This is a genomic window from Bacillus sp. AF23, from assembly GCF_020861455.1.
GTDB lineage: Bacteria > Bacillota > Bacilli > Bacillales > Bacillaceae > Bacillus > Bacillus halotolerans.
On the sequence record NZ_JAJHVY010000037.1, the window covers coordinates 1 to 115343 of the forward strand.

General features: G+C 45.8%; 114 protein-coding genes, 2 pseudogenes and 1 other annotated feature (1 of these 117 running past the window's edge). Of the genes and pseudogenes, 34 read left to right on the forward strand and 82 right to left on the reverse strand.

The window, feature by feature from the left end:
• Positions 1 to 246: 246 nt before the first annotated feature.
• The 6 genes and pseudogenes from LNN34_RS19330 to LNN34_RS19355 all read right to left on the reverse strand — a co-directional run.
• A pseudogene (locus LNN34_RS19330) lies at positions 247 to 340 on the reverse strand (hypothetical protein); the annotation flags it as partial.
• A gap of 77 nt (positions 341 to 417) precedes the next feature.
• Positions 418 to 1815: an MFS transporter gene (locus LNN34_RS19335; protein WP_229044220.1), complete on the reverse strand. Its 1398-nt coding sequence runs from the start codon at positions 1813 to 1815 to the stop codon at positions 418 to 420.
• Positions 1812 to 2285 (reverse strand): Rrf2 family transcriptional regulator, encoded by a 474-nt coding sequence (locus LNN34_RS19340; protein ID WP_229044222.1) that lies wholly within the window; start codon positions 2283 to 2285, stop codon positions 1812 to 1814. The genes LNN34_RS19335 and LNN34_RS19340 overlap by 4 nt, the downstream gene beginning before the upstream one ends.
• 110 nt (positions 2286 to 2395) lie before the next feature.
• Positions 2396 to 2896, reverse strand: coding sequence for a YwgA family protein (locus LNN34_RS19345; protein ID WP_024123233.1), 501 nt, complete (start codon positions 2894 to 2896; stop codon positions 2396 to 2398).
• 36 nt (positions 2897 to 2932) lie between these two features.
• On the reverse strand, positions 2933 to 4234 hold the full coding sequence (locus LNN34_RS19350; RefSeq protein ID WP_059335166.1) for an HD domain-containing protein: 1302 nt from the start codon (positions 4232 to 4234) through the stop codon (positions 2933 to 2935).
• A gap of 161 nt (positions 4235 to 4395) precedes the next feature.
• Positions 4396 to 4620, reverse strand: a complete 225-nt coding sequence (locus tag LNN34_RS19355) for a DUF1450 domain-containing protein (RefSeq protein WP_024123235.1) — start codon at positions 4618 to 4620, stop codon at positions 4396 to 4398.
• Positions 4621 to 4834: 214 nt separating this feature from the next.
• On the opposite strand from LNN34_RS19355, the gene zapB reads away from it, so the two are divergent.
• Positions 4835 to 5611, forward strand: coding sequence for a cell division protein ZapB (gene zapB, locus LNN34_RS19360; RefSeq protein WP_024123236.1), 777 nt, complete (start codon positions 4835 to 4837; stop codon positions 5609 to 5611).
• 140 nt (positions 5612 to 5751) lie between these two features.
• Here the strand turns inward: zapB and LNN34_RS19365 are convergent, their stop codons facing one another.
• The 4 genes from LNN34_RS19365 to pta form a co-directional block, all read right to left on the reverse strand.
• Positions 5752 to 6642: a carboxylate/amino acid/amine transporter gene (locus tag LNN34_RS19365; RefSeq protein WP_229044223.1), complete on the reverse strand. Its 891-nt coding sequence runs from the start codon at positions 6640 to 6642 to the stop codon at positions 5752 to 5754.
• A 150-nt stretch (positions 6643 to 6792) separates the two neighbouring features.
• Complete coding sequence (locus LNN34_RS19370) at positions 6793 to 7638, reverse strand: lipoate--protein ligase family protein (RefSeq protein WP_044159847.1); 846 nt, start codon at positions 7636 to 7638, stop codon at positions 6793 to 6795.
• A 47-nt stretch (positions 7639 to 7685) separates the two neighbouring features.
• A complete protein-coding gene (gene cysL, locus LNN34_RS19375; RefSeq protein ID WP_044159849.1) occupies positions 7686 to 8585 on the reverse strand; it encodes a cysJI operon transcriptional regulator CysL in 900 nt (299 codons plus the stop codon).
• Between the two features lie 129 nt (positions 8586 to 8714).
• Positions 8715 to 9686 carry a phosphate acetyltransferase gene (gene pta / locus LNN34_RS19380; RefSeq protein WP_229044225.1) on the reverse strand — a complete coding sequence of 324 codons (972 nt, stop codon included), beginning with the start codon at positions 9684 to 9686 and terminating at the stop codon, positions 8715 to 8717.
• A gap of 269 nt (positions 9687 to 9955) precedes the next feature.
• Here pta and hemQ point away from each other — a divergent pair, with 269 nt between their 5' ends.
• Both hemQ and bacG read left to right on the forward strand, forming a co-directional pair.
• On the forward strand, positions 9956 to 10720 hold the full coding sequence (hemQ, locus tag LNN34_RS19385) for a hydrogen peroxide-dependent heme synthase (protein ID WP_003235942.1): 765 nt from the start codon (positions 9956 to 9958) through the stop codon (positions 10718 to 10720).
• 132 nt (positions 10721 to 10852) lie between these two features.
• A complete protein-coding gene (bacG, locus tag LNN34_RS19390) occupies positions 10853 to 11632 on the forward strand; it encodes an NADPH-dependent reductase BacG (protein WP_229044227.1) in 780 nt (259 codons plus the stop codon).
• A gap of 14 nt (positions 11633 to 11646) precedes the next feature.
• Here bacG and LNN34_RS19395 read toward each other — a convergent pair whose 3' ends face one another.
• The 7 genes from LNN34_RS19395 to LNN34_RS19425 form a co-directional block, all read right to left on the reverse strand.
• Positions 11647 to 12846 carry a pyridoxal phosphate-dependent aminotransferase gene (locus tag LNN34_RS19395; protein WP_024123243.1) on the reverse strand — a complete coding sequence of 400 codons (1200 nt, stop codon included), beginning with the start codon at positions 12844 to 12846 and terminating at the stop codon, positions 11647 to 11649.
• Between the two features lie 12 nt (positions 12847 to 12858).
• Positions 12859 to 14040 (reverse strand): bacilysin exporter BacE, encoded by a 1182-nt coding sequence (gene bacE / locus LNN34_RS19400; protein ID WP_229044229.1) that lies wholly within the window; start codon positions 14038 to 14040, stop codon positions 12859 to 12861.
• Positions 14037 to 15455 carry an ATP-grasp domain-containing protein gene (locus LNN34_RS19405; protein WP_229044230.1) on the reverse strand — a complete coding sequence of 473 codons (1419 nt, stop codon included), beginning with the start codon at positions 15453 to 15455 and terminating at the stop codon, positions 14037 to 14039. The genes bacE and LNN34_RS19405 overlap by 4 nt, the downstream gene beginning before the upstream one ends.
• A 22-nt stretch (positions 15456 to 15477) precedes the next feature.
• Positions 15478 to 16239, reverse strand: coding sequence for a dihydroanticapsin 7-dehydrogenase (gene bacC, locus LNN34_RS19410; RefSeq protein WP_044159860.1), 762 nt, complete (start codon positions 16237 to 16239; stop codon positions 15478 to 15480).
• A 2-nt stretch (positions 16240 to 16241) separates the two neighbouring features.
• The gene (gene bacB / locus LNN34_RS19415; RefSeq protein WP_044159862.1) at positions 16242 to 16949 is read right to left on the reverse strand and encodes a 3-((4R)-4-hydroxycyclohexa-1,5-dien-1-yl)-2-oxopropanoate isomerase; all 708 of its coding nucleotides are present in this window, start codon (positions 16947 to 16949) and stop codon (positions 16242 to 16244) included.
• Positions 16939 to 17553, reverse strand: coding sequence for a bacilysin biosynthesis protein BacA (locus LNN34_RS19420; RefSeq protein WP_044159864.1), 615 nt, complete (start codon positions 17551 to 17553; stop codon positions 16939 to 16941). Before LNN34_RS19420 ends, bacB begins: the two co-directional genes overlap by 11 nt.
• A 150-nt stretch (positions 17554 to 17703) precedes the next feature.
• Entirely contained in the window at positions 17704 to 18942 is a 1239-nt protein-coding gene (locus tag LNN34_RS19425) for an MFS transporter (protein WP_229044233.1), read from the reverse strand.
• A gap of 188 nt (positions 18943 to 19130) precedes the next feature.
• Here LNN34_RS19425 and LNN34_RS19430 point away from each other — a divergent pair.
• Positions 19131 to 19491: pseudogene (locus tag LNN34_RS19430) on the forward strand (MFS transporter); the annotation flags it as partial.
• 126 nt (positions 19492 to 19617) lie between these two features.
• Here LNN34_RS19430 and LNN34_RS19435 read toward each other — a convergent pair.
• The 16 genes from LNN34_RS19435 to spsA form a co-directional block, all read right to left on the reverse strand.
• A complete protein-coding gene (locus LNN34_RS19435) occupies positions 19618 to 21030 on the reverse strand; it encodes an amino acid permease (protein ID WP_202646861.1) in 1413 nt (470 codons plus the stop codon).
• Positions 21030 to 22730 carry a M20 family metallopeptidase gene (locus LNN34_RS19440; RefSeq protein ID WP_229044235.1) on the reverse strand — a complete coding sequence of 567 codons (1701 nt, stop codon included), beginning with the start codon at positions 22728 to 22730 and terminating at the stop codon, positions 21030 to 21032. The genes LNN34_RS19435 and LNN34_RS19440 overlap by 1 nt, the downstream gene beginning before the upstream one ends.
• A 71-nt stretch (positions 22731 to 22801) precedes the next feature.
• On the reverse strand, positions 22802 to 24349 hold the full coding sequence (pruA, locus tag LNN34_RS19445) for an L-glutamate gamma-semialdehyde dehydrogenase (protein WP_059335175.1): 1548 nt from the start codon (positions 24347 to 24349) through the stop codon (positions 22802 to 22804).
• Positions 24350 to 24578: 229 nt separating this feature from the next.
• Positions 24579 to 25853 carry a Glu/Leu/Phe/Val family dehydrogenase gene (gene rocG / locus LNN34_RS19450; RefSeq protein ID WP_229044238.1) on the reverse strand — a complete coding sequence of 425 codons (1275 nt, stop codon included), beginning with the start codon at positions 25851 to 25853 and terminating at the stop codon, positions 24579 to 24581.
• 182 nt (positions 25854 to 26035) lie between these two features.
• Positions 26036 to 26500 (reverse strand): biofilm surface layer hydrophobin BslB, encoded by a 465-nt coding sequence (bslB, locus tag LNN34_RS19455; protein ID WP_059335176.1) that lies wholly within the window; start codon positions 26498 to 26500, stop codon positions 26036 to 26038.
• Positions 26501 to 26827: 327 nt separating this feature from the next.
• Complete coding sequence (locus LNN34_RS19460) at positions 26828 to 27283, reverse strand: dTDP-4-dehydrorhamnose 3,5-epimerase family protein (RefSeq protein ID WP_229044240.1); 456 nt, start codon at positions 27281 to 27283, stop codon at positions 26828 to 26830.
• Positions 27276 to 28127 (reverse strand): dTDP-4-dehydrorhamnose reductase, encoded by an 852-nt coding sequence (rfbD, locus tag LNN34_RS19465; protein WP_229044483.1) that lies wholly within the window; start codon positions 28125 to 28127, stop codon positions 27276 to 27278. The genes LNN34_RS19460 and rfbD overlap by 8 nt, the downstream gene beginning before the upstream one ends.
• Before the next feature lie 13 nt (positions 28128 to 28140).
• A complete protein-coding gene (rfbB, locus tag LNN34_RS19470; RefSeq protein ID WP_229044242.1) occupies positions 28141 to 29088 on the reverse strand; it encodes a dTDP-glucose 4,6-dehydratase in 948 nt (315 codons plus the stop codon).
• Positions 29089 to 29090: 2 nt separating this feature from the next.
• Complete coding sequence (locus tag LNN34_RS19475; RefSeq protein ID WP_044159879.1) at positions 29091 to 29828, reverse strand: sugar phosphate nucleotidyltransferase; 738 nt, start codon at positions 29826 to 29828, stop codon at positions 29091 to 29093.
• A 24-nt stretch (positions 29829 to 29852) separates the two neighbouring features.
• Complete coding sequence (locus LNN34_RS19480; RefSeq protein WP_229044244.1) at positions 29853 to 30872, reverse strand: PseG/SpsG family protein; 1020 nt, start codon at positions 30870 to 30872, stop codon at positions 29853 to 29855.
• 1 nt (position 30873) lies between these two features.
• A complete protein-coding gene (locus LNN34_RS19485) occupies positions 30874 to 31614 on the reverse strand; it encodes a cytidylyltransferase domain-containing protein (protein WP_229044245.1) in 741 nt (246 codons plus the stop codon).
• The gene (locus LNN34_RS19490) at positions 31607 to 32728 is read right to left on the reverse strand and encodes an N-acetylneuraminate synthase family protein (protein WP_229044246.1); all 1122 of its coding nucleotides are present in this window, start codon (positions 32726 to 32728) and stop codon (positions 31607 to 31609) included. The genes LNN34_RS19485 and LNN34_RS19490 overlap by 8 nt, the downstream gene beginning before the upstream one ends.
• Positions 32728 to 33597 (reverse strand): GNAT family N-acetyltransferase, encoded by an 870-nt coding sequence (locus LNN34_RS19495; RefSeq protein WP_044159887.1) that lies wholly within the window; start codon positions 33595 to 33597, stop codon positions 32728 to 32730. Before LNN34_RS19495 ends, LNN34_RS19490 begins: the two co-directional genes overlap by 1 nt.
• A complete protein-coding gene (locus LNN34_RS19500) occupies positions 33598 to 34767 on the reverse strand; it encodes a DegT/DnrJ/EryC1/StrS family aminotransferase (RefSeq protein ID WP_229044248.1) in 1170 nt (389 codons plus the stop codon).
• Between the two features lie 20 nt (positions 34768 to 34787).
• Complete coding sequence (locus tag LNN34_RS19505) at positions 34788 to 36212, reverse strand: CDP-glycerol glycerophosphotransferase family protein (protein ID WP_229044250.1); 1425 nt, start codon at positions 36210 to 36212, stop codon at positions 34788 to 34790.
• A gap of 4 nt (positions 36213 to 36216) precedes the next feature.
• On the reverse strand, positions 36217 to 36987 hold the full coding sequence (gene spsA / locus LNN34_RS19510) for a spore coat dTDP-glycosyltransferase SpsA (RefSeq protein ID WP_229044253.1): 771 nt from the start codon (positions 36985 to 36987) through the stop codon (positions 36217 to 36219).
• A 319-nt stretch (positions 36988 to 37306) separates the two neighbouring features.
• Here spsA and gerQ point away from each other — a divergent pair, with 319 nt between their 5' ends.
• Positions 37307 to 37852, forward strand: a complete 546-nt coding sequence (gene gerQ, locus LNN34_RS19515; protein WP_024123267.1) for a spore coat protein GerQ — start codon at positions 37307 to 37309, stop codon at positions 37850 to 37852.
• A gap of 60 nt (positions 37853 to 37912) precedes the next feature.
• Here gerQ and LNN34_RS19520 read toward each other — a convergent pair.
• From LNN34_RS19520 to LNN34_RS19535, 4 genes are all read right to left on the reverse strand, one after another.
• A protein-coding gene (locus LNN34_RS19520; protein ID WP_229044255.1) for an IS3 family transposase occupies positions 37913 to 39063 on the reverse strand; the annotation gives its coding sequence in 2 pieces (ribosomal slippage) (positions 37913 to 38790 and positions 38790 to 39063; 1152 coding nt in all).
• 124 nt (positions 39064 to 39187) lie between these two features.
• Positions 39188 to 39559: a DUF423 domain-containing protein gene (locus LNN34_RS19525; RefSeq protein WP_044159897.1), complete on the reverse strand. Its 372-nt coding sequence runs from the start codon at positions 39557 to 39559 to the stop codon at positions 39188 to 39190.
• A gap of 62 nt (positions 39560 to 39621) precedes the next feature.
• Positions 39622 to 40944 carry a purine/pyrimidine permease gene (locus tag LNN34_RS19530; protein ID WP_044159898.1) on the reverse strand — a complete coding sequence of 441 codons (1323 nt, stop codon included), beginning with the start codon at positions 40942 to 40944 and terminating at the stop codon, positions 39622 to 39624.
• A 19-nt stretch (positions 40945 to 40963) separates the two neighbouring features.
• On the reverse strand, positions 40964 to 41281 hold the full coding sequence (locus tag LNN34_RS19535; RefSeq protein WP_229044258.1) for a YwdI family protein: 318 nt from the start codon (positions 41279 to 41281) through the stop codon (positions 40964 to 40966).
• Between the two features lie 166 nt (positions 41282 to 41447).
• Between LNN34_RS19535 and LNN34_RS19540 the strand changes: the two genes are divergently transcribed.
• Positions 41448 to 42818, forward strand: coding sequence for an aldehyde dehydrogenase (locus LNN34_RS19540; RefSeq protein WP_229044261.1), 1371 nt, complete (start codon positions 41448 to 41450; stop codon positions 42816 to 42818).
• A 24-nt stretch (positions 42819 to 42842) separates the two neighbouring features.
• On the opposite strand, the gene LNN34_RS19545 is transcribed toward LNN34_RS19540, so the two are convergent.
• From LNN34_RS19545 to LNN34_RS19565, 5 genes are all read right to left on the reverse strand, one after another.
• Positions 42843 to 43520, reverse strand: a complete 678-nt coding sequence (locus LNN34_RS19545; protein WP_044159904.1) for a uracil-DNA glycosylase — start codon at positions 43518 to 43520, stop codon at positions 42843 to 42845.
• A 13-nt stretch (positions 43521 to 43533) separates the two neighbouring features.
• A complete protein-coding gene (locus LNN34_RS19550; protein ID WP_059353333.1) occupies positions 43534 to 44340 on the reverse strand; it encodes a glycosyltransferase family 2 protein in 807 nt (268 codons plus the stop codon).
• Between the two features lie 95 nt (positions 44341 to 44435).
• Positions 44436 to 44963, reverse strand: a complete 528-nt coding sequence (locus tag LNN34_RS19555; RefSeq protein ID WP_229044264.1) for a hypothetical protein — start codon at positions 44961 to 44963, stop codon at positions 44436 to 44438.
• A gap of 47 nt (positions 44964 to 45010) precedes the next feature.
• Entirely contained in the window at positions 45011 to 45646 is a 636-nt protein-coding gene (locus LNN34_RS19560; RefSeq protein ID WP_229044265.1) for a permease prefix domain 1-containing protein, read from the reverse strand.
• On the reverse strand, positions 45639 to 45977 hold the full coding sequence (locus LNN34_RS19565; protein ID WP_044159912.1) for a PadR family transcriptional regulator: 339 nt from the start codon (positions 45975 to 45977) through the stop codon (positions 45639 to 45641). Before LNN34_RS19565 ends, LNN34_RS19560 begins: the two co-directional genes overlap by 8 nt.
• A gap of 144 nt (positions 45978 to 46121) precedes the next feature.
• Here LNN34_RS19565 and LNN34_RS19570 point away from each other — a divergent pair, with 144 nt between their 5' ends.
• Positions 46122 to 46937 (forward strand): bifunctional hydroxymethylpyrimidine kinase/phosphomethylpyrimidine kinase, encoded by an 816-nt coding sequence (locus tag LNN34_RS19570; protein WP_229044268.1) that lies wholly within the window; start codon positions 46122 to 46124, stop codon positions 46935 to 46937.
• Between the two features lie 214 nt (positions 46938 to 47151).
• On the opposite strand, the gene LNN34_RS19575 is transcribed toward LNN34_RS19570, so the two are convergent.
• From LNN34_RS19575 to scrA, 3 genes are all read right to left on the reverse strand, one after another.
• Complete coding sequence (locus tag LNN34_RS19575; protein WP_044159914.1) at positions 47152 to 47400, reverse strand: hypothetical protein; 249 nt, start codon at positions 47398 to 47400, stop codon at positions 47152 to 47154.
• A 93-nt stretch (positions 47401 to 47493) separates the two neighbouring features.
• Positions 47494 to 48933, reverse strand: coding sequence for a sucrose-6-phosphate hydrolase (gene sacA, locus LNN34_RS19580; protein WP_229044270.1), 1440 nt, complete (start codon positions 48931 to 48933; stop codon positions 47494 to 47496).
• Entirely contained in the window at positions 48930 to 50315 is a 1386-nt protein-coding gene (gene scrA / locus LNN34_RS19585; RefSeq protein WP_229044274.1) for a PTS system sucrose transporter subunit IIBC, read from the reverse strand. The genes sacA and scrA overlap by 4 nt, the downstream gene beginning before the upstream one ends.
• A gap of 299 nt (positions 50316 to 50614) precedes the next feature.
• On the opposite strand from scrA, the gene LNN34_RS19590 reads away from it, so the two are divergent.
• A complete protein-coding gene (locus LNN34_RS19590) occupies positions 50615 to 51382 on the forward strand; it encodes a formate/nitrite transporter family protein (protein WP_229044277.1) in 768 nt (255 codons plus the stop codon).
• 38 nt (positions 51383 to 51420) lie between these two features.
• Here the strand turns inward: LNN34_RS19590 and sacT are convergent, their stop codons facing one another.
• Positions 51421 to 52251: a sac operon transcriptional antiterminator SacT gene (sacT, locus tag LNN34_RS19595; protein WP_099043821.1), complete on the reverse strand. Its 831-nt coding sequence runs from the start codon at positions 52249 to 52251 to the stop codon at positions 51421 to 51423.
• A gap of 41 nt (positions 52252 to 52292) precedes the next feature.
• Positions 52293 to 52595, reverse strand: coding sequence for a hypothetical protein (locus LNN34_RS19600; RefSeq protein ID WP_059292278.1), 303 nt, complete (start codon positions 52593 to 52595; stop codon positions 52293 to 52295).
• Positions 52596 to 53123: 528 nt separating this feature from the next.
• On the opposite strand from LNN34_RS19600, the gene LNN34_RS19605 reads away from it, so the two are divergent.
• Positions 53124 to 55544: a S8 family peptidase gene (locus LNN34_RS19605; protein WP_229044280.1), complete on the forward strand. Its 2421-nt coding sequence runs from the start codon at positions 53124 to 53126 to the stop codon at positions 55542 to 55544.
• 42 nt (positions 55545 to 55586) lie between these two features.
• Here LNN34_RS19605 and LNN34_RS19610 read toward each other — a convergent pair whose 3' ends face one another.
• From LNN34_RS19610 to LNN34_RS19625, 4 genes are all read right to left on the reverse strand, one after another.
• On the reverse strand, positions 55587 to 56588 hold the full coding sequence (locus LNN34_RS19610) for an LLM class flavin-dependent oxidoreductase (RefSeq protein WP_044159919.1): 1002 nt from the start codon (positions 56586 to 56588) through the stop codon (positions 55587 to 55589).
• Between the two features lie 178 nt (positions 56589 to 56766).
• On the reverse strand, positions 56767 to 57516 hold the full coding sequence (nfsA, locus tag LNN34_RS19615; protein ID WP_044159920.1) for an oxygen-insensitive NADPH nitroreductase: 750 nt from the start codon (positions 57514 to 57516) through the stop codon (positions 56767 to 56769).
• A 102-nt stretch (positions 57517 to 57618) separates the two neighbouring features.
• Positions 57619 to 58797, reverse strand: a complete 1179-nt coding sequence (rodA, locus tag LNN34_RS19620) for a cell shape-determining peptidoglycan glycosyltransferase RodA (protein ID WP_044159921.1) — start codon at positions 58795 to 58797, stop codon at positions 57619 to 57621.
• Between the two features lie 212 nt (positions 58798 to 59009).
• Positions 59010 to 60155: a GNAT family N-acetyltransferase gene (locus LNN34_RS19625; RefSeq protein WP_059335197.1), complete on the reverse strand. Its 1146-nt coding sequence runs from the start codon at positions 60153 to 60155 to the stop codon at positions 59010 to 59012.
• A gap of 229 nt (positions 60156 to 60384) precedes the next feature.
• Here LNN34_RS19625 and ywcE point away from each other — a divergent pair, with 229 nt between their 5' ends.
• A complete protein-coding gene (gene ywcE, locus LNN34_RS19630; RefSeq protein ID WP_081638379.1) occupies positions 60385 to 60651 on the forward strand; it encodes a spore morphogenesis/germination protein YwcE in 267 nt (88 codons plus the stop codon).
• A 39-nt stretch (positions 60652 to 60690) separates the two neighbouring features.
• On the opposite strand, the gene qoxD is transcribed toward ywcE, so the two are convergent.
• From qoxD to qoxA, 4 genes are read right to left on the reverse strand one after another with little or no spacing between them, the layout of a single operon-like run.
• On the reverse strand, positions 60691 to 61065 hold the full coding sequence (qoxD, locus tag LNN34_RS19635) for a cytochrome aa3 quinol oxidase subunit IV (RefSeq protein WP_024123290.1): 375 nt from the start codon (positions 61063 to 61065) through the stop codon (positions 60691 to 60693).
• Between the two features lies 1 nt (position 61066).
• Positions 61067 to 61681 (reverse strand): cytochrome aa3 quinol oxidase subunit III, encoded by a 615-nt coding sequence (gene qoxC / locus LNN34_RS19640; RefSeq protein ID WP_003236031.1) that lies wholly within the window; start codon positions 61679 to 61681, stop codon positions 61067 to 61069.
• 13 nt (positions 61682 to 61694) lie between these two features.
• Positions 61695 to 63644, reverse strand: a complete 1950-nt coding sequence (gene qoxB, locus LNN34_RS19645; protein WP_010332354.1) for a cytochrome aa3 quinol oxidase subunit I — start codon at positions 63642 to 63644, stop codon at positions 61695 to 61697.
• Between the two features lie 27 nt (positions 63645 to 63671).
• Entirely contained in the window at positions 63672 to 64637 is a 966-nt protein-coding gene (gene qoxA, locus LNN34_RS19650) for a cytochrome aa3 quinol oxidase subunit II (protein WP_099043912.1), read from the reverse strand.
• 517 nt (positions 64638 to 65154) lie between these two features.
• On the opposite strand from qoxA, the gene LNN34_RS19655 reads away from it, so the two are divergent.
• Positions 65155 to 65400 carry a GlsB/YeaQ/YmgE family stress response membrane protein gene (locus LNN34_RS19655; RefSeq protein ID WP_010332356.1) on the forward strand — a complete coding sequence of 82 codons (246 nt, stop codon included), beginning with the start codon at positions 65155 to 65157 and terminating at the stop codon, positions 65398 to 65400.
• Between the two features lie 62 nt (positions 65401 to 65462).
• Here the strand turns inward: LNN34_RS19655 and galT are convergent, their stop codons facing one another.
• The 4 genes from galT to LNN34_RS19675 form a co-directional block, all read right to left on the reverse strand.
• Positions 65463 to 67004 carry a UDP-glucose--hexose-1-phosphate uridylyltransferase gene (galT, locus tag LNN34_RS19660; RefSeq protein ID WP_059353322.1) on the reverse strand — a complete coding sequence of 514 codons (1542 nt, stop codon included), beginning with the start codon at positions 67002 to 67004 and terminating at the stop codon, positions 65463 to 65465.
• Positions 67005 to 67007: 3 nt separating this feature from the next.
• On the reverse strand, positions 67008 to 68180 hold the full coding sequence (locus LNN34_RS19665) for a galactokinase (RefSeq protein WP_229044282.1): 1173 nt from the start codon (positions 68178 to 68180) through the stop codon (positions 67008 to 67010).
• 82 nt (positions 68181 to 68262) lie between these two features.
• Positions 68263 to 68646: a GtrA family protein gene (locus LNN34_RS19670; RefSeq protein WP_229044484.1), complete on the reverse strand. Its 384-nt coding sequence runs from the start codon at positions 68644 to 68646 to the stop codon at positions 68263 to 68265.
• Positions 68647 to 68663: 17 nt separating this feature from the next.
• On the reverse strand, positions 68664 to 69335 hold the full coding sequence (locus tag LNN34_RS19675; RefSeq protein WP_229044284.1) for a TetR/AcrR family transcriptional regulator: 672 nt from the start codon (positions 69333 to 69335) through the stop codon (positions 68664 to 68666).
• 353 nt (positions 69336 to 69688) lie between these two features.
• Here LNN34_RS19675 and slrA point away from each other — a divergent pair, with 353 nt between their 5' ends.
• The 3 genes from slrA to LNN34_RS19690 all read left to right on the forward strand — a co-directional run bounded on the left by slrA (position 69689) and on the right by LNN34_RS19690 (position 72135).
• Complete coding sequence (gene slrA, locus LNN34_RS19680; RefSeq protein ID WP_044159932.1) at positions 69689 to 69847, forward strand: transcriptional regulator SlrA; 159 nt, start codon at positions 69689 to 69691, stop codon at positions 69845 to 69847.
• A 435-nt stretch (positions 69848 to 70282) separates the two neighbouring features.
• Complete coding sequence (locus LNN34_RS19685; protein WP_229044287.1) at positions 70283 to 70597, forward strand: DUF485 domain-containing protein; 315 nt, start codon at positions 70283 to 70285, stop codon at positions 70595 to 70597.
• Positions 70594 to 72135 carry a cation acetate symporter gene (locus tag LNN34_RS19690; RefSeq protein ID WP_229044290.1) on the forward strand — a complete coding sequence of 514 codons (1542 nt, stop codon included), beginning with the start codon at positions 70594 to 70596 and terminating at the stop codon, positions 72133 to 72135. The genes LNN34_RS19685 and LNN34_RS19690 overlap by 4 nt, the downstream gene beginning before the upstream one ends.
• A gap of 44 nt (positions 72136 to 72179) precedes the next feature.
• Here LNN34_RS19690 and LNN34_RS19695 read toward each other — a convergent pair whose 3' ends face one another.
• The 7 genes from LNN34_RS19695 to cidR form a co-directional block, all read right to left on the reverse strand.
• Positions 72180 to 72782, reverse strand: coding sequence for a DsbA family oxidoreductase (locus LNN34_RS19695; RefSeq protein ID WP_229044291.1), 603 nt, complete (start codon positions 72780 to 72782; stop codon positions 72180 to 72182).
• Positions 72783 to 72870: 88 nt separating this feature from the next.
• Positions 72871 to 74121 carry an iron uptake transporter deferrochelatase/peroxidase subunit gene (gene efeB / locus LNN34_RS19700; protein WP_229044292.1) on the reverse strand — a complete coding sequence of 417 codons (1251 nt, stop codon included), beginning with the start codon at positions 74119 to 74121 and terminating at the stop codon, positions 72871 to 72873.
• A gap of 18 nt (positions 74122 to 74139) precedes the next feature.
• Positions 74140 to 75297: an iron uptake system protein EfeO gene (efeO, locus tag LNN34_RS19705; RefSeq protein WP_229044294.1), complete on the reverse strand. Its 1158-nt coding sequence runs from the start codon at positions 75295 to 75297 to the stop codon at positions 74140 to 74142.
• A complete protein-coding gene (locus tag LNN34_RS19710; protein WP_229044295.1) occupies positions 75294 to 76739 on the reverse strand; it encodes an FTR1 family protein in 1446 nt (481 codons plus the stop codon). Before LNN34_RS19710 ends, efeO begins: the two co-directional genes overlap by 4 nt.
• A gap of 154 nt (positions 76740 to 76893) precedes the next feature.
• Positions 76894 to 77562, reverse strand: coding sequence for a thiamine phosphate synthase (gene thiE, locus LNN34_RS19715; RefSeq protein WP_059292265.1), 669 nt, complete (start codon positions 77560 to 77562; stop codon positions 76894 to 76896).
• Positions 77559 to 78377: a hydroxyethylthiazole kinase gene (gene thiM / locus LNN34_RS19720; protein ID WP_193659894.1), complete on the reverse strand. Its 819-nt coding sequence runs from the start codon at positions 78375 to 78377 to the stop codon at positions 77559 to 77561. The genes thiE and thiM overlap by 4 nt, the downstream gene beginning before the upstream one ends.
• 7 nt (positions 78378 to 78384) lie before the next feature.
• Complete coding sequence (cidR, locus tag LNN34_RS19725; RefSeq protein ID WP_059335204.1) at positions 78385 to 79293, reverse strand: cidABC operon transcriptional activator CidR; 909 nt, start codon at positions 79291 to 79293, stop codon at positions 78385 to 78387.
• A gap of 105 nt (positions 79294 to 79398) precedes the next feature.
• On the opposite strand from cidR, the gene LNN34_RS19730 reads away from it, so the two are divergent.
• From LNN34_RS19730 to LNN34_RS19745, 4 genes are all read left to right on the forward strand, one after another.
• Positions 79399 to 79785, forward strand: coding sequence for a CidA/LrgA family holin-like protein (locus LNN34_RS19730; RefSeq protein ID WP_003222205.1), 387 nt, complete (start codon positions 79399 to 79401; stop codon positions 79783 to 79785).
• Positions 79767 to 80444: a CidB/LrgB family autolysis modulator gene (locus tag LNN34_RS19735; RefSeq protein WP_044159947.1), complete on the forward strand. Its 678-nt coding sequence runs from the start codon at positions 79767 to 79769 to the stop codon at positions 80442 to 80444. The genes LNN34_RS19730 and LNN34_RS19735 overlap by 19 nt, the downstream gene beginning before the upstream one ends.
• Before the next feature lie 107 nt (positions 80445 to 80551).
• Positions 80552 to 81754: an MFS transporter gene (locus LNN34_RS19740; RefSeq protein ID WP_059335205.1), complete on the forward strand. Its 1203-nt coding sequence runs from the start codon at positions 80552 to 80554 to the stop codon at positions 81752 to 81754.
• Between the two features lie 34 nt (positions 81755 to 81788).
• Complete coding sequence (locus LNN34_RS19745) at positions 81789 to 81986, forward strand: YwbE family protein (RefSeq protein WP_010332373.1); 198 nt, start codon at positions 81789 to 81791, stop codon at positions 81984 to 81986.
• Positions 81987 to 82020: 34 nt separating this feature from the next.
• Here the strand turns inward: LNN34_RS19745 and LNN34_RS19750 are convergent, their stop codons facing one another.
• The gene (locus LNN34_RS19750; RefSeq protein WP_229044297.1) at positions 82021 to 83208 is read right to left on the reverse strand and encodes a class I SAM-dependent rRNA methyltransferase; all 1188 of its coding nucleotides are present in this window, start codon (positions 83206 to 83208) and stop codon (positions 82021 to 82023) included.
• A 121-nt stretch (positions 83209 to 83329) separates the two neighbouring features.
• Here LNN34_RS19750 and glxA point away from each other — a divergent pair, with 121 nt between their 5' ends.
• Positions 83330 to 83710 (forward strand): glyoxalase GlxA, encoded by a 381-nt coding sequence (gene glxA / locus LNN34_RS19755; protein WP_044159953.1) that lies wholly within the window; start codon positions 83330 to 83332, stop codon positions 83708 to 83710.
• A 40-nt stretch (positions 83711 to 83750) separates the two neighbouring features.
• On the opposite strand, the gene LNN34_RS19760 is transcribed toward glxA, so the two are convergent.
• Complete coding sequence (locus LNN34_RS19760) at positions 83751 to 84428, reverse strand: DUF2711 family protein (RefSeq protein ID WP_044159955.1); 678 nt, start codon at positions 84426 to 84428, stop codon at positions 83751 to 83753.
• Between the two features lie 88 nt (positions 84429 to 84516).
• On the reverse strand, positions 84517 to 85851 hold the full coding sequence (celB, locus tag LNN34_RS19765; protein ID WP_059292260.1) for a PTS cellobiose transporter subunit IIC: 1335 nt from the start codon (positions 85849 to 85851) through the stop codon (positions 84517 to 84519).
• Positions 85852 to 86077: 226 nt separating this feature from the next.
• On the opposite strand from celB, the gene LNN34_RS19770 reads away from it, so the two are divergent.
• From LNN34_RS19770 to sacY, 3 genes are all read left to right on the forward strand, one after another.
• Positions 86078 to 88015: a S8 family peptidase gene (locus LNN34_RS19770; RefSeq protein ID WP_229044300.1), complete on the forward strand. Its 1938-nt coding sequence runs from the start codon at positions 86078 to 86080 to the stop codon at positions 88013 to 88015.
• 444 nt (positions 88016 to 88459) lie between these two features.
• Positions 88460 to 89839: a sucrose-specific PTS transporter subunit IIBC gene (locus LNN34_RS19775; RefSeq protein WP_059335207.1), complete on the forward strand. Its 1380-nt coding sequence runs from the start codon at positions 88460 to 88462 to the stop codon at positions 89837 to 89839.
• A gap of 52 nt (positions 89840 to 89891) precedes the next feature.
• Complete coding sequence (gene sacY / locus LNN34_RS19780; protein ID WP_044160381.1) at positions 89892 to 90734, forward strand: transcription antiterminator SacY; 843 nt, start codon at positions 89892 to 89894, stop codon at positions 90732 to 90734.
• Between the two features lie 52 nt (positions 90735 to 90786).
• Here sacY and LNN34_RS19785 read toward each other — a convergent pair whose 3' ends face one another.
• Together LNN34_RS19785 and LNN34_RS19790 are read right to left on the reverse strand one after the other, a co-directional pair.
• Entirely contained in the window at positions 90787 to 91647 is an 861-nt protein-coding gene (locus LNN34_RS19785) for a glycosyltransferase family 8 protein (protein ID WP_044159962.1), read from the reverse strand.
• Between the two features lie 110 nt (positions 91648 to 91757).
• Positions 91758 to 92471 carry a TIGR02206 family membrane protein gene (locus tag LNN34_RS19790; RefSeq protein WP_229044303.1) on the reverse strand — a complete coding sequence of 238 codons (714 nt, stop codon included), beginning with the start codon at positions 92469 to 92471 and terminating at the stop codon, positions 91758 to 91760.
• Positions 92472 to 92623: 152 nt separating this feature from the next.
• On the opposite strand from LNN34_RS19790, the gene LNN34_RS19795 reads away from it, so the two are divergent.
• From LNN34_RS19795 to LNN34_RS19805, 3 genes are all read left to right on the forward strand, one after another.
• A complete protein-coding gene (locus LNN34_RS19795) occupies positions 92624 to 93139 on the forward strand; it encodes a MarR family transcriptional regulator (protein ID WP_229044306.1) in 516 nt (171 codons plus the stop codon).
• Positions 93134 to 93346 (forward strand) — a binding site (T-box leader). (Overlaps the previous gene by 6 nt.)
• Positions 93347 to 93390: 44 nt before the next feature.
• The gene (gene tyrS / locus LNN34_RS19800; RefSeq protein ID WP_069486741.1) at positions 93391 to 94629 is read left to right on the forward strand and encodes a tyrosine--tRNA ligase; all 1239 of its coding nucleotides are present in this window, start codon (positions 93391 to 93393) and stop codon (positions 94627 to 94629) included.
• A 152-nt stretch (positions 94630 to 94781) separates the two neighbouring features.
• Entirely contained in the window at positions 94782 to 96149 is a 1368-nt protein-coding gene (locus tag LNN34_RS19805; RefSeq protein ID WP_044159970.1) for a M28 family metallopeptidase, read from the forward strand.
• 29 nt (positions 96150 to 96178) lie between these two features.
• Here LNN34_RS19805 and ywaC read toward each other — a convergent pair whose 3' ends face one another.
• Both ywaC and LNN34_RS19815 read right to left on the reverse strand, forming a co-directional pair.
• Positions 96179 to 96811 (reverse strand): GTP pyrophosphokinase YwaC, encoded by a 633-nt coding sequence (gene ywaC, locus LNN34_RS19810; RefSeq protein ID WP_059292252.1) that lies wholly within the window; start codon positions 96809 to 96811, stop codon positions 96179 to 96181.
• 139 nt (positions 96812 to 96950) lie between these two features.
• Positions 96951 to 97886: a 1,4-dihydroxy-2-naphthoate polyprenyltransferase gene (locus tag LNN34_RS19815; protein WP_044159973.1), complete on the reverse strand. Its 936-nt coding sequence runs from the start codon at positions 97884 to 97886 to the stop codon at positions 96951 to 96953.
• Positions 97887 to 98331: 445 nt separating this feature from the next.
• On the opposite strand from LNN34_RS19815, the gene LNN34_RS19820 reads away from it, so the two are divergent.
• From LNN34_RS19820 to LNN34_RS19850, 7 genes are all read left to right on the forward strand, one after another.
• Complete coding sequence (locus tag LNN34_RS19820) at positions 98332 to 98481, forward strand: teichoic acid D-Ala incorporation-associated protein DltX (protein WP_010332387.1); 150 nt, start codon at positions 98332 to 98334, stop codon at positions 98479 to 98481.
• A 17-nt stretch (positions 98482 to 98498) separates the two neighbouring features.
• Positions 98499 to 100007, forward strand: coding sequence for a D-alanine--poly(phosphoribitol) ligase subunit DltA (gene dltA, locus LNN34_RS19825; protein ID WP_069486740.1), 1509 nt, complete (start codon positions 98499 to 98501; stop codon positions 100005 to 100007).
• The gene (dltB, locus tag LNN34_RS19830) at positions 100004 to 101191 is read left to right on the forward strand and encodes a D-alanyl-lipoteichoic acid biosynthesis protein DltB (RefSeq protein WP_024123328.1); all 1188 of its coding nucleotides are present in this window, start codon (positions 100004 to 100006) and stop codon (positions 101189 to 101191) included. Before dltA ends, dltB begins: the two co-directional genes overlap by 4 nt.
• Positions 101192 to 101207: 16 nt before the next feature.
• Positions 101208 to 101444 carry a D-alanine--poly(phosphoribitol) ligase subunit DltC gene (gene dltC, locus LNN34_RS19835; protein WP_044159978.1) on the forward strand — a complete coding sequence of 79 codons (237 nt, stop codon included), beginning with the start codon at positions 101208 to 101210 and terminating at the stop codon, positions 101442 to 101444.
• Positions 101444 to 102622, forward strand: coding sequence for a D-alanyl-lipoteichoic acid biosynthesis protein DltD (gene dltD / locus LNN34_RS19840; protein ID WP_069486739.1), 1179 nt, complete (start codon positions 101444 to 101446; stop codon positions 102620 to 102622). The genes dltC and dltD overlap by 1 nt, the downstream gene beginning before the upstream one ends.
• 88 nt (positions 102623 to 102710) lie before the next feature.
• The gene (locus LNN34_RS19845; protein WP_044159981.1) at positions 102711 to 103469 is read left to right on the forward strand and encodes an SDR family oxidoreductase; all 759 of its coding nucleotides are present in this window, start codon (positions 102711 to 102713) and stop codon (positions 103467 to 103469) included.
• A gap of 140 nt (positions 103470 to 103609) precedes the next feature.
• On the forward strand, positions 103610 to 104701 hold the full coding sequence (locus LNN34_RS19850; protein ID WP_059335213.1) for a branched-chain amino acid aminotransferase: 1092 nt from the start codon (positions 103610 to 103612) through the stop codon (positions 104699 to 104701).
• A gap of 32 nt (positions 104702 to 104733) precedes the next feature.
• Here the strand turns inward: LNN34_RS19850 and licH are convergent, their stop codons facing one another.
• The 7 genes from licH to LNN34_RS19885 form a co-directional block, all read right to left on the reverse strand.
• Positions 104734 to 106062, reverse strand: coding sequence for a 6-phospho-beta-glucosidase LicH (licH, locus tag LNN34_RS19855; RefSeq protein ID WP_217827401.1), 1329 nt, complete (start codon positions 106060 to 106062; stop codon positions 104734 to 104736).
• Entirely contained in the window at positions 106059 to 106391 is a 333-nt protein-coding gene (gene licA / locus LNN34_RS19860; RefSeq protein WP_044159987.1) for a PTS lichenan transporter subunit IIA, read from the reverse strand. The genes licH and licA overlap by 4 nt, the downstream gene beginning before the upstream one ends.
• A 17-nt stretch (positions 106392 to 106408) precedes the next feature.
• Positions 106409 to 107767, reverse strand: a complete 1359-nt coding sequence (licC, locus tag LNN34_RS19865; RefSeq protein WP_059353307.1) for a PTS lichenan transporter subunit IIC — start codon at positions 107765 to 107767, stop codon at positions 106409 to 106411.
• Positions 107768 to 107782: 15 nt separating this feature from the next.
• A complete protein-coding gene (gene licB / locus LNN34_RS19870) occupies positions 107783 to 108091 on the reverse strand; it encodes a PTS lichenan transporter subunit IIB (protein WP_010332396.1) in 309 nt (102 codons plus the stop codon).
• 133 nt (positions 108092 to 108224) lie between these two features.
• Positions 108225 to 110144 carry a transcriptional regulator LicR gene (gene licR / locus LNN34_RS19875; protein WP_069486736.1) on the reverse strand — a complete coding sequence of 640 codons (1920 nt, stop codon included), beginning with the start codon at positions 110142 to 110144 and terminating at the stop codon, positions 108225 to 108227.
• A gap of 165 nt (positions 110145 to 110309) precedes the next feature.
• The gene (locus tag LNN34_RS19880) at positions 110310 to 110468 is read right to left on the reverse strand and encodes a hypothetical protein (RefSeq protein WP_063623095.1); all 159 of its coding nucleotides are present in this window, start codon (positions 110466 to 110468) and stop codon (positions 110310 to 110312) included.
• Between the two features lie 28 nt (positions 110469 to 110496).
• Complete coding sequence (locus LNN34_RS19885) at positions 110497 to 111087, reverse strand: DNA-3-methyladenine glycosylase (protein ID WP_229044308.1); 591 nt, start codon at positions 111085 to 111087, stop codon at positions 110497 to 110499.
• Positions 111088 to 111214: 127 nt separating this feature from the next.
• Between LNN34_RS19885 and katX the strand changes: the two genes are divergently transcribed.
• Together katX and LNN34_RS19895 are read left to right on the forward strand one after the other, a co-directional pair.
• Entirely contained in the window at positions 111215 to 112858 is a 1644-nt protein-coding gene (katX, locus tag LNN34_RS19890) for a catalase KatX (RefSeq protein ID WP_059292243.1), read from the forward strand.
• Positions 112859 to 112955: 97 nt separating this feature from the next.
• The gene (locus tag LNN34_RS19895; protein ID WP_229044309.1) at positions 112956 to 114158 is read left to right on the forward strand and encodes an MFS transporter; all 1203 of its coding nucleotides are present in this window, start codon (positions 112956 to 112958) and stop codon (positions 114156 to 114158) included.
• Here LNN34_RS19895 and LNN34_RS19900 read toward each other — a convergent pair.
• Positions 114155 to 114931 carry an ABC transporter permease gene (locus LNN34_RS19900; protein ID WP_059292241.1) on the reverse strand — a complete coding sequence of 259 codons (777 nt, stop codon included), beginning with the start codon at positions 114929 to 114931 and terminating at the stop codon, positions 114155 to 114157. The genes LNN34_RS19895 and LNN34_RS19900 overlap by 4 nt on opposite strands.
• Positions 114928 to 115343: the end of an ABC transporter ATP-binding protein gene (locus LNN34_RS19905; RefSeq protein WP_229044312.1), read on the reverse strand. 472 nt of this gene lie beyond the right edge of the window; only the last 416 of its 888 coding nucleotides appear in the window; its start codon lies beyond the right edge, outside the window; the stop codon is at positions 114928 to 114930. The genes LNN34_RS19900 and LNN34_RS19905 overlap by 4 nt, the downstream gene beginning before the upstream one ends.

The window sequence follows — 115343 nt, forward strand, 5'->3', positions numbered from 1 at the left end:
CAACGCTGCTCCAAGGCGGTAAATGATATTCCTAAGCTGGGAAGCTCGCACCTTTTCTTCCCTCTCTGAAAACCGTAAACATCATTCATGTCCTTTTCATCGCATATATTGACCCATATAAAAAAACACATCCATCCCTCGCAAGGGACGAATGTGTTAAAATTCGTGGTTCCACCCAAATTCCCAACAAACATACATGTTCATCGGCTCGGTGCTGTAACGCAGCATGACGGCATCGGATACTTAATTTCCCCGATACGGCTCAAAGGCGGTAAGCTGCTTTCTCTGCGTTAGGAAGGTTTCAGCTGGTCCTTCCCTCTCTGGAAACCGTAAAAAGCATCTCGTGTCCTTATCAGTGCCTGTTTGAATAATTTCATATATCTTACTATATATTTCTTGAAAAGACAATGGTCGATTTTAAGATGATGCAGAAGCGGACGTTTCTTTATGAAAAGCCAGAAACCGCCACACAAGGAATGCGGCAAGACTGTATGCCGCGCCCATCATCAAAAACGTAAACCCGGCTCCGGCGTACCAAGTGGCGGACAGATGAATGACCACTCCGGAAACCGCTACGCCAACCAATGCCCCGATTTGCCGGTTGGCATTTAAAGCTGCTCCTGCGATATTTGCATGCTCCTGTCCCGCTGTCTTCATCATCACAGCCGTCATAGCAGGAACCGTAATGCCGACACCAAGATTCATGACAGATGTCAGAACCGCAAGCTGCCAGTAAGGCAAATCCGGAGAAACCATGACAAATAACAGCAATGCCATGATGCAGCTGACAGCCATTGAAACAAACATAAGAAGCCCCGCTTCAAAACGGTTCGCCAGCCGGGCAAACAGCAGATTTCCGACCACAAAGACAGCCATCATCGGCAATAGTTCGACTCCCGCTAAAAAGGAACTTGCGCCTCTTGCTTCCTGCAAAAATAGACTCAGCATAAACATACCGCCGAAAAGAGCAAAATTCAGCAAAAACCCAACGAACTGCGCTGCCGAGAAACGTCCATTCTTATATAATGACGCAGGAAGAATAGATGTTGCCGAAAAAATTTCTCTCAGAAGAAAAAGCACAAACGCCAAAACCGCCGCCGCGAAAGCACCGAGAATGGAGAGCGAACTCCAGCCTATTGAAGCGCCCTGTATCAGCGCAAATGAAAGAAATCCGAGAGCCGCCATTCCAAGCAGATGCCCTGTGATATTCACCCGGCTGCCTTTTCCCGGGAAACTGCTGAGCGTTCGATAGGCGCAAATAAGCGCCGCAACCCCTAATGGCACATTGATCAGAAAAATACTCTGCCACCCTGCCGCATTCACCAGAACACCGCCGATAAAAGGCCCCAGTCCGGAGGCGGCGGAGACGAGAGCGGCCCACAAGCCAAACATTTTGGCCCGAACCCGTTCATCGGGGTAAGAGGCAGCCAAAAGGCTGAGTGAACTCGGCATAAACAAAGCCGCGCCAAGTCCCTGCAACAGCCGGCCTGCGATCAGCATTTGGCCATTTGCTGCTACAGCGCATAGACATGAGGCAAGAACAAAAACGCCCAAACCCAGCATATAAATGGTCTTTGAGCCGTAACGGTCAGCCAGCGCACCGCCGGCCAGCAGAAGCGAAGCAAATGTAAGCATGTACCCGTCTACAACCCACGTCACACCTGAAAGGGAAAGGGAAAGAACGTTTTTCATATCAGCAATTGCAACATTCACCACGGTCACATCAAGCGTAGCCATGAGAAAACCGAGAGCGAGCACGATTAACACTGAGATGCCTGTTGATCCTGATTGATGCAAAGGCCCGCTGTTTTTCATTGCCATTGCCCTTTCAGCTGATGATGTACCCAATCATCAATTTTTTCGAGGTCATAAAGCTCCCCGATTCTGTTCATGACACCCTGCAAGGTTTCTTCCTTCATGAGCGAAGCCCATTTATCCTCAATATCCCCCATTACCGTCTCCAGCACACAGGGATTTCCGCTCTCAAATACAGATGGCAAAAGGCCTTTTCCTTGATACATGGAACCTCTTCCTTCAACAGCTTGATAGACATCATAGAGGGTAATATCCGTCAAAGGCTTCGTAATCGTAAAGCCTCCCTTCGTACCTGGTATGGACTCTGCCAAACCAGCCTGCACCAAAGTTCTCATCAGCTTTTTCAGATAAGACGGAGACATGTGCAAGCGCTGGCTGATCGCCTCTGATGTTAAAGAAGCCTGCACGGGCAGCCGTGACAGTAACAGCAGCACAGAAATTCCCTGCTCCATTCCCGATTTCATTTTCATTATGTTCCCTCCCGGTTCATTATGGATAACTATTATCCACAATAGATCCATTAGCAGGTTTTGTCAATAAAAAAAGCAAAAGAAACGATTCATTTCTTTTGCTTTTATGGTTAACAAATCTGCTTCAGCTCTTCTATGTATTGAAGCGCTTCGTCATATTCTTCATTGGTATACTTTTGCTTGCTTTTGATTGTAAATACTTTCTCTTTCTTTTCCTCAGCCTCAAGCCCGTCAAAGTAAAGAATCGTGGAGACCAGCTCTAAAAACCGTGATGAACGGTTGTTTACACTGTCAATATAGTGCTTGATATCAGGCATATCAAGATCGGCGTGGTCTAAAAACGCGGAGCCCGTCTCTGTCAGCGAATAACGGTATTGAAAGTAGCCGCCCTTTTTTTCCTTTACCTCATGCAGGAATCCAAGGTTGCACAGCTCTTCAATTTGGAGCGTCAGTTCCTCCGAATACGGCCCGTAAAAGTGAAAATCATATTTCTCATAGAAAGGAAACTGCATTTTCTTCGCTATATAAATCATTTTTTGCAGCTTCTTTCGCCCGATGATTTCTCCAGAATCCGAGAACACCTTCATCAGTTTTGCATGTTCTTTCAACAAATTCCCGACATCTCCTTTTTCCTTCTTTACCAATTTCTATGTCAGTCCCAGCAGCTGCCGGATTTTCATTTTCGCTTCCGGGTGTTCAGAGCCGTCACAAATCAGGTCCTTCGGATAGTACAGCTTGTGGTCCGTCCGCCGCTTACCGGAGATGGATTCCACAATGGCCGACTGTCTGGACAGCTCTTTAATTTGACCGTTTTGCGTCAAGAGATGGATCGGCAAACGCTCCTCTTCCTCCCCTGGACGGTAAAAATCGTATGGCAGATCTGAAGAAGAATCCACGACCAAATAATAGCTCGGATCAATTCCAGCCTCTTTGAATAATGAGGTCAGCTCAAAATAGGCCGACATCTCTTCATTCGGATTAAATTCAACGTATTGGAACAGCTGGCGGTTAATGAATCTGCGGCACAAATCGGATAAAATCGGGTCTTCTTCATCCTCCCAGGCCTGGAAATAATACAAAATAATAGATTCATCCAGCCTTAAATAATCCTCCAGCGTCAGTTTCCCTTCAAAAATAGAATAGAAATGAACCGGAGCATGAGTGAACACATAACCTTCATCATGGAGCTGCTTCGCTCTGTGGAGAATCTTCGTTAAAATAACCTCCGCACTTCTCGTCACAGGGTGGAAATAGACCTGCCAGTACATTTGGTAGCGGCTCATAATATAGTCTTCTACAGCGTGCATTCCGCTTTGTTTAATGACGATTTGATCCTCACGCGGGCGCATCACCCGGAGAATCCGTTCCATGTCAAAATGGCCGTAGCTGACGCCCGTATAGTAAGCGTCGCGCTGCAGATAATCCATGCGGTCCGCGTCAATCTGACTCGAAATCAGGCTGACCACTTGTTTGTTTTTATATGTTTTGGCAATGACTTCAGCAACATCCTGAGGGAAACGCGGGCTCACCTTTCTGAGCACCTGATTAACCTCTGTGTCTCCCAAAATGATATCTCTTGTAAAATCTTCGTGGTCAAGATGAAAGACTTTTTCAAATGAATGCGAGAACGGCCCGTGCCCGAGATCATGAAGCAGCGCCGCGGACAAACAGAGTTCGCGCTCACTGTCATCCCATTCAGGACGGCCTTTAAAGACATCATCAACCATTCTCCTGACAATTTCGTAGACACCGAGAGAATGGTTGAACCGGCTGTGCTCAGCGCCATGGAACGTCAAATACGTCGTACCGAGCTGCTTGATTCTGCGGAGACGCTGAAATTCGCGGGTTCCGATCAGATCCCATATCAGCTTGTCCCGTACATGAACATAGCGGTGCACCGGATCTTTAAACACTTTTTCTTCTGATAATTTTCCATTTGGATACGCCATCGTCATTCCCTCTTTTTTTTAGCCGTGTTTCTATTATATCGACTCTATTCTTTGAAAACATCCTTGAATTTGTCCGGCGATTTGTTCCATCTTTCCGAAAATCACATGATGTGAAGCAAAAAAGCCTGACCAGAGGGCCGAGGCTATGAAAAAATATGTTTTTACTTTTTTAATTTCTTTTTCACTTTGTCAATCAGCTCATCCTCTGTCGGAGCTGACAGCGGGCGATTGTTTACAAAAGCAAACGATTTTTTCCGTCCGGGCCCGCAATAAGATTGGCACCCTACCTCAACCTTTGCGTCCGGGTCTACTTCTTTTAAACGCGGCAGCAATGTTTTGATATTAGTGGCTTGGCAATCATCACACACTCGAAATTCATTAGCCATGACGTACGCTTCCCTTCATTTCTATGTTCATCTATGTTTTAAACCTAAAATCGCTCTGTCGAAAAAATCACATCACTCCTCATTGTACAAGGATTCGACTGTTCCTGCAAGCCGCTTCAGCCTCCGTATCTCCTATTCTTCCAGCCAATTTGTATAAATATTTTCCAATCTGGACATTCTAATATCATGAAAAGAAAAATGGGAGTTGAGATAAATGACAAAACAGCGCCAGGACGCTTGGTCAGAAGAAAATGATTTGCTTTTAGCCGAAACCGTGCTTCGGCATGTAAGAGAAGGCAGCACTCAGCTGAATGCCTTTGAAGAGGTCGGCGATAAATTAAATCGGACGTCCGCAGCCTGCGGATTCAGATGGAACGCGGTGGTGCGCCATCAATATGAAAAAGCGCTTCAGCTTGCAAAAAAACAGCGAAAACAGCGCATGAGAGCCCTCGGAAACGGGCAGCCAGCGAAGAAAAGACTGCTATATCAGCCTCCTGCGGTTGATCCCGAAACAATTCAAGAAACTGCAGTGCAGGAGGAGCAGGTGAAACCTGAAACCCCGACTGCCGAAAATGAGAAGCAGGCTTTGATGTCAGGCGAGCACATGCCTTTTGTGGATGACAGCTTTAAGGAAGAGTTAGCTAGTCTATCACACTTATTGTCTCCTCAAACGTCTGCGCCTGAGATGACGATGAATGATGTCATCAGATTCCTGCAGAATTACGAAGGCAATCATGAGCAATCCTCAGCTTTAAAAATGGAAAATGAGCGTTTAAAGAAAGAAAATCAAGAATTACAAAGCAAAACAGAACAGCTGGAAGCAGAAGTTCAAAAACTTGAAAAAGATCAAAAAACGATCCAGGAAGATTATGAAACCTTGGTAAAAATCATGAATAGAGCCAGAAAACTAGTTTTATTTGAAGATGATGAACATGCCTCTCCGTCCTTCAAAATGGACCGGAACGGAAATTTAGAAAAAATGGCGGAATAGCTTTTAAAAACCCCAAAACGATGTCCTGTTTTGGGGTTTTGCCATTAAAAAATCCCCTTTTCCTTTTAGAAAAGAGGATTTTCTGTTTTTGCGGCGGCTCCGTTATTCTTGTAAAATGAGCCCAAGCTTATGCTAATCTATTAAGACACATGAGCCGCTTCAGCTGGCTTTTGCTTGCGAGGCGCCCCTGAAATGACCAGAAGCCCTAACATCATCAGCACGATGCCGAGCCATGAGGAAAGAGAAAGCATTTCACCTATGAAAAACACCCCCAGCAATGAGGCGGTCAGCGGCTCAGCTAGGGACAGTGTGACCGCTGCCGAAGCCGGAACGCCGGTGAGCCCTTTTGCAAACAAAAAGTAGGCCGCGCATGTCGCAATTACCCCGATATAAAGGCTCGTTCCCCATCCTTTTGGGGTCAGCATCCAAGAGAGATCCGACTGCCACAATAGCGGCATCAGCAATATGGCGCTGAGCATAAAGACAACAGCTGAGGTAGTTCTCGGCGGCTGTGTTCTCATCATTGATTTACTGATCAAGGTATAACCCGCAAAAGATGCACCTGCTCCAATCGCCATGAGAACCCCTGACACATCAATCCGAACATTGGAGCCGTCTGAAAACAGGAGCCAGCATCCCGCCAAAGCCAATACAGTTGCAATCCACCAGGAATTTCGCGGACGTTTTTTCAAAACGGCCCACTCTAAGCTCCCGGCAATAATAGGCGCACTGCCGATGGCAATCACTGTCCCAACCGCAATCCCTGTTTCTTTTACGGCGGTGAAAAAAAGCGGCTGATAACAGGCCATACAAATCGCTGCTAAAAACACGGGCGGCCAAGACCAATTTTTCACGTGAAGCTCTCGGCTGATCCAGACCACAAGAAGCATGGCGCTGCCGCCTACCAATAATCTGACCGCTCCGAATGCCAGCGGAGTGGCGCTTTCTGGAGCCAGCGCCTGAACAGTGCCGGTTGTTCCCCAGAAAAAAGCCGCGATCAGCACAAACAGGCTGTAAACATTCCCTTTCATTTGCCTCTCCCCTTTGTATGCAGATGCTGCTGTTATTTTATCGCTTTTTTTGCTGTAATTGTTTTCTGTTTATAAGACAGATTTATCTGAAAACAAGATGATAGGCGAAAAAAAGCATGCCAGCCGTATCGGCTGACATGCAAATGGCGTTCATCCAAACACCTTTTCATTCCGTTCTGTCATCCGGACAAGATTTTTCTCAAATTCCAATTCCTCGTCAATGGACAGTCCGGCTGAGTAGAGGCGGGTGCTTAACGCTTTTAATTCCGTAAGCAAAGCAAGCATTAAATCCTGTACGGAGATATCGGTATGCAGAAGCTCACTTAACGATGCCATGGTTTCCGGACGTATATCCGGGTAGACGCCTTTTTTGTCGTTTTGTTTATCCTTCAGGGCGGCTTGATAGAATCGTCTGATCAGATCTGCCCTCTCGCTGCCGCTTTTATCTGCACAGAGATAAATTTGAACGGCTGCACCGCCGCGAAGACGTCTTTGAGAAATGCCGGCGAACTTTTTGCCGTCAATGCTGAGATCATAGCTGCCTGGACAATAGGAGCCCTCAATTTCATAGGCTTCAATCTTTGCCCCGTACGGCTTAAGCATCCGTTTCATGAGTTCCACCATTGCTTCGTATCCTCTGTCTATATCGATGCCCTTCTTTTGGTCCTCGAATATGAGAGAAATATTTAAAACGCCTTCATCCAAAACAACAGCAAGACCGCCGGAATTGCGGACGATGACTCGATATCCCTCATTTTCCAGCAGGGCAATGCCATCCTGCAAAAACGGGAGCCGCGTATCCTGAATACCGAGGACAATCGTGTCGTGGTGCACCCAAGAGCGTGCTGTCGCCGGCGACACGCCTTTTCCTACAGAGGCGCACAGCGTATCGTCCATAGCGAAGGATTGTTTCGCGTCAAATAAAGGGCCGAGACTGGATTGGTCAATGACTCTCCATGTCGGCTGCATCAGTAAATCAATCGGTTGGTTTGCCATCTATGTAAAACCCTTTCATGTTAGGCTTATGAACGAAAACTATTATATCATTTCAGCTGTGATGATTGAAAATTGCTTTTCAGCATCGTAATGAAAATTTCTTTATTTTTTGTATTCTCCATGAGAGGAGAATGAATATAAGACAGCTTGCGCTTTAATGAGAAATCTTTAATGTGGAGAATTGAAATGTCACGGTGGATCAAATCCTTATGCAGCACGCTTCTTGATAAGACCGATAAACCCATGCCGCTGATCACCGCTTCTTTTACACCTTGATTGCTGCTGATGGTGAACATCGACTTCGGCCGCAGTCCGTTCGAGCTGAGCACATGATCGAGATATTCCCTTGTGCCGGAGCCTTTTTCCCTTGTCACCCACGCTTCATTTTGCAAATCGCTGATTGAAATGTCTCTTTTTCCGGCAAGCGGATGCTGGTTCGGCGCTGCGATGCACATTTCATCCTCCATGAACGGTTCAATTTCCAATTCATTCTCGTCCGTATGTCCTTCAATCAGCCCGATATCAGCCTGAAGCATTCGGACACGTTCGCTTACCTCCTTTGTATTGCCAATCATGACGTCCAGATTCAGCTCAGGATACAGCTTTTGCAGCTGGGCAAGAAGCGGCGGAAGAATATACTCTCCGATTGTAAAACTGGCGGCTATTTTCAATTCACCTTTTACATAATGATGGTGCGCGTAGATTTCAGCCTTGGCCTGCTCGTAGAGAAATACCATTTGCTTTGCCCTTTGATACAAAATGTCCCCTGTCGGTGTTGTCGTAAAATGCTTCGGTGACCGATTCAGCAGAGCCGTTTGAAATTCTTTTTCAAGATTTTTAATATGCAGACTGACGCTGGGCTGGGAAATCATCAGCTTTTCTGCTGCTTTTGTGAAATTTTTTTCTTCCACCACTGCGATAAAGGTTTTCAGCACGTCGTAATACAAAGGCCCCACCCCTGTCATGAATAAGATTTATAATGATGATCAGTTTTCTTTATTTTACTCATATCATCTGTTCTGGTAAAGAAGGCGCAAAAAAAGCAGCCCTCTGCGAGAGAGCTGCCATCGCTTTTCTTACAGTGCTTGTGCCGCTGTAATTAATGCGAGATTGTAAACATCTTCAGCGTTACAACCTCTTGAAAGATCGTTAACAGGCATATTTAAGCCTTGCAGGATTGGTCCTACAGCTTCAAAGTTGCCTAAACGCTGAGCAATTTTGTAGCCGATGTTTCCTGCTTCCAAGCTTGGGAATACGAATACGTTCGCGTCTCCTTTGATCTCGGAATCCGGCGCTTTTTTCTCAGCTACAGATGGAACGAATGCAGCGTCAAATTGGAATTCGCCGTCAAGCGTTAATTCAGGCGCTTTTTCTTTCGCGATTTTCACAGCATCCGCTACTTTTTCTGTTTCATCAGATTTTGCTGAGCCTTTTGTAGAGAAGCTGAGCATTGCTACGCGAGGATCAATGTCGAACATTTTTGCCGTATTGGCGCTTTCGATCGCGATTTCCGCAAGGTCTTGGCTGTCTGGTGCAATGTTGATCGCGCAATCTGCGAATACGTACTGCTCATCGCCGCGTGCCATGATGAAGACGCCTGAAGTCTTTTTCACGCCTTCTTTTGTTTTGATGATTTGAAGAGCCGGACGGACAGTGTCGGCAGTTGAATGAGCCGCTCCGCTCACAAGACCCGCTGCAAGACCTTTGTATACAAGCATTGTGCCGAAGTAGTTCTCGTCTAAGAGCGCTTTTCGAGCCTGTTCTTCTGTTGCTTTGCCTTTGCGGCGTTCCACGAATGCCTGTACAAGATCTTCCATGCCTTCATATGTATGAGGATCATAAATATCAACGCCGTCAAGCGTCACATTCAGTTCTTTTGCTTTTGCTTGGATCTCATTTTCATTGCCGATCACAATTGGATTCAGCACTTTATTGTCTGCAAGCTTGCTGACCGCAATTAAAATACGTTCGTCCAAGCCTTCAGGAAATACAATTTTAACGCCTTTTCCAGCTACTTTTTCTTGCACTGTTGAAAATAAATCTGCCACAATAAACCCTCCTCAAAAAGTTACAAAAACGCTTTCTTTTACTAGCATACTCTTCTTCCAGTCAAATTCAAACAGCCAACTTTTATTATAGCGCTTTCATCAAAAAATCTTATTTTTCTAACTAATTTAAGCAACTGATTCTTTCCTTATATGTTCTCTTATTTTTGAGGAGATATACGAATCGGATGTTCAAGGTTTCTCCACAGTAGAATCGGATAAACTATGATATAGTGAAGGCATTAACGAAAAGATAATAGGAGTGAAGATAAATGAGTGAACAGCAAATGACAAATGAAGCGGCAAAAACGCTGGACGGCTGGTATGCGCTTCATGATTTCCGCACAATGGACTGGACTTCCTGGAAGCTGCTGTCCAGTGATGAGCGCCAGTCTATCATTCATGAATTTACAGGATTGCTTGAAAAATGGGGAGTCGCCCAAAAAGAAGGGAAAGGCTCACAAACCCTTTACAGCATTGTTGGCCAAAAAGCTGATTTTATGCTGATGATTCTTCGCCCTACAATGGAAGAATTAAATGAAATTGAGCTCGAATTCAACAAATCAAGACTTGCTGAGTTCACCATTCCGGCTTACTCCTACGTGTCAGTTGTTGAACTGAGCAACTATTTGGCGAGCGGCGACGGCGACCCGTATGAAAATCCGCATGTACGTGCGCGCCTTTACCCTGAACTGCCGGAATCAAAATATGTATGCTTCTATCCAATGGATAAAAGAAGATCCGGCAATGACAACTGGTACATGCTTTCTATGGAAGAACGAAGAAACTTGATGAGAAGCCACGGCTTAATCGGACGCAGCTATGCTGGCAAAGTGAAACAGATCATCACAGGTTCAGTCGGCTTTGACGATTACGAATGGGGCGTTACGCTGTTCAGTGATGATGTGCTTCAATTCAAAAAGCTTGTATATGAAATGCGTTTTGACGAAGTCAGCGCGCGCTACGGCGAATTTGGCTCGTTCTTTGTGGGCAACCGCCTTTCGCTTGATACACTTCCTCAATTCCTATATGTATAATTTCTCCTCCCGCCGCAGCTGGCGGGAGTTTTTCGATTCCTCTTTATCAGAATTTAAATAAAATTTGCTATTTTATCCGTTTTTTTTTACGATGTAGATAATAATCCAATTTTTTCAAAGGGGTGCAGTTATTTGTCAAAACGAACCGCATTTATTATGGGAGCCAGTCAAGGGATCGGAAAAGCAATTGCTCTGAAATTAGCAGACCAGCATTTTACCGTCGTCATCAATTCGCGAGTCTTGGACAATATTGAATCTGTCAAAGAAGACATTTTGGCCAAGCATCCTGAAGCGAGTGTCATTGTCCTTGCGGGTGATATGTCTGACCAGCAAACGAGAGAGGAGATTTTTAAAGAAATTGAATCTCAATGCGGACGGCTTGATGTTCTGATTAACAATATCCCGGGCGGCGCGCCTGACACATTTGATAGCTGTAATATAGAGGATATGACGGCCACGTTCACACAGAAAACCGTTGCCTATATTGACGCTATCAAGCGTGCCGCCTCTCTGATGAAACAAAACGAGTTTGGCAGAATCATCAACATTGTCGGAAATCTGTGGAAAGAACCCGGCGCCAATATGTTTACAAACAGCATGATGAATGCCGCTTTAATTAACGCCAGTAAAAATATTTCCATTCAGCTTGCTCCTCACAATATTACTGTCAACTGCCTGAATCCTGGTTTTATCGCTACAGACCGTTACCATCAATTTGTGAAGAATGTGATGGAAAAGAACAGCATATCCAAACAAGAAGCCGTAGAACAGATTGCTTCTGGCATCCCGATGAAACGGGTCGGATCAGCCGAAGAAACCGCAGCGCTCGCCGCGTTTCTCGCTTCCGAGGAAGCCTCCTATATCACCGGGCAGCAAATTTCCGCTGACGGCGGCAGCATGAAAAGCATATAAAAAAATCCCGCTTTTTAGCGGGATACTTCTTCTAATGAGGCAAACGGCAGGTTCAGCTTTTGAATCCGCATGACAAATTCCCGCAGATCCTCCTGCTTCGATACCATTGATATTCTGACATGACGTTTTCCGTTGCTGCCGAAAATCTCGCCCGGTGTTACGACAACATGGGCCTGCTCCAGCAGGTAGTCAGAGAATTGATGAGAAGACTCAAACATTTTTGGAATTTCAGCCCATACATAAAATGTTCCTTTTGGTTTTTCTATCTTCCAGCCCAGTTCTTTTTCACATAGCTCCGTAAAAAAGTCAATCCGTTCCGCATAGATGCGTTTCAAGCGATCTGTTTGTTCCGGATCTCCAGACAGCGCCGCACTGGCCGCCTGCTGCAGTCCGCCGAACATGCCGACAAAGACGTGATCCTGAAATTCATTGACCGCTTGAATGATCTTTTCATTTCCGACGGCAAACGCCATTCTCCAGCCGGCCATGTTAAATGTTTTTGAAAACGAATAAAGCTCCGCGCCCACAGTTTTTGAGTCCTCCGCCTGCAGGAAGCTGGCCGGTTTTTTATCAAACTCAAATGCGCCGTACGCAAAGTCATGGATCAAATGAATCTGGTGCTCTTTTGCAAATGCGGCCGCTTTTGCATAAAAAGCCGCATCCGCCACAGCTCCCGTCGGGTTATTCGGATAGTTCAAAAACATCAGCTTCGCTTTTTGTAACACAGCGGGATCTATTTTCTCAAAGTCAGGCAGATAGCCGTTTTCTGCGTGCAGCGGCATTTCGTGCAGCTCTGCTCTTGCCATTGTAATACCCGAAAGGTATTCAGGATAGCCCGGGTTCGGGACCAAAGCGATATCTCCCGGATTGAGCAGGCATTGTGTCAAAACATACAAGCCTGCTTTTCCCCCGCCAAAGAGCGCCACTTCTGTTTCAGGATTGATTGTCACTCCGTATTCTCTTTTATAGAAAGCGGCAATCGCTTCCTTCAGAAAGGGATAGCCTCTGAATGGCCCATACCCGTGGAAAGAAGGGTTCACAGCCGCCTCCTGCAATGCCTGCACGATATGCGGCGGAGTAGGAAGGTCAGGGTTCCCCTGTCCAAGATTAATGACTTGCGCCCCCGTTTTTTCCATTTCTTTTACCTTTTGAAAAACGAGAGAAAATTCTTGCCTTGGAAGTGTCTTGATGACGTCGGACGGTGTTATTTCCATCTGAAAGACTCCTTATAAGTGAATTTGCTCAGTTTTTTTATCCCGTTCCAAAAAAGACTTGTTCACCAGCTTCGTATGCAAAAACAAACCGCTTACCATGATAACAATCAGCCCCATGATGACAGGAGCCTCTAACACGTTGATAAGCATGGAACCAATCGAAATGCACAAGCCAATGGACGCTTCAGCCACCGAAAAAATACGCCCTTGAATCTGGTTCGCCGCGTTTTCCTGAACTTTAACCTTTGCAAGCACTTCCCCATATTCCATGGCGATGAAAAAGAGAATGGCAGCAATGACAGATACAGTGAAAATGGGCGTGAATAAAAACAGCGCCAGCGAGACGATTGATAAAATGGTAAAGTACATCAAGCCTTTATTGTTGTTAAAGCCCCACTTGCTGACAAGCGCCGCTCCGATGAAACCGCCGAAGCCGATGCAGAAGGTAAGGATAAAGTTGCCGATCTCCCCGTCACCCAAAAAGCGGCTGACAATCGGAAAATAGCTGTACACGATCCCCCAAAGCATTGCCATCGTAACCATTGTAAACATGGCGTTTAACACGAATGAATTGGTTTTGATTTCCTTCAGCCCTTCTTTAAAAGACTGAAAGGCTTCTTTTATATTTTCAGACTGAATCGGGACAAATTGCAGCTTAATTCGCCTGATAAAAAACGCTGAAACCAGGTAAGTCACACCGTTAAAGGCAACAGCCATCTCTACAGACCCGGCTAACAGGAATAACCCTCCGGCGGCCGCCCCGACAATAATAGAAATGGTCGTGGCTTTAGCGAATAAGGTATTGATATTTTTAATATCTGATTCCAGAGAAGACATGACTGCGAGACGCGCCGGATTAAAAAATACGCCGCTCCCGTAAGAGACAAACAGCAGGGCCAGAAAAACCAGCGGATACTCGCCTTTTGGGAGAAAGGTGAGCCCCAAAAAGATGATGCCCCTGATGACATCCGTCCACAGCATAATTTTAATTCTGTCCAAGCGGTCAACGAGCACTCCTAAAAACGGCTGAAACACCATCGGAATGCTTCTGACCGCGATGACTCCCGACGTCACCCAATAATCGTGATAATATGTAGACAAAATGAGCAGGGCCGGGAGAACACAATAGTCTCCCATAAACGAAAGCGCCTGCCCGTAAAGCAAGTATTTAGAATTTGGCTTTAACTGTTTCATACCGGCAGCACATACTTCGCAGTCAGCTTCGCATGCTGCTGGATGTGTTTAATTGAATCGGCTACATCCTGGGAATTGCTGCCTTTCAGTTCAAATGCGGCAATGGAATTAAAGGCTTCAAACAGGCGCAAATCAACAGTCGTACCTGGTGCCGCAGCCGAGAAAGAAACAAGTTCCGTATCTCCCTTCAGCAGCCCATCCGGAATGTTGATGGATTCAATGATCATATCCTCCGCCGCTTCAGGAAGCTGCCCGTTTTGTTTGAAATGCTCCGGGTACAAATGACAGTCGGCGATATAGCAAGGTTCTTGCTCCAGCAATCCATCCGGAAGATCGGCGTCTTTTCCGAAACAGAGAACATCCAGCAATAATTGCGCCATGTCGACGCCGAAGACCTTTTTAATATTCGGGATCATATTCCATCCGGCGAACCTGGCCGCAGACTCTATTAAACCGGCTTCTCTATTTTTCATTAACTTGATTTCTGTATGTGTCGCGCAGTTTTCCAGCCCAAGCCCTTCATTTGCTTTTTTGGCCGCTTCAATAATGATCTTTTTCGCTTCATCATCCAAGATGGACGGCGTGATATGCGATGTTTCCGTAAATCCAATTTGCGGTGTTTTGTCATGAATCGCGACTGGAAAATATTCTCCATCCGCCATGATCCCTTCTATGCTGATATAGTCGGAGTATCCCTCAGTTTGATACCAGTCCGGGTATTCTCCCTGTAAAAATTCCTCCGCAATAAACGGAGCTTCAAACGTTACCGCCTTCGGCACATTAATGGATTTCAGGAAATCATTGACTCTGTTAAACTCGGCTTCTGCTGTTTTGGTGTCTGTAATCAGCGTCACGCCGATTGAACTCGCCAAATATGTCGGTTTTAAGATGAGCGGCGTGCCGATGTCTTTCAGCGCGGAGCGGAAATCTTCAAGGGTTGTGACCCGTTTGTTTTTGATTGTTTTGACCCCGGCTTTATTAAACGCTGCCCTCATTTTATTTTTATCTCTGGCATTTTCGGCAGCTTGTACACCCGCTCCTCTTAAGCCGAGACGCTTACAGGCTTTCGCCATCGGAGCGATGAATAATTCATTGTTTGTTGTGATGGCTTCCGCTCCAAACATTTCGGCAACCTTGACGATTTGCTCGACTACCTCTTCTTCGGGTTTGTCATGATCCTCATGCGCCCAGTAAATGGAATCGGGATGTTCGAAATCTGTGATACTCTGAAAATAATCTTTATCCTTTATGACCGCGACCGAGTATTTTTCAATAAGTGCCGCATGGGAAGCTGTAATGGCAAATGGTCTCGGAATAAAGCTGACCAGGTTATATTTTTCAGCTGCGCTTTGATAAAACATATGCGGCGGGCAGCCTCCAAGATCAGCGATAACCAAAACTGTTTTTCTCTCCATATGTAAAACACTCCTTCTCTCTCTATTGTGCGGTATATCCTCCGTCTGCGGTGATGGCGCTTCCGGTCATGTAGCTTGATAAATCAGAGGCTAAAAACAGCATAACGTTTGCTATTTCTTCAGGTTTTCCAAGTTTTAGCATCGGATTCACCTTCGCCTTTTCTTTCTTGATTTCTTCAAGTGTGCCTTCATTATTTTCCATAAAGGATTTCTCATTTAATGGCGTATCAATAATCCCCGGACATACACAATTAACGCGGATTTGATGTTTGGCGTAATCAACAGCCATTGACCTTGTCAGCTGCAACACGCCGCCTTTGCTGGCGTTATATGCCGGGATATCAGGCCATGCCACGACTCCGCCGACAGAGCACGTATTAATGATATTGCCTTTGCCGGCAGCCAGCATATGCCTGAGTGCGTGCTTGCTCATTAAAAACATGCCCGTCAGATTGACTTGGAGCACCTTATTCCAATCGCTCAGCTCCATCTCATGAATAGGCGCCACGATTTCGATCCCCGCATTATTAATTAAAATATCTAATCCTCCGAATGTATCAATTGCCGATTGAACAGCGTGCTGGCAGGCAGCTTCGTCTGTTATATCTGTTTGCACAAAGTGCAGCCGGTCACTATTTTCTTGCCGGACCATGACTTCTCCCTGTGCTGCATCAATATCCGCCACAACCACATTTGCCTGCTGGTTCAAAAAAGCTTGAACCGCGGCATAGCCGATGCCTGATGCGCCTCCTGTTATGAGGACGGTTTTATCGGTGAGGTTCATGATCACTCATCCGCCTTTATTTTTTTTGCTTTTGCTCTGTTGTAGCGCGGCGGGAAGAAGATATTAATCGATTTTGATTCTTTTTCGGAACGGTTGATGGCGCCGTGATCTTCCCGCGGCTCACAGAAATAGGCTGTGCCGAATGTCATATCGACTGTGCAGCCTTCGACGGTCATGTCGTATCCGCCGCCAATGCAGATGCCGATTTGTTCATTCTTATGTTTATGGAAAGGCATTTCTCCGCCATTTCCAGGGATTTTGGCCAGCATGATCTCCACCCAGTCCTCAACAAAGAACGTGACTTCCATGCCCGGCAATAGGTCTCTTGTTTTGAAAATATTCAAAAAATAGTCCTCAGGACTTGTATATGTTTCATCAGCTTTCAGCCGCTTGATATCAATAGCAATGACTTCTTGGTCCGTGTCGTTTCTTGCCCCGTGAGGCACATGCGGCGGCGCGATATACGCAGATTCCAAAGCAGTCATCTTTCTCGTCACATCTCCGACAGTCATCATCAGCTCGCCAGAAACGACCATGCCGATTTGGACTTCCTTGTGCTGATGCGGTTCAACGTTCGTATGCGGCGGAACGTAAGACATTAGCACTTCAGTATCGCCGCGGACGGTGGAATACTGTCTCACTCCGTTCTCCCACTCTATTAATTTTGGTGTCGGGAAATAAATCTCCTTCACATCTTGTTCAGTTTTCATAATCAACGTCTCCTTTTCCGAATAATGACCAGCTCATAGGAATGCTTTTAAATGTCTTAACAAATTTGAGCCCGTATTTTTGTCTTGCCAGTTCATTGGTTAAAGCAATGTCAGAAAGACCTTCTTTTACTTTTTTTGCTGCGGCGCTGGTTGAGTTGACCAGCTCGAACCTGACGTCTTTGCGGGTAAAATATTTAATTAAATTGATAGGTGATGGGTGTGAAACAATAACAGATGTGTCAAGCATGTCGTCGCTGAATGTGAAATCAGGACGGACAGCCAGGCCGTACATCGGTGTATCGCACCTGAAGATTTGCAAAAGCTGCAAATCCGGCCTCATGTAGAAATGTTTAATGCCGTCATAAGCATGTGGAACGATGGTGTATTCCAGCGGGCTTTGAAGAGTCCTTTCGATGCATGATTCAAATGTATCATGCAAAGATAATTTACTGTTTAGCCCTTGGAGAAGAGTAAAATTAGAGATGAAATGTTTTGCTGCGTACTCACTGCTTGTCCCTTCTGGGCCGAGCGTGTTGACTGTAATCAGTTTTGATATTGAATAAGCTTTGTTTTTTGTCTGAATGCTATTATCCAATATAATCATGAGCACCAACCAATCTTTTAAATTTTAAGTAAATTTTATCCAGCAGAGATCGAACTGTCAACATTTTTTGAAAATACTGATAATTATTCCCATACAAACAGAAAAACCCTTAAGAAAGGGTTTTTTGTTATAGGATTTTAGAAACTTTGTTTATTGGGATAAGGAATGATCTGCTTTCTGCTCATGCTTTCCGTACTTTTTATAGGCGAATACACTGAGCACAAAACCGAGCACTGTCATGATGGCGCAAATCAATCCGACAGCTGCATACCCGTATTCCACATATACAGGTCCCATCAAAGCAGAACCTAATGTCACAGCCAAATTTGAGGCAAGGCTGTAAAACGCCATAATTTTCCCGCGATGACGCTCTGAGCAATCACTCAAAATGGTGCTGAGCAGCGTCACCGTCAAGCTTTGCATTAACCCCCAGATGAATAGACTGATGATTAACAGAGGCATTGATGCGGGCGCATACGCGATACAAGCCAGCAGAACGCTGATGACCGCCAGCGCAATGATCAGAGAGCGCATTTTTCCAATGCGGTCGGCAATCTTACCTGTAAAGACACTCATGGAAAACCCGATGCCATAAATCATAATAAATAAGCCGGCAGCCGTATTGCCTCCGGTAAAAACGTCCTGTAGGTAAGAGCCTAAAAACGAATACATACCGTAAAAACCAATCATATTGCACAAAGTGATTATGATATAAACGGGAACACGCGGCACTTTAAGCGCGTCTCGAAATGTCCCCGCCGGCTCGTCTTTTTCCTCCTGGACGGTGCTTTTATTATCGTTATGGCGGCGCATTTCAAATAGGACAAGCAAAACAACAAGTGCACCCATCAAGGCGAAAATCCAGAATGTCCATCTCCAATGTAAGACGCCGCCTATAAACGATCCGATCGGCACACCGAAAATCAGTGCAAGCGACCAGCTTGAGACGATCAGACCCATCACTTTGCCCCGATAGGTATACGGAACACGATCCCCGACAACTGCGTAAGCGGTCGGGACAAACGCACCTGCCGCCAACCCTGAAAGCGCACGTCCTAAAAAGAAGAAAAAGATATTTTGCGCCAAAGCGCATATCACGGTTCCTATAATAAAGATCACGAGTCCCAGCATTAAACTCAGTTCTCTCGAGTATTTATCCCCTAAAGGCACCAGCAGCGGGGCACCGATAAAGATCATGATCCCATATATACTGATAGATAGCGCAAGCACGCTGACATCTGAGTTGAAGGCATCTGCTAAATCAGGAAGCAGCGGTGAAATGACAAGCTCTTCAGATCCAGCCGCAAATACGCCCATTGTTAAAGCCAGCGCAAGAAATAGCGGAAAATGATGTTTTGATTTGATGTGATTGTTTTGTTTACTGTTCATTCTCCCTTAACACCTCTTCCGGAATCTTAAAATAAAGTTGAATTATAGTTTAGCATCCTTTATTTACAATTTACAATTCGAACGAAAATAATTTTCTGTTTATTATTTTCATTCAAATACGAATAAGGAATTTCTTGTTTCAAATTTAAAATAAAACAAAAATATATCCTGGGATATGCTATAGTAATGCATTTTTTATGTCGGGTCAGGTGATGAATCAAGGTTATTCAACAGTTACTCCGATTTCGGAAGGATTCATCCTTCAATTTGCTGACTGGTCAACTGTGTTATCGTGCTGGCCGGGGTCGGGTGTTTTTATTTTGTCACGGTTCTGACCGCATTGCCTGAATCACTGCCTGAAAGCTGATCACATTTCGGCACTTGCTTGGCGGCCGGGCGTTTATGGGTTTTGCTTTCAGCCAGGCCTTTATCGGGATCGGCATGTTTGGGTATATTTCCGGTTCGCCGTTTATCCTGCAAAACATATACGGTGTGTCGGCTCAGATGCTCAGCATGCCGTTTGCCATCAACGGCGCTCGCCGGTGTTGCCGGGGTAGAAAACGTATGGCCGATGGCGTTGAGTATATTCGGCTTTGATGTGCTCGATATTATCCTATGTGTTTCTTGTCAGACGTAACGCGTAAAAAAGCTCTCCGGTCTCCCGGAGAGCTTCTTCTATTGCGCTTCTGTTTGCTCTTTTTTCAGCGGTTCATTTTGTAAGCGCTTCTTGATGCTCAGATGATAGTACGCATAGCAGAAAATAATGAGTGGTACACCGCAGTACAAGCCGATTCTTTGATCTGGGATGAATATAAGGCTTATCAATACGCATCCGTATAATACAAATCCAAGAATCGGCACCAACGGATAAAGAGGGGTTCTGAATTCCAGGTCGTTCACGTTTCCGCCTTCAGCGAGGAACCGCCTGCGAAAGAAAAATTGCGAGGCGCAAATGGACATCCACGCGACAACTGTCACCATGCCAGAGATTGATATACACCACAAATAAACGGTTTCTGCAGCCATGACGCTAGTCAGCAGCGAACAGCCGGAAATCCCAATCGTAATCAGCAGGGCATTGATCGGCACCCCTTTTTTGGTCAGTCTCGTTAAAAGGGCCGGGCCCATTTTGTTTGTTGAAAGCGACCACATCATACGCGAGGCTGCATATAACCCAGAATTGGCAACAGATAAAATCGCCGTTAATATGACAAAGTTCATCATATCAGCCGCAAATGGGATGCCGATCTGATCAAGCACCGCTACAAACGGACTCTCAATCACCCCAGCCGTTTCATACGGCAGAATGGCAACCAAGACGAACATAGCCAGCACAAAGAAAAACAGCGTTCGCCAGATGACATTTCGAATGGACTTTGGCAGTGTCTTTTCCGGACTTTCACTCTCCCCTGCCGCAATTCCGACCAGCTCTGTCCCCTGAAATGAGAAATTGACCATAACCAGCGTAAACATAACAGCCAGCACGCCATTTGGAAACAGTCCTTTATCAGTCATGAAATGAGATAGAAAAGGCGATTCCTGACCGCCTTTAAAATCAATCAAGCCAAACACGGCGCACCCGCCGATCACGATAAATAATATGATCGCTGTCACTTTGATGCTCGAAAACCAAAATTCCATTTCCGCAAAGCTTCGGACAGACAGCACATTAATCAAAAAGATGATAACACCGAAAACGAGACACCATATCCAGATCGGCACGGAGGGCAGCCATCTTTGCATCAAAATGCCCGCTGACGTTAGCTCCAAGCCGACTGTATTCGCCCAGCTGAACCAATACAGCCAGCCGATCATAAAACCTGTCGACGGCCCCAAAAACTTTGTGGCGTAGGCTTGAAACGACCCGGCCACCGGCATGGCGACAGCCAGCTCCCCTAAACAAAGCATGACCAGATACATTAAAAATCCGCCAATCATATAGGCGGCAATGGCTCCGAGAGGACCCGCCTGGCTGATCGTAAAGCCGGAACCTAAAAACAGACCGGTGCCGATGACGCCGCCCAAGGCAATCATAAACAAATGCCGGCTTTTCATACTGCGCTGCAATTCGTTTTTATGATCCTGCATCATCCTTCTCCCTTCGGCTCTTTTGTGCTGATATTCATCCGATAGCTTTGCAAAAGGTGAACAGTGGTCTGCTGTATCAGATCAGGCAATACATGAAATGTGTACGGCTTGTATACTCTTTCAGTCCATTTATGTCCATCTTTCCCGTATACACCCATGTTAATGGAAGGAATGTTCAGTTTCCGTATGTCTTTGAACGGAATGGTTCCAATCATCTCCCACCCCGGGAAGTTTCTGATAAAGGAATTAATTTCGTCATCGGTTTCATGCAGCGATAAAAAGCTGCCGTCTGCCAAGTAAGGGAAAAACTTTTTGAAAACAAAGGTTTCGCCTGTCGTTTCGGCAATTTTGTCCACCGCTTCTTTGATCACATGCTGCAATAGCTGGTCTCTTGTGCTTTCTTCTTTTAAATAGTTATGCGGTAAATAAGGAGGAGCATAAAACAGAATGACTTTTGCGCCCTGATCGGGATCAAGCTTTTGGAGTTCTTCAATTGCATGAAAACATCTCATGCGCAGTTCAAGGTGCTCATTGGCTTTGAATGCTTGCTCTATACACTGCTCAGGATCGACGCCGCGGCTTCTTAGCTTTTCCATGTATTGATCCACACTGAAGACTTGAATATCCCAAGACAAATGTCTCTTCGGAAGATTTGTTCGCTTCAGGTATTCTTCATAATAATCTGATAATTTTCGCTCTGTGTCCCGGCACGCCTCCTCAGCGACTTGGGTAAGCTGGTCCATGACTTCCTTTGCTGTTTTTTCATAGATAAAATAATTGAAATACAAATAGCTGCTGACGGCGGTTTGGACGTTATAGGATTCCTTGTTATCACGCTGGTACAAGCAGGATGGGGGCAGAACCAATTCGCCTTCAATCTTTTCTGCTAATTGAATATTGTTGTGGATGCGTCTTGTGATTTCAGAAGAAATGAGATTTGGATCGATGCCCGCAAGCGTGTCTCCGACATGCACTTCCCGGCCGGATATATAAAAGCAAGGCAGCAGCTTTCCAGCGGCTCCGGTATAGATATATCTTGTTGCATCACCATCGCACAGCGGCGTAATAAAATCGGTATTAATGGCAGCCAGATACTGAATCTGTTTCTCCTTTTTTAATCGGTTCAGCTCAGAAATACTGGCGAGAATACCGGCATGCTGACTTTCTTCATCCGGGTTTGCCATAAATAATAGATTTCCCGGCAATGCTTTGGGGTTCTCTGAAAAGTGCAGGAGATTGGACAAATGCACCGCGATGCCGCTTTGCATGTCGACAGAGCCTCTGCCGAACATCCACTCACCCGACTTGGCGTCCCGCTGAACGTCTTCATCAAAGTCGTAGTTGGAGAAATACTCAGCCAATTTTCCAGAATCAAAAGCGATATCCTTAAGCGGGCCGAAATCTTCAATTCCCACCGTATCCAAGTGGGCGTGATAAATGACAGTATTCCGGCTTTCCCCGCTGCCTTCCACAAACGCAAAAATATTTTTCCGGTTATACGGGTCATTAGGAATAGCCTGTTCCCATACATGGCAAGGATGTTCCTGAAAGTAAGGATAGCTCATGATGACTTCTTTGATAAAATCTGCTTTCGTCCCTTCGCCGATGGTGCCGTTTACACTGCTGAGGCTGACCAAAGACTTTGTCAGTGTCTCAACCCGTTCTGCCGGCGGCATGTGACTGATTTTTGTATAGAGCATACATCATCCCCCTCATCCAAACATGTAAATAGTGCGATCTAAAAACAATCGCACTATTTCGGTTTTCTCAATTAATACGCTTCGGACGTTGTTTTCGCCTGCATATGAAGAATTAAATAATCCGGACCTCCTGCTTTTGAGTCTGTTCCGGACATATTAAACCCGCCGAATGGCTGATAGCCGACAATAGCTCCGGTACAGCCTCTGTTAAAGTATAAGTTTCCGACATGAAAATCCTCGCGAGCCCGTTCAATGTGCGCACGGTTTTTCGTCAGCAGAGCGCCTGTCAGTCCGTATTCTGTGTTATTTGCAATCTCAAGCATATGGTCGAAATCACGCGCTTTGCAGATGGCAGCAACCGGCCCGAAGATTTCTTCCTGCATGAGACGCGCATGTTCATCAACATCTGCAAAGATCGTCGGCTGAATAAAGTAGCCTTTTGAATCATCGCCTTCTCCGCCGGCCAAAAGCTTGCCTTCAGACTTGCCGATTTCAATGTAGCTCATGACTTTATTGTAGGAAGCTTCATGAATCACAGGCCCCATATACGTATCAGGATCTTCCGGACTTCCGACTGTCAGCGTTTTGGTCAGCGCAACTGCTTTTTCTACGACTTCATCATAGACATCCTGATGAATCACTGCACGGGAACCCGCTGAACATTTTTGCCCTGAGTACCCGAATGCGGAGTAAACGATAGAAGAGGCAGCAAGATCCAAATCGGCATCTTTGTCGACAAGCACTGTGTCTTTCCCGCCCATTTCAGCAATCACGCGTTTCAGCCATTTTTGGCCCGGCTGCACTTTTGCGGCACGCTCGTAAATCCGGCAGCCGACCGCACGGGAGCCTGTAAATGATACAAATCTTGTTTTAGGGTGTTCTACTAAGAAATCACCAATTTCCGCTCCGTCTCCCGGAATGTAATTGAGAACGCCGTTTGGCAAACCCGCTTCCTCCATCACCTCGACAAATTTAGCAGCCACTACTGGCGCAGCATCTGCCGGCTTCAGCAAGATCGTATTCCCCGTAACAATCGCAGCCGCAGCAGTCCCTGCCATAATGGCGAGCGGGAAATTAAATGGCGAAATGACAATGCCGACGCCAAGCGCTTCATAATGATATTGATTGTACTCGCCTGCCCGGCTCTTTACCGGAGCTCCGTTCTTCAGCTTTAAGATTTGGCGCGCGTAGTATTCTAAAAAGTCTATTGCTTCCGCTGTGTCAGCATCTGCTTCCTTCCACGGTTTTCCCGCTTCCTTTACAAGATAGCTTGAAAATTCATGCTTTCTTCTGCGCAAAATAGCCGCAGCTTTAAAAAGGATATTCGCGCGGTGCTCCGGTCTTTGTTTTTTCCACGATTCAAATGCCTGTAACGCCGATTGCATCGCTTTTTCAGCAAGCTCTTGATTAGCCGTTGAGGCGCAGCCGATCACTTCTTCCTTATTGGCCGGATTAATCGAAACAATTTTACGATCCGTTTCGATCTTTTCTCCATTAATGACAAGCGGATAATGCTTGCCGAGCTGAGTATTTACAAAGGCCAGTGATTCTTGAAAGGCTGTTTTATTCTTTGCTTCCTTAAAATTAGTGAATGGTTCGTGCGCATATGAAACGGTCATATGTAATCCCCCTCGTTATGTAATATGTCTTCATACGAATATAAAAGCAAGATTCGTACCAATATTTCGTCTTTTCACAAAAAAACTTGTAGAATCACAGAGAACTTTGTCAGAAATCTAAACATTTTTCCTTTTATAAATATAACGCGCAAAATCATTTTGCGATTTTCATGCCATATGCAAACAAAAATGCAAAATGATTTTGCAGGAGAAAGGGGGATTATCCCCCCTAAACCCATCCGCGGAATTGAGACGCCTCTGCAGATTTTCTGATGCCCGTCATGTAAGCCGCCAAGCGCATATCGACTTTGTGTGCGGCCGCGGTCTGATAAATCGTTTCAAATGAATTGACCATCACGTTTCGCAGCTTTTCAGCAACCTCTTCTTCTGCCCAATAATATCCTTGGTTGTTTTGAACCCATTCAAAGTAAGAAACCGTTACGCCGCCTGCACTCGCCAGTATATCCGGCACCAGGAGTACGCCTTTTTCATTCAAAATCTTTGTCGCGTCGATTGTCGTCGGCCCGTTAGCCGCTTCGACCACAATTGAGGCCTTAATGTTATGGGCGTTTTTGGCTGTGATTTGATTTGAAATAGCCGCCGGCACTAAAATATCGCATTCTTGTTCGAGCAGCTCTTCATTTGTGATGACATCTGTAAATAAATTGGTGACCATTCCGAAACTGTCCCGCTTATCGAGCAAATAAGGAATATCGAGGCCATCCGGGTTGTACAGCCCGCCGTGGGCATCCGAAATCCCGATAACCTTGGCGCCGGCATCATGCATAAATTTAGCCAGAAAACTGCCGGCGTTCCCAAAGCCCTGTATGATGATGCGCGCGTTTTGCAGCTTGATTCCTTTTTTCTTAACCGCTTCTTCTATACAAATGGTTACGCCTTGAGCGGTTGCTGTTTCCCGGCCCTGTGAGCCGCCTAAAACGAGCGGTTTTCCTGTGATAAAACCCGGGGAATCGAATTCCCGAAGCCGGCTGTATTCGTCCATCATCCACGCCATAATTTGCGAATTGGTGTATACATCGGGCGCGGGAATATCCTTTGTCGGGCCGACTAACTGGCTGATGGCGCGGACATACCCCCGGCTCAGCCGTTCCAACTCTCCAAACGACATCGTCCGCGGATCACAAATAATGCCGCCCTTTCCGCCGCCGTACGGCAAATTCGTGATCCCGCATTTGAGCGTCATCCAAATCGATAACGCCTTTACTTCCTCTTCATTCACCTCGGGATGAAAACGCACGCCCCCTTTTGTCGGGCCGACCGCGTCATTGTGCTGTGAACGATAGCCTGTAAACACTTTCACACTGCCGTTATCCATTTTCACCGGAATTCGTACAGTGAGCATTCTCATCGGCTCTTTCATTAATTCATACATTTCGCTCGGATAGCCCAATTTCCGCAGGGCTTCCTTTATGATCGCTTGCGTAGACAGAAATAAATTGAGAGCTTCTTTTTCTCCATCCTTTGTGATTTGTTTTTCTGACATGTTTTTTCACCTCATCATATTTTTATCTTCAGAAAAATGTAAGCGCTTTTAAAAAACTGTAATCGATCAATTCCTTTCTTGATTGGGTTCACCCTTATCTACATGCAAGATTCGTACCAGTTTTTTAACCATACAAAAAAAGAGGCTGATATCACACCAGCCCCTGATCATTTCTATTGATATTAACGAGGGTCGATAACCAGCTGCGTTTCAGCATAAAAACTGCCGATTCCCAGACCGTTTACCACATCGCCTTTAATCGTGTATGTGCCTGCACGCGGAAGCGTTTTGCGCACCATGACAAGATCGAATTCAGACACCCCTAACAAATCAAGAGTAAGCGGGAGCCTGACCGTTTTTCCATCGTTTAAAATCTGTGTTTCTTTCAGTGTTCTTCCATTCACAGAATCTCTTGTTGTCGCGTGGAATCCGTCAGGAAATTGAAACTCGACTGCTCCCAGAGAAAGCACTGCGTTTGGTTTATAAGTCACTTCAATATCTGAAGTCGTCCATTCTTTTGTACTGTTTACGGTTTTTGCCTCAATTGATGCAGACTGTGCATGCGCTTGGCCTGAAGGAAGCAAGATTGATAGCAGGACAGCTGAACTGATGAAAAATGAAGATACGAATGAAGTTCTTTTTAACATGACATTTCCTCCTCAAATCACGGTTGGAATTTGGCCAGAGCGTCCTCTGCAGAAAAAGCGTTTTACCGTAACTCGCGAATTACCATTTCTTTTTCTTAAAAGTTAATCTATCACCATTTTCCATGGAAGTAAATGTTTTTTTGCGAATATTAACACTTGGCATGATGTAATAAATTCATCCTATATACACAAGATGCTAATAGACTGTTTCTGATCCGTATCTAGTAAAATATGCGGCTGTTATCCCTGTCTTTTGTCCTGATATCAAAACAGGACAAAAAAAGTCGAAGATGCCTCATGATCTTCGATGGATAACTGCTCTATGATTTATTTAAATTCGGTATTCCAGTTAAAACCGATTGTCTCATCATTCCATGGGATTCTTTTTTCATCGGGCTGAGCAGGGTTATACGAGGTTGTCGTAAAATAGATAATTGTCAGCGGCGTTTCGCCCAGCACTCTGTATCCGTGAGCGACGCCTTTTGGAATCAATAACAGCATCGGGTTGTCTTCTCCCATATAATAGACATCGGTTTCTCCTTTTGTTTCTGAATCCTCCCGCAGGTCGTAAAGGACAACCTGAGCGTGGCCGGTCGGGAAGAACCAGAGATCGTCCTGCTTCTCGTGATAATGAAACGCTTTAATCACACCCGGATAGCTTTTGGACCAAGACGCCTGCCCAAAATGCTCTAGAAGGTTCTCATCATCGCGAACCAGTTCGGCAAAAAAACCTCTGTCATCACAATGCTTTGTCAGCTTCTTAACCTTGACTCCTTCAATCACGCGCACTGCTCCTTTCCTGCAAAAATTCCCGTAAAGCTTCCCGCCAGTGGCGCGGGCGTATGCCGGCTTCTTCAATGGCCCGGTGGCTCAGCACAGAGTAAGCCGGCCGGGGTGTCGAATTCCCGTATTCCTCTGTCGTCACGGGCGTAATCGTTGTGTTCAGCCCGCTTTCTTCCATAATGGCCTTTGCGAACTCATACCAGCTGCATATGCCTGAATTGCTGATATGGTAGATACCCGGCGGATGACTGAATAGCTTGATGATCGCTTCCGCCAAATCCTTGGTATAGGTCGGCGAGCCGATTTGATCGTTCACAACCCGCAGCTCTTGTTTTGTTTCCGCGAGCTTCAGCATCGTATGAACAAAATTGCTGCCGCTTTGTCCATACACCCACGATGTTCTGATGATCGTGCTGTCGGTTCTTGCTAACTGGATCAGCTCTTCTCCGAGTTTTTTACTTTTACCGTAGATGGTGTTCGGGTCAAGGTGGCCGTCTTCCCTGTATGGCTGGGTCCCCTTCCCGTCAAATACATAATCCGTGCTGATATGAACATATTGCGCTCCGATGCGGGATGACTCCAGCGCTGTGTAATAAGCGCCAACTCCGTTGATCAAGTATGCTTTATCCAGCTCCGTCTCGCATTTGTCGACGGAGGTAAACGCGGCGGTATTGACCACGATATCCGGCTGATAATGCCCGAACGAATGCCGTACAGAACGCTGATCGGCGATGTTCATCATCTGCTTTGTTAACGCAATGACCTCATATCCGGCTTGCTTCAGCTGGCGGCACAGCTCCAAGCCAAGCTGTCCGCCCGCACCGGTTACCAATACCTTTGTCAATCGGATCACCTTCTCATCGGTCATTGTCTGTATACCAGCGAATCGTGCGCGCAATGCCTTCTTCAAACGGCACTTCCTGCCGCCAGCCAAGCTCATTTTTCAGCTTTGACGCATTGATCGCGTAGCGCCTGTCATGCCCTTTTCGGTCTTCGACGTGAGCAAACAATTCCTCACAGCCCAAATGTTTCATGATGAAACTCGCCAGCTCTTTATTGGTGCGTTCATTTCCGCCGCCGATATTATACACCTCACCGTCGGTTCCTTTTTCTAAAATAAGCTTGATGGCGCGGCAATGGTCCTCTGCAAAAAGCCAGTCTCTGATCTGAAGTCCGTCGCCGTAGAGCGGAACCGGCAAGCCTTGTTTTGCATGGCGGATAATCGTTGGGATCATTTTTTCACTATGCTGATATGGTCCGTAATTGTTGCTGCAGCGTGTAATAATAGCCGGCAGTTTGTGTGTTTTCACATACGATAGAACAAGAAGGTCAGAGCTCGCTTTGCTCGCGGAATAAGGGTTGTTAGGAGAAAGCGGCGTTGTTTCCGTAAATGCGGGATCATTCGCTTCTAAATCCCCGTACACCTCGTCTGTTGAAATATGAATCAGCTTTTTGGCTTTTCCTTGTAAGACTGCCTCAGCCAGACGATATGTGCCCATGACATTCGTTGTGATAAACGGCTCCGCTTGGGAGATGCTTCTGTCTACATGCGATTCCGCGGCGAAATGAATCACGGCGTCATAGGTCTCGTCAAACGCCCGGTCGATATCCTCCTGAATGCTGATATCCCCTTTTACAAACCGAAACCGGCTGTTTCCCTTTAGTTTTTCGATTTCCTGCGGGTGGCTGGCATACGTTAATTTATCTAGAACGGTAATGCGCGCATCCGTTTCCTTCAGCATGAGCTTTGTAAATGTGAGCCCTATGAATCCGGCCCCGCCTGTAATGAAATATGATTTTGCCATAGCTATTCGTCCTGTCCTTTCTGTAAAGCCTGATGTACCAGCCGGGAGGCGAGATAAAGAGATTCGTGTGTTCCTGCATCGACCCACCAGCCCGATAACACATCATACGTAAGCTTGCTGTTTTCAATGTATAAATTATTTACATCGGTGATTTCCAGCTCGCCGCGCTTGGATGGTGATATTTGTTCAATATACGAAAACACCTCTGCATCATACATGTAAATGCCGGTTACACAAAGGTTGGTCGGCGGATGTGCAGGTTTTTCAATAATGGATCGAATGTGTTTGTTTTTCTCATCAATCTCAGCAATCCCAAAACGTTCTGGATCATCCACTTCTTTCAGAAGCACTTTCGCCCCTTTTCCCTGCTGTTGAAATCGCTCCGTATAAGGCTTTAATGAATCTTCGAATATATTATCACCTAATAATAAAATGAAAGGCTCCTTTCCGGTAAAGCGTTTTGCATATGATAACCCATCTGAAATTCCCGATGCGTCGGGCTGCACTTGATAAGTGACGGAGACGCCAAGCTCCTCCCCGCTTCCCAGCAGCTTATAAAACTGCGGCATGTGCTCTTTTTGGCTGATGAGTAAAATCTCTTTAATTCCGGCTTCCTCAAGCTTCATTATCGACCAGTAAATCATCGGATAAGGGCCTACAGGAAGCAAATGCTTGTTGACGGCTTTGGTTAAGGGCATAAGGCGTGAGCCGTTTCCTCCGGCTAAAATGACACCTTTCACATTAACACTTCCTTACGTGCATTTTTATATCTTATCATCAAGCAAATCATAAAGAATGGCTGATACCCGTTTCATTCCTTTTCCATCTACGAGCGGCCTTCCTCCCTCGTGCAGAGAAAGACGGAGAGGATAGCTGCTGAATATTTGTGACATATGATAAGCAAGCTTTTCGACGGATACATTCTCTCCCAGGCCGAGATCAAGAGCGGCGCCATGTTCCGCAAATTTTGCAGCGGTTGCGGTTTGATGGGCAACCTGAGAAAGCACGAGGCACGGCACGCCGATACAGATCGCTTCATAAAGCGAGATGCCGCCGGCGACAATGGCTGCATCTGCTTGCTTCATAAACATAGCCATGTCATTTGTCTGCTCGATTAGTGCGTATTGGGGTTTGTTTTGAATCAATTTACGGACCGCCTCTTGATGCGGTGAAGCGCTGCCCATGATAAAAATCATTTTCTTTTCTTTCCTGTCCGGGAGCTGATCGGCCGCTGCTATCACTTTAAAAACAAGCTGCTTTGGATCGCTTCCTCCTAATGCAACAAGGATATTGCGGCAGTCTTCCTTAAGTGCGTAATCAGCTCTTGCGGCTTGAAAGGCAGGGTGGAGAATAAGATAATCCGGGCCTTCATAGACACGGGTGTTTCCCTGATCGTAAACCTTGCTTCTGACATCGCCGTAAATTCCGTTAATGACCGCATCACTTTGACCTATCGCTTTCTCATTTTTTTCTTCGAACAGAACGATTTTGGCATCTGTGTCTGCTTTTATTTTTGTTAATACATCGACAGGTGCACCAAGAATATCGAATAAAAGCAGATCGAGCTTTTTATCGTTTATTTCCCGGAGAATACATTCATTTTGCTGAAGCTCCGGTTTTACGATGACCTGCCAGTACTCTTCTTGAAGAAATTGTTCAGCCTCGTCATTTGTGTAAAACGTAATGGAACAGCGGTGTTTGAGTTCTTCCGCAAGCCTTTTCATTCGAACGGCGTGCCCCATTCCTTTCTCGAACCCGCCGTCTGCGAATATCCCGATATGCATGCTACTCAACCTCTTTTTGCTTTGTCATACCGTTCATCGCCGCCAGATCAGGGTGCTGGTTCAGCAGGCTGATTAACTCTGCAGCCGAGACATCAGGGCGCTCGCCTGCTTTTTGATAGAGGGCTGAGACCAATTGATAGTCTTCCTCCGTATCGACGGTCAGCCGATATTGAGGAGCGCAGAGCTGTTCCGGAGCCTCTAAAAACTGCAAACGGTAAAGATGGGGATGTTTCCGGACATACAAGGTGACATGCTCTTGGTATTTATCCTCCAGCATTTTGATGCCGCTGATATCGAGCAAAAGCTTGGCGCTCACCGCTTCACTGCAAATGCCTAACGGCGTGTTCAGGATATACGTATAATCCGCGCCTTGATCAAGATGAGCTGAAATCATCATATCGAGCAACTCTGGATCGACAAACGGATTATCCCCCGTTAAGCGGATGACGACTTCCGGTTTCGCTGCCTTTATGACTTGCGCAAATCTGTCGAGAACCCGTTCCTCACTGCCGCGGAAAACGCGAATGCCGTTCTTGATGCAGTGTGCCTCTAATACATCGTCGGCTTTTTTGTCAGATGTAGCGATGACAAGATTATCGCGCTCCTTTTGATAGAACGCGCTTTGCCGTACGCGCTGAACGAGAATATCGAGTAAATGCTCCGAGCCAAGCGGACGCAGTACTTTTCCAGGAAGGCGTTCCGATCCCATTCTCGCCTGCACGATAAAAAGTATGTCAACCATGGGACGGGCTGTCCTTCGTTAAAATATCTTCCCATGTAATGCCTGTGTCTGCCGGGATGTCCCTTACCGCACGCACACCGCCGGTCAATATCTCAAAAAATCTCGGGTGCAGCCCCTGAGGCTTTTGTCCGGGGCGGAGCACGGCAATATTGTCTTCGCTGAAGGCATCCCCTTTTTGAATCGGAGCCGTTGTGAAAATTCCCCTGTATGCAAATGTTCTGATTTCACCCTCAATGGCAGTTGTTGTTTTGTATGAACTGCCCAGCAGCTTTTCAGAAACTGGCTTCCTGATGCCTTGTTTCAGTTCGGCTTCCGTTTCCCTGATGGCCTTGACCATTTCCTTTAATTCATCCGGATTTAATGCAAATGAATGATCAGCCCCCGGCAGGTTTTTATCGATAGTAAAATGCTTTTCTATCAGTCTGGCGCCGAGCCGGACCGCGGCACATGGCGCTTCTGTCGGGTGCTCGCTATGATCCGAAAAACCGATGAGCGCATCCGGAAAAGCGGCGGCAAGCATCGGGATCACACTGAGGTTGCTGTATTCAGGCGGTGCTGGGTATTTCGCCACACAATGCATAATGGCAATTTCGTGGTTGCCCTCTGCTCTGATGGTGCGCCAAGCCTCATGAATATCAGCAATTTCCGCTCCGGCTGTCGAAAAAATCATCGGCCTGTTCATGCGGGCGACGTACTTGAGCAGCGGGAGATGGTTAATTTCATAGGATGCGATTTTAAAAGCACTTGGAGAAGTGGAAAGCAGCAGATCAGCTGATCCTTCATCACACACCGTGCTTAAAAAGATCACCTGTTTCTTGCGACAGTAGTCCAAAAGCGGATTAATCCACTCCGCGGGCAATTCCATGGACTGAACGAGAGAAAAAATTGATACATCATTGCCCGCAGCCGTTTTGTATAATCCAGGATCCTTTTGATACATCTTATCAGCCTGGAACATTTGAAATTTCACGGCATCTGCACCCGCTTCCGCCGCGGCATCAATCAGTGCAAAGGCCTGATCCAATTTTCCGTCATGATTAATTCCTGCCTCGGCAATGATAAAAACGGGAGCATCTTTGCCGACAGTTTTGTTTGCAATCTGAAAACCCGCCATTATTTCGCCTCCTTGCCCGGCCAAATGTGATAATAGTAATATGATTGAACAGCGGTGAAGCCCATTCTTTCATATAGGCGGATCGCTCTGACATTATGAAGCTGCGTCCCCGCTGTTACCGTTTTATGCTTCAGCGTCTCCGGTTGTTCTATGAGATTCGCCAATAAATGAAACGCGATACGCTTGCCTTCATACCCCGGCTTCACAGCCATCAAATCAAGCGCATACTCATCACCTTTTGATAAACCTTGCAGGTAGCCGATTATTTCCCCATTATATTTAGCGGCAATATTGATATCCGCTCTCCCCATCAGATTGTTTCGTGTCCACTCTTGAAAGATTTTGTTCGCCGCCTCACGGCTGAGATAAGGATCGTGAAAATATCTGCTTTTCATAAATGCGTTGCTGGCTAACTGGCAAATCTCTTCGGTGTCTCCAGGCTCAGGCTGAACCAGTTCAAAAAATGGCGGCGTTTTTTCATATATAGACGGGGCCTTCGCCAGTTTAAGCAAACTGCCGACAAAATAAGAGGACGGCTGCTGCTGAATGACATGTACTGCTCCGATATCCTCTGCCGGTACACGCACAAACACAAAATCCGTTTCATCCGTTTGCCGAACAGAATAAAAGGCCTGAAATAGCTGTTTTAGCTGTCCTGTGCTGTTAGCCGCGAGAAGCTTTACGTTCATGACTTTTTTCTGAAGCATTTTGCTTTCCCAAAGAGCGTCTTCATACAGCATCACACCTTGAAGCTGGCTGTTTTCAAATAGTCCGATCGAAAATTGATACGACCCGTCAAGTGTCATCTGTTTGCTTTGGAGAAATTCCATGATCGCCTCTTTGGAAACATTCTCTTTTATCGTATACACCTAACCAGCCCCTTTTGCGATGTCCCGCACGGCCTCTATCACATCGTTGACATCTTCGTCAGACATTGATGGATACAGCGGGAGTGACAGGGTGCGTTTGTAATACTTCATGGCGAGCGGGTAGTCTGTTTCCTTAAACCCGAATTCCTTTTGATAATACGGATGAATATGCACTGGGATAAAATGAACACTGGTCCCGATATTGTATTCATCCTTTAGAGCCGTAATTATTTCATCCCGAGTGACGCCAGCCTTTTTTTCATCAACTTGCAGGACATATAAATGCCAGGCGTGCCGTCCTTCGTTATGAACAAACGGCGTGATCAGCCCCGGGATTTGCTGAAAAGCAGCTTGATACTGACCCGCGATCTCTTCTCTCCGTTTTTGCATGTCATCCAGCCGTTTCAGCTGATGAAGCCCGAGCGCCGCCTGCAGATCAAACATGTTCATTTTGTAGCCGGGCGACTCGACCTCATAGTACCAGCTGCCATTTGAAGAATAACGGTTCCACGCGCCTTTGCTCATGCCGTGAAGGCTCAGAACCCTGATTTTGTCAGCAAGCTCCTCATCATCCGTCGTCAGCATGCCGCCTTCCCCTGTCGCCAGGTTTTTGGTCGCGTAGAAGCTGAATGCTGTCGCATCCCCGATGGAGCCGATCATTCTCTGCTTATAAGTGGTGTATACTGCATGCGCCGCATCCTCGAGCACAAATAGACCGTGTGTTTGAGCAATGGCTAAAATCGCGTCCATGTCACAGGACTGCCCGCCAAAGTGGACGGGTACAACGGCTTTCGTCCGCGGTGTGATCGCCGCCTCAAGCTTTTCCGGATCAATGTTAAGCGTCTTTTCATCTATATCCGCAAACACCGGCGTTGCTCCGGTATGAATAATCGTATTGGCGGTTGAGCTGAACGTCAGTGGAGAGGTGATGACTTCATCACCCGGTCCGACCCCTTTTGCTTTTAAAGCCAAAAATAAAGCAGCGGTACATGAATTCAGCGCCACGGCGTGCTTAGCTCCGACAAACGCGGCAAACTCCTTTTCAAACTGCTGAACCTTCGGGCCTTTGGAAAGCCATCCGGATTCAAGCGTTTCTGTGACCTCCTGAATTTCTTCCTTTCCGATCAGCGGCAAGGAATAAGGAAGAAAATGATTTCTCTTTTGCACCATTTCTTTGCGCTCCTATCGTTTTATTCAGAATGATCCCGCCTGTAATCAACCCCTGTTTTTGCTTTCAGTTCCGAAAACAAGGCGAGTGTTGACTCAGTAACCGGGTAATTAGAAGCCGTAAATGACAGACGCGCCGCTTCTGCCTTCTGATACATGGCGGGATTTTGAAGAACCTCAATCAGGGTGCGCGCTAATTCCTCCGGTTTTTCAAATAAAAAATCGCCAAGAGACTCGTAATACGGATACGTGCGGTTTCCGGTGGATTTCCCGATCAGTGCGGGCTTTTGAAACAGCATGGCTTCAAGGCCCACCGTTGAGGTTTGTGTCACAGCGGCGTCAGCATACATCAGAATATCGTACAGATCCAGCTCTTTTTTGATGACTCTGCATGCTTTATGTTTTTTTGCCGCCGCATGATACAGATCCAGCTTGTTTTTTCCAATTTCCCATGGGTGAGGTTTAATGATGATTTGCAGCTGTTTTTGCGTGGAAAGCTCATCTAACACACTTGAATAAAATTCCTCGGAGAAAGGCTGTGTCGCGATCAAAACGATTTTTTTAGACGGGTGAAAGGCCAGCTTTCGATAAAATACTGACATGTCCATAGGTGTCCTGTTAAAAATGTCGTCAAAGCGGGGATGACCCGTTATGAGAATCTGTTCTGGTTTGCAGCCTTTTTGCTGATACCAACCAGCTTCATATGCGCCAAAAACAGCCTGATAGGTTGTAAAAACGGGCAAGAAAGCTTCATCACCCATCAGCGCTCCATGCTGAAGGCAGATGCTCACGGCCCCTCTCCTTTCGCACATAAGAGCGAGCACCCTGCTGTAAATGTCTTCTGTCGTTCCTACAACAACGGCAGAAATGTTCTCTTTCGTGAATAAAGCATCTACTGTATCAATGGCTTCCATGAACAAAGGAATATCCTTGAAAAGCCGTTCACGAAATGCTTGATCACCGAATGCCGGGTGGTCGTCATAAGCCGAAAGAATCGAAAAAGCCTTTTCAAGATATGGCTTCGGGTCGCCTTTTTCACATGAAGCAGCCACTTCAGGCTTGCTGATCACAGGCAAATCGCAATAATTTGGCATACTCCATCTTGCCAAAACAGCTGTTTTCTCAGGATCAAATTGGTAGTAATTTTCGTTTACAAAACGAAGGTGATCAAAATGCAAGATCACTTTTCCCTTAACAGGCGCGTCATTTGTTTTGGCAATGCTCTGTTTTTTCTCTTCAAAAAACGTCTGAATCTGACCTTCATCGATATGCTGATCCGCAGGTCCGAATAATTCCGGTTCTTCTTCCATCATCACTCTCAGCTCAGGGCTGATGTATTGGTAAAAATTACTGATAAGCCCGAGCGGAATCTCCTTGTAGCGAAGCCTGTCAAAAAGCTCCGCATACTTCCGGTACAGCACCCAATAATTGCTTAAATAGGCCGACACACTCTCACCCCATTCCAAGCTTTTTTAATGATTCACGCAGTTCGCGGCAGTTGCGCTGCGGAGGAAGATTCCGAACGAACTCGTTTTTTTCTGACTCAAACAGCTGAAAATGAATGGATTGGTCTGTAATATAGTTCAGATCAAGCTCCTCGGCCAGCGGGTAAAACGGATAAAAATGATTGACTCTCCAAAAGAACCGGGCATCACCGATCCGGTAAAACGCCGGGCTTTCATCCCAATAAGAGCCAAACGCCTCCTTTACCTTCTCGAGCACCGAATACCTGTGCATCACCGAGCAATGGTCAATTGCGCACGGAGCGTTCCACGTTACTTGACTGGCGGGCCTGACAGTTTCTTTTATAATGTCTCGATTCTGGTTTAAATGATAGGTTTTCGAGCTTGAGTAGATCACAGCCTTTTCCGGGTGACCATCGAGTTCACGCACCATCTTTAACAGCCGATCCGGCATATAGATGTTGTCATCCGTCGCATAGGTGATATATTCACCCTCTGCCATCTCAATCGCTTGGTTGATCAGGGCCGCGTATCTCGTTTTTTCCGTTCTTTCCTTCACTCCAGATACATCGCTTTGATAGAAATGCACACGGTTATCATTCAAAAAGGGACGGATTTCATTCAGCGTCTTTTCATTTGAGTTGTCATCCATAATAAAAAATTCAAAATCAGAAAAAGTTTGTGAGAGTATGCTTGAAATGGACTTTGCCACATAATCGCTTTTGTTATAACTCGTCATAATCACTGAAACTTTCGGCAAATCCTACACCTCCTTCTTGAATTTCCACACATGAAACTAACGTTATCTTATGTTGCTTAAGCGCAAGTTGCGCTAGGAATACAGACCAATATGCGAAAAGATTGTGTAGGTCCATTGAAAAAACAGTGATCGGCCAGAGAAATCGGCACGCTCACTGTTCTTTTTTCAGCATATTCCAAGCTTTGGCCTCATAAGGTGAAAGAGATAAAAATCGCACTAGCGACTAAGATCGTTTGTCATCGGAGGTGAGTCATCTCGGATCGTTTATTTATACATCCGGAACATGTTCTGAATGGTTTTCATAAAAAGGAGGAACGATATGAAACCGAAAAAAAATCAATATCAGCAAATGCAGGGATATGATATGCAGGGGTATTCGCCTCAATTCGGCCCAAATCCGTACCCGCAGCCGCAAGGGCAAGGCCCGCAAATGCAAGGCCCACAAATGCAGACGATGGGACAAATGCAGCAAATGCCCATGCAGCAGGGGCAGCAAGGCTTCGGATTCCCCACTCAGCAGCAGGGCCAGGGCGGCGGGTTTCAAATTCCATCGGGGCCCACGCCATCGGGCGGCCAAAACATTCCCGGCATGCTGCCTGTCGAGGAATCATATATCGAGAATATACTGCGCCTGAACAGGGGAAAAACGGCTACCATCTATATGACATTTGAAAACAGCAAAGAGTGGGGATCAAAGATTTTTCGCGGCGTCATCGAGGCTGCGGGCCGGGATCACATTATTATCAGCGATCCAAAGACAGGAACCCGCTATCTTCTGCTGACGATCTATCTTGATTACGTCACCTTTGATGAAGAAATTGCATATACCTACCCATACTCGATGTCATCCTATTCGCCAAGATAAAGAAAAAAGCCAATCACTCGGGACTGACCCCCGTTTTTGAGACAGGGATCAAAACACCTTTTATACAGCCAATTGCCGATAGCTTATCGGTGATTGGCTGTTTAGTTTCGTTTGAATACGAATATTGTTATAATAATGAATGTATTCTGTGACAGTGCGTTCTACGATGGCGGTCGTAGTTCGATCAATGCTGTTTAGATAGAACGTTTCAGACTTTAGTGAGGAATGAAACGATTCGATGGAGGCATTATCAGCGGGCGTCCCTTTGCGGGACATGCTCATGGTAATGCCTTTTGTGTTAACAGCTTTTTGATACTCGTAAGATGTATACACAGATCCTTGGTCACTATGTAACACGCAGTTCTGAGGCATTGTTGGCAGTTGATCAAGTGTGTTTAAGACAAAGTCTGTGTCCTGCTTGTCTCCAATCGTGAAAGCAATCACTTCTCCATTGTATACATCCAATATACTGGACAGATACAATTGTTTCTGTCCGTAAGGCAAATACGTAATATCTGTTACTAGTTTTTCGAGAGGGCGATCGGACTGAAAGTTCCGATCCAATACATTATCGGCCACGGCACATGGTTGTCCATTCCTCTTACGCTTCTTAACCTTAACACGGCACTGCCACTGATTTTTCTGCATGATACGTTGAACCGTTTTATGGTTAATACGCATTCCCTTTTTTAATATAGCTGTAATTTTTCGATATCCATATCGATACTTGTGCTCTCGGCACAACGTGCCAATTTGTTTTTCCAAATCGCATTTGGGATGATCTTTCGTCAGGTTCTTCTTCCAACGATAATAAGACGCTCGTGAGATACCTAAATGAACACAGATATCCTGCACGGTTATTGTGCTGCGCAATCCTTCTACAAGTTCGACTGACGTTTGGCTATCAACTTCCTTTCCAATTCTTTGTACTTTTTTAAAACTTCATTCTGTTGTCTCAGATAACGGTTCTCTGCCTGCAGTTTCTCTAAATCGGAAGCATACTCCGGCCCTTTTCCGTAAGTGTATTGCTTTCCAACAGGCTGTTCGAATCGATGTGTATCCCCAGCCTTATGCCATCTAACCCATGTCTGAATCTGAGTCTTATTCTTGATATTCAATTCCTGCATGATCTCTTTCATAGGCACGCCTGCCAATCTCATTTCTACAGCCTTCTGTTTGACTTCAATCGGATAACTCACTCTTGTTCCCATGCAAAAAACACCTCCAAGTCTAATTTCGGCTAACAATCATCCGTTTTCAAACTTGAAGGTGTTTTTTATTTGTCTCATCTTATGGGGTCAGTCCCCTCAAAATCATGAGGATTGGCTTTTTTATTTATAGATATTTGACGGCTGCGACAACGATCATGATCCAAGAAATAATGAACGCCACACCGCCAAGCGGCGTGATTGCCCCGAGAATGGAAATTTGCGTCACACTGAGGATGTATAAGCTTCCGGAAAACAGCACAATCCCAGCAAACATCAGCCAGCCGGCTGTTGTGACGCTGCCGATGCCAGACAGTTTATCCGCAAGAAACGCGACAACAAAAAGCCCCAGCGCGTGATACATATGATACTGCACGCCAGTGTGCCAAACCTGAAGATATTTATCGGGAATTTTCCCTTCTAACCCGTGTGCGCCAAATGCCCCGAGGCCCACGGCAAGCATGGCATTAATAGCGCCTAATATGAGAAATATTTTCATCTATTCTCTCCCGCCTTTTCGTTAAACTCATATCAATTATCATATCGCACCTGTATGAAAATTCAATGTTTGTTCTCTGATGACACGAGATTGTCGGATTTTCTCCTGCGCCAAAGCTGAAACTGATCCATCGCTATTGCAGCAAGCGTCCCTAAGACAAGCCCGTTGCTTAACAGAGAAATAAACACCGGATGCATATCCTTTAATGCACTTTCTGGCACAAACATAATGCCGACACCTGTAAGCAGTGAAATGCCGATCACAGCCCGCACTCTTTTCAGCTCTGATTTCTCATAGGAATCAAATTCAGTAAACGCCAAACCAACCATTGCCGAGAACACAACAAAGTTTACCGCGAATCCAACGGGTGACGGCAGGCTTGCAAACGCATTCATAAAAAACGGAATCACGCTGATGAAAACGACCAGCATACTGCCGAGAACAAACGGCTTTTTAGAAGGCATCTTTGTCGTTTCAATAAAACCCGCGGCTCCCGAAATCGGAACCGGTGCAATGGCTCCAGACAAACCGCTCAGCAAATGGCTGAATGCAGCCGCAAAACCGGCAGGGCGCTCATGATGCTTTCCATCTGTCTGTTTGCCGAATTTTTTCACCGCAATGTCCACAACCTTCATACTTGCCAGCATGTTAACGATCAGCAGGATCGTAATAAAAACCGAGGTGATGGCTAGGCCGCTGTTAAATAACGGGGCACCGAACGGAAACAGAGACGGCAGCTGAAACAGCCGATCCGGCATTTCGATCGGTTTCGCAACGCCCGCAGCAGCAAACAGCACCCATCCGCCGAAAAGGGCCAATAAAATAGAATATTGCTTTAAAAAAACGATATGAGAATTTGACATGATAAAAGCTGCGGCGACGACAACCAGCGCGAGGACAAATACAAGACCGTCCACGCTGTCTTTTAAATAGCCGATGCCGAGAAGCCCTTTTATTATCGGCTGGCTCAGCTGCATAACGAGCAGCAGCAAATAGACCCCTGTCACAACCGGAGTAAACAAGGCAGCAAGCCGGTCAATGACCTTGAAGACACTTAACAAAAAGAAACATACAGCGCTTACAAGAAGCGCCCCCTGCAAGCCTCGCAATGTTTCGCCATATGTCGCAAACACCGTTCCGGTCAGGCCGCCGTAGATCGTGTACACTCCCCACCACAAGCCGGCAGGGCTTTCATTTATAGGCAGCCGGTGTCCTTTCAAACACTGAATAACTGCGGCAATTCCCAATACAAAAAAAGTGCTTTGAATCAGCCGTGCAGAATCTGAATGATCCAGATGAAACGACTGGGCAACCGCCACCGGAACAACAATCGCCGCGGCAATCATAAACGCTGTCCATTGCAGAGCGCCAAGAACCAATTTCACGTAAGCTCAACCTTTCTGATTAAAAATCAAATAAAGACTCTCCGTTTCCATCCTCTTCCTGCTTATCTTTTTCCTGCTTCCGATATTTGTTTAATCCCGCGCTGCCCATCATTTTTTCCATCAGCAGCTGGTCTGTCGAAGGCGGCGCCGAAGGACTTAGCGTGACACTCGGCTGAATACGCGGCGCGCTCCCCGTCTCCGGCTGATCCAGCACGACGTCGCACAAAGAACGGACGACCGCCACGTGACGCTTCAGCTCCTCATCACCTTCAGCAGTCTTTGCTTTCTTCAATTCCTCTTCCATCTTCTGAATCAAAGCGGATATATGAATGTTCATAAAAAATCCTCCAAAAATAAAATGTAGTCTCCCTGCATTTTATCAAATTCCCGCCGCAAACGCAGACAAGAGTTTGTTATTTTTTCTGACAAGCGCCTCGCATTTGACATGCAGAAGACATTTTTCACATAATGAATCACCATGACCCGCAGGAAGGAGAGAGAATATGAACAGCATCCCCTCTATTGTCAGCAGACATCAAGCATTTTTCGCGGCAGGGCATACGAAATCAATTGACTCAAGACTGGACGTCTTAAAGAAATTGAAACACACCATCAAAGCGTATGAAGCAGACATCACAGCCGCTCTCTATCAGGATCTTCACAAATCTGAACAAGAAGCATACTCAACGGAAATCGGCATCGTTCTGGAGGAAATCAGCTTTGTGATGAAACGTCTGAAAAAATGGGCCAAGCCGAAAAGAGTTAAAACGCCATTGACCCATATCGGTTCCAAAAGTGTCATTATCCCCGAGCCGTATGGCACCGTCTTGGTGATTGCGCCATGGAACTATCCCTTGCAGCTGGCGCTTTCTCCATTAATCGGAGCCATTGCGGCCGGAAACACGGTCGTTCTCAAACCCTCAGAATATACGCCAGCTGTTTCGGCTGTTCTTTCCGATCTCATCCATGACGTTTTTCCGGATCATTATGTCGCTTTGGCGGAAGGCGGGCCGGACATCAGCACAGCTTTATTACAGCAGCCGTTCGACTACATATTTTTTACAGGAAGCGTCGCCATAGGAAAAGTTGTCATGGAAGCGGCGGCCAAACAATTAATCCCTGTCACCTTAGAGCTCGGAGGCAAAAGCCCCTGCATCGTGCATAAGGATGCCGACATCAAGCTTGCCGCCAAACGCATCGTCTTCGGGAAATTTACGAATGCGGGCCAAACCTGCATCGCACCGGATTATTTGCTCGTTCACGAAGACATCAAAACAGTGCTTGCGGAAGAAATGAAGCGTGTCATTGGCGAGTTTTACGGACCGCAGCCCGAACTGAATCCGGCTTATGGCAAAATCGTCAGTGAACACCACTATCAGCGGCTGCTGAGCTTTCTGAAAGACGGTGTCGCGCTAAGCGGCGGCCAAGCCGATCACAGGCACCACAAAATAGCGCCGACCATCCTCGATCAAGTCACAGATGATTCCCCTGTGATGCAAGAGGAAATTTTCGGGCCCATTCTTCCGCTGTTTACATATCGCGGCATCGATGAAGTCATTGAAAAAGTCAAGTCGCGTCCCAAGCCGCTCGCCCTGTATGTGTTTACGACAAACCAAACAATTGAACGAGAGGTATTAGAAAACCTGTCGTTTGGCGGCGGCTGTGTCAACGATACGTTAATGCATGCCGCGACACCGTATTTGCCATTCGGCGGCGTGGGAGAAAGCGGAATCGGCAGCTATCACGGATTTGACAGCTTTAACACATTTACGCACAAAAAAAGCGTCGTCAAGCAAACGAACCGCTTCGACTTCGCTTTCCGTTATCCATCCTCCAAAAATGGCCTGCGTTTGATTCGAAAAATACTCAAATAAAAAAGCGCAGGCCATCTGCGCTTTTTATAAATCCTTTATACACCAATCAATCGGAGCCTCACCCATTTTCTCCAAGAAGGCATTCGCCCGTGAAAATGGCCTGCTGCCAAAAAATCCGTTTCTTGCTGAGAACGGGCTGGGATGCGTCGATTCAATAATAAAATGCTTGGACGTATCGATCCGTTCTTTTTTCATTTGGGCATGCCGGCCCCACAATATAAAGATGATCGGCCGCTCTCTTTCATTCAGCACGTCAATCATCCGGTCAGTCAGACGCTCCCAGCCTTTTCCCTTATGGGAATTCGCCTGTCCGCGCCGCACCGTAAGCACGGTATTCAGCAAAAGAACCCCTTGCTTCGCCCAGCTGACGAGCGACCCGTGATTCGGTATGCTGCAGCCGATATCATTCTGAAGCTCGAGAAAAATATTTTTCAATGAAGGCGGCTGCTTCACGCCCGGCTTTACGGAGAAGCTTAAGCCTTGCGCCTGTCCAGGCCCGTGATACGGATCTTGGCCGAGAATAACCACCTTGACATCATCGTACGGCGTATAGTGCAGCGCATTAAAGATATCGCGGCTGTCCGGATAGACCGTCTCCTCCATGTATTCCCGCTTCAGCATTTCTCTCAGCTCTTGATAATACGGTTTTTCAAACTCTTCCTTCAGCTGTTCCCACCAGCTGTCCTGTAAAAGCTGTTTCAAGATGCAAACCTCCTTACGAACGATGAAGTCTGGAATAGACAGGTTTGCCATCCCAAACAATCTCACTTTGTGCTTCCCGTCTCTTCATGTCAGGCTCTTCAAGCAGGACGGCAAAGTTTTTCGTCGGCAGTTCCCCTAGTCCGTGCTTCTCGCTTAAACGATCCAAATATTGCTTCCGCTTGGCGCCAAGGTCTGCGGACTGATTGTCTCCCGCGTCACTGAATGCATATATCACACTGGCACAAGGCACACGCTTGACCCGGTAATCCTTCGCTGCACGCAAGTAAAAATCCCAGTCCCAATAATTATGCACATCAGCATCGAAATACCCGACCTCATCGTGCAGGAAACGTCTGTACATGCTGCCCGATGGCACGTAGGTCGAGAACACTCTCATATCCTCATAGTCAGCGGTATAAGCAAACAATTTCCGTGACACTGGATATCTTGTTCCGTTTTTCTCTTCAAACGAAACAATTTCGGCATCAGAATGAACAAAATCTGCCGTTTCCATTTCTTTCGCCATTCTTTCCAGATGGCCCGGCGTGAAGAAATCATCATCATCACAAAGCATGATACAGTCGCCTGACACCTCTTTGACACCCGCATTTCTCGCGGCCACATGGCCTGAGTTCTTCTCTAAATCAATCACAACAATCGGCAGCTCCGGATACAGTGCTTTGGCCCGCTCAACCGATTCCCCGGCATCATTGACAATAATGACTTCATACGGCTTCATAGTTTGCTGCGAAATCGACTCCAGCAGCTCGCACAAAGCCGGAATCCGATTATAGGTCACAATTACGATAGAAATCTTCATGATGCACTCCTTCTCATTTTCATAGTCATGTACTATTAAAACATATATTGGACGGGAGATCAGTGGGAAGATCCTACCGAACTGTGAAATGAAAACTACAGAAACAGCAATGTGACGCCTACCAGAAGCACCATAATCAGCATCAGATCTGCGCATACACGAACGACATCTTTCAGGCGGACGCCATTCGGCAGGACGAGATGCCACAGCTTCGATTGATAGACCGGCAGCAGCACCAATGCGTAAGAAAGGCACAAAAAAGTGAAGGCCGGCGGAACAAAAGCACAGCCTGCATCGTCCCAATCCCTCACAATTTCAGAAACACTCGTTCCATCTGACAAAAACAAACCAATCAGCAAGGCCAGCAGAACAAAGGACCCCAATTGAACATCAAACAGACGCATGCGTTGATGGCAAGCAAGCCTGAGTGCCCAAAACCAGCCTAGAGAATAGAAGAATAATAAAAAAATGATTGCCCCAGCAGTAAAAACAACATCTGGCAGCCTATCGAGCAAAAAAACAAGCGGTACGGACACAGCCATAACCAAAAGCATGGAGGCACCCACAAACAAAAATACAGCCACATGAATAACAAAACCATATAAACAAGAGCCGAGTCTCATGACAATCCCCCTCACTACATAGAATTTCTATGTACATACCTAAAAAATCAGGCAAGCTGGCGCCTGCCAAAATAACAGCCTATTCGCCCGCACGCCGGAAATAACAGCGTAGCACAAGCACACGCCCCTATAAACCAAGGTGTCAGCAAGGATTGAAACAGCGCAGCAGGAACGAGATCAAACAGAAAAACAAACATAAAAATAACGTTCGGCACCATGGAAATAAGAATCGTATGTAAAACAAGCCGTTCACCGCGTTGCCCGAACTCCCTGACGCCTTGGTACCCAATCAGCACCCAATAGAGAATATAAGCAGCTAAAATCAGCCACACAGAAACAGAAATGCCTTTCCACACTGCATGAACAAAGGAAGATTCTAACCATGCATGCAATGCCGTAATGGTAATACCTGCTGCAAATAAAGCACTATTGCAGAAAAGATGGAATAATAAAAACGTACGGGCGGATACAGGCTGTTCTTTCTGAAAGGAAGATACAATCTCATCCGGTGTGCCAAACTCCCGAAGCAAACATTCCATGGCTTCCGCCTCACTCTTCCCCTCTTGAATGGAGTGAAACAAGTGGTGGTCAATATGGTTTTCGATCTCTTCGATCATCGCTTCACAATCAGAAACCCCTTTAAGCCCGTTTTTCACTTTATATATATAAGTCTCTTTATCCATTCTGTCCGCCCCGCTTCAGCATTCGGTCCATCATCGCTGAAAACACGCTCCATTCCTTTGTGCGCTCTGCAAGAATCTCTCTGCCGTCTTCTGTAATCCGATAATACTTACGATCCGGCCCTTTCTCCTGCTTCTCCCAATAGGAAGAAATATATCCTTGCCGTTCAAGTTTATGAAGGGAAGGATACAATGTTCCCTCTTTCATCTGCAGTTCATGATCGCTGCGGCTTCCCATCTCTTTTACAAGCTCATAGCCATACATCGGCCTCTCATTCAGGAGCGTTAATACCAATATCACAGTGCTGCCTTTAATCAGCTCACGATTTAACATGACAAAACCCCTACCTAGTTTTCTTATGTAGCATTTTACGAAATCACCCTGATATTGTCAATTGATTCCTATAAACCTTTCATATTGTGATAAGCAGAAAATCTAACTATAATGAGATATAAAACATTGATGGAGGTTCAACACATGTCTATGCATAAAGCACTCACGATTGCCGGCTCCGATTCCAGCGGCGGCGCGGGAATTCAAGCTGATTTAAAAACATTTCAAGAAAAAAACGTATACGGGATGACGGCCTTAACGGTGATCGTCGCGATGGACCCAAACAACAGCTGGGACCATCAAGTCTTTCCGATCGATCCTGACACGATTCGCGCCCAGCTCGCAACGATTGTAGACGGCATCGGTGTGGACGCCATGAAAACAGGAATGCTGCCAACCGTTGACATTATTGAGCTTGCGGCGACAACGATCAAGGAAAAACAACTGCAAAACGTCGTGATTGATCCGGTTATGGTTTGCAAAGGGGCAAATGAGGTCCTTTATCCAGAGCACGCGCAAGCCCTGCGTGAACAATTGGCACCGCTCGCTACCGTGATTACACCAAATCTGTTCGAAGCCAGCCAGCTCAGCGGCATGGGCGAATTAAAAACGATTGAAGACATGAAAGAAGCGGCGAAAAAAATCCACGCCCTCGGTGCTCAATATGTTGTGATTACAGGCGGAGGCAAGCTGAAGCACGAAAAAGCTGTAGACGTTCTGTATGACGGAGAAACAGCGGAAGTCCTTGAAAGCGAAATGATTGATACGCCTTATACACATGGCGCCGGCTGTACGTTCTCCGCAGCGGTGACAGCAGAACTCGCAAAAGGTGCGGAAGTCAAAGAAGCGATTTACGCGGCGAAAGAATTTATTACTGCTGCGATTAAAGAGTCCTTCCCGCTGAATCAGTATGTCGGACCTACGAAGCATTCAGCATTGCGCCTGAATAAGCAATCATAAGCGTAACAGGCTGCCTTATAAAGAGGCAGCCTGTTTTTGTTTTCAATCTTACACATTGGGACGCTCTGTCGCATTCCATTTCACATCTTCGTAACCGTCCGCCTCAAAAATGTCTATATCACAAGAGTCTTCGTGCGTTTCATCTGCCGCTTCCATACTTGAAAGTAGTCCTCTTTTACAACAGAAAAAACTGCCGATCACATCGGCAGCCTGTTTATTTGGTTTTTAAATTGTTCGCAGATGACCTCAAAAATGTTTCTATCGACTGAACAAAAAGCGCATATTCCTTCATTTGTTCATATGCCCGTGAAAGGGTTTCTGCCGCTTCACTATGCGGCGATGTTCCCCGTAGCATTTTTTTCAGCTGAAGAAGCACATCCTTATATTCTTCCCGCTTATCCTCAACATGATCCGCAGCCTGTTCTAAACATTCCGGTGTTATCTTCTGTTCATGTATATTCAAGAAAACAACTCCTTTTACAGAAAAAAATAGTAGGTTATCGTTGAAGAATAGCACAGATGGCACAGATTTCACATAAGAAAATAGGAGGATTTTCTACATAAGTGTCCAAATTCCGATTTTCATTTCAGATTTTCCATTTGATTTCGCTGTCACTTCATCATTTCCCGGGAAAGGAAAATATCTCGCACTGAATACCTCTTCCCCATGATTGATAAAGACTTCCACTGATGACGCGTCGATAAACATGTGTACTGTGTGCAGATTGCTGATTCGGCAATGTCTCGCTTCTGTTCTTGTGCCGTCAAAGCTTGTGCGCGTCAGCGTGATAAGCCCTTCTTCCTTCTGAAAAGAGAATGTGGCAGTGGCGCGGATATCGATTTCAAAACCAGACTCCGTATTAATGTCTTCAATCAAAATCTCAGCTCTGTCAGGATTTTCAACTGGCAGCGTACCAGACGATCCATACATGTTGATTTGAACTTCCTGCCCATTTTTCCGCATCGCTTTCAGCTCAGGAAGCGGCTGCTGAATCAGCTTCTCCCCTGATAGCGTCAGCTGTCTCGGCAGCGTCATGCAGTGAATCCAGTGATAATCTTTCGTCGGATGATAATTCTCATCCTGATCAGGTACAGCCATCCACGCAAACAGTATCCGGCGTCCCTGATCGTCTTCAAGTGTTTGCGGCGCGTAAAAATCAAAGCCTTGATCAAGCTCCGTAAACACAGCATGCATCAGCCCCGTTTTTTCATAATCGAGCCGGCCTACAAAATATCCGGATTGATACACATTTTGATAATGATAGCCGTCAGCTTCAAGTCCTTGGGGCGAGACAATCAGCACTTCGGAGCCTTGAAGAGAAAACAGGTCAGGGCACTCCCACATATACCCGAAACCGTTCAGTCCGTTGAGCCCGGCACCTGTTATCGGGCCGAGAAACGCCCATTCTGTCAGGTTATCGGAAGTAAACAAAACAGCTTGGCCTTTCATGTTCTCCGTTTGTGCACCGATCACCATATACCATTTTCCTTCATGCTCCCACACCTTCGGATCGCGAAAATGAGCTGTATAGCCTTCCGGAAGGCGGGCGACAACCCCTTTTTTCTCAAAGGTCAGCCCATCATCCGATACAGCAAGGCACTGATACGTTTCCCGATTCCCATCCTGATCCCTGACATTTCCTGTGTAAAACAGATAGAGCCGGTCATCTTTGACAACAGCGCTGCCCGAGTAGCAGCCGTTTTTATCAAACCAATCACTCGGAGCCAGCGCAATCTCTTCCCGCTTCCAATTCACAAAGTCGCGTGTCGTATAATGCCCCCAAAACTTTGCGCCGTGCCCCGTCTGAAACGGCTGCCACTGAAAAAACAAATGATAGACTCCTTTCCAATACACAACGCCATTTGGATCATTCAGCAAACCAACCGGAGGCATGATGTGAAAGTGCTGGCGGTGCGGATCGCTGTCAGCAATATGTTCTTTTTTCTCAATTTCTTCATAAGCCCGGCGACGCAGCTTCTGATCATGTGCTGTCATTTTTTTCTCTCCTCATCTTCGTTAATTTTCATGACAAACGCCGCAATGAATGCTGATACTGCTGCAATAACCATTCCTATCATATAGTTTACTAGATTTCCAAAGCCAAACGGTGCTGCAATGGCGATCATCGGAATGCCTGTTAACCCGTAAGCGTTTGCAGCAACATGTGTAAATACGACATACGCGCCGCCCAACGCGCCCCCGATCATCGCGGCGATAAACGGCTTCCGGTATCGAAGGTTCACCCCGAAAATGACGGGCTCAGTAATACCAAGAAAAGCAGAAAATGCCGCCGGAAGAGCGATTTCCTTCGTTTTTGCCTTTTTCGCTAAAAAGAAGACGGCAAGGCCTGCCCCGCCTTGGGCGACATTCGCCATAGACCAAATCGGCAATAAATAGTTCCTGCCAATATCTGAAATAAGCCCCGCCTCAATCGCATGGAAGCTGTGATGAACACCTGTCAGGACGATCAATGAATAGGTGCCGCCGAAAAGAAGGCCTGCGACAAAACCGGCATGATCGTACACATATGTTAAAGCAACAGTAATACCGGAGCCAAGCGCTCTTCCTAGAGGTCCGATGGCAATAAATGCGACAAAACCGGTGACAATGACAGTAACAAAAGGCGTAACAAGCAAATCGACCGCATGCGGAACCACTTTTCTTGTCCATTTCTCTACCTTGCTCATGACATAAACAGCCAGCAGAACAGGGATGACGGTTCCCTGATAACCGAGAAGCGCGATATCAAACCCGAAAAGATGCATATAATCAGGTGACGCTTCCGCCAGACCCCATGGATTCAACAGAGTGGGGTGTATCATGATTCCCCCGATGACCGCTCCTAAATACGGATTGCTTCCAAACTCTTTTGAAGCGCTGACCCCGATCAAAATCGGCAGAAAGATAAATGCCGCGCTTGAAAACATATCGAGGAGCTGCAGCAGTGCAGAGTCCTTACTCATCCAATGAAAGGCATTGATCATTCCCAATAACCCCATTAACAGGCCGCTGGCTACGATGGCTGGAATGATCGGAACAAAAATATTCGAAAGCGTTTTCGCAAATCTCGCCGCAGAGTTCAGTTTCTCTTTAGCAGCATCCTGGTGATTCACTTGTTCTTCACGCTCTACATCGGCTTCCTTAGAAAAAGCGTCATACACTTTATTGACAAGGCCAGTTCCAAAAATAATCTGGTATTGGCCTGAACTGCTGAAAGCGCCTTTAACGCCTTCAAGCTCTTCTACTTGCGATTGGTCAATCTTTGATTCATCCCTGATCACTAAACGCAGCCTTGTCGCACAATGAGCCGCGCTGATGATGTTTTCTTTTCCTCCGAGAAGCTCAATGAGGCGTTTTGCAGTCTCTTTGTAATCCATCTGTTTCTCCCCCTTTTATAAACAAAAAAGACCTAAAATTCGCCAACGAAGAAAGGACACAGCGATCCTTTTTCATTTACGCAAATTTTAGGTCTTGCCTGCTTTACCAGTCACAATCCCACTTATTCAAATGAAGAATACGCTTTCATCATAATTGATGACAGCGTTTTCGTCAACTGTTTTTTTAGATAAAAAGTGATGTAAAACATTTAGACAAAAAGTCGTAAATATTAATTGTGAAACATTTCACAATATCATGCTATACTATGCTCATCTCTCAAAGAAAGCAGGAAAAGACAATGGAAACTCAAGCACTGCAAAAGGTTGAACAGTATGCTTTAAGAAAACAAAACATATTCGTTTCAAGCAAAATCCGTTATTTGCTCAGAACCATTTTAGCCAGCATGTTTATCGGTTTTGGCATTACAGCCGCAAGCAAAACAGGCAGCTATTTCTCTATTGCTGACTCACCGTTTGCCTTTCCGGCTGCCGCTGTGACATTTGGAGCTGCTATTGTATTAATTGCCTACGGAGGCGGGGATTTATTCACCGGCAACACCTTTTATTTCACTTATACCGCACTCCGGAAAAAAATCCGCTGGCGTGACACCCTGTACCTGTGGATTTTCAGCTATACCGGCAATTTGATCGGAGCCGTTTTGTTTGCGATTCTTATCAGTGCAACCGGGCTTTTTGAGGGGGCATCCCATTCCTTTTTGATTCATCTGGCAGAGCACAAGATAGAGCCGCCTGCCTCAGAGCTGTTTTTCCGAGGAATGCTGTGCAATTGGCTTGTATGTCTCGCTTTTTTCATTCCGATGTCTCTCAAAGGAGAAGGGGCAAAGCTGTTTGCCATGATGCTTTTCGTTTTCTGCTTTTTTATTTCCGGTTTTGAACACAGCATTGCCAATATGTGCACATTTGCGATCTCACTTTTGATCGATCACCCTGATACAGTCACACTGGCGGGAGCAGTCAGAAACTTAATCCCTGTTACACTCGGCAATCTGGCCGCAGGAATTGTGATGATGGGCTGGATGTATCACACGCTGAATGCCGATCAATAAAAAAACTTCCAGAGATCACTCCCTGCAAGTCAAAGCGGTTATTCCGAGAGATCTTGAAGACGCTGGACATGCAGCGTGATATAGCCGGCCTCGGACTCCGGCAAATGTAATTGATATTCATTTTTCAGAAACTCCGCCAGCTCCAGCGCACATTGATAGGCAAATGAATACTTTTTTTGGATGAAATAAAGCATCTCTTCGTCCATGGCATGAAACGCTTCATTTGATTCCAACCGGCTGACCGCGTATCGCAAATGCGTGACAAGGCGTTGATAGGAAATGCTGTTTTCATCCACCTTTCGATTAAAGTAGTTTTCTATTTTCTCTATCATTTCTTTTATCATCGTCGTATGCTTCAGCGCTGAATACATACTCTCTGCATCCATCTTTGCCGTATGGATGTGAAGGGCAATATAACCCGCTTCATCTTCAGGCAGAGATACGCCCAATGTCTCTTTTACATGTCCGATCGCCCACAGGCCGATCTCGTATTCTTTTTTATAGAGCACCTTTATCTCATGCAATAATTTATTTTGCACAAGCAGCCCATTTTGAATCCTTTCGATCGCAAAGGACAAATGGTCAGAAAGCGCGATATGAATATGGTCGCTCAGCGGCGCCGCGAGCTCCCCTTCCGCATAGCTGATGATATCCTCAGCTATGTCAATATGCTCCTCAGGCAGTGTTTGCAGGATTTGTTTAAACTTTTCATTCTCGTCGTGCACGACAAAAATCTTTTCTACTTTATTCATAGGGATGAGATCATTTTTCTTTTTTTGAAAAGCGATGCCCGGACCCATAACGATTTTTTCCTGATCATCCTCTTTGATTAAAGCCGCATTGTTGTTTAATACCTTATAGATTTTCAAGAGGCTCTCTCTCCCGCCAATTAGCTTTTATGACTGGGATTTTACCTCCTTTTGACCGCCATGTAAAGCTGCGGGCCGGCCCTCTCCTGCTTTGGCGATTCCTTGAAGGCTTGCAGACATCTTCTTTTATAGAGAGCGGCGGCTTTCGCTTTCTGTTTTTCCTCGTCATTCACAGCCATCCGCCATTCATAAAACGAAACCAGTCCTGCGGCTTGCACCGCCGCTTTTCTTTGATATGTACGCTGAGCCGAATAAATAGCGGCAGCCGCATGTTTTCGGTCCGGCGCCACCCAGTTCATCAAAAAGACCATCCACACCCGTAAAGATACAAGCAAACGTTTCATAAAAAAACATCCCTCCGCTTCTTTTGGCAGGCAGCCTTTTTAGCAGCCCGTTTTTTCAGCCGCAGCTCACAGGAAAAGACGGCCGATTTCTTTTCTCGCAAACTAGCAGCTCTAGCAAAACTCATGACTCTATGATAGACCGTGGAAAGAGAATTCTTTGTCACAATATGAGTGAAAAAACAAACTAGTTTTAAGAAGTTTTGTTGAAAGCTGAAAGAAATGAAATGAAAATTGGAGAACCGCTTTAAAAAGTTTATACACAAGTTATCCCAAAGATAAGAACAACTTAATCACAAGAGATATCCACATGTCCACAAAGCCCAACTATATTTTGTATAGGAACATACATTCCCAACTATATATATGCACAACTTTATTCACTTATACACAGGGTTCTGTGTATAACTCCTTCCTTATACACAACCAAAATCCAATAAATGGTCCAAATGACACAAGGATTTTTTTGAATTTTCAAGAAATATATACTAGACCTTCAACATTTTTTCTAAACACAAAGGGGGAAACACATTGAAAAACGGGATTATTCGTTTTCTGCTTCTAGGTTTGGTTTTATTCTTTACGTTATCCACAGGCAGTACAGGTGTACAGGCAGCACCGGTTTCTTCAAAAGGATCGGCGGACCTGGAAAAGGCCGAGGTATTCGGTGATATTGACATGACAACAAGCAAACAAACAACGGTGATTGTGGAATTAAAAGAAAAATCCTTAGCAGAGGCGAAAGAAACGGGAGTAAACCAAACGAAAAGCAAGCTCAAAAACGCCCGCTCAAAAGCAAAAAATAAAGCCGTGAAAGCGGTGAAAAATGGAAAAATAAAACGTGAATATGAGCAGGTATTCTCCGGATTTTCTATGAAACTTCCGGCTAATGAAATTCCAAAACTTCTAGCAGTAGACGACGTTAAAGCTGTGTACCCGAACGTCACTTACAAAACAGACAATATCAAGGAGAAAGACATCACCATCTCCGAGGACGCTGTCTCTCCGCAAATGGATGACAGCGCGCCATATATCGGAGCAAATGATGCATGGGATTTAGGCTATACAGGGAAAGGCGTCAAAGTGGCTGTTATTGATACAGGGGTTGAGTACAATCACCCTGATCTGAAGAAAAACTTCGGACAATATAAAGGATACGATTTTGTAGACAATGATTACGATCCGAAAGAAACACCGACAGACGATCCAAGAGGCGGAGCCACTGACCATGGAACACACGTGGCCGGAACTGTCGCTGCAAACGGCACGATTAAAGGCGTAGCGCCTGATGCAACACTTCTCGCTTACCGTGTTCTCGGACCGGGAGGAAGCGGCACAACAGAAAACGTCATCGCCGGTGTAGAACGTGCAGTTCAGGACGGAGCAGATGTGATGAACCTGTCTCTCGGAAACTCGTTAAACAACCCGGATTGGGCGACGAGCACAGCGCTTGACTGGGCCATGTCAGAAGGCGTTGTCGCCGTTACATCAAATGGCAACAGCGGACCAAACGGCTGGACAGTGGGATCGCCAGGCACATCCAGAGAAGCGATTTCTGTCGGCGCAACGCAGCTTCCGCTCAATGAATACGCCGTCTCATTCGGCTCTTACTCTTCAGCAAAAGTCATGGGCTATGACAAAGAAGAGGACGTCAAGGCGCTTCACAATAAAGAGGTTGAGCTTGTCGACGCTGGCCTAGGCGAAGAAAAGGACTTTGAAGGAAAAGAGCTGAAAGGCAAAGTAGCACTCGTCAAACGGGGCAGCATTGCTTTTGTGGATAAAGCAGATAACGCAAAAAAAGCAGGCGCCATCGGCATGGTTGTGTATAACAACCTGTCCGGAGAAGTTGAAGCCAATGTACCAGGCATGTCTGTGCCAACGATTAAGCTATCATTAGAAGACGGCGAAAAACTCATCAGCGCCATGAAAGCAGGCGAGACAAAAGCAACATTCAAGTTGATGGTCTCAAAAGCGCTCAGTGAACAGGTTGCCGATTTCTCATCCCGCGGCCCTGTGATGGACACGTGGATGATTAAGCCGGATATTTCCGCGCCAGGCGTCAACATCGTCAGCACCATTCCGACACATGATCCTGACAATCCATATGGCTACGGGTCAAAACAAGGAACAAGCATGGCATCACCTCATATTGCAGGAGCGGTTGCCGTCATCAAACAAGCTAAACCGAAATGGAGCGTTGAACAGATCAAGGCTGCCATCATGAATACCGCCGTCACATTAAAGGATGGCGAAGGAGAAGTATATCCGCATAACGCTCAAGGCGCAGGCAGCGCAAGAATTATGAACGCGATCAAAGCCGACTCGTTCGTCACACCTGGAAGCTACTCGTACGGCACATTTTTGAAGGAAAAAGGAACCGAAACGAAAAAAGAAACCTTTACAATTGAAAACCAATCTTCCATTAGAAAATCATACACGCTAGAATACTCATTTAACGGAAGCGGCATTTCCACATCCGGCACAAGCCGTGTTGTGATTCCGGCTCATAAAACCGGAAAAGCCACTGCAAAAGTAAAGGTCGACACAAAGAAAACAAAAGCAGGCACCTATGAAGGAACAGTCATCGTTAGAGAAGGCGGAAAAACCGTCGCCAAGGTTCCTACATTGCTGATCGTAAAAGAGCCGGATTATCCGAGGGTAACGTCTGTCTCAGTTAATGAGGGCTCTGAACAAGGCACCTATGAAATTGAAACCTACCTTCCTGCGGGAGCGGAAGAGCTGGCATTCCTCGTCTATGACAGCAACCTTGACTTTGCAGGCCAAGCAGGTATTTATAAACATCAAGATAAAGGCTATCAGTACTTCGACTGGGACGGCACGATCAATGGGGGTACAAAGCTTCCAGCCGGTGAATATTATATGCTCGCCTATGCAGCCAACAAAGGCAAATCAAGCCAGGTTCTGACCGAAGAGCCGTTTACTGTTGAATAAAAAGCAGCCCTGCCGAGAAACATCGGCGGGGCTTTTTTCAGATTAATTCGCAAATGCCTCCTTCAACAAGCGGTATGAATGGAGTTTATCTTCAAAATGATGTGTGATTGTCACCGCCATGATTTCTTCTGCTCCATACGCTTTGCTCAAAGCCAGCAGTTGCTCCTTCACCTGTTCTTTCGTACCGACAATCATTCGGTTTCTGTTATCAGCAATTCGTCTTTGTTCATAAGGAGAGTACGTATTTTTCCGGACAGCTTCATAATCAGGAACGCCTTCTAAAGGAATGCCCTGCTCACCCGCCAAGAGAGTAAAATCAAGCACTGCCCCCAGCTGCTCCGCTTTCTCTTCTGTATCCGCACATAGAACAAAAACAGCAACTGCCGCCCGAGGTGTTTCTCCTAACACAGACGGCTTAAATCGTCTCATATATTGTCTGACCGTATCCTCCCCGCCCTCGCCATTGATAAAATGGGCAAACATATAGCCGGCACCCGATTCAGCGGCGAGCAACGCGCTTTCTCCAGATGAACCGAGCAGCCACACATCAGGCGCAGTTGAAATATGCGGCGCTGCCGTCAGATTCGGAAAACGGTGTTTTTCATCCGCTAAATCATGCAAATACATCGTCAGCTCCTTGATTTGCTGCGGGTACTGATCGGCATTGCGTTTCCCGCCGTCATTCAGCGCCCAAGATGCAATCGGCATTCCTCCCGGCGCTCTGCCTAGGCCGAGATCAATTCTTCCCGGTGTCAGCCCCTCCAGCACACGGAAATTCTCAGCTACTTTATAGGCACTGTAGTGCGGCAGCATGACACCTCCTGATCCCACCCTGATCCGGTTCGTTTTCGCCGCAATGTGGCTGATCAGCACCTCTGGACTGGACCCTGCCAGACGCTTTGAAAAGTGATGCTCTGAAACCCAAAATCTCTTATACCCAAGATCCTCAGCCGCCTGAGCAAGCTCAACGGTTTCCCGTAATGCCGTTTCTGCAGAGCTTCCCTCGGACACCGGAGATTGATCTAATATACTTAATGATAACATCCCTACCACCTCGTCCTCATCGTATCACTGATCCATTATTTTTTCTTCTAAGCCGCTCACACTGTTCATCAGTGTCCCCCGATCAATCGTCATTTATTTGTGTCAGCTTGTCTCTATTTGTCGGAATATGTTACACGTGAAACATAAAAACCTCTCCGCCAGCGGAGAGGTTTCACATTTAGTTCTTATTAAAGCCTTTTTTCTTCACATATTCATTTAAGTACGTACGCGGTTTCTGCTTCATAAAGTTCAGAATTTGGTCAGACCACGTTTCTACCCGCTGACCGTTTGTTCTTTCTCTATAATAATCAGAAATGGTTTTGTCATATGCACTCATATGTTCACGAAAATCATCGTCATTCACGTTATAGGTATTTTCATGATATACAGCCTGCTTCGGCAATCTCGGTTTTTTGCCGGATAGGTTGGCAGGGTGTCCTACAGCCAGGCCAAAAAGCGGGAGCACATGGTCAGGCGTTTGCAGCACCTCTGTCACCTTGTCCAGTTCATTTCGAATGCCTCCGATATAGCAAATGCCAAGCCCCATTGATTCTGCGGCGATGCTCATATTTTGAGCCGCAAGTGCAGCATCAATTAAACTGACCATAAACATTTCCGTATTTTCCAGCAGCTCAGAAATATGTTCGCCTTTTTCTTCAGCCAGTTTTTGATGACGGTACAAGTCCGCACAAAACACAAAAAAGTGCCCGTTATTTTCTACATAAGGCTGATTCCCCGCAAGCACAGACAGCTCACGTTTTTTCTCCGGATCGGAAACACCGATAATCGAATAAGCCTGTACATAGCTGGATGTAGGCGCAGCCTGCGCGCTTTTCACTAATGTATCAATTTCCTCAGCTGTCAGAAGCTGATCAGTAAAAGATCGGATCGACCGATGGTTTAAAATGGTTTCAATTGTGTTGTTCATCACAAGGACCTCCTTATCTGTTTATCATATCCCAAAAAAAGTGAAGTCAAAAGTGAAATGCTCTGAAACAAAAAAGACAGCCCTTTAAAGACTGTCTGCATTTTATGAATTAAACAAATAACTTCTGTATCTCGTCAACTGGACACTTGCATTATACACAATCCCGAAGCCGATCAGCGTGGAAAGTGTAGAGCTTCCCCCGTAGCTGACAAACAGCAACGGAATCCCGGTAACAGGCATAATACCGATGTTCATTCCGATATTCTGGAATGTGTGAATCACTATTAACGCCGTATAGCCAACGCAAAAGAAAGAAGCGAAACGGTTAAACGGATGTATTTTATCAATCAGAACGACAAGCCTATAGATTAAGAAGAAGAACATGATGACGACAAAGGCACAGCCTAAAAATCCAAAGGATTCACCTATTATAGAGAAGATGAAGTCAGTTGTACTTTCTGGAACATAAACCTTTAAATCAGAAATGCCATTTCCTAAAATACCACCAGAACCTATAGCCATGATAGCTTGATCAACTTGCCACCCGCTATCATCATTCTGTGTGTCATTTGAATCAGAAACCCAAGAAGTAACCCTCTTAATTTGATACTCCTGTATTCCGACTGATTTAGCAGCGTCGGGAAAGTTTATCATTACTAATAAAATTAATGAAATGAGTAAGATACCTGAACCAGCAATGATTGTTATCAGTTTCCAATTGATCCCTGACATAAAAACCATTACAAGAACGATAAACATACATATTCCCGCCGTCCCAGCATCTTGCATCAGGATAAGACCAACAGGGATAACTGCGACACCCGCAATCTTTAATAAAAGGTGAACATCATCTCTAAGCGTCCGAACTCCTTTAGGGTTAGCTTTTCCGATGACTGACGCAATCATCATAATCAAACCAACCTTCATGAACTCTGACGGCTGTATGGTTATTCTCCCAAACCTAAACCAACTTTTTGCGCCTTTAATGACAGGTGCGATGGACTCAGGACTGATCTTAAGAATAATCAAAGATAAAATACCAATGATAAAAATATATAAACTTAATTTTTCAAGCTGTTCTAAATCAAAGTACAAAAGCACTGTGATCGCAATAGCACCCAAAAGATAAAACACAAGTTGCTGTATCCAATCTTTGTTTCCATACTGCCCAAATTGACCGGCAGCATAAATTGATACTACACTTATAATAAAAAACACACCAAATATAAAAATCAAATCCCCCTGATAAAAGGGGCTTTGCTGTTTCTTATATCGACTCATTCTATCCCGCCTTACATTTTCATCGGAAAATCACTAATGTTTATTATACATGAACCACGTTCAAGATGACACGTGAAGCTCGTTTCCTTTTTTGTTTTTTGCGCGCATTTGCGGCGCTTTTTCAGCTACACGAAATATGACGTATCATAAACCGAAATGTTTCGATTGACACAAAACTTTTCAAATGAAAAAACCCCCTTTGTAAAAAGGGGTTAAAAGAAATCCATTAGAAATGGAGACCTTGGCTGTAAAACGTCATCAAGCCTTTTAATTTCCGATAATGGTCCTTTGATCATGCCTGTTTCGTAAAGGAAACGAGCACTACGTGCGCCGAGGAAGAAGGCGGTTAAAGAAGATATGTTGCATTCTATTAGATGGCCAGACGAATCTTCGGGGATATTCTGCACCCGCTGAGAGTCAATGCGGAAGGTTTGTTGATTCCACGGGGCCCATTGATCCGTTACCTTAAAGTCAAAGGGTGCCGTTAACCGAGATTTTGGATACTCCCGCAAAAAACCTTCAACATCAACGATGCGCGCCATACTGTAAGGATATATCTCTTGTTTGATCCGGGGTTCGGCGGTTAAAAAATCAAGCTCTTCTTCCATTCGTACAGTCAATTCCACTTCATTCACCATCGAATCATGCTGGCAAATAAAATTCCACAAACCTCTCTGTGCTTCTCTGTTCAAATAGACAAATTCCACTACTCGCATCGTTTTGTTTTTGATGTCATACACAAGATATCCACAGGGTACTCCCTCTCCAGAGATATACACAGCCTTCATTCCATGGATCTTCTCTTTCCAATGCTCCTTTGAACGCTTCAACAACCCATTGTGCGTTTTTCTGTATTGATTGTAGATGGCATTCACTGTATCTGTTTCATCTTTTTGAATCCTTCTCATGTACCCTGGGGCGTCGTCTAGCTTTTGCAGCTGTCCTTTAAGATAGGTCAGACGTTTTTGATAGAAACAGAGCTCCCAGCCAAACTTGCGATAAAAAGAGATCAGGAATGGATGCAAAAAACTGATGGTTTGGTTTTCTTTCTTCATGATCGATAAAGCGTTTAGGATTAGCTCCTTTACGGTTCCTTTTCTTCTGTCTTCAGGCCAGGTTGCCACCCCGGCAATACCGCCCATCTTTATCTCCTGCTCCTCCAGCATGACAGAAAAGGGAACCATGTGAAGCTTAGAGAGGAGCTTCTCTTGTTCTTTGATTCCGATGATGTAATGGTTCTCTAAAGCTTTTACTTTCTCTTCTCGTTCCTCATCACTGAGTTCTTTCTGAAAAGCATATTCAGACATGCGAATCACTTCTCTCCAGTCTTCTCTTTCAAGCTTTATTACATCATACATCTACATCCCCCCTGTTTTAAAAAGAAAGCTCCGTACATTCTCCTATCATACGAACCTTTAAAAATAAGACGATAGTTCTAACACATTTTTACGAAATCACGTATCAATTTCTGGAAAACATGGTATAATAATTGTAACAAAATGTTCACAAAACAACCATAAAACAGACACAATTCATTTCCTCTACTTCATTTTTGTAAACGCTGTCACAAAATGAAAGGAGACGGGTATGATGGACATGTTTTTTGCTTATTTATTGGTTGCCAGTGCTACTCCCCTCTTTATTTGGCTCGATAACAAAAAAGTCGCACTCTCTGCTATTCCGCCAATTATTTTAATGTGGGTATTCTTCTTCTTTTACGCAACAGAAAGCCTTTCTCCACTCGGACACACTCTCATGATTATCCTGTTTGCCGTCAACGTCATTGTCGCTCATATCGCGGCCTTTATCATTTATGGCCTTCCTTACCTTCGCAGAAAGCGAAGCAGCAGCTGAAACAGCAAAAAACCCTCTTCTAACGAAGAGGGTTTTTGCTTATTCGTTGTGGCCTGAGTGCTCTGAGTGTTCAGCGCCTCCAGGAGGATTTCCGTCCATGTGGTCACCGTGATGATAGTGAGCCGCGAAAATCCAGATGGATCCAAGCACGATAACGATCGCGCCGAAGAATCCGAACAGCGTGTTTCCGACTTGGATACCGCCGTTTTCGCTCTCTGTCATATGCATGAACATGAGAAGCTGGAGCGCCGCCTGAATGAAGGCGAAGCCGAAAATGATCCAAAGTTTTGCTGATGGACTCAATTCAGTATACACTGCAACCCATAGAGCCAGCAGGGTCAAAACAATAGACAGTGCAAAACCTACAATGTGCTTCCATGGAAAGTGACTGTGTTCAGCAGATTTGTTTGCCATTTTACAGACCCCCCAATCCCATGAGATAGACACCTGTAAAGATGAAAATCCATACAACATCTAAGAAGTGCCAGTACAAGCTTGAGATAAAGATTTTAGATGAAGTTTGCGGAGTTAAGCCGCGTTTCTTCAATTGAATCAGAATTCCTGTAATCCAGAAAATACCGATTGTTACGTGAGTTCCGTGAGTTCCTAGTAAAACAAAGAATCCAGACCAGAACGCACTTGTACCGAGAGATGCTCCTTCATGTACATAGTGGACAAACTCGTTGATCTCACAACCGACGAAGCCGGCGCCGAGAAGAAGAGTAATAATTGTCCAAATGACTACGCCTTTTAAACTTCCGCGGCGCATTTCATGAACAGCGATCCCGCAGGTAAAGCTGCTGATAAGCAGCAAGAACGTCATAATCATTACCAGATTCACTTCAAACAGTTCGTCCGGTAAGACACCTCCTGCTGTTCTGTTTTGAAGAACGAAGAAGGTTGCAAATAGTGTTGAGAACAACACAATTTCTGCCCCTAAAAAGATCCAAAACCCGAGAATATTAAGTCTGCCGGTTTCAGATTGATATTCCATAGGCGCGTTAGAATTGCCGTGTTCTGCATGTTCCATAACTCACGCCTCCTTATTCGGAAATCTTTCTTTCCGTCTCTTTTATTTCATCAACACTAACGTAGTAGCCATTGTCGTATTCGAATGAACGCAGAACCATGCAGAGCAGGACTCCGATCAATCCGACTACGCCCATCCAGTACCATTCAAAGACAAGTCCAAAGCCGGCGATACCGAAGGCAACAGACATAAAGAACGGTCTGCCTGAGTTGCTTGGCATATGGATTTTCTTGAATTTGCTTTCAGGGTATAATTCAGTTTTTTCTTCCTTCATATGCAGGAATGCATCTTGAGACTTGACTTCAGGAAGCACCGCAAAGTTGTAGTGCGGCGGAATCGCAGATGAAGTCGCCCAATCAAGCGTACGTCCCACACCCCATGAATCTCCGCTGATTTCACGCGTAGAGTAACGGAAGCTGTAGTAGATGTTATAGCAAAGGATTAAGAATCCTACACCCATCATGAAAGCTCCGACTGTTGAGATAAAGTTCAATGTTGTCCAGCCGTCATTCGGTCCGTATGTGTAAATACGGCGAGGCATGCCTTGAAGCCCCAAGAAATATTGCGGGAAGAAACAAATATTGAACCCGATCATAAAGATCCAGAAGAACCATTTTCCGATTTTTTCGTTCAGTTTGTGGCCGAACATTTTTGGATACCAGAAAATAAATCCTGCGAAACAAGCAAATACAGTACCCGCGATCAGCACGTAGTGGAAGTGAGATACCAGGAAGTACGTATTATGGTATTGATAATCCGCTGCTGCCATCGCAAGCATAACCCCTGTAACCCCGCCGATAACGAAGTTAGGAATGAACGCAAGCGCCCACAGCATAGGCGTTGTAAAGCTGATTCGGCCTTTATACATGGTAAAGAGCCAGTTAAAGATTTTAACCCCGGTCGGAATCGAGATTGCCATTGTCGTAATTGAGAAGAATGAGTTAACGGACGCACTGTTCCCCATTGTGAAGAAGTGGTGAGTCCAAACTAAGAAACTCAATACGGAGATGGCGATAATAGAACCGACCATCGCTTTGTAACCAAACAGTTGTTTTCTTGCAAAGCTTGAGATAATTTCTGAGAAAATACCGAACGCCGGAAGAATAACGATATATACTTCAGGATGTCCCCAAATCCAGAACAGGTTGGCCCAAAGCATCGGCATACCGCCTGCTTCCAGTGTGAAAAAGTGAGCGCCGAACAAACGATCAAATGATAATAGTGCTAAAGCTACTGTAAGCACAGGGAAAGCAAACACGATAATAACCATTGTGATCAGTGTTGTCCAAGTGAACATTGGCATACGCATCAGTGTCATGCCTTTTGTTCTCATTTTTAAGATTGTGACCATAAAGTTGATCCCTGTCATCAGGGTACCGATACCGGCAATCTGAAGTCCGAGGAGGTAGTAGTTCTCACCCGGCCCAGGGCTCATGTCGTTACTTGCAAGCGGCATATAACTTGTCCAGCCTGCGTTCGGAGAACCTCCGATAACGAAAGAAATATTGAAAAGCATAGCCCCTACGAAGAACGTCCAGAAGCTCAGGTTGTTCAAGTAAGGAAATGCAACGTCGCGAGCACCGATTTGAAGAGGTACAACAACGTTAATAAGACCGATTAAAAACGGCATCGCCATGAAGATAATCATGATCGTACCGTGAGTTGTAAAAATTTCATTATAGTGGTTTGAGTCTAAAAAACTGTTATTCGGAAGCGCTAGCTGGGCACGCATCATCAAACCGTCGACACCGCCGCGGAATAACATAATTACAGCAGAGATAATATACATGATTCCGAGTTTTTTGTGGTCAACAGTTGTTATCCATTCAGACCAGAGCCATTTCCATTTCTTGAAGTAGGTAAGTACAACAATGATGGCGATGGTAGATAGTGCAATAGAAACTTGTGCGCCCAGAATTAATGGGTCACCTGTTACAAAAAATTCATCCCATTTAAATTTCATGCGGGCTTCCTCCTTTCCTGATCAATATCATTCTTCTGTATCATCAGACTTCTTAAATTCATTTTCCTTTACGTTTTCAAACGGATCTGTTTTAGAGTGCGGTGAAACGGCTTGATAGCCAAGGCGTTTGCGGGCCTCCATCGCGTATTCTGCGTCTTGTCCGTGATCAACGTATTTTAAGTGAGTAGAAGAGAACGATAATTCGTCCACATTTTCAGGAAGCATCAATTGATCATACTTCTCTTTTGTCAGCTTAGGAGCCTCATTTTGAGTCTTTTTCACCCAGCTGTTAAAGTCTTTTTCTGTTACAGCATTCACATCAAACTCTTGGTCGGCAAAATGTTCACCTGTGAAGTTCGCGTTGCGGCCTTCATAAGTTCCCACTTCATCAGCCTGTAAGTATTGATCCATCAGCATTCCTGCCATCGCGTATTTTTGTCCTCCAAGCTGAGGAATCCATAGCGATGCCATTGAATCTGCAGATGAGATTTTAAACAAGATTGGGCGGTCGACAGGAATGTTTAAGTAGTTGACCGTTTCAATATCCTGTTCAGGGTAGCTGAATACCCATTTCCAGTCTACCGAAGTAGCGTAAACAACAAGAGGCTCTTTATCCTTTGTTGCTTCAGGAGCTTTTTCTAACGAATATATCGTCTGTACGGTTGGCACAGAAAGTGCGATGACGATTAAAATTGGGATCACTGTCCAGACTACTTCTAAGAACGTGTTACCGTGAATTTCTGGGTTATAAGATCCATTATCTTTGCCTTTACGGTCGCGGTATTTTACTAAAATAATGGTAAATAGAACAAAGACGACCCCGACGATAAACAGCATAAATCCGATAGATAACAGGATTAAATCACTTTGCTGATCAGCCACAGGCCCTTTCGGATCTAGTACTGAGGCATTGCTGCATCCCCCAAGGACGAAAACCACAGTTAACAGCGCTAATACAAGTAACGGTTTTATTGCTCTGAACAAGAAGATCACCATCCTTCCTATTGATGTAATAAATCTGAAGTGCATACTTCCTCAAAATCTTTTCTCTACTTTGTTATGCTATCAAAAACTTCACTTATTAGCTTTATTTTTTTATAAACTTCAGCCCATTTTCGCTTAAATGTCATAAAATCGACAAAAATTGCTCCAACTTTATTCATATCTATCGCTTAAGATGAAAAGTTTCTAGTTATTTCCGCATATAAGTAAAGAAAGATGATGAAGAACTAATTCTACTGACAAATAAAGGTTTACCACAATAAAAAACCAAGGTCAATCAAAAATTTCATTTTGTTAAACTTTCTACAAGGGAATTAATTTTTCCTTGCCTTGCATCTTTTCACACGATTACCATTTTAACGCAACCAATATTGAAAGAAAAGGCTGAATAGAGCGGCGATATGCTCTGAACTGATCACGCTTTTTTATTAGCACATTCAATTGTTTATCTTATACAAAAAGGAGGAATGATATAAGCAAATAAATTTAAAATAGGATGTGTTGCATGATGAGTTTCATAATTTCACTTATCGTCGCTATTATTATCGGATGGGTTGGCAGCCTGTTTGTAAAAGGAGATATGCCCGGAGGAATTATCGGGTCGATGATCGCAGGTCTTATCGGTGCCTGGATCGGTCACGGGCTGCTTGGAACATGGGGACCGCACCTTGCCGGATTTGCCATTATCCCGGCGATTATCGGTTCAGCCATTGTTGTATTTCTAGTAAGCCTCTTAGCAAGAAAAAGAGGATAAGAGCGACAGAGCCCAAAGCGTCACTTTTTGGGCTCTTTTTTCAATAGCAAAAAGCCTCTCCCTTAACGGTTGAGGCTTTTTACTTGTTTGACGCCTAAACAATGGATAAACCTGTTGAAGGCCTGTTTTCCTTCGGGTGTCTGTTTAAATACGCCGGCATGTTCAAGAATGCGTGCGAATACATGACCAAGCTCTTCTTTTATAACCTGTTCCGCATTCCCTTTTGTTATGGTTCTTCTTTCCATCAGACGAAGAGCCCAATCCTTATGTTTAGCCGTCAGCTCATTTTCTTCTAATGCTGTTTTCGGATCAGCAGAGCACAGGGACGCTGCCGTTGCTTTCATTTCTTCCTGTAAACGGCCTGGCAATATCGCTAAGCCCATAACCTCAATCAGGCCGATATTTTCTTTTTTAATATGATGAACCTCCTGATGAGGATGGAAGATTCCTAATGGATGCTCCTCATCCGTCCGATTGTTTCTCAGCACGATGTCGAGTTCATATGAGCCTCCCCTGCGTCTAGCAATCGGTGTGACCGTATTATGCGGCGTATCCCCTGTGAAGGCGGCTATGCCGGCTTTTTCATCTGAATATTGCTGCCATGCACGGAATATATGGTCCGCTGCGTCAGCGACAATATGCGGATCGTCTCCCTGAAGCCTGAGCACAGACATCGGCCACTTCACTAAGCCCAGCGACACGCCTGGATGATCATTTAATTCATATACATCTTCCGCTTCTGCACGCGCCATCGGAAAATCGTGCGCCCCGCCTTGGAAATGGTCATGGCTTAGGATGCTGCCGCCGACAATCGGCAGGTCTGCGTTTGATCCGATAAAATAATGCGGATATTGCCCGAGGAATGAGAGCAGTCTTTCAAATGTCTTTTTGCTGATTTCCATCGGTTCATGCTCACCCTTTAAAACGATGCAATGCTCCGGATAATACACGTATGGCGAAAACTGCAAATACCATTGCTCGTCTCTGAGAATAACAGGAATCATTCTGTGATTCTGCCGGGCCGGATGGTTCACACTTCCCTCAAAGCCGACATTTTCCTTACAAAGCACACACGGCGGATAATTCGTCTGCGTCTGTTCTTTGGCTGCCGCAATCGCCTTCGGGTCCTTTTCAGGCTTTGACAGGTTAATTGTCATTTCCAGCTCGCCATATTCGGTCGGCACCGTCCAATGAACGTTTTTGGCGATTCTGTCAGACCTAATATAATAAACATCCTCTGCATACTGATAAAACTCTTTTGTCGCCTGTTTCGGTCCGTATAACGCCTTTGTCTCTTCAAACTTGCGGATGACCTCAGACGGAGGCGGGACAAAACAGCCCATCAGCTTTGCACTGAGCAAATCTCGATAGGTGTCTGTATTTGCTTCTATACGGCCGGCTTCTGCCGCCCACTTGTAAATGGGAGAAAGCAAGTCAGGAAGACGCTGGCTCTGCTTAATGAGTGTGCTTGAGACCGGCTGGGGATGTTTGATGTCCAGCGCTTCATAAAGTCGGTTTCTCGTGTATTCCTGATCCCAAATCGATATCAGTTTTCGTTCCAGCCCATACTCTATCAGCTGTTCCAGATGTTCAAAAATGCTCATGTGTCACTCCCCCTTTAGTTCTCTCGCTCCTTCACCAATATCAGCGACATAAAAATCCGCTTTCAGTCCTGTTTTTTCTTGATATTTGTCTCCAACCTTTTGGATAAAGTCATCAACAAATTTATCCTTTACAATACTGATCGTGCAGCCGCCGAAACCCGCTCCCGTCATTCTTGAGCCGATCACTCCTTCTTGCTCCCACGCTGCAAATACGAGCTCATCAAGTTCCGGGCATGTCACCTCGTAATCATCCTTCAATGAAAGGTGGGATTCCTTCATTAACCGCCCGATTTCGTGAATATTGTTTTCTTTAAACATGTCGGCTGTTTTGATGGCGCGGTGGTTTTCATATACGGCGTGCTTTGCGCGGCGTCTGTTCGTTTCATTTTGGATCAGGCCAGAGTGGGCGTCAAAGTCAGAAGGCTTGATGTCGCCAAGTGATGTAATGTCGAGTTCCTTTTGCAGATCCAGCAATGCGTCGCTGCACTCTTGGCGTCTCGCATTATAGCTTGAGTCCGCCAATGTCCTTTTTTTGTTCGTGTTCGCAATAACCAGCGCAAGCCCGGAGACATCGAGTTTGCTATATTCATAGTCCAGTGTATCGCAGTTCAGGAGCATCGCATGATGTTCTTTCCCCATTCCGATTGCGAATTGATCCATGATTCCGCAATTGACCCCGATAAATGTGTTTTCCGCATGCTGTGCCATTTTGACAAGCTCCAGCGCATCGAGTTGAGGATGAAAATAGCTTTGGAGTCCGACCGCCATCAGCAGCTCAATGGAAGCGGAAGATGAAAGCCCTGCCCCGTTTGGAATATTCCCTGAAAACACGATGTCAAAGCCATGCGGAATCGAATAACCCCTTTGCTGAAATTCATATATGACGCCTTTCGGATAATTGGCCCAGTCATCTTCTTTTTGATAACGGATGCCGTCAAGACTGCATTCCTTTATGCCGGCTTCCTGAAAGTTGTCCGAATACAATCTGACCAGCCGGTCTTTTCTTTCTGCAACAGCAGCATATGTACCCATGGTCAGCGCGCACGGAAACACGTGCCCGCCGTTATAATCCGTATGTTCTCCAATCAGATTCACTCTTCCCGGCGCGAAAAAAAACCGTAATCCCTCTTTCTCTCCGAATACACTTGCAAATATCCCCTTCAATTCTTCCCGCATGTGCATCACCTTTCATGGTTTTTATTTTTTGTTTCCCGGTCTTTCTGTAACGAAAACGGAAGATCATATGCTGCCGGCCCTGTCATACCCCTTCTTCTTTTGTCTTTTTAAAGACGAGCCATTTGCTTGCGGCATAGTTGACGACAACAATCACCGCATTGTCGAGTATTTTGGCCAGCGTTTCATTTGTATGGAACTGTCCGACAAGGATGATCATCATGCCAAGGTCTATGCCGAGAGACAGCACCCGAACGCTGAAAAAGGCAGTGAGCTCTTTCAGCAGGCTTTGCAGGTCATCTGTCTTCTGCTGAAACACATATACTTTATTTGTTATGTAAGCAAACAGAACAGACAAAATCCAAGCGGCAACTGTTGCAGCTTTATAATCCACATTCATGATCTCTACCAATATATAAAAACTGACGATATTCACGATTGTCGTGAAAACCCCCATAATGATATACATAATCATTTCTCTATACTTCACTGATGTTCCTCGCTTTCTGAAAAACTTTTCAAATTTCTTAGCGTTGCATATTCGCGGTTAAAAGTAACAAAAACGGAAAGCGCGTCAAAAAAGCTGCGGAATGTGGCCGGATGGCCCAATACACGCGATTGTTTGATGATTCCGTCGAGCACCGCACATATTATTTTAGCCGTATATTCAGGATCAATACTGTCGTCAACCAGCTTTCTCTCCTTCAGCCAATGAATATATGACGTATTTTCTTCCACCCACAATTCGTATAGCCCCACATAAGCCTTGCATTTTTGGACAGCTTTAAAGGTCGGCATATTCATCGCAAACGAGGTGATGTCCCATGATGGTTTGTTTTTGTAGTAAGAAAACAGCAGCTCTGCGACATGTTTTGCAGCCTCATGCAGCGTCAGCGGCTTCACAGATGTCCGTTCGATTTCATCCAGGTAGCCGATGATAATCTGTTTTTTCATTTGATGATTTTCGAAGATATGCTGCAGGAAGTCTTCCATATTGTCAAAATGAACATAAAATGCGCCTTTACTGTATCCGGCAGCTCTGCTGATTTCTTCCACAGACACAGAGTCATACGCTCGGTCAATCAATAAATTCAGGCCAGCCTCTATAAATTTTTCAAATGTTTGCTCTCTTTTAATTTGAAATTTGTTTTTTTTCATATTTTTCTCCAGCCGGTATGATTACCCTTATCTTACACCGGATCAATCTTTTGCGGTATTTATTTCTTTCCAGAGGTATGCTATTCGGTTGTTAAGGGGTCATATTTAATAGGCAATAGGATTTATTTTCATTTACATACTATCCAGTCAGTATTTAATTGTTTATTATTATAAATAAGGTTCATTGGTTATATTAGTCATTTTTTTAGGGAATAGGTAGGTGATTTATCCTTCAGTTTGTGAACACCGAGCAACTATGTGTGAAATTTGTTGTACTCGCCTCATCATCGCACCGGCTTGTCTTTTATTGCCAGGATGTTGCAGGAAAACATTTTATACAATTGGAGGTTACTATGAAAACTCAAGTTAAAAAAGATTTGGACAAAGATTGGCATATGTTGATTCAAGAAGCTAGATCCATTGGGTTAGGCATTCATGATGTGAGGCAGTTTTTAGAATCTGAAACAGCGATGAGAAAAACCAATCACAAAAAAACCGTCCGTCAAGACTAATCCGGACAGGCGGATCTTTTACCTCTGGCTTTTCTATCATCTGATCTGAGTTTTCACCATTTCCTCTATTCGATAGCTTATTTACTGCGCCGATTTTGAGGACAAACGGTGTTTCAGCCTAAAATATGACAGACAGCTGGTGATGCGGTCACCTCTTGGCACATGCATTGTCATAAAGAGGTGATGCGAACATGAAACCGGACTTTAGAAAAAGGGCAGCTTTGCATAGGCTGCATTTGGTGAGGTTTTGAAAGCAAACTTGTTAATACGCGGCAGCTGGAAAACCTTCGCCCGTTTTATACCCTCGCGTCTTATCTTCACGTTTCCTGCTTTTTTCGTCCACTTTATGATCCTGAAGAATAAATCAGACTTTCTGTACATACCTATTGGTGTACCTTTATGCTTATTTTTCAGCAGAATAAAAGGAGGAAAGCCATGTACAGATCGCAAGCTGATTACCAAAAGATTGCTGGGTCTCCATCTTTTCAAGCCTTTTTGAAGCAGAAACGGGCCTTTATTGTTCCAACTGCGATTTTCTTTTTTGTCTTTTATTTTTCACTCCCTGTTTTAACGTCTTATTTCACCTTTTTGAATACTCTGGCAGTTGGTGCTGTTTCATGGGCTTGGCTGTTTGCCATCGCTCAATTCGCTATGACGTGGACACTCTGTACGGTGTATTCCCGAAAGGCAGCTCGTTACGACCAATTTGTAAACGCTTTAAAAGAAGAGCTGAAGGGTGAACAGACATGAACCTGACAGCGTTTCTGTTATTTGTAGCGATTGTCGGTCTAACGCTTGTGATTACGTATTTTGCCGCGAAACAAACGAAAACGACGAGTGAGTTTTATACGGCCGGCGGCGGGCTCACCGGTGTTCAGAATGGACTGGCAATTGCCGGCGACTACATGTCTGCCGCGTCGTTCCTCGGCATTGCCGGAATGATTGCGTTATATGGGTTCGACGGGTTTTTTTACAGCATCGGTTTTCTTGTCGCTTATCTCGTTGTCCTCTATATCGTGGCGGAGCCGCTTCGGAATCTCGGAAAGTATACGATGGCGGACATGATTGCGGCGCGTTTTAAAGAAAAGAAGATTCGCGGTGTCGCCGCTCTCAATACTATCGCCATCTCTACCTTTTATATGATCGCTCAGCTCGTGGGGGCAGGGGCGCTGATTAAACTGCTGCTTGGGCTCGATTATACCGCGGCCGTTCTGATTGTCGGAGTGCTCATGACCATTTATGTCGTGTTCGGCGGAATGATCGCGACGAGCTGGGTTCAGATTATCAAAGCCGTTTTGCTGATGGCCGGCACCCTCGTCATCTCCATCATCGTTTTTTCTAAATTCGGTTTTAACCTTAATACAATGTTTGAGCAAATGAAAACCGCTACCCCGCTTGGCGCTGATTTTTTAAATCCAGGGAACAAATACAAAGTCCCGCTTGAAACCCTGTCGCTGAATTTGGCACTTGTGCTGGGGACCGCCGGCCTTCCGCATATCTTAATTCGCTTTTATACAGTTAAGGATGCCAAAACTGCCCGGGCATCAGTCGTTTCAGCAACATGGATCATCGGTGTGTTTTACATTATGACAGTATTTCTCGGATTTGGTGCAGCCGCGTTTGTCGGTTTTGATGCGATTACAGTGGCTGATCCAGCGGGAAACATGGCGGCGCCGCTTCTGGCAAAAGCACTCGGGGGAGATTTCCTGTTCGCGTTTGTATCAGCCATCGCCTTTGCTACGATTTTGGCAGTGGTAACAGGCTTGGTGCTGTCTGCCGCTTCAGCGTTTGCCCATGATATCTACAGCCAGATTATCAGAAAAGGAGAAGCAACTGAGAAAGAACAGATGAAAGCGGCCAGATGGGCATCTGTCGCCGTGTCAGTGCTGTCTATCATTCTTGCAATTTTTGCTCAATCCTTAAATGTCGCCTTTCTTGTCGCATTGGCATTTGCCGTTGCAGCCAGTGCAAACCTTCCGCTGATTGTGTTTACTGTGTTTTGGAAAAGATTCAATGCCTCTGGCGCATTATGGGGCAGCCTGACTGGGCTGATCAGTGCACTTGTCCTCGTGTCGATGAGCCCGAGTGTGTGGGACCCGGCCGGAGGTGCTATTTTTGTAGGCGATCCGCTTATCCCGCTGTCTAATCCGGGCATCATTTCGATTCCGCTCGGTTTCCTCGGTGCGTGGCTTGGAACGCTTCTGTCTTCTGATAAAACGGTTAACGAAGATACATTTGCGGAAATACAGGTGAAGGCGCATACGGGAATTCATATGGATCAGGATTAAAAAAGGCTCTCTAAACAGATTTTTGTTTAGAGAGCTTTCTTAGGTTACGTTTTCTGTTGTTCCTGAGAAATCGCGTTTTCAAATACTTCCTTGCCGGCTGCTCCCGGAATCACGGTGTCGCCGACGACAAAGGTTGGTACGGCTGTAATGTCAGCTTCTTCATAGGCGTGCTTCAGAGCTTGCCGCTGCACGTCCTGATATGTTCTTGCTTCCAGCGCAGCTTTGAATAATGCTCCGTCTAAGCCAACTTCCTCCGCCAGTTTCGTCAAGATATCAATCTCTCCGATGTTTTGGCCCTCTTGGAAAAATGCTGCAAATACACGGGTATTGTACTCATGTCCTTTGTTGTATTCTTTGGCAAAGTGAAAGCCTTCAAAAGCCAAGTCTGTATATGGGTGAGGCGAGACGTTTGGAAATTTGATATCGACTCCCAATTTCTCCGCCATCGGTCTGATCGAGGTTTGCCACATATACTTTTTGGAAGGATCGTATACAGGATCAAGCTGCGGTGAAGGACTTGGACGCAATTCAAACGGCATCCACTCGACATCAACATCCTTTCCTTTTATCGCCTCTTCAAAAGCGGCTTTTCCAATGAAACAAAATGGGCAGACGTAATCTGAATAAACTTTTATCTGTACTGTCATGATTGTCTCCTTTCGTATAGGTTGATTTTAAACTGTAACAATAAAAGTTACAACTGTTTTTTAAAAAAGAAGCCTGCATGGCTTCTTTTTACGATTCAAGCAACCGCTGAGCGATATATTCTCCTTTTTTACACCCGCCGGGAATTGCATATAAAGCAGAACCAATCGTTTGCGTATATTCATTTAACGCATCCTTTGCCGAAAGTGCCTTCAGCATGGGAATGAACTGATTGTCGGGATTTTTTTGAAAGCTGATAAACAGGAGACCTGCATCCATATAACCGGTTTTGGAGTCAATGCCTTCCGTGTAAGAAAAGGCTCTTCGCAAAATTTGTTTCCCTGTAGATTTCGCAAGGCTGACGTGCGAATTTGACGGTACTTGATTCAGCTTGACGGGGTCTGTTTCCTTTTTTTGGCCAAAAGGCGCCCCGGAGCTTTTTCTGCGGCCGAAAGTATCCTCTTGATCCTTCAGGGAAGAGCGGTCCCAAATTTCAAGGAACATTTTGATTTTCCGAAAAGCCATATAAGTTCCGCCTGTCATCCAGTCAGGCTCGCCAGATTGAATCCACACGATCGAGTTCATCAAGGTGTCATCCTTGGTGCTTTGGTTCCCTGTTCCATCTTTAAACCCAAATAGATTGCGCGGCGTTTCTCCATTTTTGCCTCCGCTTAAAAAGCCTTTGTTTATAAAGCGGACTTCACAGGTGCCCACCGCTTGATTCAGCAGGTTTCGCAGCGCGTGAAACGCCACTTGTTCATCATCTGCGCATACTTGGATGCAGATGTCTCCGCTTCCCTGCTTCGCATCGAGATTGTCATTCGGCATCGCCGGAAGAGCAGCAAGGTGTTTCGGTTTCTTGCCTTTCAGTCCGAAACGATCCTTTCCATCTTTTTCGAAAAAGTCAGGCCCGAAGCCAAAAGTAACCGTTAAGTTGGAAGGCGGTAAATCAGCCGATTCACCCGTATCCTGCGGCGGCAGATATTGATTTTTCTGCTCGCTCGACATTTTGTTTCCTGACGTCAGCATTTGTGTCAGGCTGGTCCAGTTTCTGAATAACGTAATGATATCGCTTTTCTCCTTCGCCGTCACATCAAGCGCGGCAAAATACACGTACGTCTGATGGGCAGTGGTGATTCCGGCCTGATGCTTTCCGTAAAATGGAACAACCTGGTCATCCTCTTTTTCGTCCTTCTTCGATGGCTTAGCCGCGGTCTGAACAAGCGGAGCGAGACCGCCGAGGCCGCTGGCGCCAATCGCCACGGCCGCCCCAGCCATCGCTCCCCATTTTAAAATGTCCCGTCTGTGAATTTGTTCTGGCTTTTTCTGTTCATCGCTCATGCTGTTACAAAACTCCTTTTATAGCACATTCGCAATCTTCGACATGGTTTCAGAAAGAGTCGTCAGCTTTGTGCTCAGCTCTCTGATTTGATCTTCACTTAATTTATCATAAGACGTATAGGCCTGATCATTCGTTTTGTATTTTGCCATTAAAACTTCAAATTCGCTGAATTCGGTATCCAGCTTTTCCGTCAGATCAGAGTGATCTTTTACGAGAGCGCTTTTCACAGTTTGATACACAGCCTCGGAGCCTTCAACATTTGCCATAAGATCGACTAAGTCGATTCGTGAGTAGCGCTCCTCTTCACCCGTAATTTTAGAAATACCTGCTTCGTTCAGAAGCTCCATCGCGCCTGCCACAATTTGTTCAGGCGTTAATGTCAATGATTCAATCGAACCATCAAGCTCTTTTACATCCTTGACAAGCTGGTCAGCCGTCGCCTTTTCCCCGGAAATATTTTTATCCTTCCAAATGGCTTTCTCAAGCTTGTGGAACCCTGTCCATTTGTCTCCTTCTTCTACATCGTTTTCACGGGCATCAATTTTCGGGTCAAGATCTCCGAGGCTTTCGGCAATCGGTTCAATTCTTTCGTAATAGACGCGCGCTTTCGCATATAACGTCTTTGATTTTTCAATATCGCCTGCCTTCACGGCAGCTGTAAATGCTTCCGTCGCCTTCACAAGCTGATCGCTCTGCTCTTTGACGTAGTCTTTATATTCATCTGCCGCTTTTGCCAGCTGATCGCTTGCCTTTTTGCTGCTCTTCTTCGCTTCTGTCAGGTCTTCTAAGGACGCTTTCAGTGACTCGGATTCTGTCTTGATTTTGTCTGTATCCGGTTTGGATTTTTGCGCTTCTGTGTAGATTGGCTGAAGATGCTTTTCGATTTCTGTGTATTCGAACGGATAGTCGCTGCGAATATCATTTTCAAAAGAAAGCCAGTAGCTGTTTAATTCTTTCCCCTTCTTTTGAATCTCTTTTTGATCAGCTTTTTCAGCTGATTCGTTCAGCTCGGAAATCATGTTATCCATTTTATCAACGGAAGCTGCAATCTCTTTGCTTACTCCGCTTTTATCAGATGAAGCTTTTTCTTTAGTTGACGAAGTGTCATTGGCTCCGCATCCTGCACACAGTGCAAGGATGCATACGGCTGTTACAGCAATCTTTGTGATATTCATTTTGTCAGTTCCTTTCCGTTTGTATAATGTTTTGCCGCTTCTGAGATAAGCGCGATCAGTAAAAATAGCAAAATCAGCAATTGCGGAATCGTACTGTACACGGACGGATAAATTCCGAGAACGGACACAGACGGCAGCCAGCTTTCTGCATCAGACGGAAGGATCCCCGCGAGTTGCAGGCTGTGGACGCCTGTTCCGAGAAATTTCACGCACATATACAGGACAACCGCCATTGACAGCAGAAAAAACGGCTTCAATGGAATGCGCATTCCGAGCCTCATCATAAGAACACCGACGATGACGAGAACGACAAGGCCCGCGGCTGTCCCGCCGATCAGCTCAGTGAGAGTGAGCTTTCCAACAAGGCCGATGAAAAAGATGACTGTTTCAAGCCCTTCCCTCACGACTGCCAGAAATGCAATGAGCGCAAAGGAAAGCAGGCTTCGTTTTTTCAGCGCCTGTGATTTCTGGATATTGATTTTTTCTCTCCACTTGTCCATCGAGGCGTTTCTATGCAGCCACACCCCGACATACAAAAGCATGACTGCGGACAGCAAGCCGGTGATTCCGCCTAGCAAGAAATTGTTTTCTCCGAATACATTCGAGGAGAACAGGAGGGTGACGCCGATTCCGGCTGCTAAGGAAACGAACATGCCTGCTGACGCGCCGCCCCAGATCCATGCAGAAGAACGGGTGACACGGGCTTTTTTTGTCATGGTCAAAAGCGCCCCGATGACAAGCAGCGCCTCCATTCCTTCTCGAATTGGGATCAAGGCCGCGTCCCACCAGCTGTAGCTGCTCGAAGCAATCGGCTCAAGCAATTGAATCATTTCGTCAATTTGCTTTATGACCTGTTCGGGATGGCTGTCGATTTCAGCCTTCATGAGTGCCAAATTTTCCTCCGATGTGGTATACGCTTCTTTGGATTGGGATACGACGTCTCCTTCTACGGCCAGCCAAGATGTGATTAAGTTGTCGATAGCGGCTGACGCTTCTCCCATCTGTTTTTTTTCTATCAATTGTTTTGTGTCTTTTAAGCTTTGAATATAGGCTGTTAAGGACGCCCTTGATTGACCCGAGGATGCCTTCTTCAGCACAACAGCCTGCTGGTAGGTTTCTAAGTGAGAAGAAAGCTCTTCAAGCTGTGTTTCGAGTTTGTTCGCGTCTTGATTAATGAAAGAAAGAGAAATCATAGCGATATTCGAGTCCATTTTGCTGTGGGATGAAAGGTTTTCCTTCTTAATAGATGGTTCTTCCTTTTTCCACGCCGATTTGAAGGTCTCAAATGTTTGCTGTGCGGAATCTATATCTCCGTCTCGTACAGATTTGATCATTTGCTTGTTTAATTCAAGCAGGGAAGCAATCGGATCATTTTCCGCATGCACCGCCGAACCGAAAAACATCAACAAGCTGAGTAATATAAGTGTCAGCCCCCGAGCCATCATGTTCCTCCTATAATTGAAAATGATTATCATTGTATATCATAATCATAGCCAGTTCCCGATCTTTGTCAATGAAAATTTGAAGGTCTGAAAACCTTGGCGGAGCAGCAAAAAGGCTGCCCTTTACAGGACAGCCTTTTGAAGGCAAATCGGGTTATCTGCCGGTCTTATATGTGTGAATAACATCGTAAAATTTACGTGCGGCTTCTTCCGGATCTTCCGTCAGACTGATAGCGCTGATCATACTGACACCATCAGCCCCCGCTTCGATGACGGGAGCGGCATTTTCTATTGTGATGCCGCCGATGCCGACAATCGGGATGCTGATGCCTTGACGTCTCACCGCTTCAATCAGAGACACACCCTGCACAGCTCTTGTATCCTTTTTCGTTTCCGTCGGATAGATCGGCCCGAGACCGACATAATCTGCTCCATCTTCCTCGGCTTGCTTCACCTCAGACATCGTATGGGCAGACACGCCAAGAATCATATCGCCAATGGCATCGCGTACCTCTTTTGCTTTCGCATCCTCTTGGCCGATGTGCACACCGTCTGCCTTCAGTTTCAGTGCCAGCTCCACATCATCATTGACAATAAAAGGGACTCCGGCTTCACGGCATGCCGCCTGAACCTTTGCGGCGAAGGCAATCCGCTCCTCTCCTGTCAATGCGCCCTCGCCCTTTTCACGAAACTGGTACAGAGTGGCACCGCCTTTTAATGCGTTTTGCACGACTGCCACAGGATCGCCTTTCGTATTGTTTGAACCCATAATGAAGTAAACAGATAATAGCTCTTTCATCATTTCCCGAGAAATACGTGTCATGAGACTGTCACCCTTTCTATTGTCGCTAGCTCTAGTACATCTTGTTCAGAGACAGAAGACAGCTTGTTCAGCAATTCAATCTGAAAACTCCCCGGACCTTTGTCAGCTGTCTGCTGCGCGGCAAGCTGTGCCGCAACACCATATGAGGAAATCGCAGCGATGGCAGCGTATAACGGATTTTTTTCCACTGCACAAAACGCACCGACAACTGAAGTCAGAAGACATCCGGCGCCTGTCACCTTCGTCAGCAGCTTGTGGCCGTTATGAAGAGTGTATACGTTAGATGCGTCGGCAATTACATCGACTTCCCCAGTAATCGCAATGACCGTGTTCAGTTTTTGCGCCGCCTGCTGAGCCAGACGGATGCTGTCGCCTCCGCCTTCACCGGCATCGACTCCTTTGATCATCCAATCCGAAACACCGACGGTATGTGCAATTTCCGCGGCATTTCCCCTGATTGCAGAGAGGCGCACCTCACGAATCATCTCACGTGCCGATTCAGTGCGGAACGTTGTCGCTCCAGCACCGACAGGATCAAGAATGACGGGTACGCCATGTTCATTCGCTGATTTACCCGCAATGATCATAGCTTCGACGGTTTCTTTGCTTAGCGTTCCGATATTTAAAACGAGCGCGCCCGCGATTTTTGCCATGTCGGCGACCTCTTCTTTCGCATAAGCCATTACAGGTGATGCACCGAGGGCGAGCAGGCCGTTCGCTGTAAAATTTGTCACAACATTGTTTGTTATACTGTGCACCAGAGGGCTATGCTTCCGGACGGCTGTTAGACGTTTTGCTGCTGATTGTGCATCCATATTAGCATCATCCTTTACTCTCTCTTTTTTTCGGATCCCACAAATACGATTTCGTATGTTCAAGCCAAGCTCTTGCCGCAAAGGACAAATAGCGATCCTTTCTCCATATAATCGCAAGATGCCAAGGGATGACCGGATCGACAAGCGGAATGACTTTGACCTTTTCCGGATCAAGGCCGCGGCATATGCGTTCCGGCAAAAGTCCGATCCCCAGGTTGGCTGACACCATCTCACTGATAAAATCCCATTGTGAGGTTTCGTAAATGATATGAGGTCTGAATCCGGCCTTGATACATTCCATCATAATTCGATTGTGGAGAACAAAATCCTCCCTGAAGAAAATAAAAGGCTCTTCCTTCAAATCCTGTAATCGGCTCTCTTTCTCACCCGACAGCCGGTGGGAAGGGTGTACGACAAGCATTAATGTTTCTTTTACGATCGTAAATGAATGAAAAATGTCTTCGTTTGCGGGGAGAACGACAACACCGATGTCAAGAGAACCGTCCCCAACGCCTTCTTGGACTTTGATAGAGCCGTCCTCAACGAGCTGAAAGGTCACATTCGGATAATTTTCCCGAAAATCGCCGAGCACTCGCGGGAAAAATCCTGAGCCGATCATCGGCGGCAGTCCGATTCGCACATGCCCCTTCTTGACCTCCATAATATCATTTAACTCAGATGTCAGGTTTTGAAATGATTTAATGATTTCCTGTGCCTGCACATACATGCTATGGCCGGCGTCCGTCAGCTCCACCTGTCTGCCGTTTCGGTAAAAAAGCTCGATCCCAAGCTCCGCTTCTAAATTTTTGATCATTTTCGATATCGTCGGCTGAGAAACATAAAGTGATTGAGACGCCTTCGTAAAACTTTTCAGACGGGCGACCTCCAGAAAATATGTTAAATGGCGGATGTCCATTTGTTTCACCCTTTCTATAGACAAAAGGAATACTTATTATGCTTAATATATATTTTACCTATAGCGTAACCTCATGTACAATATGAATATAAGGGAGGCATCAATATGAAAAAACTGTTGCTAACCGTTATTCAAATCGCTCTGTTATTTATATTTGCTCGGCTGATTAATTGGGTGACAGCCCTTCTTCATATAAATATTCCCGGCAGTATAATTGGGATTGTGATTCTTTTCACATTATTACACTTTAAAATCATCAAGCTTGAATGGATAGAGCTTGGCGCGGCGTGGCTTCTTGGGGAGCTGCTTTTATTTTTTATCCCATCTGCCGTCGGAGTGATTGAATACGGAGACATTATGTCAAAATTCGGTGTCAGCATTTTGCTTGTTGTCATCATCAGCACGTTTGTCGTGATGGTGTCCACAGGAACGCTTACACAAATCATTGCGAAAAGAAAGGAGAAAAAACATACGTGTTCATCGGAATTGTAAGTTTGTTATTAACGGTTTTGGTGTATTTAGGAGCAAAAAAAGTATATTCGCGTTTTCCGCGAGTCTATACGTCGCCGCTATTGGTGACGCCCGCTGTGTTAGTCGGTCTGCTGCTGCTGGTTAATGTCCCGTACGAGACATATAATCTCGGCGGTGAAGTGCTGACCGATATGCTTCAGCCGGCTACCGTGGCATTTGCGATCCCGCTTTATAAATATTTCCCTGTTTTAAAGAAATACGCAGTGGAAATTATTTTAAACGTCGCCCTCGGCTCATGCATCGCGATTATTTCTACAGCTCTTATTGCGAAATGGCTTCATCTCGGAACTGGCTTGATTGACAGCCTCGTTCCAAGATCAGTGACAACGCCGATCGCCATGAACGTATCTGAAATGATCGGCGGAATGCCTGCGGTCACAGCTATATTTGTCATTTTGACTGCATTGTTCGGCACCGTCATCGGCCCGATGGTCATCCGCTATTTCCGCATTGATAACGAAATTGCGCGGGGCGTGCTGCTCGGCACAAGCGCACATGGAGCGGGCACATCCAAAGCATTTGAGCTTAGCTCAGTGTCCGGCACGATTTCCAGCGTGTCAATGATCCTTGCGGCGATTATGACGCTTTGCGCTGCGCCGTTTTTACTTTCATTTATGTAGGTAGAAAAAACTGTCCTGGCAAGGGCAGTTTTTTTGTGTCTCCTTCCATTGAAAAGCTGGGAAATTACAATATAATGTAATTTGTGGATACTAAAGGAGGAGCCCTCATGCGCAGTTTGCAGGTGAAACGGCATTACGCCGCGTTAAAAGGATTTTATTTATTTGCTTTCCTGGGCACAGGCAGTATCATTCCGCTGCTCAGTATGTATTTAACAAAGGAACAGCATGTAAGCGGCTCACAAGTCGGCTTGATTATGTCACTCGGCCCGATTGTGATGATCTTTTTCCAGCCGTTTTGGGGTATGCTGAGCGATTATACGCAAAAAACAAAAAGCCTGCTTGCGGTTTGCACATCGGTAACAGGTGTCATCGGGCTCGGCTACATCGCATTTGACGGCTTTCCGTTGTTTATTCTGATTGCAGCCTGTTTCGCAGCCTTTCAGAGCACAATCATTCCATTGTCAGACAGCATTTCTTTACGCTACACACAACAAACAAACGGAAACTACGGCGGAATCCGCCTGTTTGGTTCTCTCGGCTTCGGCATTGCGGTGTTTGTCATGGGACAGGTGACGAATCAGCTGTACCCCATTCACGTCATCTTTATCTTTGGCTGTGCCTTTCTGTGCATGGCAGCCATATTAGCATCACAGATGCCGGGCCAGCAGAAAACAAAAACAAAGATCAACATCCGCAAAGGGTTCCGGGAGCTGGTCAGCAACAAAACTTTCCTCATCTTTATGATCATCACCTTTACGACATTCGCACCAAATTTAGCGAACAATACATACTTCAGTCTGTTTCTCGACAAAAGCGGCGCGTCTCTTTCCGCCATTGGCCTTTTATTTTTTATCGGGGTGATCTCAGAAATTCCGTTTATGAGGTTTGCACAGAAATTCATAGATAAAATGGGATTGCTCAATGTCATCATACTGTCCGGCGGGGTTTCATTATTCAGATGGACGCTTTACTTCACAGAGCCTTCGTTATGGCTCATTTATGCGACGGTATGTCTCCAAGGCGTTTCTATTGGTTTATTTATTCCGGCGGCGCTGCAATACGTCAAAAAGATTACCCCGAGCCATGTGGAGGCGACAGCGCTAACCATGTACGCCGCCATCGGCAACGGATTCGGCAACTGGTTCTGTACGTTTGTTGGCGGATACATTTTTGACTACATTTCCATCTTCGCGGTCTATCTGCTCTTCGCCATTCTCAGCATAGCGGGCGCAGGGCTGACATTATATTTAATAAAAGCAGAAAAAAATAAACATACGCTTCATCAGCCGGCTGTTACTTTTAAACCATAACGACTATAATGAATAAAAAGAAAGGAAGTGTGCTATGAACGGGCAAGAGCGGAGCAGCATTTCTAAAGGATTACAGGTTGATATTGTCTTGAAAGCGGATCAAAAAACAGGAAAACTGACGCGAGGCACAGTGAAGGATATTTTGACGAAATCAAGCTATCACCCGCACGGCATTAAAGTCCGTCTGGAAGATGGCCGTATCGGACGCGTCCAGCAAATCATTTCTACATAAAAAATCTGCCCTGAACCGGGCAGTTTTTTTCTTTTTATTTTTTCTGCAGAAAGACAACCTTTAAGTAATTGCCTTCCGGATATGCTGACATCGTTTTAAAGTCCTCTGGCAATGTAAATTCCTCTATGATCGTATAGCGTTCATTTGTTTCTTTGAACGCGGCATCGATAAAGCCTTTGAATTTCTTCATTCCGAAGGCGCTGCTGTTTGTAGAGGCGACAATGATGCCCTTGTCGGCTGTAATGGCGATCGTTTCCTTCAGCAGATTTTTATAATCCTTGGCCGCGCTGAAGGTGCGTTTTTTTGTGCGGGCAAAGGATGGCGGGTCGAGAACAATCAGATCAAAGCGCAGATCCTTTTTCGCCGCATATGAGAAGTATTTAAAAACATCCATCACTTTAATATCGTGCGCCTCGTAATCCAGCTTGTTCACGCTGAATTGCTCGATCGTTTTGGCGAGGCTTCGATTTGCCACGTCCACGCTTGTTGTTTTTTCCGCTCCGCCTAACGCTGCCGCCACTGAGAACGCACCCGTATAAGAAAACGTGTTTAAGACATTTTTCCCACTGGCATAGCGGTCTCTGATCGCTTTGCGCACATGTCTTTGATCTAAAAAGATACCTGTCATGGCGCCTTCGTTTAAATCAACCGCGTATTGTATCCCGTTTTCTTGAATGATGATCGGGAACTCGCCTCTTTCCCCCTTCACGAAGTCATCATCCTCGACATACTGTCCAGCCGTATCGAAGCGTTTCTTTTCGTAAATCGCTTTATACTCAATATCCAGTTCATCCAGAGCGGCAATCAGCGTTTCTTTAAAAGTGTAAATGCCTTTGCTGTACCATTGGAGCAGCAGGTACCCGTCATAATAATCAACGGTGACGCCGCCAATGCCGTCGCCCTCACCGTTGAAGAGGCGGAAAGCCGTTGTATCAGGCGCCGCAAAAAGATTTGCACGCGCTTGTACCGCTTTTGTTAATTTACTGAGGAAAAATGCTTGGTCGATTTGTTCATTTTTATTGCGGGTAAGCGTCCAGCCGACCCCTTTGTTTTGCAGGCCGTAGTAGCCCCTTGCGAGAAACTCGCCGCTTTCAGACACGACATCAACGAGGTCGCCTTCTTTGACGTGCCCCGCACCGCCGGTGAGAGCTTCCTTTTCGATCAGCGGATAGCCTTTTTTGATTTTTGCAGCATGTGCTTGCTTTAGGGTGAGTAGCTTCATATATGTTCTTCCTCTTTCTGTTTGCTTTTTCTTATCGTACCACAAAACGCCAAGATGTCTTCATTGACAGAAAGGAAAGGTTTTTCTACGATAGACAAAAAGAGTTTCTAGGAGGAACAGCATGGCAAAACGAATTGACCATACAGGCATTATGGTAAGAGATATGAACGCGTCCATTTCATTTTATGAAGAGGTTCTCGGCATGAAATTGAAGGACCGCATCACTCATACGAACGGTATTATCGAGCTTGCTTTTCTAGGCTTTGAAGATGGTCCGGAAACAGAAATCGAACTGATTCAAGGCTACAGCAGCGAGCTTCCCGCCGAAGGTAAAGTGCATCACATTGCCCTGCTGACTGATGATATCGCGGCCGAATATACAAAAGCGGAAAGAATGAATGCGAAATTTATCGACGAAGAGATCACAACACTTCCAAACGGGTATCGGTATTTTTATATCGAAGGTCCTGACGGCGAGTGGATAGAGTTCTTTCAGCGGTAAGAAAAAAGAACGTATCTCTGTTTAGGGGTACGTTCTTTTCTTATCTATACCAATTCATATACGTAGTTTCATCGCAAAACATGGCCTCCCAGCCCATACGCTGAACCATGTCATGAATGTTTTCATCTTTCGCAAGAAAAACATTCATGAATGAGTCATATACACTCATAAATACAAAATCCATTTTCTCATCAGTCAAAATGAGCTCTGCGGCGGCTTCATCAAGAACCGTCCGCAAGTTAGCCTCAGTTGTGTCCAGAAAGCCGCTGTTTTCCACAATTGGTTCTGAGTAATAAAACCGATTGGAGCCGTTGTAACGAAGCACTTTTACCAAACCGGGAATATGAAAATTTGAAATATGGTCCTCACTGGGATAAAAGAGATCTCCTTTTAAGTTCGCATGTAAAAGTTCAGCCAAATCCTCTCTCGCGTACTCATCCCTTAAAGCAAATATCGATGTCTTCAAAGCCAGCGCCAGCTCTGCATGTGTTTGGAATCCGCATGAAGACATGATCTCTTTCCATGTAACTGCTTTTCCTTTTTCCCTTACTTCTTGATCATTTGGATAAATATGCTCATACTCATTTTTTCTCTTAGCTTTTTCCCACCCTTCAGGCATTTGAATAAAAGGAGAAAATAAAATAGCAGCTGATGTATATTCAACTGGTATTTGTTTTAAGATTGGTGATTCGTCATCTAACCATATGTATTCTAGCATGCGCACCCCCTTTACATATTCTAACATTTACTCATAGTTGATAGAAGATCATCAGCCCTTTAACAGCTGATGATCTATTACAGCTACATCACGTCACATTTTTATCCCCGGATTCAACCGCACTCTCTTCCTTCCATTTTTGATGATCCCATATTCTGAAAAACGGATAGTAGAGAGCACATGTAATGAGCAGGTTCACCAGCTGCATGACCGCTCCCGATACTTTTCCGCCTGTCGCCAGGTACCCTGATATGAGCGGCGGCATGGTCCATGGCACGGCGATTCCGGCGGGCCTTGCCACCAGTCCTGTGCTCATGCCGATATAAGTGGCGGTAATGGTGAGGAGCGGGGCTATGATGAACGGAACGATAAGGAGCGGGTTCATCACAATCGGCATGCCGAAAATGATCGGCTCGTTGATGTTAAATAGCGCAGGACCAATCCCTAATCGGCCGAGCTGCTTCATCTGTTTGCTCCGGGACCGCACAAGCATTGTGAGTACAAGCGCCAGCGTTGCTCCGCTTCCGCCGACATTGATCCAAATTTGAAAAAACTGAGTCGTAAAAATACTCGGCAGCGCCTCGCCCGCTTGAAACGCGAGACGGTTTGCATCCATGGCGCCATACCAAATCGGCGCCATAATACCGCCGATGATCGAAGCGCCGTGAATGCCGCACGCCCAAAGCAGCATTTGCACGAATTCAGCGATCAGACTCCCTCCGAGGCTGCCGCCAAGGATGGAAAGCGGCGTGCCGAGCAGGTCTCCGACGACATTGTGCAGGCTTTCAAAAGGCGTCATTTCAATCAGAAGACGCGCCAGCCATATAAGAAATACGATAATAAAGCCGGGAATCAGCGCGACAAATGATTTGCTTACCGCCGGCGGCACGCCGTCAGGCATGTTAAACACAATATTTTTTTGAATGATGTACCGGTAGACTTCAGTCGAAAACAAGGCGATGATCATGGCGACAAACAGTCCCTTGCTGCCTAGCAATGTAATGGGAATTCCGCCTCCGACCATGATTGATTCTGTTGAGCCATCCGGCGTAAAAGGCACCTCGAACGGCGTTGCCAATAAGAAGGCTGCAATTGAAATCGCTCCGGCCGACAGGGCATCAACACCGTAGCTTTCCGCCAGCCGATAGGCGATCCCGAAAGCCGCAATCATTGCCATAATATCGAATGAAGCATTGACAGGATAGCCAAGCTTATCCGCCCACTGTTCCCCAAACACACTCGCCATAAAATCAGCATAACCGGGAATCGGCAGACTGGTTAAAATCAAAAAGACAGAACCGATAATAATCAGCGGCATGGTCAAAACAATTCCGTCACGCAAAGCGCTGAGATGCCGCTGCCCGGCAATTTTCCCAGCGACAGGCATGATTTTTTCTTCCATCACCCGAGTGAATGCGCTCATCTGAAAAGCCCCCTTTTTTCACTGCTTTGTAAACAACCTTTGCAATGTTTTCTTTATCTTATTTTGAAAACGCTTACAAATTCATGCGGAAAATTTCCTCTTTCTGCGGAAAAAATCTGCATTCTTCTGAACAACCCTGTCAATGAAAAAATCTTTCCTTCTTATTATCAAAATCACATTTTCCTCCGATATATATATCAAACATCATAGAAAAAGGAGAAGAACCATGAAAAACACGTTTTGCAAACTTGTTGTATCAGTCACTCTGTTTTTCAGTTTTCTCGCCCTTGGGCCTCTTGCACATGCAGAAACCAGCAGCGAGAAAGAGGTCATTGTGGTCTATAAAAACACAGACGGCAAGGAAACCGTTCTGGACAGTGATGCTGAGGTTGAGCAGCAGTATCAGCATCTTCCGGCGGTAGCTGTTACAGCAGATCCAGAGACAGTAAAAGAATTCAAACAGGATCCTGATATTTTGTATGTCGAAAACAATGTCACGTTCACCGCAGCGGACAATACAGACCTCAAAGTACTGTCAGAGAACGCCGACACCTCTGACAACTTCGAGCAATGGAATCTTGAACCGATTCAGGTCAAACAGGCTTGGAAGGAGGGGCTGACAGGCAAAAACGTCAAAATCGCTGTCATTGACAGCGGGATCTCTCCCCACGACGACCTGTCGATTTCCGGCGGGTACTCAGCTGTCAGTTACACCTCTTCTTACAAAGACGATAACGGCCACGGAACACATGTCGCCGGGATTATCGGCGCTAAGCATAACGGCTACGGAATTGACGGCATCGCACCGGAAGCACAAATATATGCGGTTAAAGCGCTGGATCAGAACGGCTCGGGAGATCTTCAAGGTCTTCTCAAAGGGATCGACTGGTCGATAGCGAATGGAATGGATATCGTCAATATGAGTCTTGGCACGTCTTCAGACAGCCAGATTCTTCATGACGCCATGGACAAAGCATATGAAAAAGGCGTACTGCTCGTTGCCGCAAGCGGAAATGAAGGAAACGGCAAGCCAGTAAATTACCCGGCGGCATACAGCAGTGTCGTTGCAGTGTCAGCGACAGATCAACACAATCAGCTCGCAGCCTTTTCAACAACAGGAAATCAAGTTGAATTTTCAGCACCGGGAACAGACATCACGAGCACGTATTTACATCAATATTACGCGACGGGAAGCGGCACATCCCAAGCGACACCGCACGCCGCTGCCATGTTTGCGTTATTAAAACAGCGTGACCCTGGAAACACGAACGTGCAGCTTCGCGCCCTCATGCAGAAAAACATCGTTGATCTCGGAATTACGGGCCGCGATCAGCAATTCGGCTATGGCCTGATCCGGTATAAAGCCCAACAGGCAGATAAAGCGTACGCGGCGGCTGAGCAAGCGGTCAAAAAAGCCGAACAGACAAAAACACAAGCCGATATCGACAAAGCGAAAAAGCTCGTCAGCAAACTGCCGAATTCCAGCGCCAAAAAAGCTTTGCAAAAAAGACTGGATAACGTTCAGGCATACAGAAATGTAAAAGACGCGAAGGACAAAGCGGCAAAGGCAGAAAAGTATAAAACCCAGCAAACCATTGATACAGCACAAGCCGCGATCAACAAACTGCCGAACGGCACGGATAAAAAGAACCTGCAAAAACGGTTAGATCAGGTCAAGCGCTATATCGCATCAAAGCAAGCAAAGGACAAAGTCGCCAAAGCGGAAAAAAGCAAAAAGAAAACAGATGTCGGCAGCGCTCAATCGGCAGTTAACAAGCTTCCGGCAGGCTCAGAAAAAACGTCCCTGCAGAAGCGTCTCAACAAAGTGAAAAGCAGCAATGTAAAAACGGCGCAGCAATCCGTCGCCGCAGCGGAAAAGAAATCAACTGACGCAAACGCGGCGAAAGCCCAAAAGGCCGTCAATGAACTTCAGTCCGGAAAAGACAAAACGTCATTGCAAAAACGGTTAGATAAAGTGAAGAAAAAAGTGGCGGCAGCTGAAGCCAAAAAAGTCGAAACGGCCAAAGCCAAAGTGAAAAAAGCGGAAAAAGACAAGACAAAAAAATCAAAAACAGCCGCTCAGTCCGCAGTCAATCAATTAAAAGCATCCCACGAAAAAACAAAGCTGCAAAAACGGCTGAACGCCGTTAAGCTGAAGAAATAATTGAAAGAACCTTTAAGACGAGTGTTACGTCTTAAAGGTTTTTTCATCTGTTAAACTGTGTACGCAACCTTTTTCCCATTTGCTTCACAGGCTTTTCATACTATTGCTATCCTGCTGTGAACAGCATAAAATGAACGTTATTACAGATATCAACTGCATATTGCGGGATTGTGACTGGCAAGCAGGCAAGACCCAACGATGCAAAGGGAGTATTAGTGCCTAGAAAAAGAAAGGCATTTTAACTCTTCTTTTCGTGTTGGGCTCGTAACGGCGCCAATGACATTTCTGCTTTATATGTTTCGTATGCCCCGTCACCCGACGAGGGCATTTTTTGACGGCTCTGCACGCTTTACATTTTTCTCACTTTTTTCATTTTGATTGTCAACTTTTCATTTGATACGATGAACAAGCCGACTTTTCTTCAGCAGAGGAGGTTTTTATTGTTTGCAAAAAGAAATTGCGAAAGAATTATTGCTCCTCGCAGGAGGAAAAAGCAACATTATCAGCATCAGCCACTGTACAACTCGTCTTCGTTTTGAAGTAAAGGATGAAACGAGAATCGACATACGTGCTATTGAGAATCTGCAAGGTGTGCAGGGCACCTTTTTCAGATATGGCCTGTTCCAGATTATTTTTGGGGCGGGTATCGTCAACAAAATTTATAAAGAAGTCGTTTGTGTGTGGGAGGCAGCGCCTTCTGAAGAGGCTGTTCAAGAGAAACATGCCAGACGCAAACTGAACCCCGTCACAACATTTGCTAAAACGCTGTCCGATATTTTCATGCCGATTATCCCGGCGATAACAGCAAACGGTTTGCTCATGGGGCTGATCGGCATGATTCAGGTCTTTCACTGGTTCTCTGCCGATAGCCCGTGGATCAAAATGCTGGATCTCGTGTCCAGCACCGCCTTTATTCTGCTGCCGATTTTGGTTGGCTTCAGTGCCGCCAGACAATTTGGCAGCAACCCATTTTTAGGGGCATTGATAGGAGGGCTTCTGACTCATCCTGATTTGCTTGATCCATCCATGCTCGGCAGCAAAACCCCCGCTTCCTTGGACATATGGGGGCTGCACATTCCATTGATGGGCTATCAGGGCGCCATTATACCGATCCTTCTCTCCATTTATATCATGAGCAAAATTGAGAAGCTTTTAAAAACGATTGTGCCCAAGTCACTTGATGTCGTGATCATTCCCTTTATCACTGTGATGGTGACAGGGTGTCTCGCGCTGATTGTGATGAACCCCGCCGCAGCTATCATCGGCCAGGTCATTTCACAATCAATTGAATACATTTATCACCACGCGGGCATTGCTGCCGGAGCTCTTTTCGGGGGCATCTATTCCACTATCGTTCTATCAGGCTTGCATCATAGCTTTTATGCGATTGAAGCGACTTTGCTTGCTGACCCTCATGTGGGTGTGAACTTTTTGGTGCCGATATGGTCAATGGCGAATGTGGCGCAAGGCGGAGCGGGACTGGCGGTTTTCTTCAAAACGAAGCAGTCAGGCCTGAAGAAAATCGCGCTCCCCGCTTCCCTTACCGCGTTTTTAGGCATTGTGGAGCCAATTGTTTTTGGAGTAAATGTGAAGCTGATCCGCCCCTTTATCGGAGCCGCTATTGGAGGCGCTCTCGGCGGGGCGTATGTAGTTGGGGCACACGTCGTTTCGAATTCCTACGGACTGACCGGCATCCCGATGATTTCAATCGTGCTGCCGTTTGGCATTGCGAATTTTGTTCATTATATGATCGGTTTTTTGATCGCGGCCGTCTCTGCTTTTATAGCTACATTGTTTCTCGGGTTTAAAGAAGAGACAGAATAACTGGATTTATTCGATTTCATTCATAAAACGGGGGATGAAAGGACAAAAAGCTATGAAAATTAAAAGAATCTTAAATCATAATGCAATCGTCGTAAAGGATCAAAATGAAGAGAAGATTCTCTTGGGTGCAGGAATTGCGTTCGACAAAAGAAAAAATGATATTGTTGATCCGTCTAAAATCGAAAAAACATTCGTCAGAAAAGATACACCTGACTATAAACAATTCGAAGAGATTTTAGAAACATTGCCGGAAGACCATATTCAAATCTCCGAGCAAATTATTTCCCATGCTGAACAAGAACTGAACATCAAAATCAACGAACGGATTCACGTTGCGTTTTCAGACCACCTCTCATTTGCAATCGAACGCCTGAGCAACGGAATGGTCATCAAAAATCCGCTGCTGAATGAGATCAAAGTTCTTTATCCGAAGGAATTCCAAATCGGCATGTGGGCTAGAGCGCTGATTAAAGAGAAACTGGGCATTGAGATTCCTGAGGATGAAATCGGCAATATCGCCATGCACATTCACACAGCGAGAAACAACGCCGGCGACATGACACAGACACTTGATATTACAACGATGATCCGTGATATTATCGGCATTATTGAAACCCAGCTGTCGATCAACATTGTGGAGGATACCATTTCTTACGAAAGGCTCGTGACCCATTTGCGCTTTGCCATTCAGCATATCAAAGCAGGCGAAACCATTTACGAGCTGGATTCAGAAATGATCGCCATCATTAAAGAAAGATTCAAGGATGCTTTCCTATGCGCCAAAAGCATCGGCACATTTGTGAAAAAAGAATACGGCTTTGAATTTCCTGAAAAAGAATTGTGCTATATCGCCATGCATATTCAGCGCTTTTATCATCGGTCAGTGGCCCGCTGACAAACAAAAAAACGCTTTTGATCATCTCAAAAGCGTTTTTTTCATATATAGATTATTGATTGATGGCCGGGTTTCCGATCGTATTCCACTTTGTATAGGACATGTAATGGAAATACTCATCGCGATACGGATGTTTTGTATTGGAGTTCCAAGGCTTTTCTCCGCCGCAGAAGTGGACGATTGCCGGGTTTTCTCTCGTTTCATTATATTGCTTCCGTCCTAACAGTGTCGGAGGTGTTTTCAGTTTTAACATGATGTATGTTTGAGCGTTCCAGCGCGGATGAAGCTCATACCACTTATCATATAAGATCGCGTTCAGCGCATCTTGGTCATGTAACACAAGAAAATCTTCAGAACCGTTTTCATTGATAAAGTTGAGAACTTTTTCTGTGATGTTTTGCTTTCTCCAAGGTTCCATATCAATAACCATAATACCTGAGTTAAAATATTTTCCCGTGTCAGTGATATTCATTTCTTTCAAACGTTCATGCTGCCCCGCATCTTCCACAGCAGCAACGGTGTATGGAGCGATGTCCAAGTCCCATAGTTTCGAAATATCCTCAAGGACAAGTGCATCACAATCGACATAAATCATCCGCTTAATGCTCTCATCCTTAATTAAGTCAGGAATCGAAATGCGGTAATACGCCGCTTTTGTAATGTGGCTGCTTTCCACCGCATGTTCATACTGGTTGGCATCCACTTCTAAAAACTCAATCGGCACGCCGAACTTCAATGTGGTTTCTTCCAGCCTTTTTTTGTTATCAGGCTCAATTCCCCCATCAATCACATATAGCTTTACTTTTCTGTTCTGGTCCATGTTTGTCAATAAAGAAACGAACATCCCACCTAAATGACGAGCATAATTATCATCTGCGCATGATACGATATGCATAATTTCATCTTTCTTCAATGGTATTCATCTCCCTTTGTGTTGTACAAGTTACATTCCCTTTTTCAGAAAATTAAACACTAATCTCCAATATTTTTTTAAATAGAATGTGCTATACAACAAAAAAGGTGTTATTTTTTGAACATCCGATAAAGCCAATAAAGGATGAAAAAGCTCGCGATCGTAATGGCTTCAGCTGAGGCGATATACCATGGCCAAGGCCCGAGAACATCCAATAGCGAAGAGCCGCCCGGCTTTTTCGTTAAATACATATAATTCGCATTCAGCCAGCGGTCAACCAGATAAATGATCCCTCCGTACAGATTGACAATCAAAACAGTCACCCATAAAGAGCGCTGTCTGAGTCTGTACGTGCCAATCACCGCCATAAGCAGACAGGACAGAAACACGGACCCATGCGAAATAAAAAAGAGAATATACCGCACATGCGGAAATGAGAACATGCCAAGGTCTGGGGTCAGAAGCGCCTGAAGTGAGCTTCCGATGCCGACAAAATACAAAAACACAAACAGCTTTCTGCTTTTTGTCACCAGCATAATAGCTGATAAATACACAGATAAGTCACTCAGCTGAAGAGGCAGAGAAGTCCGCACCGACCACCTGCCCGCGGCGATCATCCATATTTGGTAACCAATTTGTGAAGCAAGCAAAAGAAACACAAACAAATAGCGCAGAAATGTACTGAATGCCGGCCGGCTGACTGGCCGGCGGAACAAAAACAAAAGAATGGCAAGCATGCCGATCAAGCTTAATGTCAGTGCATGCTCTGTCGAAAACAGATGAAACGGATCGTCGTTATACACGCCTTGAACATATTTTTGCACAATTGCACCCCCGTCTACGGGTTTTTCTTTATTGTGGTGTTCTTTTGGCTTTTTTTATGCAACCGAAAAATATAGGCTTGAAGTTCACCACCGTCTCTGCTACAATTCATTTCATAGCTAATGATTCTGATAATTTAAGGCAGGCCTGATAAATGGAACGTTTAAATACACAGCAGCAGCTTCGCAAAGAAGAGCATGACACACTCAGCAAGCTTAAACAAATGCCCGTTGAGTCACTCAACCTGGAAGCCATTTCGATCGCGACGAACCTGTATCGGTCTGCGCAAAGGCTCCGTGTCAAAATGGAGACTGAGGTTCTTTCTTCTTACAAATTATCTTGGACCGCTTTCTCCATTCTTTACGATCTATGGGTATGGGGCAAACTCGAAACGAGAAAAATCGCTGAGCTGTCAGGCATTTCAACAGCAACAGCAAGCAACGTGATCAAAACGCTCGAAAAAAAGGGCTTTTGCTCCAAAAGCATCGATACCAGAGATCGGCGACTTGTTTTTGTCACAATCACTGAATCCGGCAAACAAGCGATCGAAGACCTCTACCCCGAGTTTCACAAAGGGGAAACGGAATTGATTACGGGCATGACAAAAGAGGAGCAAAAAAACCTGACAGGACTGCTTAGAAAAGTAGCGGACAATCTTCATACATCATAAGCTTTGACGGGAATCCAGTAGCGGTTTGTCTCCCTGTTTCAGAGAGCCGGCGGAAGGTGCGAGCCGGCACACAGGCATACGCGAATTACCTCCCCGAGCTTTCTTTGTGAACGTTAGTAGCAAAGGACGGGAAACCGTTATTCGAATGAGCGGAAGACAATGTCTTCAACCAGGGTGGTACCGCGTGCATTGAGCCACGTCCCTTATCGGGATGCGGCTCTTTTTGTGTTTCTAAAAAAGGAGGAAGAACAATGAAAACATTTGATCAGCTCACAGCAGCACAGCAAAAAGAAGTCGAAAGACAGCTTGATCTATATATGACAGGCGCCCAAGAAGTCATACCGCCGGAGGAATTAAAGGCCAAGCTTGTCAAATCGATTGCGGCAGGCACACCGCTAAAAATCAAACTCGGATTAGACCCTTCTGCACCGGATGTTCATCTGGGACATACGGTCGTTTTAAACAAGCTTCGCCAATTTCAAGAAAACGGCCACATTGTGCAGCTCTTAATTGGCGATTTCACAGGAAAAATCGGTGATCCGACAGGCAAGTCCGCGGCCAGAAAACAGCTTACTGATGAAGAAGTCCGGCACAACGCCAAAACATACTTCCAGCAATTCGGGAAAGTGCTTGATCCAGAAAAAGTCGAGCTGCACTACAACTCGAAATGGCTGAAAACATTGCATCTGGAGGACGTTATTGACTTGGCAGGCAAAATAACAGTAGCCCGCCTGATGGAACGCGATGACTTTGAAGAACGCATCGCCATGCAAAAGCCGATCTCCCTGCATGAATTCTTTTACCCGTTGATGCAGGGATACGATTCCGTCGTTCTGGAAAGCGATATTGAATTAGGAGGAACAGACCAGCATTTCAATGTGCTGATGGGGCGGCATTTTCAAGAACGATACAACAAAGAAAAACAAGTCGTCATCCTGATGCCGCTTTTGGAAGGCTTGGACGGTGTTGAAAAAATGTCGAAATCGAAACACAACTACATCGGCATTGACGAACATCCGAACGACATGTACGGGAAAACAATGTCACTGCCCGACAGCCTGATGAAAAAATACATTCATTTGGCAACGGACTTGGAGCTTGAAGAGAAAAAACGGCTCGTGAAGGACTTAGAAACCGGCGCCGTTCACCCAAGGGATGCCAAAATGCTTTTAGCCAAAACGATTGTCCGAATGTACCACGGATTAGAAGCCGCTGAAGCAGCCGAACAATCTTTCAAAACAATCTTTCAGGAAAACAGCCTGCCTGAGGATATTCCGGCTGTGAACTGGAAAGGTGAGAAAACGATCGCGATGATCGATCTGCTCGTCACTCTTGACCTTCTCTCTTCTAAAAGCGAGGCGCGCCGCATGATTCAAAACGGCGGTGTCCGGATTAACGGAGAGAAAATAACAGACATTCACGCCGATGCAGAGATAGAGGAGAATATGATCATCCAGGTCGGCAAACGCAAGTTTTTAAAACTCCGATAATTTGATTTCCTGACGCTTATGAAATCGGCTTCATAAGCGTTTTTTTTGCAGGTATAAAGAACTGTCTTTTCAAAAATGCGCTTCAGTTTGCAGGAAAATCCTTTAGCATCCCGAAATATTCCCCATCCAAACATTAGGGGAGGTTCATGTTTATGAAAAAGCTTTTGACTGTAATGACGATGGCCGTTTTAACGGCCGGCACGGTTCTCTTGCCGGCACAGAGTGTCACCCCTGCTGCGCATGCTGTTCAAATATCAGATAGCCAGCGGGAGCTCCCATTCAAAGCAAAGCGTGCATATTCAACCATTTCACAGCTTAGTGAAACAATCGGCCCCAGAATAGCCGGCACATCTGCCGAAAAAAAGAGTGCCTTATGGATCGCTTCATCCTTGAAAAAATTAAAGCTTGATGTGAAGGTTCAACGATTCAGTATCCCTGACCGGCTTGAGGGAACGCTGTCTTCAGAAGGACGCGACATTCTTCTCCGGGCGGCATCCGGCTCAGCCCCGACTGAGGAAAAAGGTCTGACGGCTCCGCTTTACAATGCCGGCATTGGCTATCCAAAGGACTTCACCGCTGACGCCAAGGGTAAAATCGCCTTGATTTCCAGAGGAGACCTGACATATTACGAGAAAGCCAAAAATGCCCAAGACGCCGGAGCGAAGGCTGTCATCATTTATAACAACAAAGAAAGCCTTGTGCCTGTCACCCCAAATCTATCAGGACATACAGTCAGCATTCCTGTCGTCGGAATTAAGAAAGAAGACGGTGAAACTCTTATCCAGCAAAAAGAAGCAACCTTACAACTAAACGCATTCGCAAACCAAACCTCCCAGAACATCATCGGTATCAAAAAGCCAAAGAACATCAAAAACCCTGATATTGTGTACGTTACAGCCCATTATGACAGTGTTCCTTTCTCGCCCGGCGCAAATGACAACGGATCAGGCACATCTGTCATGCTGGAAATGGCACGCGTCTTGAAAAGCATTCCTTCTGACAAGGAAATCCGCTTTATCGCCTTTGGCGCTGAAGAGCTCGGCCTGCTCGGCTCCTCTCATTATGTAGATCATCTATCAGAAAAAGAGTTGAAACGAAGCGAAGTGAACTTCAACTTAGACATGGTGGGTACAAGCTGGGAGAATGCGTCTGAGCTGTATGTCAACACTTTGGATGGACAATCTAACGATGTTTGGGATTCCAGCCATACGGCAGCTGAAAAAATTGGATTCGACAGCCTGTCTCTGACACAGGGAGGCTCATCCGATCACGTGCCGTTCCATGAAGCCGGCATAGATTCCGCTAACTTTATTTGGGGAGATCCGGAAACAGAAGAAGTAGAGCCGTGGTACCATACCCCTGAAGACTCTATCGAACATATCAGCAAAGAACGCCTTCAGCAGGCTGGCGACCTTGTGACAGCCTCTGTCTATGAAGCTGTGAAAAAAGAGAAAAAACCAACCGGCAAGAAGGCACATATCAAGGCAAAAGCCTCTGATATTTATGAAGATATCAAATAAAAAAAGACGGCACATTGCTGCCGTCTTTTCTAATCCACTTCTTTCTTAATCCCCAGCATTTTTTCATCTAAATAGTGGGCAATCTCCGCCGCTTCCTTCAGCTCATCGGTTAAATGTTTAGGGACATCGTTGTTCAGTTTATAGTAGATTTTATGCTCCAAGCTCGCCCAGAAATCCATGGCGATGGTGCGGATTTGAATTTCTGCTTTGACGTATTCCACTCTGTTCGTTAAGTTCACAGGCATTTCAATAATCAAATGCAGGCTTCGGTAGCCGTTCGGTTTCGGATTCTGAATATAATCCTTTACCTTTACGATCCGCAAATCCTCATGCTGCTTCAGGACGTTCACGACATTATAAATATCAGAAATAAAGGAACAAATGATACGCACACCGGCAATATCGTGGATATTTTCCTTCATTTCTTGTGTCGTAATCTCGCAGCCCTTTCTCATGAGTTTATTTACGATGCTTTCAAAGCTTTTCACACGTGATTTTGTATGTTCAATCGGATTGTGGCCGTGAATTAAATTATATTCCTGACTGATAATCGAAAACTTTGTATCAAGTGCATCTAGCGCAAATTTATAAACTAACAGTTCGTTTTTCCAGTCTTCCATGACGGTTTTTAAATCGTCCATATGTGTTACAGATAAATCCATTTTCGTCATCTCCTTTAACGGATCTTTATCCGCTGTCCATGTACTAGACGTGCCTGCCTGCTGCTAGGTTCTATGAATTTTTTTACAAAATCCTGTCGAATGTAACAAAAAAAGACCGCACGAAAAGCGGTCTTCTTTCTTACCGGAAATAGCTGATCAATAATCCAATTGACAGCAGGAATCCGAAAAATGTATTGGTTTGCGCTGTGGATTTCATCGCCACAATCATATTCATCGGCAGTTCTTTTTTGACGAAGCCTTTCACCGCCTGAACCGGCTTAGGCACGCTCAAAAAGACGACAAACAGCCATGGGCTTGCAGCTCCGGTAATAACCAAGCCGACAACCCAAATATAAGCGACAGCAAACGATGCAGCCAGCAGAGTGACGGCTCCTTTATGCCCCATCAGGATCGCCAATGTTTTGCGTCCGCCTTTTTTATCCTCTTCGATATCACGAATATTGTTCGACAGGTTGATCGCGCCGACAAGAATCGCAATCGGAATCGAAATCAAAATGCTTTGCATATTGATCTTATCTGTCTGAATAAAAAATGAAATCAGCACAAACACCGAACCCATGCAAATGCCTGAGAATAACTCGCCGAACGGTGTATATGCAATCGGCAGAGGCCCGCCTGTATACAGGTAGCCTATCGCCATTCCGACGAGGCCGATGGCAGCCAGCCACCAGCTGCTGCTCATGCAAATATAAACACCGAGTAAAATGGCAATGCCGTATGAAGCAAGAGCTAATTGCAGAATCGTTTTGGGCTTCATACCATGTCTGACAATTGCGCCGCCGATTCCGACAGATTCAGCTGTATCTAACCCGCGTTTAAAATCGTAGTATTCATTGAATAAGTTCGTCGCGATCTGGATCCATAAGCAAGAAAACAGCATAGCCAGAAACAGCAGCAAATCAACCTTCACATAAAACATCGCCAAAACGGTTCCGAGAAGCACAGGAACAAACGACGCCGTTAATGTATGCGGACGCGTTAATTGCCACAGGATCTGCCCCATACTTTCTTTTTCCGGCGCTGTCTGACCCTCACCCTTATTTGTTTGGTTCATCTTCCTCTTCCTTTCTATTAAAAGGCTTACTTTTTTTCAGCCGGCCACTTGATGAAACTTGCGTTTTGCTTCCTTATCTATCATAATGACTTCTCCACCATTTCACAAGATACCTTAAGCGGGCGTTTTCCTTCTTATTATACGCTTTCTGCCCTGATTTCATTAGAGTTCTGCCTGCGCCTTTATAAACAGGAGCGGAAAATTTTTTTTAAATCATTTACGCTTTTTAAAAGTTAAAAAGTTCTCTTCATAACATTTATTCTTTCCTTTATAATGAATCAGTCAGAGAAACTTCATTCATCCTCTTTCAAAGATAAAAATTCACTTCTGAAGGCAGAAGCCGATATATAAATTTGAGGGATATTAGGGAAAATATGAAACTTTTTGCGCATCCGCTCGTCATATACTCATGTAATTGTCGAAAAAACGGGAAGGGAATTTGAATATGCTGCAATTGATGAAACAGCTGTATGAAAAACCCGCTGTCAAGTGGACATGTCATACAGGCTTTTATTTGTTGATACTGCTTGTTTTGTTTTTTATGTATGGTTTTCACACCGCGAATACCGGTTCTTATATTTATAACGATTTCTAATTGGAGAGAGAATAACAATGAAACTTTTAGATGCTATTCAAACACATGCGGAAAATTATCCGCAAACCGAAGCCTTCCGCTCTCAAGGCCAGTCGCTCACATATCAGGAACTTTGGGCGCTGTCTGACCGTGCGGCTGCCGCGATCAAAAAACGCGTTTCTGGAGAAAAGGGTTCTCCTGTTCTGGTGTACGGACATATGGAACCGCACATGATTGTCTCCTTTTTAGGAAGCGTCAAGGCGGGACATCCTTATATCCCGGTTGACTTGTCCATTCCGTCCGAGCGGATTGCGAAAATCATTGAAAGCTCGGGCGCCGAATTGCTGATTCACGTATCTGGTCTTCCTGTTGATATTGACAGCGGGCTGATTCAGACAGTTTCAGCGGAAGAACTGCTGGAAAACGAAGGCACTGTCAGCCGTGATCAATGGGTGGCGGGACACGAAACGTTTTATATCATTTACACTTCCGGAAGCACGGGCAATCCGAAAGGCGTGCAGATTTCTGCCGCAAACCTTCAAAGCTTCACAGACTGGATTTGCGCGGACTTCCCGATCAACGGAGGCAAAACGTTTTTAAATCAAGCGCCGTTTTCATTTGATTTATCCGTCATGGATCTTTATCCGTGCCTTCAGTCAGGCGGTACTTTACACTGCGTGACAAAGGACGCCGTGAATAAGCCGAAGATCTTATTCGAAGAGCTCAAAAAGTCCGGGCTGAATATATGGACATCGACGCCATCCTTTGTGCAAATGTGCCTGATGGATCCTGGATTTTCACAAGATCTGCTTCCTGAGGCGGACACATTTATGTTTTGCGGTGAGGTTCTCCCGGTTTCTGTAGCCGAAGCGCTGCTTGAGCGTTTCCCGAAAGCGAGAATCTTTAATACGTACGGTCCGACTGAGGCGACAGTCGCTGTTACGTCCGTTGAAATTACAAGTGACATCATCAGCCGGCACGAATCTCTGCCAGTCGGCTTCGCCAAACCGGATATGAACATTTTGATTATGGATGAACAGGGGAACCAGCTCCCGGATGGAGAAAAAGGCGAAATCGTCATTGCAGGCCCGAGTGTAAGCCGCGGCTATCTCGGTGAGCCTGAGCTGACAGATAAAGCGTTCTTCTCTTATGAAGGCCAATGGGCATACCGAACTGGGGATGCTGGTTATATACAAGATGGTCAGATTTTCTGCCAAGGCCGCTTGGATTTCCAGATTAAACTTCACGGGTACCGAATGGAGCTGGAGGAAATTGAGTTTCATGTGAGACAGTCTCAGTACGTGCGCTCAGCTGTTGTGATTCCGTATCAGCCAAACGGAACTGTCGAATATCTGATAGCTGCAATTGTGCCTGAGGAGCACGAATTCCAGAAGGAGTTCCACCTGACGAGTGCGATTAAAAAAGAGCTTGCCGCTTTCCTGCCGGCTTATATGATTCCGAGAAAGTTCATTTATCAGGATCACATTCAAATGACGGCTAACGGCAAAATTGACCGGAAACGCATCCGCGAAGAGGTTCTTGTATGACGCCTTACAGCTCGTTTTTATTCTTTATATTGCTTGGCATTCTTCTTCTGCCGACCATCATTCTCGGCTTGAACGGAAAAAGATTTCAGGCATACAACATGTTTATATCCATTCTTATATTGGCTCTGATTTTCTCGCACGACTTACACGGCGTCATCGCCCTGTGTCTGTTTACCATATGGCAGGTGCTCCTGATCAGCGGCTACCTGGCGTACCGGCAGAAAGCGAACAGCGGCTTTGTCTTTTGCTCGGCTGTTATCGCGTCTATTCTGCCTTTATTCTTGTCAAAAATATGGCCGTTTCTTTCTCATCCGCAGCCGCATCATACGCCTCATAACCTGATCAGCTTTTTAGGGATTTCGTATTTAACCTTTAAAGGCGTTCAGCTGATTATGGAAGCGAGAGACGGGCTGCTGAAGGAACAGCTTCCGCTTCACCGTCTGCTGTATTTCATCCTGTTTTTCCCGACGATTTCTTCCGGTCCGATTGACAGGTACCGCAGATTCGTCAAGGATGAGCAGAAGGCATGGACAAAAGAGGAATATGCCGATCTGCTGTATACGGGGATTCACAAGATTTTCATTGGATTCCTTTACAAGTTCATTATCGGCTATGCGATCAATACGTATTTCATCATGAACCTTCCGGCGATCACGCACAATAAGATTCTCGGGAATCTGCTATATATGTACGGCTACAGCATGTATTTATTCTTTGATTTTGCCGGCTACACGATGTTTGCCGTCGGGGTCAGCTATATTATGGGGATTAAATCGCCGGAAAACTTTAATAAACCGTTTATCAGCAAAAATATTAAAGATTTCTGGAACCGCTGGCATATGTCTCTGTCATTTTGGTTCAGAGACTATGTATTTATGAGATTTGTATTTTGGATGACAAAGAAAAAGTGGATCAAAAACCGTATGGCCGTCTCAAACATCGGGTATTTCCTGCTGTTTATGCTGATGGGGGTTTGGCACGGCCTTGCGCCGCAATATATCATCTACGGCCTCTATCACGCCGTCCTGATGACGTGTTACAACTTTTTCGAGAAGTGGAATAAGAAATATAAATGGCTCCCGTCCAACCGCTGGACAACGATTCTCGCTATTGTGATCACGTTCCATTTTGTTTGCTTTGGGTTTTATATTTTCTCAGGAAAGCTATTTCATCACCATCATTAAAGGAGATTAGAAAACTATGGATTTTAAACAAGAGGTATTAGACGTTTTAGCAGAGGTTTGCCAGGATGACATCGTAAAGGAAAACCCTGATATTGACATTTTTGAAGAAGGTTTGCTTGATTCTTTTGGAACAGTAGAATTGCTGCTTGCGATTGAAAACCGTTTTGATATTCTGGTGCCGATCACTGAATTCGACCGGGATGTATGGAATACGCCTAATCACATTGTAAACCAGCTGTCTGAGTTGAAATAATGAAAAAGCGTTTTTTCGGTCCAATTATTTTGGCGTTTATTCTATTCGCAGGCGCCATCGCAGTTCCATCTTCATGGCTGACAGGCTTCATCACCGATAAGCGGGTGAAAGAATCAGCAACAGCCTTGAATCCGAGTATGTTTCAAGGGCTATATTTACAAAATCAAATGCTCAAAGATCCGACATATCTTCCGATTTACGGGTCTTCTGAGCTTTCCCGGCTGGACGAGTTCCACCCATCCAATTATTTCAAAGTAAACAATGAGGGATTTACGCCTTACCTTGTCGGCAAAGGCGGGTCCCAGTCATTGATACATTCCTTAAACTTCGCTGCCCATATGGATCAGCTGAAGGGCAAAAAAATGGTTTTCATCGTTTCTCCGCAGTGGTTTATTAAGCGCGGGTCTGATGAACAGCATTTTGCGCCGAACTATTCCGCGCTTCAAGGGCTGGATTTGGCTTTTAACGAGCAGATCGACCCTGACGTCAAAAAGAAAATGATGAAGCGTATGCTGCGCTTCAAAGCTGTTCAAAACGATGCTGTACTTTCCGAGCTTTATAAGGCGATAGTGAATGGCCAGACATGGAAAGTGAACGCGCTGAAGCCGGCGGCAAAAGTATATTACAAGATGCTAGAAAAGAAAGACCTTTATTATTCAACGACGGAAACCACGGGACCAAAGCGTTATATCTCACAATCCGTGAAGGATAAGTCATGGTCTGAATTAAATAAGCTGGCCGATGAATCAGGCAAACGCCACTCCGGGTCTAACGATTTTCACATCGACAATCCTGTTTATAAAAAGCTGAAGCCGAAAGTGCCTAAGCTGAAAGGAAAAAACAAAGGCAGATCGTATGCGAAGTCACCGGAATACGGCGATTTTGAGCTGATGCTTAATATCCTGAAAGACGCGGGCGCAGAGCCTATGTTTGTCACCATCCCTGTTAACGGAAAATGGTATGACTACACAGGCTTCCCGAAAAAAGGGCGCACTGACTATTATGAAAAGGTCAATAAACAGATTAAAGCGAAGGGCTTCCAAGTCGCTGATTTTTCAGGTCATGAATATGACCCTTATTTTATGAAAGATACCATCCACATCGGCTGGAAAGGCTGGGTATATGTGGATAAGGCAATTGATGAATTCTATAAAACCGGAAAGGTTACTTCATCGTGAGCAGCTATTAGGACGCGGCTGCATATTTCCTGCTAAGATTTGAAATAGTAAAGGAATCACAGCCAGCTTGATAAGAGGTGTTACATCAATGAAGATAACAGACAATACGGTTTTGATCACAGGCGGTTCAGCAGGCATCGGGCTTGAACTGGCAAAACGGCTGCTTGAGCTCGGGAATGAAGTGATCATTTGCGGACGCAGCGAAACGCGTCTTGCTGAAGCGAAAAAACAGCTCCCAGCCCTCCATACAAAACAATGCGATGTCGCAGACCGCACGGAGCGTGAGGCATTGTTTGAATGGGCCCAGAAGGAATTTCCAAAGCTGAACGTTCTCGTTAACAATGCGGGCATTCAAAAAGAAATCGACTTTAAAAAAGGGACTGAGGAGCTCTTTGTGGACGGGGATGAAATTGAGCTGAATTTTCAAGCGCCTGTCCATTTATCAGCTCTTTTTACGCCTCACTTGATGAATCAGCCGGAAGCGGCAATTGTTCAGGTAACATCCGGGCTCGCGTTTAACCCGTTAGCTGTTTATCCGGTGTACTGTGCAACAAAAGCGGCGCTCCACTCCTTCTCACTCACGCTCAGACACCAGCTTCGCGATACAAGCGTTGAAGTGATCGAGATGGCGCCGCCTATGGTTGACACGGGATTAAATCAAAAATCACGTGATAAGCAAGGTCTGGCGTACCGCGGCATGACACCTGAAGAATATGTCCAATATTTCTTAGACGGCTTAAAAGAAGGCAAACAAGAGATTACAAATGAACGTGTCGAAGGTTTGCGGAATGCGGTCCGTGCCGATTACGACAGAGTATTTGAACAAATGAATGCGCAGGAGAATTAATTTCTCCTGCTTTTTCTTATAAATTTTTTACAAATTTGAGCAAACCTATTGCGATTATTTGGTGAAGGTATACAATAGAATATAAAATATTTTCAAATAAGTTTGATAATATAAACAATTTAACAACAGGGAGATTGACCATGACTAAACAAACGATTCGAGTTGAATTAACATCAGCCAAAAAACCGAAACCAGATCCAAATCAGCTTTCTTTCGGAAGAGTGTTTACAGACCACATGTTTGTAATGGACTACGCATCTGATAAAGGCTGGTACGATCCGAGAATCATTCCTTATCAAGCCGTTTCAATGGACCCGGCCGCAATGGTCTATCACTATGGCCAAACGGTGTTTGAAGGCTTAAAGGCTTACGTCACAGAGGATGACCATGTTCTGCTTTTCAGACCGGAAAAAAATATGGAGCGCCTGAATAAATCAAATGACCGCATCTGTATTCCGCAAATTGATGAAGAACAGGTTCTTGAGGGTTTAAAACAGCTGATCGCTATTGATAAAGACTGGATTCCAAATGCGGAGGGCACGTCCCTTTACATCCGTCCATTCATTATCGCAACCGAACCTTTCCTTGGTGTCGCGGCATCTCATACGTATAAGCTCTTTATCATCCTTTCTCCGGTCGGCTCATATTACAAAGAAGGCATTAAGCCTGTCAAAATTGCTGTGGAAAGTGAATTTGTCCGTGCGGTAAGAGGCGGAACGGGAGATGCGAAAACCGCAGGAAACTACGCTTCAAGCTTAAAAGCACAGCAGGTAGCAGAAGAGAAAGGATTTTCTCAGGTTCTCTGGCTGGACGGCATTGAGAAAAAATACATCGAAGAAGTCGGCAGCATGAACATCTTCTTTAAAATCAACGGTGAAATTGTGACACCGATGCTGAACGGCAGCATTCTGGAAGGCATCACGCGCAATTCCGTCATTACTTTGCTTAAGCATTGGGGGCTTCCGGTATCAGAACGAAGAATTGCCGTTGATGAAGTCATCCAAGCCCATAAAGACGGCGTTCTTGAAGAAGCCTTCGGAACGGGTACAGCGGCTGTTATTTCTCCTGTCGGCGAACTGATCTGGAATGACGAAACACTGATGATCAACAACGGTGAAACGGGAGAAATCTCTAAAAAGCTGTATGACACGATCACAGGCATTCAAAAGGGTACAGTTCCTGATGAATTTGGATGGACGACTGAAGTCGCAACGCTCACTGAAAGCAAATAAACAAAAAACCGGCCCAAAACGGGCCGTTTTTTTTATGCTTCAATTTTGTTAAAGAACTGCGGCAGATGTGCTTTGTGCGCCTCCAGCATTTCGTCTAAGATCTGTTTGGCCACTGTGTCGGATGGTACGAGAGGGTTAATCGTCATGGCAAGCAGCGCTGTTTGGTAGTCGCCTGTGACAGCCGCTTCCGCCGCGACACGCTCAAATGATTTGATTTGCTGGACGAGACCGCGGACAGATACTGGCAGATCGCCTACGGCGATTGGCTTAGGGCCATTTTTCGTCATCACGCAGTTTACTTCAACAGCGGAATCATCTGGAATGCTTGCAATCGCACCGTTATTGACCGTGTTCACCGGCTGAATGTCGTGTTTATCATTGTAAATGGAGCTGATGAGGTTGCACGCTGCATCGCTGTAGTAAGCCCCTCCGCGTTTTTCAAGCTGCGGCGGCTTGATCGCCAAATTTGGATCTTTATAAAGCTCGAACAGCTCTTGCTCTACCTTTTGCACCACTTCAGCACGGGTGCCTTCCGTTTGTGATGCTTCAAGCTCGTACTCGAACATTTCTTTTGTTTTGAAATAGTAGCGGTGGTAGCCGCAAGGGATCATATCGAGTGCTTTTAAAAATTCTGGCTCCCACTCAGCGCCGGAGATGTTTTTCATTGTCATTGCGTTTTTCGGGTCACCCATCGCTTCAATGACTTTATCCTTCACGCTGGCACCGTCTAAGAAGACGTCCATTCCGAACACCATATGATTCAATCCGGCAAATTGAACCTCTACCCGGTCGACATCTACATCGAGCGCTTTCGCTACGCCCATTTTGATGCCGATCGGGACATTGCAGAGACCGACGACTTTCTTCAGGTTGGAGTAGCGAAGCAAGGCCTCCGTCACCATACCTGCCGGATTTGTGAAATTGACGAGCCATGCGTTCGGACAAAGCTCCTCGATGTCCTTCGCAATCTCTAGGATGACCGGAATGGTGCGCAATCCTTTAAAGAGTCCTCCCGGGCCGTTTGTTTCCTGGCCGATGACGCCATATTTTAATGGAATGCGCTCATCCTTGGCTCTCGCCTGCAGCAGTCCGACCCGGAATTGAGTCGTCACAAAGTCTGCATCTTTCAGCGCTTCCCTCCTGTCCAAAGTGAGGTGAATGTCGATTGGGACACCGGCTTTTTCAACCATCCGCTTGGCGAGCGTGCCGACAATGTTCAATTTTTCCTCGCCTTCAGGAATATCAACGAGCCATAATTCACGTACAGGCAGCTCTTTGTACCGTTTGATTAAACCTTCCACAAGCTCCGGTGTATAGCTTGAACCTCCGCCAATCGTTACAATTTTCAATCCTTTTGTCATATGCTTGCTCCCCCTTGCACGGTGATTTTTTCATATAGCTCAATGAATTCAGCCGCCAAATCCTTGACTGTCATGGCATTCATTAAATGATCCTGTGCGTGGACCATCAGCAGTGTCATTTCTGTTTTTTCTCCGCCCGCTTCACTTTGGATCAGCTCTGTCTGATAATGATGGGCTTTTGATATTTCATCCGCAGCTTCTTGAAGCTTACTCCGCGCCTCTTCGCTGTCGCCGTTTTTCGCGGCGGCGATCGCTTCCATCGCGGAGCTCCTTCCGTTTCCTCCGTGAAGAATGATTTGAAAAATAATTTGCTCCATTTTCTCATTCACACCACTCACTCCTTTCTTTACAAAGCCGCCTCTTTGTCGTCTGAAACAGCAGGCGTTTGAACGAGTTCTAATTCGTTTTCTTCCTTCAGCTTCTGTTTATCCCACATTCTGAAGAACGGGTAGTAGACAACAAAGGAAACGGCGATATTAATGGCTTGCATGACCGCGCCTGATATTTTGCCTCCTGTCGCTAAGTAGCCTGAAAAGATCGGCGGCATGGTCCACGGGACTGCGATACCCGCAGGTTTGGCGACAAGTCCGGTGCTCATTCCGATGTATGTGAGTGTCAGTGTGATAAGCGGCGTGACGATAAACGGAATCAAGAGCATCGGGTTCATGACGATCGGCATTCCAAAAATGATCGGTTCGTTAATATTGAAGACCGCCGGGCCGACCGCAAGCTTTCCGAGCTGCTTCATTTGTTTGCTTCGGGCGCGAAGGAACATCGTGACAACCAGTGCAAGAGTGGCACCGCTTCCGCCGATATTGACCCAGATATCGAAAAATTGCTGGGTGAAAATCTTAGGCAGCTCCTCACCGGCTTGGAACGCGATCCGGTTGACATCCATGGCGCCGTACCAAATCGGTGCCATGACGCCGCCGACAATGTTAGCGCCATGAAGACCGCAGGCCCATAAAAGCATTTTGACGGCTTCTGCGATAAGGCTGCCCCCGAGGCTTCCGCCAAGAATGGAGAGCGGCGTCCCCAGTAAAACGCTTACAATATTATGAAGGCTTTCAAACGGTGTCGCTTCAACAATCAGTCGTGCTGCCCAAATCAGGAAGATGACGGCAAAGCCGGGGATTAAAGCGACAAATGACTTGCTGACCGCCGGCGGAACACCATCCGGCATTTTAAAAACCATATTGCGCTGGATAATGAGACGGTAAATCTCTGTTGACACCATCGCGATAATCATGGCGACAAACAGGCCTTTACTTCCCATCAGCGAAAGCGGAATACCGCCGCTGACCATCATCTCTTTCGTCGAGCCATCCGGCGTAAACGGCACTTGATACGGTGTCGCTAAGAGGAAAGCCGCAAGGGAGATGGCACCGGCTGACAAGGCATCGACCCCATATTTCTCCGCCAGCCTGTAGGCGATGCCGAATGCGGCGACAAGCCCCATAATTTCAAAGGTGGCGTCAACCGGGTAAGCGAGTTTCTCAGACCAGGCGCTGCCGAACGTTTTTGCCATAAAATCGGCATATCCGGGAATTGGGAGGTTGCCGATGATGAGGAAAAAGGAGCCGATGATAATAAGCGGCATTGTTAAAATGATACCGTCACGGAGCGCCTGCAAATGACGCTGCCCCGCAATTCTTCCCGCTATAGGCATGACCTTCTCTTCTAACAACTGATTGACTTTATTCACATAGCCCGCCCCTCTCTATGACGCGTTTCCAAGCTGTTCAGCCGATTTCAGCACTTCCGCTCCGTTGCACGTCCCATAATGGACTGTGTTAATGACGTCTACCGGAACACCCTTTGATTCTCCTAGTTTTTTCAGCTGAGGAAGCAGGTAACGGACTTGCGGGCCGAGGAGCAATACATCCGCTTTATCGATATGATTTTGTACAGAATCACCTGATACTGCCCAAATGGTATAGTCTTTCCCTTGTTCCTGCGCACTTTTTTCCATCTTGCTGACGAGTAAGCTTGTTGACATGCCTGCTGCACAAACGAGTAATATATTCATGTAATAGACCCCCTAAGAGTTTGATAGAATTTGTATGTCCTGCTGTTGATAACATCATATTATGAAATCGCTTTCATAAACACTCAAGGTTTTTCCGCAGGAAACGGAAAAAAGGTATATCCAGGCTGTCAGTTTATCGTTTTTTGTCAAACACATCGGAGAGTTCTTGGTACGTGCGGCTTTTTAACAGCTGGCTTACCGCTGCCGGATCATCCAAAATGCTGCCGAGCAGTTTATACATGCTTTGCAAATCCGCTTTGTTTTCCTTTTCGACACAAAGCAGGCAAACAAATTGAACCCGTTTATTCTCCCAGTCTATCGGCTTTTTGAGCGTACAGACGGCCCAAAATGTCGTTTGCGTCTGCGGGACGAGCGGGTGCGGAATGGCCACGAGGTTGCCGAAGCACGTTGGCGACATCTCTTCTCTATCAAATACAGAATCTATGAGCTCCTTATTCGCATAGCCGCCGTCCACTGCTTTCTGACCTAAAAATTGAATCACTTCTTCTTTCGAACGCAGATCCTTCTGGAAAAAAACGAGATCCTTTTTGAGATAGCTGACAGCTTTTTCTTGCTCATCATTGAGAATGGATTCTATTTTTGTAAAATCGGTTCCGCCTAAGATGGTGTTTACCTTCAGTACAGGCACAGGGAGTTCTTTTTTGATCGGAATGGTGCTGACGACAAAATCAATCGATTCATAAGACAACTGGTCAAGACTGTAATATTCAGCCGTGCCGAGAATATCGATCCGTTTGCCGAAGTGGGAGCGAAGTTTTTCCCTCAGAAGCTGGGCGCTTCCCGCACCTGATGCACAAACGATGATGCAGCGCTTCGGCGGGCTTTCTGTTTTCTTCCGTTCAATTGCGGCGCCGAAGTGCAGCGCTAAATAACCGACTTCATTTTCATGAATATCGATGCCCGTTTTTTCTCTTATGACGATTCCGGCGATGATTCCGGCCTCAAAGGCGAGAGGATAATTTTCTTTGATCGCTGCCAGCATTGGATTTCTCAGATTCATGCCATACCGGTTGCGGGTGACAGCGGGTTTTACATGCAGTGCTAAGCCAATTTTCAGCTCTTGATCATGCAGGATGCCGAGCTTTAATTCTCGGTCGACCGCTTCGATCATGGCGGCAGTCAGCCGATCTGTTTCTTCATCGATTGAAAATTCGACTTCTCCGCACTGCGGCTGTGTCATTCGTTTCGTGCCGAGAAGATGCATGGCGATATAAGCCGTTTCATTTTCCGGAAACGTGACGCTAAGGGCTGATTCCAGTTCTTTCACAATGGCTTCAGCAGCCTGGTATTCTTTTTGATGCAAAATGTGATCCATATCTTCCGGGAAAAGAGAAACATAGTGTTCCGTTCTGATCCGCTTACAGGCGATGGCGATATGAATGATGAGGTTATTCAATCCAAGGTTAGACAGAGGAATCCGGTCATTTTTAATCTTTCTCATAATCACAGAATGGATGATCTCGACTTCTTCCTTTGGCAAAATATCAGCCTTTTCATTCAGAACATCAATCTCTGTTTCTCTTTCATCAACAATATACTCCGCCATACAGTACCTCATCTGCACCTCGTCTCCGCGCAGCTTGAAGCCGTAATTCGGGCGTGTTTCCATGACAATGCGGTAAGGAAGCAGTCGTTTCTTCACTTCCTTTAAATCGGTTTGGAGTGTAGATTTTGAGATAAAAAGTTCTTCGGCCAGCTCATCCAGCTTGAGATAATGCTCCGCCAGCAGCAGCCGTTTCATGAGATATGTAATCCTCTCCTCGGGAAATACCGGCAGCCCCTTTTTCTGCTGAAACGCGTCTTGCAGCAGCGTTCTAAAGGTCTGCTCGTCATGAATGCGCAGCTTGTATCCCGAGCCTCTTACCGATTGAACCAAGGCGCCATGGCCGCTTATCACATCTTGGAGTTCCTTTATATCATTGCGGACCGTCCGCGTCGTCACATGTAAATGTGCGGCAAATACCGAGCTTGTCACCGGAACTTCAGCCGCCATCAATAAGCGCAGAATTTCACGAAGTCGCCCATGCAGCATGAGAAAAACCTCCTATCAAGATAGATGCAGGAATAACATAAGTAGGCAGAAAGGATGTGGTGAAGGGAAAGCGAAATGTATATAAATTCTATAATGGGGAGAAATGCAAGTCAATGAACATCGGGAGGACAGGAGGAAAACAGACCCATAAAAAAACAGCCGGGATCAGCCGGCTGTTCGGGATGCGGACATGTTCTTTTGTTTAGACGCCTTGCGGTCCTTCATGATTTTTCGAACAACCGGGTAAATGACCGGCGCCCATTTGATAACGGTTTTGATCATTTTTTTCAAAGCTCCGATTCTCCCTTCTTTTTTCTCAATCATTCCCCTGATTCCCCTTTGTGTAAACATACTAACGCGACACGTACCTGTTTCCCGTCACCCAGAAACGCCACGGATAATCGCGCGCCTCTCCGCTGTTGTCGATGCCGATGCGCGGGCCGGTTGACATGGCTTCCGATGTGTACCCGCTTTCAATGTAAAGCGGCTGTTCCGTGATCCAGCGTCCGTAGTCATTCATCGTGACGCCAAGCGCTTTCGTTAACTTTCCGGGACCATTTGTCCATTCTCTCGGACGCCGGCCAGGCCTTCTTTCCTCCATTAACAGCTGGCCTTCATGAGGCTCAATCGCCCTGATTAATACCGCTTGCGGAACATCCTCTTCTGCGGCAACGACGTTCAGCAATGTATGGGTGTGCATCACATACGTATACACACGGCCAGCTTCAGCAAACATAATCTCAGTCCGCTTCGTCCGGCGGTTGTTAAAGCTGTGGGCTGCTCTGTCCCCGGCTCCCATATAGGCCTCTGTTTCCACAATAAAACCTGAAGCTGTCCCTTCATCCGTTTCCTTTACCAAAAGACAGCCGAGAAGAGAAGGAGCCAGTTCTAGGGCCGTTTTTTGATAGAACTCGATGGGCAGCGGATTTTTTTTTCTGGTCACGAATGTCGTACTCTCCTTTTTTCGTTTTGGTAATTGTACCATTCCCGAAGCAGCTAAAAAAAAACTTCAGTTTTAAAATTCTTCCATTAAGGGCATATTGTTACCGTTCAAAAAGGAGGCTCAACCAATGAAAGATGATCATCAAAAAGAGTATCACGGCACAAATGTCGAAGGCAGTGAGGATGCGCTTTCTCATAAGACATCCGGGAAAAACGAGTCAGAGGATACCTTGACGAACAGACAGGGGCATCCCGTCACCGACAACCAGAATGTGAGGACGGTCGGGAACAGAGGGCCGACAACGCTGGAAAATTACGATTTTCTCGAAAAAATCAGCCACTTTGACAGGGAACGCATCCCCGAACGTGTTGTGCATGCCAGGGGTGCAGGCGCACATGGGTATTTCGAAGCCTATGGCAGTTTTGGAAACGAGCCGATTTCGAAGTACACACGAGCGAAGCTTTTCCAGGAAAAAGGAAAGAAAACGCCGGCATTTGTCCGTTTTTCCACGGTGAATCACGGAAAACATTCACCTGAAACCTTACGGGACCCGCGCGGCTTTGCCGTTAAGCTTTATACCGAAGACGGAAACTGGGATTTGGTCGGGAACAACCTGAAAATCTTTTTTATTCGCGATCCGCTGAAATTCCCGGATCTTGTACACGCGTTTCAGCCTGATCCGGTGACCAATATCCAAGATGGTGAACGTATTTTCGACTTCATTTCTCAATCTCCTGAAGCGACACATATGATCACATTCTTGTTTTCGCCTTGGGGCATTCCCGCCAACTACCGGCAGATGCAGGGTTCAGGCGTTCATGCCTACAAATGGGTGAATGAGGAAGGCAAGGCCGTTCTTGTGAAATACCATTTTGAACCGAAACAGGGCATCCGCAACCTGACACAGAAGGAAGCAGAAGAGATTCAGGGGAAAAACTTCAACCACGCGACACAGGATTTGTATGAAGCGATTGAAAACGGCGATTATCCGGAGTGGGAGGTGTATGCCCAAATCATGAGTGATGACGAGCATCCGGAGCTCGACTTTGATCCGCTTGATCCGACTAAGCTGTGGTATAAAGAGGACTTCCCGTGGAAGCCGATCGGCAAATTAGTGTTAAACAAAAACCCTGAGAATTACCATTCTGAAGTAGAACAGGCTTCATTCGGTACAGGAGTCCTTGTCGACGGGCTTGATTTTTCTGATGACAAATTGCTTCAAGGACGGACGTTTTCCTATTCCGATACGCAGCGGTACAGAGTTGGCGCAAACTACCTGCAGCTGCCAATCAACTCACCGAAAAAGCACGTCGCGACCAACCAGCAAGGGGGGCAAATGCAATACCGCGTGGATATCGGCGAAGGTCAAAATCCGCATGTCAACTATGAACCGTCAATTATGGGGGGGCTGAAGGAAGCGAAGCAAAATGGTAAAGACCACACCCCGCATGTCGAAGGTAACCTGAAGCGGGAAGCGATCGACAGAACGAACAATTTCGGACAAGCCGGTGAAACGTACCGGAGATTTACTGAGTTTGAACGTACTGAACTCATCACAAATCTGGTCAATACGCTTTCAACCTGCAGAAAAGAAATTCAGGAGCAAATGATTGAGAATTTCACAAAAGCCGATCCGGACTACGGAAAACGCGTTGCGGAAGGGCTGAAAAAGGCTTCAGAAAATAACAGCAACGGACCGATCGGCACGACAGAAACGGCTCAAGCCGCCGAGCAGGCTGAACAGGAAAGCCATCCGTCTGATCCGTATTAACACCAAGAACAGGACTTTTTGAAGTCCTGTTTTTTATTTCCCTATTGAAACGTTTTCACTCATTGTGTTGTACTGGAAGAAAAGAGGTGATGAGAGCATGGAAATACAGCAGCCGCTGATTCCTCAGCAGAAAACAATCGGCGCTTTAGATCACGCCGTTTTCTTATGCATGGTATTTTGTTTTTGGTTTTCGGGCTATATTTACGTTCCTGTTTTCAGCCTGTATTTGGAGGATCTGCACTTTTCATACGGAGCGATCGGCATGATTCTCGGAAGCTATGGGGTGACCCAAATCCTGCTGCGGTTCCCGCTTGGGCTTCTGTCAGAAATTCTTTTTTCTCTGCGCAAGCCATTGTTAATCGCTGGCTTTGGATGTTCCATTCTCAGCAGCGTGCTTTTTCTTGCGTTTGATTCTTTTTTCTTCGTCCTGACCGCCCGGCTTCTCGCGGGGATTACAGCATCCATGTGGGTGATGGCGACGATTCTATACGCTCATTATTTCAAAGATGGCAGTGCCTCAAAAGCAATGGGCATCATGCAGTTTTTTACCGTCATGCCTCAGTTTGTCAGCATTGTGTTCTGCGGGCTTGCAGCAGCGCATTTAGGCAGGCAGGTTCCGTTTTGGATGGCACTGGCTGCTTCGGGCATCGGCCTTGTGATATGCTGCTTTATGAAAGATCCGTCTACTTTTCCCGCTCATCACAAGACGGTCCGTATGCCGCAATACATCAAAGACACATTGCGGCTGCCGAAGCTGAAGCTTTTCACGATTCTATCTATGACTGCACATGCCGTGCTATTTATGACGGTGTTTGGTTTTACGCCGCTTTACACGAATCAGCTCGGAATGGGAGACATCGAACTGCTTTGGGTGATGAGCGCCTTTTTTCTCCCTCATGCAGCGGCTACCCTGAGCTTTTTGTTTTTGCGTTTTACCGGAAGAATCGCCTATGTCACCTTGCTGATCTGTTTTGCTGTCATTGGAGTCTGTTTGATGTTCGTTCCTTTTTCAGCTTCATTGCTCACGGTTTGCATGACCCATGCTTTCATCGGTCTGGCGCTTGGCTTTGTGTTTCCCCTATTGTTAAGCCGGGTCGTCGATATCAGCTCAGCGCGTTTAAAAATGTCAGCCATGGGATTTTATCAATCGTTTTATGCGCTGGGCATCTTTACCGGCCCCCTTCTCGCCGGAAAAATCGCACAGGTTTTCGGTTTGGCCGAGGTATTTTATGGAGCCGGATTGATGGCATTGGCCGCTATGATGATGATGCTGGCCACAAAGCGGAAACTGATCAGTTAATAGCTTTCATACCGCCGGAAGCGCCACACAGAAAAAACGGCCAGAAGCATGATGCACAGAATGGAGAATGTGAGCGACCATCCGAAAAAGTCCGCCCGCTCTCCATGAAGCAGAATATGCTCCGCCTGCTTGCAAAGCTCAGCCGGCAGCCATTTCGCACCTTCAGGAAAAAGCGAGACAGCAAAGGAAACGGCAGCAGTCAGCCCAATTCCGGCTGCCGCGGCTGCTCCGAGAGACCGAAACATCGTGCTGCCGGCAAGCCCTGCAGTAACAATAAACATCATCCAAAGAGAGTAGAGGCCGAGGCTTGCTGCAAAGCGGCTGAACGATGCGTGCTCAAACAATATCCGGACGTAATAATAAGCAAGTCCGTACCCAGCTGCAAACGACGCGATCCCGATCATGCTTTGGGTGATCCATTTGTTCAATATATACTGGGCTGCCGTCACAGGCCGCGACATAATCAGAGCCGTTACACCTTGATTTCTTTCATTCGCCACACTGCCCATGACACTGAAAATGATCAGCGCCATGCCAAGCGTGTTGAATTGGGAAAGCGTGCTCACCATCACCTCAGATCCGGAAGGCATGGTAAAACTGATTTTCATACCGTCTGGAAGATTCCCCCCATGCGCAATGATTTCCGGCATATAATAAATGGTCAGCGGCTGCGTCAGCCCCACGATCATCATCGCAATGGGCAGCCAGATCAGCTTTCCGCTTCTCCAGCCTTCCAGCCATTCCTTTTGTAATAGCGTCATCATGACATTCATGCGTGCACCACCTTAAGATAGACGTCTTCGAGAGACTCCGTTTTCTGTTCAAAACGGGTGACTGTCAATCCCATTTGGATACAATCACTCAGCAATATCCTGCCAGAGCCTGTATCGCTTAGCTCAAAAACAGCTTGAGACGGATTCATATAGACAACATCGGATATATAAGGCTTCTCTTCAAGCCAGCCCTTCAGTTTCTCTTTCACAGTAAGAGTGAAAACATTCGTTTGATGCTGTTCTTTGAGCTGCTGTAAAGCGCCTTTCCATGAAATCTCGCCGCTTTTCATGATTACGACTTGATCACACACCTGCTCCGCATCGTGCAAAACATGAGTAGAAAACAGAACAGCCATATGTTTTTTCAGCTCCCGCATCATATCCAGCACCTCGATACGCCCTGAAGGGTCCA

What these genes read in the sequence shown, in the direction of transcription:
- bacC (WP_044159860.1), bottom strand. Translation starts at nt 16,239, where the DNA reads ATGAACCTCACCGATAAAACCGTCCTCATAACAGGAGGCGCATCAGGC.
- LNN34_RS19600 (WP_059292278.1), bottom strand. Translation starts at nt 52,595, where the DNA reads ATGAAACGTTTGCTTGTATCTTTACGGGTGTGGATGGTCTTTTTGATG.
- LNN34_RS19610 (WP_044159919.1), bottom strand. Translation starts at nt 56,588, where the DNA reads ATGTTATCATTAAGTATATTAGATCAATCTCCGGTGTCCGAGGGAAGC.
- gerQ (WP_024123267.1), top strand. Translation starts at nt 37,307, where the DNA reads ATGAAACCGAAAAAAAATCAATATCAGCAAATGCAGGGATATGATATG.
- glxA (WP_044159953.1), top strand. Translation starts at nt 83,330, where the DNA reads ATGGCAAAACGAATTGACCATACAGGCATTATGGTAAGAGATATGAAC.
- hemQ (WP_003235942.1), top strand. Translation starts at nt 9,956, where the DNA reads ATGAGTGAACAGCAAATGACAAATGAAGCGGCAAAAACGCTGGACGGC.
- LNN34_RS19570 (WP_229044268.1), top strand. Translation starts at nt 46,122, where the DNA reads ATGTCTATGCATAAAGCACTCACGATTGCCGGCTCCGATTCCAGCGGC.
- galT (WP_059353322.1), bottom strand. Translation starts at nt 67,004, where the DNA reads ATGAGCATTTTTGAACATCTGGAACAGCTGATAGAGTATGGGCTGGAA.
- LNN34_RS19655 (WP_010332356.1), top strand. Translation starts at nt 65,155, where the DNA reads ATGAGTTTCATAATTTCACTTATCGTCGCTATTATTATCGGATGGGTT.
- bacE (WP_229044229.1), bottom strand. Translation starts at nt 14,040, where the DNA reads ATGAAACAGTTAAAGCCAAATTCTAAATACTTGCTTTACGGGCAGGCG.
- LNN34_RS19730 (WP_003222205.1), top strand. Translation starts at nt 79,399, where the DNA reads ATGAAAAAACTGTTGCTAACCGTTATTCAAATCGCTCTGTTATTTATA.
- pruA (WP_059335175.1), bottom strand. Translation starts at nt 24,349, where the DNA reads ATGACCGTTTCATATGCGCACGAACCATTCACTAATTTTAAGGAAGCA.
- LNN34_RS19525 (WP_044159897.1), bottom strand. Translation starts at nt 39,559, where the DNA reads ATGAAAATATTTCTCATATTAGGCGCTATTAATGCCATGCTTGCCGTG.
- LNN34_RS19370 (WP_044159847.1), bottom strand. Translation starts at nt 7,638, where the DNA reads ATGGCAAACCAACCGATTGATTTACTGATGCAGCCGACATGGAGAGTC.
- katX (WP_059292243.1), top strand. Translation starts at nt 111,215, where the DNA reads ATGAAAGATGATCATCAAAAAGAGTATCACGGCACAAATGTCGAAGGC.
- dltC (WP_044159978.1), top strand. Translation starts at nt 101,208, where the DNA reads ATGGATTTTAAACAAGAGGTATTAGACGTTTTAGCAGAGGTTTGCCAG.
- LNN34_RS19805 (WP_044159970.1), top strand. Translation starts at nt 94,782, where the DNA reads ATGAAAAAGCTTTTGACTGTAATGACGATGGCCGTTTTAACGGCCGGC.
- LNN34_RS19675 (WP_229044284.1), bottom strand. Translation starts at nt 69,335, where the DNA reads ATGAAAAAAAACAAATTTCAAATTAAAAGAGAGCAAACATTTGAAAAA.
- rodA (WP_044159921.1), bottom strand. Translation starts at nt 58,797, where the DNA reads ATGAGTCGATATAAGAAACAGCAAAGCCCCTTTTATCAGGGGGATTTG.
- qoxB (WP_010332354.1), bottom strand. Translation starts at nt 63,644, where the DNA reads ATGAAATTTAAATGGGATGAATTTTTTGTAACAGGTGACCCATTAATT.
- LNN34_RS19540 (WP_229044261.1), top strand. Translation starts at nt 41,448, where the DNA reads ATGAACAGCATCCCCTCTATTGTCAGCAGACATCAAGCATTTTTCGCG.
- LNN34_RS19695 (WP_229044291.1), bottom strand. Translation starts at nt 72,782, where the DNA reads ATGACAGTACAGATAAAAGTTTATTCAGATTACGTCTGCCCATTTTGT.
- sacA (WP_229044270.1), bottom strand. Translation starts at nt 48,933, where the DNA reads ATGACAGCACATGATCAGAAGCTGCGTCGCCGGGCTTATGAAGAAATT.
- LNN34_RS19350 (WP_059335166.1), bottom strand. Translation starts at nt 4,234, where the DNA reads ATGGCGTATCCAAATGGAAAATTATCAGAAGAAAAAGTGTTTAAAGAT.
- LNN34_RS19770 (WP_229044300.1), top strand. Translation starts at nt 86,078, where the DNA reads ATGAAAAACACGTTTTGCAAACTTGTTGTATCAGTCACTCTGTTTTTC.
- LNN34_RS19440 (WP_229044235.1), bottom strand. Translation starts at nt 22,730, where the DNA reads ATGCTCTATACAAAAATCAGTCACATGCCGCCGGCAGAACGGGTTGAG.
- tyrS (WP_069486741.1), top strand. Translation starts at nt 93,391, where the DNA reads ATGAAAACATTTGATCAGCTCACAGCAGCACAGCAAAAAGAAGTCGAA.
- LNN34_RS19565 (WP_044159912.1), bottom strand. Translation starts at nt 45,977, where the DNA reads ATGTTAAATCGTGAGCTGATTAAAGGCAGCACTGTGATATTGGTATTA.
- LNN34_RS19850 (WP_059335213.1), top strand. Translation starts at nt 103,610, where the DNA reads ATGACTAAACAAACGATTCGAGTTGAATTAACATCAGCCAAAAAACCG.
- LNN34_RS19740 (WP_059335205.1), top strand. Translation starts at nt 80,552, where the DNA reads ATGCGCAGTTTGCAGGTGAAACGGCATTACGCCGCGTTAAAAGGATTT.
- LNN34_RS19480 (WP_229044244.1), bottom strand. Translation starts at nt 30,872, where the DNA reads ATGCATATCGGGATATTCGCAGACGGCGGGTTCGAGAAAGGAATGGGG.
- dltD (WP_069486739.1), top strand. Translation starts at nt 101,444, where the DNA reads ATGAAAAAGCGTTTTTTCGGTCCAATTATTTTGGCGTTTATTCTATTC.
- LNN34_RS19815 (WP_044159973.1), bottom strand. Translation starts at nt 97,886, where the DNA reads ATGAACCAAACAAATAAGGGTGAGGGTCAGACAGCGCCGGAAAAAGAA.
- scrA (WP_229044274.1), bottom strand. Translation starts at nt 50,315, where the DNA reads ATGGATTACAAAGAGACTGCAAAACGCCTCATTGAGCTTCTCGGAGGA.
- LNN34_RS19425 (WP_229044233.1), bottom strand. Translation starts at nt 18,942, where the DNA reads ATGAACAGTAAACAAAACAATCACATCAAATCAAAACATCATTTTCCG.
- sacY (WP_044160381.1), top strand. Translation starts at nt 89,892, where the DNA reads ATGAAAATTAAAAGAATCTTAAATCATAATGCAATCGTCGTAAAGGAT.
- LNN34_RS19895 (WP_229044309.1), top strand. Translation starts at nt 112,956, where the DNA reads ATGGAAATACAGCAGCCGCTGATTCCTCAGCAGAAAACAATCGGCGCT.
- rocG (WP_229044238.1), bottom strand. Translation starts at nt 25,853, where the DNA reads ATGTCAGAAAAACAAATCACAAAGGATGGAGAAAAAGAAGCTCTCAAT.
- LNN34_RS19750 (WP_229044297.1), bottom strand. Translation starts at nt 83,208, where the DNA reads ATGAAGCTACTCACCCTAAAGCAAGCACATGCTGCAAAAATCAAAAAA.
- ywaC (WP_059292252.1), bottom strand. Translation starts at nt 96,811, where the DNA reads ATGGATTTATCTGTAACACATATGGACGATTTAAAAACCGTCATGGAA.
- licB (WP_010332396.1), bottom strand. Translation starts at nt 108,091, where the DNA reads ATGAATATATTACTCGTTTGTGCAGCAGGCATGTCAACAAGCTTACTC.
- LNN34_RS19340 (WP_229044222.1), bottom strand. Translation starts at nt 2,285, where the DNA reads ATGAAAATGAAATCGGGAATGGAGCAGGGAATTTCTGTGCTGCTGTTA.
- LNN34_RS19555 (WP_229044264.1), bottom strand. Translation starts at nt 44,963, where the DNA reads ATGAGACTCGGCTCTTGTTTATATGGTTTTGTTATTCATGTGGCTGTA.
- LNN34_RS19490 (WP_229044246.1), bottom strand. Translation starts at nt 32,728, where the DNA reads ATGGCGGGTTTTCAGATTGCAAACAAAACTGTCGGCAAAGATGCTCCC.
- dltB (WP_024123328.1), top strand. Translation starts at nt 100,004, where the DNA reads ATGACGCCTTACAGCTCGTTTTTATTCTTTATATTGCTTGGCATTCTT.
- LNN34_RS19395 (WP_024123243.1), bottom strand. Translation starts at nt 12,846, where the DNA reads ATGGAAATAACACCGTCCGACGTCATCAAGACACTTCCAAGGCAAGAA.
- LNN34_RS19365 (WP_229044223.1), bottom strand. Translation starts at nt 6,642, where the DNA reads ATGAAAGGGAATGTTTACAGCCTGTTTGTGCTGATCGCGGCTTTTTTC.
- LNN34_RS19760 (WP_044159955.1), bottom strand. Translation starts at nt 84,428, where the DNA reads ATGCTAGAATACATATGGTTAGATGACGAATCACCAATCTTAAAACAA.
- ywcE (WP_081638379.1), top strand. Translation starts at nt 60,385, where the DNA reads ATGATGGACATGTTTTTTGCTTATTTATTGGTTGCCAGTGCTACTCCC.
- celB (WP_059292260.1), bottom strand. Translation starts at nt 85,851, where the DNA reads ATGAGCGCATTCACTCGGGTGATGGAAGAAAAAATCATGCCTGTCGCT.
- LNN34_RS19560 (WP_229044265.1), bottom strand. Translation starts at nt 45,646, where the DNA reads ATGGATAAAGAGACTTATATATATAAAGTGAAAAACGGGCTTAAAGGG.
- efeO (WP_229044294.1), bottom strand. Translation starts at nt 75,297, where the DNA reads ATGAATATCACAAAGATTGCTGTAACAGCCGTATGCATCCTTGCACTG.
- licH (WP_217827401.1), bottom strand. Translation starts at nt 106,062, where the DNA reads ATGACAAAAGGATTGAAAATTGTAACGATTGGCGGAGGTTCAAGCTAT.
- slrA (WP_044159932.1), top strand. Translation starts at nt 69,689, where the DNA reads ATGAAAACTCAAGTTAAAAAAGATTTGGACAAAGATTGGCATATGTTG.
- LNN34_RS19590 (WP_229044277.1), top strand. Translation starts at nt 50,615, where the DNA reads ATGGAAACTCAAGCACTGCAAAAGGTTGAACAGTATGCTTTAAGAAAA.
- qoxD (WP_024123290.1), bottom strand. Translation starts at nt 61,065, where the DNA reads ATGGCAAACAAATCTGCTGAACACAGTCACTTTCCATGGAAGCACATT.
- efeB (WP_229044292.1), bottom strand. Translation starts at nt 74,121, where the DNA reads ATGAGCGATGAACAGAAAAAGCCAGAACAAATTCACAGACGGGACATT.
- LNN34_RS19685 (WP_229044287.1), top strand. Translation starts at nt 70,283, where the DNA reads ATGTACAGATCGCAAGCTGATTACCAAAAGATTGCTGGGTCTCCATCT.
- LNN34_RS19550 (WP_059353333.1), bottom strand. Translation starts at nt 44,340, where the DNA reads ATGAAGATTTCTATCGTAATTGTGACCTATAATCGGATTCCGGCTTTG.
- thiM (WP_193659894.1), bottom strand. Translation starts at nt 78,377, where the DNA reads ATGGATGCACAATCAGCAGCAAAACGTCTAACAGCCGTCCGGAAGCAT.
- nfsA (WP_044159920.1), bottom strand. Translation starts at nt 57,516, where the DNA reads ATGAACAACACAATTGAAACCATTTTAAACCATCGGTCGATCCGATCT.
- LNN34_RS19665 (WP_229044282.1), bottom strand. Translation starts at nt 68,180, where the DNA reads ATGCGGGAAGAATTGAAGGGGATATTTGCAAGTGTATTCGGAGAGAAA.
- LNN34_RS19795 (WP_229044306.1), top strand. Translation starts at nt 92,624, where the DNA reads ATGGAACGTTTAAATACACAGCAGCAGCTTCGCAAAGAAGAGCATGAC.
- LNN34_RS19880 (WP_063623095.1), bottom strand. Translation starts at nt 110,468, where the DNA reads ATGATTGAGAAAAAAGAAGGGAGAATCGGAGCTTTGAAAAAAATGATC.
- qoxC (WP_003236031.1), bottom strand. Translation starts at nt 61,681, where the DNA reads ATGGAACATGCAGAACACGGCAATTCTAACGCGCCTATGGAATATCAA.
- LNN34_RS19435 (WP_202646861.1), bottom strand. Translation starts at nt 21,030, where the DNA reads ATGCAGGATCATAAAAACGAATTGCAGCGCAGTATGAAAAGCCGGCAT.
- LNN34_RS19670 (WP_229044484.1), bottom strand. Translation starts at nt 68,646, where the DNA reads ATGTATATCATTATGGGGGTTTTCACGACAATCGTGAATATCGTCAGT.
- rfbB (WP_229044242.1), bottom strand. Translation starts at nt 29,088, where the DNA reads ATGGCAAAATCATATTTCATTACAGGCGGGGCCGGATTCATAGGGCTC.
- LNN34_RS19710 (WP_229044295.1), bottom strand. Translation starts at nt 76,739, where the DNA reads ATGGCTCGGGGGCTGACACTTATATTACTCAGCTTGTTGATGTTTTTC.
- cidR (WP_059335204.1), bottom strand. Translation starts at nt 79,293, where the DNA reads ATGGACATCCGCCATTTAACATATTTTCTGGAGGTCGCCCGTCTGAAA.
- LNN34_RS19845 (WP_044159981.1), top strand. Translation starts at nt 102,711, where the DNA reads ATGAAGATAACAGACAATACGGTTTTGATCACAGGCGGTTCAGCAGGC.
- LNN34_RS19405 (WP_229044230.1), bottom strand. Translation starts at nt 15,455, where the DNA reads ATGGAGAGAAAAACAGTTTTGGTTATCGCTGATCTTGGAGGCTGCCCG.
- zapB (WP_024123236.1), top strand. Translation starts at nt 4,835, where the DNA reads ATGACAAAACAGCGCCAGGACGCTTGGTCAGAAGAAAATGATTTGCTT.
- bacB (WP_044159862.1), bottom strand. Translation starts at nt 16,949, where the DNA reads ATGAAAACTGAACAAGATGTGAAGGAGATTTATTTCCCGACACCAAAA.
- LNN34_RS19820 (WP_010332387.1), top strand. Translation starts at nt 98,332, where the DNA reads ATGCTGCAATTGATGAAACAGCTGTATGAAAAACCCGCTGTCAAGTGG.
- bslB (WP_059335176.1), bottom strand. Translation starts at nt 26,500, where the DNA reads ATGTTAAAAAGAACTTCATTCGTATCTTCATTTTTCATCAGTTCAGCT.
- LNN34_RS19355 (WP_024123235.1), bottom strand. Translation starts at nt 4,620, where the DNA reads ATGGCTAATGAATTTCGAGTGTGTGATGATTGCCAAGCCACTAATATC.
- LNN34_RS19420 (WP_044159864.1), bottom strand. Translation starts at nt 17,553, where the DNA reads ATGATTATATTGGATAATAGCATTCAGACAAAAAACAAAGCTTATTCA.
- LNN34_RS19500 (WP_229044248.1), bottom strand. Translation starts at nt 34,767, where the DNA reads ATGGTGCAAAAGAGAAATCATTTTCTTCCTTATTCCTTGCCGCTGATC.
- licR (WP_069486736.1), bottom strand. Translation starts at nt 110,144, where the DNA reads ATGCTGCATGGGCGACTTCGTGAAATTCTGCGCTTATTGATGGCGGCT.
- LNN34_RS19485 (WP_229044245.1), bottom strand. Translation starts at nt 31,614, where the DNA reads ATGGTTGACATACTTTTTATCGTGCAGGCGAGAATGGGATCGGAACGC.
- LNN34_RS19535 (WP_229044258.1), bottom strand. Translation starts at nt 41,281, where the DNA reads ATGAACATTCATATATCCGCTTTGATTCAGAAGATGGAAGAGGAATTG.
- LNN34_RS19335 (WP_229044220.1), bottom strand. Translation starts at nt 1,815, where the DNA reads ATGAAAAACAGCGGGCCTTTGCATCAATCAGGATCAACAGGCATCTCA.
- LNN34_RS19745 (WP_010332373.1), top strand. Translation starts at nt 81,789, where the DNA reads ATGAACGGGCAAGAGCGGAGCAGCATTTCTAAAGGATTACAGGTTGAT.
- thiE (WP_059292265.1), bottom strand. Translation starts at nt 77,562, where the DNA reads ATGACACGTATTTCTCGGGAAATGATGAAAGAGCTATTATCTGTTTAC.
- LNN34_RS19690 (WP_229044290.1), top strand. Translation starts at nt 70,594, where the DNA reads ATGAACCTGACAGCGTTTCTGTTATTTGTAGCGATTGTCGGTCTAACG.
- LNN34_RS19625 (WP_059335197.1), bottom strand. Translation starts at nt 60,155, where the DNA reads ATGTATGATGTAATAAAGCTTGAAAGAGAAGACTGGAGAGAAGTGATT.
- LNN34_RS19900 (WP_059292241.1), bottom strand. Translation starts at nt 114,931, where the DNA reads ATGAATGTCATGATGACGCTATTACAAAAGGAATGGCTGGAAGGCTGG.
- dltA (WP_069486740.1), top strand. Translation starts at nt 98,499, where the DNA reads ATGAAACTTTTAGATGCTATTCAAACACATGCGGAAAATTATCCGCAA.